This window comes from Prevotella aff. ruminicola Tc2-24 (assembly GCF_900110895.1).
In the GTDB taxonomy this organism is placed as follows: domain Bacteria; phylum Bacteroidota; class Bacteroidia; order Bacteroidales; family Bacteroidaceae; genus Prevotella.
This window is the reverse complement of the sequence record NZ_FOIQ01000005.1, coordinates 173,015-288,357: the sequence shown is the minus strand read 5'-3', so window position 1 is coordinate 288,357 and position 115,343 is coordinate 173,015. Positions and strand designations below refer to the sequence as shown.

General features: G+C 51.3%; 94 protein-coding genes and 2 tRNA genes (2 of these 96 running past the window's edge). 73 read left to right on the top strand and 23 right to left on the bottom strand.

Features of this window, described 5'->3' with window-relative positions; all coding sequences use genetic code 11:
* Window positions 1-765 carry the final stretch of a lipopolysaccharide biosynthesis protein gene (locus BMY63_RS10660; protein WP_091916631.1) on the top strand. 771 nt of this gene lie to the left of the window's left edge, so 765 of the gene's 1,536 nt are visible here — the last part of the coding sequence; the start codon falls outside the window, past its left edge; the stop codon is at window positions 763-765.
* Window positions 766-836: 71 nt separating this feature from the next.
* Here BMY63_RS10660 and BMY63_RS10655 read toward each other — a convergent pair whose 3' ends face one another.
* Both BMY63_RS10655 and nagB read right to left on the bottom strand, forming a co-directional pair.
* Window positions 837-2,798 carry a glycoside hydrolase family 97 protein gene (locus BMY63_RS10655; RefSeq protein WP_091916629.1) on the bottom strand — a complete coding sequence of 654 codons (1,962 nt, stop codon included), beginning with the start codon at window positions 2,796-2,798 and terminating at the stop codon, window positions 837-839.
* A gap of 19 nt (window positions 2,799-2,817) precedes the next feature.
* Complete coding sequence (gene nagB, locus BMY63_RS10650) at window positions 2,818-3,612, bottom strand: glucosamine-6-phosphate deaminase (protein WP_091900692.1); 795 nt, start codon at window positions 3,610-3,612, stop codon at window positions 2,818-2,820.
* 158 nt (window positions 3,613-3,770) lie between these two features.
* On the opposite strand from nagB, the gene hflX reads away from it, so the two are divergent.
* The 5 genes from hflX (at window position 3,771) to BMY63_RS10625 (ending at window position 13,144) form a co-directional block, all read left to right on the top strand.
* Complete coding sequence (gene hflX, locus BMY63_RS10645; protein ID WP_091900690.1) at window positions 3,771-5,108, top strand: GTPase HflX; 1,338 nt, start codon at window positions 3,771-3,773, stop codon at window positions 5,106-5,108.
* A gap of 69 nt (window positions 5,109-5,177) precedes the next feature.
* A complete protein-coding gene (locus BMY63_RS10640) occupies window positions 5,178-7,031 on the top strand; it encodes a DUF4954 family protein (RefSeq protein ID WP_091916627.1) in 1,854 nt (617 codons plus the stop codon).
* 67 nt (window positions 7,032-7,098) lie between these two features.
* Complete coding sequence (locus BMY63_RS10635) at window positions 7,099-10,002, top strand: M16 family metallopeptidase (RefSeq protein ID WP_091916625.1); 2,904 nt, start codon at window positions 7,099-7,101, stop codon at window positions 10,000-10,002.
* 33 nt (window positions 10,003-10,035) lie between these two features.
* On the top strand, window positions 10,036-11,685 hold the full coding sequence (locus tag BMY63_RS10630) for a fumarate hydratase (RefSeq protein ID WP_091916623.1): 1,650 nt from the start codon (window positions 10,036-10,038) through the stop codon (window positions 11,683-11,685).
* A gap of 4 nt (window positions 11,686-11,689) precedes the next feature.
* Window positions 11,690-13,144 (top strand): M6 family metalloprotease domain-containing protein, encoded by a 1,455-nt coding sequence (locus tag BMY63_RS10625; RefSeq protein WP_091916621.1) that lies wholly within the window; start codon window positions 11,690-11,692, stop codon window positions 13,142-13,144.
* Between the two features lie 34 nt (window positions 13,145-13,178).
* Here the strand turns inward: BMY63_RS10625 and clpB are convergent, their stop codons facing one another.
* Window positions 13,179-15,686, bottom strand: coding sequence for an ATP-dependent chaperone ClpB (gene clpB, locus BMY63_RS10620; protein WP_091916619.1), 2,508 nt, complete (start codon window positions 15,684-15,686; stop codon window positions 13,179-13,181).
* Window positions 15,687-16,123: 437 nt separating this feature from the next.
* Here clpB and BMY63_RS10610 point away from each other — a divergent pair, with 437 nt between their 5' ends.
* The 11 genes from BMY63_RS10610 to BMY63_RS10560 all read left to right on the top strand — a co-directional run bounded on the left by BMY63_RS10610 (window position 16,124) and on the right by BMY63_RS10560 (window position 32,066).
* On the top strand, window positions 16,124-16,717 hold the full coding sequence (locus tag BMY63_RS10610; RefSeq protein ID WP_091901119.1) for a TetR/AcrR family transcriptional regulator: 594 nt from the start codon (window positions 16,124-16,126) through the stop codon (window positions 16,715-16,717).
* A 41-nt stretch (window positions 16,718-16,758) separates the two neighbouring features.
* Window positions 16,759-17,736, top strand: a complete 978-nt coding sequence (locus BMY63_RS10605; RefSeq protein ID WP_091916615.1) for an Acg family FMN-binding oxidoreductase — start codon at window positions 16,759-16,761, stop codon at window positions 17,734-17,736.
* A 107-nt stretch (window positions 17,737-17,843) separates the two neighbouring features.
* Window positions 17,844-20,285: a TonB-dependent receptor gene (locus BMY63_RS10600; protein ID WP_256219003.1), complete on the top strand. Its 2,442-nt coding sequence runs from the start codon at window positions 17,844-17,846 to the stop codon at window positions 20,283-20,285.
* 90 nt (window positions 20,286-20,375) lie between these two features.
* Window positions 20,376-21,920, top strand: a complete 1,545-nt coding sequence (locus BMY63_RS10595; RefSeq protein WP_256219002.1) for a carboxylesterase/lipase family protein — start codon at window positions 20,376-20,378, stop codon at window positions 21,918-21,920.
* Between the two features lie 23 nt (window positions 21,921-21,943).
* On the top strand, window positions 21,944-23,497 hold the full coding sequence (locus BMY63_RS10590) for a carboxylesterase/lipase family protein (protein ID WP_256219001.1): 1,554 nt from the start codon (window positions 21,944-21,946) through the stop codon (window positions 23,495-23,497).
* Between the two features lie 228 nt (window positions 23,498-23,725).
* Window positions 23,726-24,307 carry a DUF5041 domain-containing protein gene (locus tag BMY63_RS10585; protein ID WP_091916609.1) on the top strand — a complete coding sequence of 194 codons (582 nt, stop codon included), beginning with the start codon at window positions 23,726-23,728 and terminating at the stop codon, window positions 24,305-24,307.
* 518 nt (window positions 24,308-24,825) lie between these two features.
* Window positions 24,826-26,076, top strand: a complete 1,251-nt coding sequence (locus BMY63_RS10580) for an ATP-binding protein (RefSeq protein ID WP_091916607.1) — start codon at window positions 24,826-24,828, stop codon at window positions 26,074-26,076.
* Window positions 26,055-28,379 (top strand): sensor histidine kinase, encoded by a 2,325-nt coding sequence (locus BMY63_RS10575; RefSeq protein ID WP_143065778.1) that lies wholly within the window; start codon window positions 26,055-26,057, stop codon window positions 28,377-28,379. Before BMY63_RS10580 ends, BMY63_RS10575 begins: the two co-directional genes overlap by 22 nt.
* Window positions 28,376-29,473 (top strand): hypothetical protein, encoded by a 1,098-nt coding sequence (locus BMY63_RS10570; protein WP_091916603.1) that lies wholly within the window; start codon window positions 28,376-28,378, stop codon window positions 29,471-29,473. Before BMY63_RS10575 ends, BMY63_RS10570 begins: the two co-directional genes overlap by 4 nt.
* Before the next feature lie 2 nt (window positions 29,474-29,475).
* On the top strand, window positions 29,476-30,207 hold the full coding sequence (locus BMY63_RS10565) for a hypothetical protein (protein ID WP_091916601.1): 732 nt from the start codon (window positions 29,476-29,478) through the stop codon (window positions 30,205-30,207).
* Complete coding sequence (locus BMY63_RS10560) at window positions 30,186-32,066, top strand: HsdM family class I SAM-dependent methyltransferase (protein ID WP_091916599.1); 1,881 nt, start codon at window positions 30,186-30,188, stop codon at window positions 32,064-32,066. Before BMY63_RS10565 ends, BMY63_RS10560 begins: the two co-directional genes overlap by 22 nt.
* A 1,116-nt stretch (window positions 32,067-33,182) precedes the next feature.
* On the opposite strand, the gene BMY63_RS10555 is transcribed toward BMY63_RS10560, so the two are convergent.
* The 3 genes from BMY63_RS10555 to BMY63_RS10545 all read right to left on the bottom strand — a co-directional run bounded on the left by BMY63_RS10555 (window position 33,183) and on the right by BMY63_RS10545 (window position 39,034).
* Window positions 33,183-35,621: a glycoside hydrolase family 94 protein gene (locus tag BMY63_RS10555; RefSeq protein ID WP_091916597.1), complete on the bottom strand. Its 2,439-nt coding sequence runs from the start codon at window positions 35,619-35,621 to the stop codon at window positions 33,183-33,185.
* 145 nt (window positions 35,622-35,766) lie between these two features.
* Window positions 35,767-36,948 carry a BaiN/RdsA family NAD(P)/FAD-dependent oxidoreductase gene (locus BMY63_RS10550; RefSeq protein ID WP_091916595.1) on the bottom strand — a complete coding sequence of 394 codons (1,182 nt, stop codon included), beginning with the start codon at window positions 36,946-36,948 and terminating at the stop codon, window positions 35,767-35,769.
* 7 nt (window positions 36,949-36,955) lie between these two features.
* The gene (locus BMY63_RS10545; protein WP_091916593.1) at window positions 36,956-39,034 is read right to left on the bottom strand and encodes an acetate--CoA ligase family protein; all 2,079 of its coding nucleotides are present in this window, start codon (window positions 39,032-39,034) and stop codon (window positions 36,956-36,958) included.
* A gap of 99 nt (window positions 39,035-39,133) precedes the next feature.
* Here BMY63_RS10545 and BMY63_RS10540 point away from each other — a divergent pair, with 99 nt between their 5' ends.
* From BMY63_RS10540 to BMY63_RS10470, 14 genes are all read left to right on the top strand, one after another.
* Window positions 39,134-44,848, top strand: coding sequence for an alpha-2-macroglobulin family protein (locus BMY63_RS10540; RefSeq protein ID WP_091916591.1), 5,715 nt, complete (start codon window positions 39,134-39,136; stop codon window positions 44,846-44,848).
* A 31-nt stretch (window positions 44,849-44,879) separates the two neighbouring features.
* Window positions 44,880-45,992: a DUF1573 domain-containing protein gene (locus tag BMY63_RS10535; RefSeq protein WP_091916589.1), complete on the top strand. Its 1,113-nt coding sequence runs from the start codon at window positions 44,880-44,882 to the stop codon at window positions 45,990-45,992.
* Window positions 45,973-47,073, top strand: a complete 1,101-nt coding sequence (gene meaB, locus BMY63_RS10530) for a methylmalonyl Co-A mutase-associated GTPase MeaB (RefSeq protein ID WP_091916587.1) — start codon at window positions 45,973-45,975, stop codon at window positions 47,071-47,073. The genes BMY63_RS10535 and meaB overlap by 20 nt, the downstream gene beginning before the upstream one ends.
* Window positions 47,074-47,104: 31 nt before the next feature.
* A complete protein-coding gene (locus tag BMY63_RS10525) occupies window positions 47,105-47,977 on the top strand; it encodes a 4-hydroxy-3-methylbut-2-enyl diphosphate reductase (protein ID WP_091916585.1) in 873 nt (290 codons plus the stop codon).
* 80 nt (window positions 47,978-48,057) lie between these two features.
* Complete coding sequence (locus BMY63_RS10520; RefSeq protein ID WP_371113584.1) at window positions 48,058-51,357, top strand: SusC/RagA family TonB-linked outer membrane protein; 3,300 nt, start codon at window positions 48,058-48,060, stop codon at window positions 51,355-51,357.
* A 13-nt stretch (window positions 51,358-51,370) separates the two neighbouring features.
* On the top strand, window positions 51,371-53,368 hold the full coding sequence (locus tag BMY63_RS10515; protein WP_091916583.1) for a RagB/SusD family nutrient uptake outer membrane protein: 1,998 nt from the start codon (window positions 51,371-51,373) through the stop codon (window positions 53,366-53,368).
* A 303-nt stretch (window positions 53,369-53,671) separates the two neighbouring features.
* Entirely contained in the window at window positions 53,672-54,433 is a 762-nt protein-coding gene (locus tag BMY63_RS10510) for a hypothetical protein (RefSeq protein ID WP_091916581.1), read from the top strand.
* A gap of 23 nt (window positions 54,434-54,456) precedes the next feature.
* Window positions 54,457-55,683, top strand: coding sequence for a hypothetical protein (locus tag BMY63_RS10505; protein WP_143065777.1), 1,227 nt, complete (start codon window positions 54,457-54,459; stop codon window positions 55,681-55,683).
* A gap of 123 nt (window positions 55,684-55,806) precedes the next feature.
* Window positions 55,807-56,292 (top strand): hypothetical protein, encoded by a 486-nt coding sequence (locus BMY63_RS10500; protein WP_091916577.1) that lies wholly within the window; start codon window positions 55,807-55,809, stop codon window positions 56,290-56,292.
* Between the two features lie 109 nt (window positions 56,293-56,401).
* On the top strand, window positions 56,402-57,283 hold the full coding sequence (locus BMY63_RS10495) for a hypothetical protein (protein ID WP_091916575.1): 882 nt from the start codon (window positions 56,402-56,404) through the stop codon (window positions 57,281-57,283).
* 79 nt (window positions 57,284-57,362) lie between these two features.
* Window positions 57,363-57,902: a hypothetical protein gene (locus BMY63_RS10490; RefSeq protein ID WP_091916573.1), complete on the top strand. Its 540-nt coding sequence runs from the start codon at window positions 57,363-57,365 to the stop codon at window positions 57,900-57,902.
* Between the two features lie 37 nt (window positions 57,903-57,939).
* Window positions 57,940-58,323 (top strand): hypothetical protein, encoded by a 384-nt coding sequence (locus tag BMY63_RS10485; protein WP_091916571.1) that lies wholly within the window; start codon window positions 57,940-57,942, stop codon window positions 58,321-58,323.
* 1,504 nt (window positions 58,324-59,827) lie between these two features.
* The gene (locus BMY63_RS10475; RefSeq protein WP_091916567.1) at window positions 59,828-60,013 is read left to right on the top strand and encodes a hypothetical protein; all 186 of its coding nucleotides are present in this window, start codon (window positions 59,828-59,830) and stop codon (window positions 60,011-60,013) included.
* Between the two features lie 110 nt (window positions 60,014-60,123).
* Window positions 60,124-61,470: a radical SAM/SPASM domain-containing protein gene (locus BMY63_RS10470; RefSeq protein ID WP_177178433.1), complete on the top strand. Its 1,347-nt coding sequence runs from the start codon at window positions 60,124-60,126 to the stop codon at window positions 61,468-61,470.
* 94 nt (window positions 61,471-61,564) lie between these two features.
* Here the strand turns inward: BMY63_RS10470 and BMY63_RS10465 are convergent, their stop codons facing one another.
* The 3 genes from BMY63_RS10465 to porQ form a co-directional block, all read right to left on the bottom strand.
* Window positions 61,565-63,019, bottom strand: a complete 1,455-nt coding sequence (locus BMY63_RS10465; RefSeq protein ID WP_256219000.1) for an OmpP1/FadL family transporter — start codon at window positions 63,017-63,019, stop codon at window positions 61,565-61,567.
* 96 nt (window positions 63,020-63,115) lie between these two features.
* Window positions 63,116-63,805, bottom strand: a complete 690-nt coding sequence (cmk, locus tag BMY63_RS10460; protein WP_091900629.1) for a (d)CMP kinase — start codon at window positions 63,803-63,805, stop codon at window positions 63,116-63,118.
* Between the two features lie 22 nt (window positions 63,806-63,827).
* The gene (gene porQ, locus BMY63_RS10455; RefSeq protein ID WP_091916563.1) at window positions 63,828-64,772 is read right to left on the bottom strand and encodes a type IX secretion system protein PorQ; all 945 of its coding nucleotides are present in this window, start codon (window positions 64,770-64,772) and stop codon (window positions 63,828-63,830) included.
* Between the two features lie 103 nt (window positions 64,773-64,875).
* On the opposite strand from porQ, the gene BMY63_RS10450 reads away from it, so the two are divergent.
* The 11 genes from BMY63_RS10450 to BMY63_RS10405 all read left to right on the top strand — a co-directional run bounded on the left by BMY63_RS10450 (window position 64,876) and on the right by BMY63_RS10405 (window position 71,869).
* Window positions 64,876-65,574, top strand: a complete 699-nt coding sequence (locus tag BMY63_RS10450; RefSeq protein ID WP_091916561.1) for an energy transducer TonB — start codon at window positions 64,876-64,878, stop codon at window positions 65,572-65,574.
* 25 nt (window positions 65,575-65,599) lie between these two features.
* A complete protein-coding gene (locus BMY63_RS10445; protein WP_091916559.1) occupies window positions 65,600-66,574 on the top strand; it encodes a polyprenyl synthetase family protein in 975 nt (324 codons plus the stop codon).
* Window positions 66,575-66,584: 10 nt separating this feature from the next.
* Window positions 66,585-67,397 carry a TatD family hydrolase gene (locus BMY63_RS10440; RefSeq protein ID WP_091916557.1) on the top strand — a complete coding sequence of 271 codons (813 nt, stop codon included), beginning with the start codon at window positions 66,585-66,587 and terminating at the stop codon, window positions 67,395-67,397.
* 50 nt (window positions 67,398-67,447) lie between these two features.
* Window positions 67,448-67,535, top strand: a tRNA-Ser gene (locus tag BMY63_RS10435).
* An 83-nt stretch (window positions 67,536-67,618) separates the two neighbouring features.
* On the top strand, window positions 67,619-68,455 hold the full coding sequence (locus BMY63_RS10430) for a MotA/TolQ/ExbB proton channel family protein (RefSeq protein WP_091916555.1): 837 nt from the start codon (window positions 67,619-67,621) through the stop codon (window positions 68,453-68,455).
* A complete protein-coding gene (locus BMY63_RS12370; RefSeq protein ID WP_176771077.1) occupies window positions 68,452-68,811 on the top strand; it encodes a hypothetical protein in 360 nt (119 codons plus the stop codon). The genes BMY63_RS10430 and BMY63_RS12370 overlap by 4 nt, the downstream gene beginning before the upstream one ends.
* Window positions 68,772-69,314 carry an ExbD/TolR family protein gene (locus BMY63_RS10425; protein WP_177178432.1) on the top strand — a complete coding sequence of 181 codons (543 nt, stop codon included), beginning with the start codon at window positions 68,772-68,774 and terminating at the stop codon, window positions 69,312-69,314. Before BMY63_RS12370 ends, BMY63_RS10425 begins: the two co-directional genes overlap by 40 nt.
* Window positions 69,311-69,778: an ExbD/TolR family protein gene (locus BMY63_RS10420; RefSeq protein ID WP_256218999.1), complete on the top strand. Its 468-nt coding sequence runs from the start codon at window positions 69,311-69,313 to the stop codon at window positions 69,776-69,778. Before BMY63_RS10425 ends, BMY63_RS10420 begins: the two co-directional genes overlap by 4 nt.
* Before the next feature lies 1 nt (window position 69,779).
* Window positions 69,780-70,268 carry an Lrp/AsnC family transcriptional regulator gene (locus BMY63_RS10415; protein ID WP_091900614.1) on the top strand — a complete coding sequence of 163 codons (489 nt, stop codon included), beginning with the start codon at window positions 69,780-69,782 and terminating at the stop codon, window positions 70,266-70,268.
* A gap of 32 nt (window positions 70,269-70,300) precedes the next feature.
* Window positions 70,301-70,879: a hypothetical protein gene (locus tag BMY63_RS10410; protein WP_091900612.1), complete on the top strand. Its 579-nt coding sequence runs from the start codon at window positions 70,301-70,303 to the stop codon at window positions 70,877-70,879.
* A 66-nt stretch (window positions 70,880-70,945) separates the two neighbouring features.
* Window positions 70,946-71,869 (top strand): serine O-acetyltransferase, encoded by a 924-nt coding sequence (locus BMY63_RS10405; RefSeq protein WP_091916550.1) that lies wholly within the window; start codon window positions 70,946-70,948, stop codon window positions 71,867-71,869.
* Window positions 71,870-71,924: 55 nt separating this feature from the next.
* Here BMY63_RS10405 and BMY63_RS10400 read toward each other — a convergent pair whose 3' ends face one another.
* The 5 genes from BMY63_RS10400 to BMY63_RS10380 all read right to left on the bottom strand — a co-directional run bounded on the left by BMY63_RS10400 (window position 71,925) and on the right by BMY63_RS10380 (window position 79,012).
* Window positions 71,925-72,515, bottom strand: a complete 591-nt coding sequence (locus BMY63_RS10400) for a hypothetical protein (protein WP_091916548.1) — start codon at window positions 72,513-72,515, stop codon at window positions 71,925-71,927.
* Window positions 72,516-72,585: 70 nt separating this feature from the next.
* Window positions 72,586-73,890 carry an MFS transporter gene (locus BMY63_RS10395; RefSeq protein WP_091916546.1) on the bottom strand — a complete coding sequence of 435 codons (1,305 nt, stop codon included), beginning with the start codon at window positions 73,888-73,890 and terminating at the stop codon, window positions 72,586-72,588.
* A gap of 28 nt (window positions 73,891-73,918) precedes the next feature.
* On the bottom strand, window positions 73,919-77,611 hold the full coding sequence (locus BMY63_RS10390; protein WP_091916544.1) for a DUF4922 domain-containing protein: 3,693 nt from the start codon (window positions 77,609-77,611) through the stop codon (window positions 73,919-73,921).
* Between the two features lie 110 nt (window positions 77,612-77,721).
* Window positions 77,722-78,669, bottom strand: a complete 948-nt coding sequence (locus BMY63_RS10385) for a PGN_0703 family putative restriction endonuclease (protein WP_091916542.1) — start codon at window positions 78,667-78,669, stop codon at window positions 77,722-77,724.
* 13 nt (window positions 78,670-78,682) lie between these two features.
* Window positions 78,683-79,012, bottom strand: a complete 330-nt coding sequence (locus tag BMY63_RS10380) for a hypothetical protein (protein ID WP_143065776.1) — start codon at window positions 79,010-79,012, stop codon at window positions 78,683-78,685.
* A gap of 125 nt (window positions 79,013-79,137) precedes the next feature.
* Here BMY63_RS10380 and rlmN point away from each other — a divergent pair, with 125 nt between their 5' ends.
* From rlmN to BMY63_RS10340, 8 genes are all read left to right on the top strand, one after another.
* Window positions 79,138-80,208: a dual-specificity RNA methyltransferase RlmN gene (gene rlmN / locus BMY63_RS10375; protein WP_091916538.1), complete on the top strand. Its 1,071-nt coding sequence runs from the start codon at window positions 79,138-79,140 to the stop codon at window positions 80,206-80,208.
* A gap of 15 nt (window positions 80,209-80,223) precedes the next feature.
* Window positions 80,224-81,294 carry a PdxA family dehydrogenase gene (locus BMY63_RS10370; protein WP_091916536.1) on the top strand — a complete coding sequence of 357 codons (1,071 nt, stop codon included), beginning with the start codon at window positions 80,224-80,226 and terminating at the stop codon, window positions 81,292-81,294.
* Window positions 81,291-82,295, top strand: a complete 1,005-nt coding sequence (locus tag BMY63_RS10365; protein WP_091916523.1) for a lysylphosphatidylglycerol synthase transmembrane domain-containing protein — start codon at window positions 81,291-81,293, stop codon at window positions 82,293-82,295. The genes BMY63_RS10370 and BMY63_RS10365 overlap by 4 nt, the downstream gene beginning before the upstream one ends.
* Window positions 82,296-82,360: 65 nt before the next feature.
* A complete protein-coding gene (locus BMY63_RS10360; protein WP_091916521.1) occupies window positions 82,361-83,584 on the top strand; it encodes a sigma-54-dependent transcriptional regulator in 1,224 nt (407 codons plus the stop codon).
* A gap of 58 nt (window positions 83,585-83,642) precedes the next feature.
* The gene (locus BMY63_RS10355) at window positions 83,643-84,113 is read left to right on the top strand and encodes an LptE family protein (RefSeq protein ID WP_256219005.1); all 471 of its coding nucleotides are present in this window, start codon (window positions 83,643-83,645) and stop codon (window positions 84,111-84,113) included.
* A 6-nt stretch (window positions 84,114-84,119) separates the two neighbouring features.
* On the top strand, window positions 84,120-84,872 hold the full coding sequence (locus tag BMY63_RS10350) for a tetratricopeptide repeat protein (protein ID WP_091916517.1): 753 nt from the start codon (window positions 84,120-84,122) through the stop codon (window positions 84,870-84,872).
* Between the two features lie 12 nt (window positions 84,873-84,884).
* The gene (gene secG, locus BMY63_RS10345) at window positions 84,885-85,265 is read left to right on the top strand and encodes a preprotein translocase subunit SecG (protein WP_091900589.1); all 381 of its coding nucleotides are present in this window, start codon (window positions 84,885-84,887) and stop codon (window positions 85,263-85,265) included.
* A gap of 102 nt (window positions 85,266-85,367) precedes the next feature.
* A tRNA-His gene (locus BMY63_RS10340) sits at window positions 85,368-85,441 on the top strand.
* Between the two features lie 61 nt (window positions 85,442-85,502).
* Here BMY63_RS10340 and BMY63_RS10335 read toward each other — a convergent pair.
* The 3 genes from BMY63_RS10335 to BMY63_RS10325 form a co-directional block, all read right to left on the bottom strand.
* Window positions 85,503-86,234: a sulfite exporter TauE/SafE family protein gene (locus BMY63_RS10335; RefSeq protein ID WP_091916515.1), complete on the bottom strand. Its 732-nt coding sequence runs from the start codon at window positions 86,232-86,234 to the stop codon at window positions 85,503-85,505.
* 20 nt (window positions 86,235-86,254) lie between these two features.
* Window positions 86,255-86,983: a peptidylprolyl isomerase gene (locus BMY63_RS10330; RefSeq protein ID WP_091916513.1), complete on the bottom strand. Its 729-nt coding sequence runs from the start codon at window positions 86,981-86,983 to the stop codon at window positions 86,255-86,257.
* Window positions 86,984-87,147: 164 nt separating this feature from the next.
* A complete protein-coding gene (locus BMY63_RS10325; RefSeq protein WP_091916511.1) occupies window positions 87,148-88,053 on the bottom strand; it encodes a helix-turn-helix domain-containing protein in 906 nt (301 codons plus the stop codon).
* Window positions 88,054-88,290: 237 nt separating this feature from the next.
* Between BMY63_RS10325 and BMY63_RS10320 the strand changes: the two genes are divergently transcribed.
* Genes BMY63_RS10320 through BMY63_RS12365 form a run of 6 tightly spaced genes read left to right on the top strand, consistent with a single transcriptional unit; the run spans window position 88,291 to window position 94,187 of the window.
* A complete protein-coding gene (locus BMY63_RS10320; RefSeq protein WP_091916507.1) occupies window positions 88,291-89,565 on the top strand; it encodes a TolC family protein in 1,275 nt (424 codons plus the stop codon).
* A gap of 4 nt (window positions 89,566-89,569) precedes the next feature.
* Entirely contained in the window at window positions 89,570-90,460 is an 891-nt protein-coding gene (locus BMY63_RS10315) for an HlyD family secretion protein (protein WP_091916505.1), read from the top strand.
* Window positions 90,457-91,917, top strand: coding sequence for an ATP-binding cassette domain-containing protein (locus BMY63_RS10310; protein ID WP_091916503.1), 1,461 nt, complete (start codon window positions 90,457-90,459; stop codon window positions 91,915-91,917). Before BMY63_RS10315 ends, BMY63_RS10310 begins: the two co-directional genes overlap by 4 nt.
* Window positions 91,918-91,921: 4 nt before the next feature.
* A complete protein-coding gene (locus tag BMY63_RS10305; protein WP_091916501.1) occupies window positions 91,922-92,965 on the top strand; it encodes an ABC transporter permease in 1,044 nt (347 codons plus the stop codon).
* A gap of 4 nt (window positions 92,966-92,969) precedes the next feature.
* Window positions 92,970-94,010, top strand: a complete 1,041-nt coding sequence (locus BMY63_RS10300; RefSeq protein WP_091916684.1) for an ABC transporter permease — start codon at window positions 92,970-92,972, stop codon at window positions 94,008-94,010.
* Between the two features lie 27 nt (window positions 94,011-94,037).
* Window positions 94,038-94,187, top strand: coding sequence for a hypothetical protein (locus BMY63_RS12365; protein ID WP_176771074.1), 150 nt, complete (start codon window positions 94,038-94,040; stop codon window positions 94,185-94,187).
* Window positions 94,188-94,538: 351 nt separating this feature from the next.
* On the opposite strand, the gene BMY63_RS10295 is transcribed toward BMY63_RS12365, so the two are convergent.
* The 4 genes from BMY63_RS10295 to BMY63_RS10280 all read right to left on the bottom strand — a co-directional run bounded on the left by BMY63_RS10295 (window position 94,539) and on the right by BMY63_RS10280 (window position 98,469).
* The gene (locus BMY63_RS10295) at window positions 94,539-94,745 is read right to left on the bottom strand and encodes a hypothetical protein (protein ID WP_091916499.1); all 207 of its coding nucleotides are present in this window, start codon (window positions 94,743-94,745) and stop codon (window positions 94,539-94,541) included.
* A gap of 235 nt (window positions 94,746-94,980) precedes the next feature.
* A complete protein-coding gene (locus BMY63_RS10290; RefSeq protein WP_091916497.1) occupies window positions 94,981-96,171 on the bottom strand; it encodes a serine hydrolase domain-containing protein in 1,191 nt (396 codons plus the stop codon).
* Window positions 96,172-96,177: 6 nt separating this feature from the next.
* Window positions 96,178-97,239 (bottom strand): alpha/beta hydrolase, encoded by a 1,062-nt coding sequence (locus BMY63_RS10285; protein WP_091916495.1) that lies wholly within the window; start codon window positions 97,237-97,239, stop codon window positions 96,178-96,180.
* Window positions 97,240-97,287: 48 nt separating this feature from the next.
* Window positions 97,288-98,469, bottom strand: a complete 1,182-nt coding sequence (locus BMY63_RS10280) for a hypothetical protein (RefSeq protein ID WP_091916491.1) — start codon at window positions 98,467-98,469, stop codon at window positions 97,288-97,290.
* A 406-nt stretch (window positions 98,470-98,875) separates the two neighbouring features.
* Here BMY63_RS10280 and BMY63_RS10275 point away from each other — a divergent pair, with 406 nt between their 5' ends.
* From BMY63_RS10275 to BMY63_RS10265, 3 genes are all read left to right on the top strand, one after another.
* Window positions 98,876-99,280 (top strand): hypothetical protein, encoded by a 405-nt coding sequence (locus BMY63_RS10275; RefSeq protein WP_143065775.1) that lies wholly within the window; start codon window positions 98,876-98,878, stop codon window positions 99,278-99,280.
* A 156-nt stretch (window positions 99,281-99,436) separates the two neighbouring features.
* A complete protein-coding gene (locus BMY63_RS10270; RefSeq protein WP_091916480.1) occupies window positions 99,437-99,964 on the top strand; it encodes a flavin reductase family protein in 528 nt (175 codons plus the stop codon).
* Between the two features lie 24 nt (window positions 99,965-99,988).
* Window positions 99,989-100,642 carry an HAD family hydrolase gene (locus BMY63_RS10265; protein ID WP_091916478.1) on the top strand — a complete coding sequence of 218 codons (654 nt, stop codon included), beginning with the start codon at window positions 99,989-99,991 and terminating at the stop codon, window positions 100,640-100,642.
* Window positions 100,643-100,671: 29 nt separating this feature from the next.
* Here the strand turns inward: BMY63_RS10265 and BMY63_RS10260 are convergent, their stop codons facing one another.
* Both BMY63_RS10260 and BMY63_RS10255 read right to left on the bottom strand, forming a co-directional pair.
* Complete coding sequence (locus BMY63_RS10260; RefSeq protein ID WP_091900556.1) at window positions 100,672-101,169, bottom strand: nitroreductase family protein; 498 nt, start codon at window positions 101,167-101,169, stop codon at window positions 100,672-100,674.
* An 88-nt stretch (window positions 101,170-101,257) separates the two neighbouring features.
* Window positions 101,258-102,703: a metallophosphoesterase family protein gene (locus BMY63_RS10255; RefSeq protein WP_091916477.1), complete on the bottom strand. Its 1,446-nt coding sequence runs from the start codon at window positions 102,701-102,703 to the stop codon at window positions 101,258-101,260.
* A 299-nt stretch (window positions 102,704-103,002) separates the two neighbouring features.
* Here BMY63_RS10255 and BMY63_RS10245 point away from each other — a divergent pair, with 299 nt between their 5' ends.
* The 14 genes in view from BMY63_RS10245 to wzy are tightly spaced (at most 24 nt apart) and all read left to right on the top strand, a layout consistent with a single transcriptional unit that may run on beyond the window.
* On the top strand, window positions 103,003-103,599 hold the full coding sequence (locus tag BMY63_RS10245; protein WP_091916475.1) for a UpxY family transcription antiterminator: 597 nt from the start codon (window positions 103,003-103,005) through the stop codon (window positions 103,597-103,599).
* A 24-nt stretch (window positions 103,600-103,623) separates the two neighbouring features.
* Window positions 103,624-104,712: a hypothetical protein gene (locus BMY63_RS10240; RefSeq protein WP_091900548.1), complete on the top strand. Its 1,089-nt coding sequence runs from the start codon at window positions 103,624-103,626 to the stop codon at window positions 104,710-104,712.
* 19 nt (window positions 104,713-104,731) lie between these two features.
* Window positions 104,732-105,751, top strand: a complete 1,020-nt coding sequence (gene pseB / locus BMY63_RS10235; protein WP_091916474.1) for a UDP-N-acetylglucosamine 4,6-dehydratase (inverting) — start codon at window positions 104,732-104,734, stop codon at window positions 105,749-105,751.
* Window positions 105,752-105,761: 10 nt separating this feature from the next.
* Window positions 105,762-106,544: an SDR family oxidoreductase gene (locus BMY63_RS10230; RefSeq protein ID WP_091916473.1), complete on the top strand. Its 783-nt coding sequence runs from the start codon at window positions 105,762-105,764 to the stop codon at window positions 106,542-106,544.
* On the top strand, window positions 106,538-107,308 hold the full coding sequence (locus BMY63_RS10225; RefSeq protein WP_177178430.1) for a cytidylyltransferase domain-containing protein: 771 nt from the start codon (window positions 106,538-106,540) through the stop codon (window positions 107,306-107,308). The genes BMY63_RS10230 and BMY63_RS10225 overlap by 7 nt, the downstream gene beginning before the upstream one ends.
* Before the next feature lie 21 nt (window positions 107,309-107,329).
* Window positions 107,330-108,391: an N-acetylneuraminate synthase family protein gene (locus tag BMY63_RS10220; protein WP_091900537.1), complete on the top strand. Its 1,062-nt coding sequence runs from the start codon at window positions 107,330-107,332 to the stop codon at window positions 108,389-108,391.
* Window positions 108,392-108,394: 3 nt separating this feature from the next.
* Complete coding sequence (locus BMY63_RS10215; protein WP_091916467.1) at window positions 108,395-108,994, top strand: YdcF family protein; 600 nt, start codon at window positions 108,395-108,397, stop codon at window positions 108,992-108,994.
* Window positions 108,961-109,611 (top strand): hypothetical protein, encoded by a 651-nt coding sequence (locus BMY63_RS10210; RefSeq protein ID WP_256218998.1) that lies wholly within the window; start codon window positions 108,961-108,963, stop codon window positions 109,609-109,611. Before BMY63_RS10215 ends, BMY63_RS10210 begins: the two co-directional genes overlap by 34 nt.
* A gap of 13 nt (window positions 109,612-109,624) precedes the next feature.
* Window positions 109,625-110,917 carry a DUF4910 domain-containing protein gene (locus tag BMY63_RS10205; protein ID WP_218141893.1) on the top strand — a complete coding sequence of 431 codons (1,293 nt, stop codon included), beginning with the start codon at window positions 109,625-109,627 and terminating at the stop codon, window positions 110,915-110,917.
* A gap of 2 nt (window positions 110,918-110,919) precedes the next feature.
* Window positions 110,920-112,338: a lipopolysaccharide biosynthesis protein gene (locus BMY63_RS10200; protein ID WP_091916454.1), complete on the top strand. Its 1,419-nt coding sequence runs from the start codon at window positions 110,920-110,922 to the stop codon at window positions 112,336-112,338.
* Between the two features lie 8 nt (window positions 112,339-112,346).
* Entirely contained in the window at window positions 112,347-113,342 is a 996-nt protein-coding gene (locus BMY63_RS10195; protein ID WP_091916453.1) for a glycosyltransferase family 2 protein, read from the top strand.
* 4 nt (window positions 113,343-113,346) lie between these two features.
* Window positions 113,347-114,360, top strand: a complete 1,014-nt coding sequence (locus BMY63_RS10190) for a glycosyltransferase family 2 protein (RefSeq protein ID WP_091916452.1) — start codon at window positions 113,347-113,349, stop codon at window positions 114,358-114,360.
* The gene (locus BMY63_RS10185) at window positions 114,348-115,313 is read left to right on the top strand and encodes a glycosyltransferase family 2 protein (RefSeq protein WP_091916451.1); all 966 of its coding nucleotides are present in this window, start codon (window positions 114,348-114,350) and stop codon (window positions 115,311-115,313) included. The genes BMY63_RS10190 and BMY63_RS10185 overlap by 13 nt, the downstream gene beginning before the upstream one ends.
* Window positions 115,314-115,319: 6 nt before the next feature.
* On the top strand, window positions 115,320-115,343 hold the 5' end (the start) of the coding sequence (gene wzy / locus BMY63_RS10180; protein ID WP_143065774.1) for an O-antigen polysaccharide polymerase Wzy. Its footprint extends 1,368 nt past the window's final position; only the first 24 of its 1,392 coding nucleotides appear in the window; it begins with the start codon at window positions 115,320-115,322; its stop codon lies beyond the right edge, outside the window.

Here is a 115,343-nt window from a genome sequence, read left to right as displayed (position 1 = left end):
GGAGGTGTCACCGTGAATGCGGCGCGTACCATCGCCTATCAGATGATGGGTGGTGTCAGCACGCTGGTGACGAACGTGAACACGGCCTACAAGCCTCAAATCAACGCCTCGGCTGCCTATGACGAGAAACGTACCTTCTACAAGCTGTTGGGCTATAATGCGAAGGTGACGTTCATCTTCTACCTGCTGATCGTGGTGCCGCTGCTGATCTTCGCGCGTCCCATCGTCCAGTTCTGGTTGGGACATGTGCCTGAGCACGTCATCCCCTTCCTGCTGGCCATCAGCATCTATCATCTGCTGCGCTCCCTTCATGAGCTGGTGAACCAGTTCTTTATATCTATTGGTGAGATGAAGGAATATCAGATCATCGAGATCTCTGTGATGATCCTGATTCTCCCGTTGGCTTATTTCCTGCTCCAGCAGGGACTGCCGTTCTGGACGGTGTTCATCGGGATGTCTGTGCTGGAGGTGGTGAACCACTCGGCCACGGTGTGGGTGGCAACCAGGAAGTTTAAGTTCCCCTTCATGTATTTCGTCAAGGAGGTGTATACGCCCTTCCTGATGATGACACTGATCTCCGTCCTGATCTTCTGCGGTGCCTATTACCTGAAATGGTCGGAGGTGGACGGTCCGCTGAACGGTCTGCTTCATGTCATGGCCACGGAAGGTCTGCTGCTGCTTGTCACCTCGGCATTCTTCCTGAAGAAAGAGGAACGCAAGGATATGGTTAGGATCATCTTCCCGTGGCGGAGAAAGAAGGATTAAAGAGAAAGAATAAGAAATATAAAGCCCTCATCGATCGATGAGGGCTTTTTCGTTCTGTGACTTTCAGCGGATCAGTAGATCACCATACCGCCGTTAGACTGTAGTGTGATCTTGGCCCGTCCTTTCTTGTCGCGCTTGAGCGTGGTCTGCACAGGCGCTCCTTTCGTGTCGTCTATATAGAGTGTCGCGTCATCGGACAGGAAGGAGAGGTCGAGGGTCAGCGTGATCGGCTCTTTCTTGGCGTTGAGACCAGCCACATACCAGTCGTCTCCATGGCGACGGGCGAGGATGATGTACTTGCCGGGATAGCCGTCGATGAAACAGGTCTCGTCCCATGTTGTAGGAAGCTGGCGCAGGAAGTCCATCTCAAACTGAGGCAGTTCGTCGAGGTTGTTGGGCTGCATGGCCACACACTGGATACTGGTCTGCATGATGATACCTGAAGCCAACTCGAAGATATCGGTCGTCTTACGACGATGACGACTCTTATTGTCCTTCGAGAGATACTTGTTCATGATGATGCCGCCCCAGTCCATGGAGGCTGTTGCATTCCGGCAGAAGGGGTGGAGGGTGAGGTCGAACGGCTGACGGATGGCTGCCCCTTCATTGAAGAACACGTTCTCACTGGCCAGGACGGCCTCGGAGGCCACGTAGTTGGGGTACATGCGCTCCCATCCGCGAGGAACGGTACAGCCATGGAAGATGACCTGCAGACCGTATCGGTTGGCATCGCTGAGGATATCCTCGTAGAGACGCATGGTCTCCTGCTTGTCGCCACCGAAGAAGTCGACCTTGATGCCCTTGATGCCGATGCGCTGCATCCATGCCATCTCCCGTTCACGGGCGATGTTGGTATTCATGCAGTCGCGTGGTCCTTGGGGGGCGTCGTTCCAGAAGCCGTTGGAGTTGTACCACAGCATCAGATGAACCCCTTTCGACTGGGCATACTGGGAGAGTTCGGCGATGCGCTCACGACCGATCTGTGTATCCCACCAGTTGTCGACAAGGCAGTACTCGAAGCCCATGGCCGAAGCCAGGTCGATGAACTTCACCTGGTCGTCGTAATTGATGGAATTGTCTTGCCAGATGAGCCAGCTCCAGGTGTAGCGACCCGACTGGTAGTCGGTGGAGGCTTCGTAGAGAGGACTCACCAGGTCGTAAGAGATGGTGGTCTCGACGATAGGTTTCAGACTGGTGCCTACGGTAATCGTGCGCCATGGGGTCTCACCGGGAAGAGGAATGCCGGCATACTCCGAGCCGAACCCGTTGTTCTCGCCTTTGTCGGGGTAGGCGACGGTATAGCCGGTGCCCGACTGGTAGTCGGAGAGATGACTGCCGCAATAGCCACCAGTCACACCTGTTTCGGAGACTAAGGCCCAGCCCTCCTGTTGACTCTTTCCGCCTTGAACATGAAACAGTGCCGGGAAGATATAGCCATGACCGTATTGGGATCTGACGGCCATGGGGGCGTCGGCAGAGTAGCCCTCCTCATAGCTGGGCTTCGTCTGTTCCCAACCAGTCTCTGGTCCGATCTGAGGAGAGATGAAGGTGGTGGTCCTGTCGGGGAACAGGAAACTGCTTTTCTCTTGATAGACGATCGCGCGTTTGTATTCCTTGTCATCGAACTTCTGACGAGGGATGCTGTAGCGGAAGGCAATATCGTTGTTGCTGACCTGGAAGATGATGCTGAACGTCCGTCCTTCCTGATTCTCGAAGTCGAGTGTCAGTTGGTTGGCATGGTATTCGGACGAAGCGGTCTTGGTGCTGCGCATGGTATAGCAGTCGAACACTTCTTTTTTGTGACAATTTTTCATGGTCAGTCCATGCGTGAAGTCGCCAACACTTGTCTTCAGTCCCAGGGAAGATTTCTCAAGCACTTGTAATCCGCCGAGCGTGGCGGCATAGGTTACGTCCCCATCGTTGGTGCTGATAGTCACCTGCAGATTGCTGTCTGGGGATAAAACCGTAACGTCATCAGCCTGGGTGAAGACTGATGACGTTAGGAAGATAGAAAGGAAGAGGGTCTTTCTCATTCTCTAATCTTCATTTGTGTTAAAGAATATTGTCACTCTCAATGTCCTTGAAGTACTTGTAGGTAGCAACCTTCAGTTCGTCGGCAGCCTCCTCGTCGCACACGATGATACCGTGCTCGTGCATCTGCAGGGCGCTGATGGTCCACATGTGGTTGACGCTACCCTCGATGGCAGCCTGCAGGGCGCGTGCCTTACCGTGACCGTTGGCCAGGATCATGACCTCACGGGCATCCATGACAGTTCCCACACCAACAGTAAGGGCGTGAGCAGGCACATTCTCAGGATTTCCACCAAAGAAGCGAGAGTTGGCGATGCGTGTGTCAGTGGTCAGGGTCTTCATACGTGTTCTGGAACGAAGTGAAGAGCCCGGCTCGTTGAAGGCGATATGTCCGTCGGGACCGATGCCGCCGATGAACAGGTCGATGCCGCCAGCCTCGAGAATCATCTGCTCATAGTGCGCACACTCTGCGTTCAGGTCGGGAGCGTTGCCGTTGAGGATATGAATATTCTCTTTGGGACAATCTATATGATCAAACAGATTACGTGCCATGAAAGCGTGGTAGCTTTCCGGATGTGTCTCGGGCAGGCCAACATACTCGTCCATGTTGAATGTGATGACATTCTTGAAGGAAACTCTGCCTGCGCGGTTTGCTTCTACCAGTGCGTTGTACATGCCTATGGGAGAAGAACCGGTCGGCAGACCCAGCACGAACTTGTGATCGGGTGTCGGGTTGAACTGATTGATACGCTCGACAACATGGTTTGCTGCCCACTGGGACAATTTCTGGTAGTCGTTTTGAATGATTACTCTCATAATAATTATTGTTTTAGATGGTCTGAAATTTTTGCAAAAGTACAAAATTCTAGAAAAACAGACACAGGATTCTTCGTTTTTTTTTATTAATCTGTGTTAATCTGTTTCATCTGTGACAAAAAAGAAGTATCTTTGTAAGCAAATTGAAGAAAGTCTGAATGAAAGAATTTGTAATATCTGAAGCAAAGGCGGAAACGGCCGTCTTGGTTGGCCTGATTACGAGGGAGCAAGACGAAGCGAAAACCAATGAATATCTTGACGAATTGGAGTTCTTAGCCGACACGGCAGGTGCCGTGACGGTGAAGCGGTTTACCCAGAAGGTGGGCGGACCGAGTCAGACGACATATGTAGGCAGCGGAAAGCTGCAGGAGATTAAGGAATATATCAAGCAGTGCCAGGATGCCTATGACGAGGCGATGGATGAGCTGAGCGAGTGGCAGTTGGCTAATGGCGGACAGATGCCCGACGGTGTGGAGATTCCCCAACCTGTGGGTATGGTGATCTTCGACGACGAGCTTTCTGCCAAGCAGATCCGGAATATTGAGAAAGAACTACAGGTGAAGATCCTCGATCGCACCTCACTGATCCTGGATATCTTTGCCATGCGTGCCCAGACGGCTGAGGCCAAGGCGCAAGTGGAACTGGCCCAGCACCGTTATATGCTGCCCCGTCTGCAGCGATTGTGGACACACCTGGAGCGCCAGGGCGGTGGCTCCGGCTCTGGTGGCGGTAAGGGTAGTGTGGGTCTCCGTGGTCCTGGTGAGACCCAGTTGGAGCTCGACCGTCGTATCATCTTACAGCGTATCACCCTGCTGAAGCAGCGCCTGGCTGAGATCGACAAGCAGAAGACCACCCAGCGTAAGAACCGTGGTCGTCTGATCCGTGTGGCTCTTGTGGGATATACAAACGTGGGAAAGTCGACGATGATGAACCTGCTTGCTAAGAGTGAGGTGTTTGCTGAGAACAAACTGTTTGCCACCCTTGACACCACTGTCAGGAAGATGACCATCGACAACCTGCCTTTCCTTCTGGCTGATACCGTGGGATTTATCCGTAAGTTGCCTTCCGACCTCGTGGAGAGCTTTAAGAGTACCCTCGATGAGGTGCGCGAGGCTGATCTGCTGGTACACGTGGTGGATATCTCGCACCCAGACTTCGAGGAGCAGATACGGGTGGTGGAAGAGACGCTGAAAGAGCTCGGCTGTGCTGATAAGCCGGCACTGCTCGTGTTCAATAAGATCGATGCCTATACGTGGGTGGAGAAAGAGGAGGACGACCTGACGCCTCTGACGAAGGAGAACTATACGCTGGAAGACCTGCAGAAGACCTGGATGGCGAAGACGGGTGAGAACCAGCATTATCTGGAGTGTATCTTTATCTCGGCCAAGAACAAACAGAACATCGATGAACTCCGTAATATCATCTACAAGCGAGTACGCGAGTTGCATGTTCAGAAGTATCCGTATAACGACTTCCTCTATACGATAGAGGAGTAGACGAGGGAGATGAGGATGGATGAACGTATCCTAATAAATGAAGTGAAACAAATTCAAAAATAAGTATTTATGAGTGACTACAGACAACTCACGCCATCAGAGATTGAGGTGCTGGAGAATAATGTCTGCTGGGCGGAGGACTGGCAGAAGGTGAAGGTGCATGAGAATTTTAAGCCGTATAATTTCCATCGTGTCGTATTCTATGGCGATATCCGTCTGGGAGAGTTCAACAAACAGGTGGAGGTGAGCAAAGGCTTCTTCAAGCATTCTGGTATTAATGACGCGACCTTGAGAAACGTCACCGTCGGTAATGATTGTCTGATAGAGAAAGTCGGAAATTATATCAACAACTATACGATAGGCAATGACTGCTATCTCTCGAATATCTGTACGCTGGAGACGACAGACGACGCTACCTATGGTGAAGGTAGCATCATCAGTGTGCTGAATGAGATGGGCGACGGAAACGTGACGCTCTTCAGAGAACTGAACAGTCAGATGGCCGCCTTCATGGTGAAATACAACACCGACAAGGAACTGAAGCGTATTCTCGAACAGATGATCGAGGATGAGTTGCGCGTGTCAAGACCTGAGCGCGGATTTATCGGCAATAACGTGAAGATCATCAATGCCAAGGATATCACGAACACCATCATCAAGGGCGACTGTGAGATCAGTGGGGCTGCACGACTGAGTGAGTGTACGGTGATGAGCTCGACGGATGCGCCTGTGTTTATCGGCACGGGTGTGATATGTGAGAACTCGATCATATGCGACGGCTGTTCCATCAATAATTCCGTGAAGATGCAGGATTGCTTCGTGGGAGAAGCCTGTCAGATAACCAACGGGTTCACGGCCGAGGCCAGTCTCTTCTTCGCCAACTCGTTCATGGCCAACGGTGAGGCCTGTGCTGCCTTCTGTGGCCCGTTCTCGGCCTCACATCATAAGAGCTCACTGCTTATTGGCGGCGAGTTCTCTTTCTATAATGCCGGCTCAAACACCAACTTCTCGAACCATGCCTATAAGATGGGACCGATGCACTGGGGAACACTGGAGCGCGGTACGAAGACGGCTTCCGGAGCCTATATCCTGATGCCTGCCACCATCGGCGCTTTCTCCGTCTGCTTCGGCAAGCTGATGCACCATCCCGACACCCGTAACCTGCCGTTCTCTTATCTGATAGCCTATGGCGACCAGATGGTGCTGGTGCCAGGACGTAACATCACAACAGTCGGTCTGTATCGTGATATCAAGAAATGGCCGAAGCGAGATAAGCGCTCGAAGCTGTCGCGTAAGAGTATCATCAACTTCGACTGGCTATCGCCTTTCACTGTGGGAGAGATTATGCAAGGTATCAAGATCCTGGAAGACTTGCGTCACGCCTCGGGTGAGAATGTGTCGAGCTATAACTTCCATGAGTATGTAATCAATGCCTCGTCCCTGCGTAAAGGACTAAAGTACTATGACATCGCATTGCGTATCTATATGGGTGCCGTCCTGAAGCGTGCCCAGAAAGAAGGTTATATAGGGAAGCCCGTTAGTAGTATCGGCAAGGGCAAATGGGTGGATCTGAGCGGTCTGCTGATGCCTGAGAGTGAGGAACAGCGTCTGATCAGTGATATCAAGGGAGGTGTCTTTGACAATATCCAACAGGTGCTCGACCGCTTTGCTGATATCCATAACAGTTACCGCGACTATCGTTGGGCATGGAGCTATCAGATGATTCTTGACTATTACCATCTGGACGAACTCGACGAGGCTGCCTGTGAGCGGATCCGCGAGGATTATGTGAAAGCCCGTCGTACATGGATTGCCGAGATCCGTAAGGATGCGGAGAAGGAATATGCCATGGGTGATGTGGAGCAGGAGGTGTATGAGGATTTCCTCGAGAAACTCGATCATGAGGTGGATTATGAGAATTGAAGAATTGAAGGATTGAAGAATTGAAAGATTGAAGAACTTAATTGAATATACAATTTACAATTACACAATGAGAACTAAATTATTATTGACAGTATGTGGCCTGTTGCTTGGAATGAGTGTTCAGGCCAAAGACTACAAGTACGCCACGGTTGATGGCGACTTGATGAAAACGCGTATCTATACACTTGATAACGGTCTGAAGGTGTATCTCTCCGTCAACAAGGAGAAGCCCCGTATCCAGACCTATATCGCCGTGCGTACAGGTTCGAAGAACGACCCTTCAGAGACAACGGGCTTGGCTCACTATCTGGAGCATCTGATGTTCAAGGGTACTAAGCAGTTCGGTACCAATAACTATGCTGCTGAAGCTCCTCTGCTCGACGAGATCGAACAGCGTTATGAGACTTATCGCAAGCTCACCGATCCCGAGGCCCGTAAGCAGGCCTATCATGAGATCGACTCTATTTCTCAGGTTGCTGCCCAGTATTTCATCCCCAATGAGTATGACAAACTGATGGCGGCCATCGGTGCTGAGGGGTGTAATGCCTATACCTCGGACGATGTCACCTGCTATATGGAGGATATCCCGTCGAACGCGATTGAGAACTGGGCAAAGATTCAGGCCGACCGTTTCCAGAATATGGTAATACGTGGTTTCCATACAGAGCTGGAGGCCGTGTATGAGGAGTTTAATATCAGTCTGACTAACGACTGGCGCAAGCTTCAGGCCGCGATGAACAAGATGCTGGCTCCTACGCACCCCTATGGTCTTCAGACCACTATCGGATCGCAGGAGCACCTGAAGAACCCCTCGATCACGAATATCAAGAACTATTTCAACAAGTGGTATCGTCCCAATAATGTGGCCATCTGTATGGCTGGCGATCTGGATCCCGAGAAGACCATCGCCATCATCGACCAGTACTTCTCAAGTTGGCAACCAGGCGACGATGTGCGCCAGCCTGTGTTCCCCAAACAGCCTGTATTCACCCAACCCAGGGATACAACCGTCGTTGGTCAAGAAGCCGAGCAGATCTGGATGGGCTGGCAGGCCAAGCAGGCCAACTCCTTACAGGCCGACACCCTCGAGCTGATGGAGGATGTACTAAATAATGGTCGTGCGGGACTCTTCGATCTGAACCTGGTACAGAAGATGAAGCTACAGAAAGCCAACGGAACGTGTCAGTTGGACCATGACCTGGGTGAATTTATGGTGATGGGAACACCCAAGGAAGGTCAGAGTCTCGACGAGGTGAAGGCGCTCTTGCTCGCTGAGATCGACAAGCTGAAGAAGGGTGACTTCCCAGACAACCTCCTGCCCAGTATCATCAATAACAAGAAACGTAGATACTACCAGAGTCTGGAGCGCAACGAGGTGAGAGCTGATATGTTTGTGGATGCTTTCATCAATGAGATAGACTGGAAGGATGAGGTCGGCAAACTGGATCGTATCTCCAGAATCACGAAGCAGGAGATCGTTGATTTCGCCAACCAGTTCTTCACAGATGGTTATGCCGTGGTGTACAAGCGTCAGGGCGTCGACTCTCTGCAGAAGAAGATCGATAAGCCTGCCATTACACCTATCCAGGCTAACCGCGACATGAAGAGTGCCTTCGTACAGGCTATCCAGGACTCGGAGGTGGAGCCTATCCACCCCCGCTTCGTGGACTTTGAGAAGGATCTCACTGTCGCTAAGACAAAGAAAGGACTCCCTCTATACTATGTGGCGAACAATACCAACGGTCTGTTCGAACTCTTCTTCCGCTACGATTTCGGAAAGAGCGCAGACAACCGTTATAGCGTTGCCGCAGATTACCTCGACCTCCTGGGTACAGAGAAACTGAGTGCCACTGAGGTGCGCCAGAAGTTCTATGAGCTGGCCTGCGATATGGATGTGAGCGTAGGTGCCGATGCGACGTATGTTTATCTTTATGGTCTGAACGAGAACATGCAGCCAGCCCTTGAGTTGCTCGAGGACCTGATGAGTAACGCCAAGGTCGACAAGGAGGCTTATGAGGCTATGGTGAAGAAGGTGCTGAAGAATCGTGAGGATGCCAAGAAGAACCAAACAGGTTGTTTCAACCATCTTCTGGCCTATGGAATATATGGTGTGCGCAGTTCTCTCAGTGATGTGCTGACCGAGAAGCAGTTGAAAGAGACTGATCCTCAGGTGTTCGTCGATCTGCTGAAGAACCTCAGCAACTATGAGCATACCGCCAACTACTACGGTCCGCTGAGCGTGGATAAGATCTCGGCTCTTGTTGACAAGTACCACAAGACGGCTAAGAAACTCCAGGCTGTGCCTCAGAACAACTACTACGTGAAGCAGGAGGCCAACCAGAACGAGGTTTGGATAGCTCCCTTCGATGCCAAGAATATCTACATGCGTGCATACCATAATGAGAACCGCGACTGGCATGTCGATGAGGCTGCCGTGATGTCGTTGTTCAACGAGTATCTGGGTGGTGGTATGAATGGTCTCGTGTTCCAGGAGATGCGTGAGGCCCGTGGACTGGCCTACAATGCTGGTGCCATATATTACCAACCTAACAGAAAGGGTGAGACGGAGTCGTTCTTTACGCATATCGTCACCCAGAACGATAAGATGATGGACTGCATCAACCACTTCAAGGAGATCTTTGACGAGATGCCGGCCAGCGAGAACGCCTTCAATATTGCGAAGGAGGGTCTCACGAAACAGCTCGCCAGTCTGCGTATCACGAAGGAGAATATCATCTACCATTGGTATGCCATGAAGAACCTGGGATTCGACTTCGATTTCAACAAGAAGATCTATGAGAATCTGCAGAAGGTGACGCTTCAGGATATCGTGGACTATGAGAAGGCTAACGTGGCCAACAAACCGCTCCGTTACCTGATCCTGGGCGATGAGAAGGAGCTTGATATGGAAGCGCTGGAAAAAATCGGTCCTATCCGCCGCCTCACGATAGAAGAGATATTTGGATATTGATATATGAATAAGAGACATTAAACAAATACTAGTATGGCAAAAGCAGTTGAATTTAAGTATGCCCCGATGTTTCAGGTGGGCAAGGACAACACAGAGTACAGGTTGCTCTCCAAGGAAGGTGTGAGCACCGCAGAATTTGAGGGAAAGGAGATCGTGAAGGTCTCTAAGGAAGCCCTGACATTGTTGGCTCAGCAGGCATTCCACGATGTGGAGTTCATGCTGCGTCGCGAGCATAACGAACAGGTGGCCAAGATTCTCACCGATCCCGAGGCCTCGGAGAATGATAAGTATGTAGCCCTGCAGTTCCTTCGTAATGCAGAGGTGGCCTGCAAGGGCATCCTGCCTTTCTGTCAGGACACGGGTACCGCCATCATCCATGGTGAGAAGGGTCAGCAGGTCTGGACTGGTTTTGAGGATGAGGAAGCCCTCTCGCTGGGTGTCTTCAATACCTTCACGCAGGACAATCTGCGCTACTCGCAGAATGCGCCGCTGAACATGTACGACGAGGTGAACACCCGTTGTAACCTCCCTGCCCAGATTGATATCGAGGCTACTGAGGGTGCAGAGTATAAGTTCGTGATGGTGGCCAAGGGTGGTGGATCGGCCAACAAGACCTATTTCTATCCCATGACCAAGGCAACCATCCAGAACGAGGGTACGCTCATCCCCTTCCTCGTGGAGAAGATGAAATCACTGGGAACAGCCGCATGTCCTCCTTATCACATCGCCTTCGTGATTGGTGGAACCTCAGCAGAGAAGAACCTGCTCACAGTGAAGCTCGCCAGCATCAAGTACTACGACGGTCTGCCTACCACAGGCGATGAGACTGGTCGTGCTTTCCGCGATGTCGACCTCGAGCAGAAACTCATCAAGGAGGCTCAGAAGATCGGACTCGGTGCCCAGTTCGGTGGTAAGTATCTCGCTCACGATATCCGTGTGATCCGTCTGCCGCGTCATGGTGCCTCTTGTCCTATCGGCATGGGTGTCAGCTGCTCGGCCGACAGAAACATCAAGGCGAAGATCAATCGCGATGGTATCTGGCTGGAGAAGATGGACGCGAACCCCACGGAACTGATTCCTGAGGAGCTCCGTAAGCCGGGTGAGGGCGGAAAGGGTATCGAGATCGACCTCAACGAGGGTATCGATGCCGTACGTGCAGAGCTGAGCAAGTATCCTGTCTCTACGCGTGTAAACCTGAAGGGTACCATCATCGTGGCCCGTGATATCGCTCATGCCAAGCTGAAGGCTCGTCTGGATGCTGGTGAGGGCATGCCCGATTACTTCAAGAAATATCCTGTGCTCTATGCAGGACCAGCAAAGACACCAGAGGGCTACCCCTGTGGTTCGATGGGTCCCACCACGGCCAACCGTATGGATCCTTATGTGGATGAGTTCCAGGCTAATGGTGCCTCACTCGTGATGATTGCCAAGGGTAACCGTTCCGATGTGGTGACCGAGGCTTGTAAGAAGCATGGTGGTTTCTACCTGGGCACCATCGGTGGTGTGGCTGCCGTTCTCTCTCAGTCGAGCATCAAGAGCATCGAGTGCGTAGAGTATCCCGAGTTGGGTATGGAGGCTGTATGGAAGATTGAGGTTGAGGACTTCCCCGCATTCATCCTTGTCGATGATAAGGGTAACGACTTCTTCAAGACTCTGAAGCCTTGGACACCATGTGCCAAGTAAAGAAATGAAGAGAAGACTTCTGACGATAGGCGCTCTTGTGCTGCTAGTGGCTTTGGCTTCCAGCGCACAAGAGCGCTTGTGCTTCGAGCGTGTTCCTTGTGTCCATGGTGAGGGCATGGCGCAGCGTGCCACCACGCGCGGTCTGCCTCCTTTCTATCAGGACTGGAACCCCTTGCGCGTCTATCGTCAGGCTGTCATCCTCGTGCAGTATGCCGATATGGCATTCAGCATGAGCGATCCCAAGACCTACTACCACGAGTTGCTCAATGTGTCGAGTAGCAACACACGTGGTGGGGTGGGATGTGCCGCCGACTATTTCCGCGACCAGTCCAGAGGACAGTTCAACGCTCAGTTCGATGTCATTGGTCCTGTGAAGGTGAGTCATTCTGCTCAGAATATTCGTTCCTATGCCGAGGATGCCTGTAGGGAGGCCCTGAAGAAGGCCGTCGACTCGCTCCATGTTGACTTCTCGCCATACGACTGGGACGGCGATAACTCGATAGAGCAGATCGCCTTCATCATGTCGGGCTATGGTGCTAATGGTGGAGGTAGTGCCTTCTCCAAATATGTATGGCCTAACACCACCTTGCTTTCTAATGAGAAGGTCACAGAGAAACTGAACGTCAGACAGTTCAGTATCAGTGCCGAGATGTGGTTCAACGGTCATCCCTGTGGCATCGGCACTTTCTGTCACGAGTATTCCCATTGTCTGGGACTGCCGGATATCTATCCTACCAGCGGGGACGATTTCTCGCAGGTCGACGAGTGGGATCTCATGGATGGAGGAAACTACACCGCCTGGGGCTGGTGCCCACCCAACTATTCCGCCCTCGAGCGGAGTCTCCTGGGATGGCTCACATTCGAAGAGATCACAGGACCTATGACGGTCGCCGACCTGAAGCCGGTGGATCGTGGGGGCAAGGCCTATAAGATAGTGAAGCAGGGCGATGAGTTCTATGTGCTTGAGAACCGTCAGCAGAGTGGGTGGGACTCGTACCTCCCAGGCAAGGGCCTTCTCATCGCACACGTGTATTTCGACCAGAATGCGTGGAGGTATAATACCGTGAACGCATATACGCCCAAGCGGTATGATCTCTTACATGCCGATGGGATGGACTATGAGGCATGGGAACTCTATGTGAAGGCCAAAGGACTGACGGCGTATGTCGATACCGAGAAGCGCCTCTGTCGTCGTCATCTCAGTACGTCGCCCTATCCCTTGCTCACAGATACCCTCGAGGTGCACGAGTGTGCCGATCTGCCATTGCCGCTCACCAATATCCAACTGTCTGCTGATGGCAGGATATCCTTCGAGGTCGTCACGACGGGGATGAACCTTGCCCCCGTGCTCTCCCAAGGAGAGGGAGACTGGTACGACCTCCAAGGGCGTCGCCTCCAAGGTCGACCTCAGCGACGAGGCATATACATCCATAAAGGCAAAAAAGAAAGCATCCGCTGATGGCGAATGCTTTTCTTTTTGCTTCTTACCTTTTTCAGTTTCTGAAGACCAGTCCTTCTCCGAACTCATCGATGACGATAGGCTTGGTACGATCCACCTCATCGGCAAGCAACTTCTTCGACAGGTCGTTGAGCACGTACTGCTGGATAGCACGCTTCACAGGACGAGCCCCATAGTCGGGATCGTAACCCTGCTCAGCCAGGTAGTTGATGGCCTGTGGTGTGCACTCGAGGGTAATGCCCTGAGGAGCCAGCATATCCGTCACCTTCTTCATCTGCAGGCGTACCACGTCGGCAATCTGCTCCTTGGTGAGCGGTGTGAAGGTGATGATCTCGTCGATACGGTTCAGGAACTCAGGGCGCATGGTGGCTCTGAGCTGCTCTCGCGTGGCGTTCGACGTCATGATGATGATGGTGTTCTTGAAGTTGGCGGTGCGCCCCTTGTTGTCCGTCAGTCGTCCGTCGTCGAGCACCTGCAGCAGGATGTTGAACACATCCGGATGAGCCTTCTCGATCTCGTCGAACAGCACCACGGAGTAAGGCTTACGGCGCACGGCCTCTGTCAGCTGACCGCCCTCATCGTAGCCTACGTATCCCGGAGGTGCGCCAATCAGTCGGCTCACGCTGTACTTCTCCTGATACTCGCTCATGTCGATACGGGTCATCATCGTCTCGTCATTGAACAGATAGTCGGCCAGTGTCTTGGCGAGTTCTGTCTTACCCACACCAGTGGTGCCGAGGAAGATAAAGCTGGCGATAGGACGCTTGGGATCCTGCAATCCCGCACGACTACGGCGCACGGCATCCGAGACAGCCGTGATCGCCTCCTCCTGACCAATCACACGCTTATGGAGCTCCTCTTCGAGATGGAGCAGTTTCTCGCGCTCACTCTGCATCATACGCGTCACGGGGATACCTGTCCAACGGCTCACAACCTCGGCGATATCGTCGGCCGTCACCTCCTCACGCACCAGTGAGTCACCGTTCTGTGCTGAGGCCAGCTGTGTCTGGATGGCCTTGATATCGTCTTCGAGGCCCTTGAGCTTCGAGTAGCGGATCTCTGCCACCTTACCATAGTCGCCCTCGCGCTCGGCACGCTCGGCCTCCAGCTTCAGGTTCTCCATCTCCTGTTTATCCTGTTGAATCTTGTTGATGAGCTGTCGCTCACCCTCCCACTTGGCACGGAACTGTGTCTCCTGTTCGCGCAGTTCGGCAATATCCTTATCCAGTTGGGCAATCTTAGGCTCGTCACCCTCGCGCTTGATGGCCTCACGCTCAATCTCGAGCTGAGCCAGGCGACGGGTGATCTCGTCGAGCTCCTCAGGCACGCTGTCGCGCTCCATGCGCAGTTTGGCGGCAGCCTCGTCCATCAGGTCGATGGCCTTGTCGGGCAGGAATCGCTCACTGATATAACGCTCAGAGAGTTGTACGGCCGCGATACAGGCATCATCCTGTATACGTACCTTGTGATGGTTCTCATAGCGCTCCTTCAGACCACGCAGGATAGAGATGGCCGAGAGCTCATCAGGCTCATCCACCATCACCGTCTGGAATCGGCGCTCAAGTGCCTTGTCCTTCTCGAAGTACTTCTGATATTCGTTCAGGGTGGTGGCACCGATGGCACGCAGTTCGCCACGGGCCAGGGCAGGCTTCAGGATGTTGGCGGCATCCATCGCACCCTCACCACCGCCGGCACCTACCAGCGTGTGGATCTCATCAATAAACAAGATGATGCGCCCTTCGGCCTTGGTTACCTCGTTGATTACGCTCTTCAGACGTTCCTCAAACTCACCCTTGTACTTCGCGCCAGCCACCAGCGCACCCATGTCGAGCGAGTAGAGCTGCTTGTCCTTCAGGTTCTCTGGCACGTCGCCACGCACGATACGGCCAGCCAGTCCTTCCACGATGGCCGTTTTACCTGTACCAGGCTCACCGATCAGAATCGGGTTGTTCTTCGTACGTCTTGACAGGATCTGCAGCACACGACGGATCTCGTCGTCTCGTCCGATGACGGGGTCCAGCTTACCCTGACGGGCCAGGTCCACCAGGTTCTTGGCGTACTTCTCCAGACTCTGGTAGTTATCATCCGCCGATTGCGACTGCACCTTCTGACCTTGGCGCAGTTCCTGGATGGCTTTCGTCATCTCCTTCTCCGTGCACCCAGCATCCTTCATGATGCGTGCGGCTGTGGAGCTCACACTCAGCAGTGCCAACAGGATCGGTTCTACGCTCACGAACTCGTCACCGCCTTTCTGGGCCGTCTCCTGTGCGCGCACGAGTACCTTATTACTATCATTAGAGAGATACGGTTGTCCGCCCTGCACCTTCGGCAGGTGTTTGATCTCCTGCTCTGTGAGCATCTCGATCTGTTGGGCGTTCACACCGAGTTTCTGGAAGATGAAGTTCGTCACGTCCTTCGCCTTCTCCAATATACCCTTGAGGATATGTACAGGTTCGATGACCTGCTGACCGTTCATCTGGGCAGTGTTTACTGCCTGCTGAACAGCCTCTTGTGCTTTGATTGTAAATTTGTCGAGTGTCATATTTACCTCCTTTTTATTGTTTTATCTTATATTGTTTGTCATTACGTTATGGGCCCTTCGATAGGCTTTGTCCCTTCGACAGGCTCAGGGACCGCCCTGGGGGTAGGGGACGCGGTTCTCCCTTCGACAGGCTCAGGGACCGCGATGGGGGGGACAGGCTCAGGGACCGCCTGGGGGACCGCTTGTCGATAGATAACCTTCAAGACTTGTGCCGAGAAACAATTGCCGACAAATTGTCGCAATCTTCTGCCGAATTGTCGGCTGTACCTCCTTGCCACTCAGCTTCCCAGACCCCATGTTCCCGATAGCGCCCTTTCGGTATCAAAACCGTTAACGAACAGTAAATAATTGCCGTTTTCTTGCCGTTTTCTTGCGTGTTACCAAGAAGTAACATACCTTTGCAGTTACCAAGTGGTAACATATAACTATTTTGCATGATGAAAGACAGAGAAATAACAGAACAGAAGATCCTTGATGCCGTAGGCAGCATGATCATGGCAGACGGTTTCGAGTCGTTGGGCATCAATGCCGTGGCGCAGAAGGCAGGCGTGTCGAAGATGCTGATATACCGCTATTTCGGTGGTATGGACCAGTTGATCGCCAAGTATATCCTGCAGCACGACTATTGGGTGAACACCGAACTGCCCCTTCACGACATCTCAGGGGTGGGGGCGTGCCTGAAGCAGATGTTCCATGAGCAGATAGCGACGCTGCGCAGCGATATGGTACTGAAACGACTGCACCGCTGGGAGCTGACGGCCGACAACGAGGTGGTGAACCTGCTTAGGGACCGTAGGGAGACCAACGGCTGCGAACTGGTTCGTGTGGTCAGCCGCCTCACCAAGTCGCCTGTTGCCGAGGTGGCGGCCATGGCCACCCTGCTCTCAGCGGCCATCAGCTACCTGACGCTGATCGAGGAGCAGAACAAAGTGTACAACGGCATCGACCTCTGCAGCGACGACGGCTGGCAACAGTTGTCGGCAGGTATTGATCAGATTATAGATTTATGGGTAAACAATAAACAACAATGAAAAAACAATTATTATTTTTAGCAGTCATGATGACAAGTGTAATGAATCCAGCGAAAGCGCAGAACGAAGACTATCTCTTTATGATAGAACACGCCATTAAGGCCCCCTCAGGGCATAACACCCAACCGTGGAAGTTCAAGATCAACGATCATAGTATCGACATCTATCCCGACTATGGTAAGGCACTGCCAGTGGTCGACCCCGACAACCGTGAGCTCTTCGTCAGTCTGGGCTGTGCCACGGAGAACCTCTGCGTCGCCGCCAGTGTCAAGGGCTATCGCTCAGAGGTGAGTGTCGCCGACGACGGCGTGATTCATATCAACCTGCAGCGTGATACCACCATCACGCCATCACCGTTGTTCCCGCAGATCGTGCTGCGACAGACGAACAGGACGGTGTATGATGGCACCATCATCCCTTCCGACAGCGTCAGTACCTTGCAGACACTCAAGAAAGAGCCCTCTGTGGATGTTCGTTTCTTCAGGAACGGTAGTCATGAGTTCAACATGATAGCCGACCTGATTTTCGCCGGCAACAGTCGGCAGATGGACGACAAGCAGTTCCTGACTGAGCTGAAATACTGGATGCGCTACAACAAGAGACACTCCGACGACACGCAAGACGGACTGAGCTATGCGGTGTTCGGTGCTCCCAACCTGCCCCGTTTCATCTCGCAACCCGTCATGGGTATGTTCCTCAATGCCAAACAGCAGAACAAGGGCGACAGGAAGAAGGTGGCCTCCGCGTCGCATCTGGTCCTGTTTACGACGGCCGACAACACCATCCCCCAGTGGGTGGCCTTGGGCCGGACGCTCGAGCGCTATCTGCTCAGGATGACAGCCATGAACATCGCCATCGGCTACATGAACCAGCCCAACGAGGTGAAGGACCTGGCTCTCACCATGACCACCGCCCTCGGCCTCGGCTCTCAGTATCCCACGGTACTCATCCGTGTGGGTTATGGCAAGCGGACACCCTACTCGCAGCGTCGCCCTGTCGAGAGCGTGCTTCTGCCGTAAATCCCGGCATCATCATGAAATCCATATAAATGAGGATTGGATAATCCGCCGAATTATAGTACTTTTGCAACGCGTTAGAAAAAACACAACCAATGATTAGTAGTAATATGATGAATAGAAAACTATTTCTCTGTGGTCTTCTCACTGTGACGGTCCTGAGTGCTCAGGCCGAGGTCGTCGAAGAACTCACAGACTCTTCTCGTGTGGTCGACCTCGACGAGGTCGTCATTGTATCCCAACCCAAGGAACAGGTGCGCCTGCGCCTGCAGCCCCTCAGTTCAAACGTGTTTGGTGCCGAACAGCTCCAGCAGCTCCACGTCAACGATCTGTCACAACTCTCACAGTATGTGCCATCGTTCGTGATGCCGGCGTATGGCTCGCGCCTCACCTCGTCGATGTATATCCGTGGTATCGGCTCGCGTATCAACAACCCTGCCGTGGGCGTGTATTACGACAACATCCCCCTCATGTCGAAGGCCGCGTTCAACAACCACTTCTATATGCTCGACCGTGTGGATATCCTGCGTGGTCCTCAGGGCTCGCTCTATGGACAGAACACCGAGGGCGGTCTGGTGCGTATCTACTCCAAGAACCCCATGAGTTATCAGGGTACGGATATCAGACTCGGCCTCGGCACGGGCCTGTATGGCAATGTCGAGGTGGCTCATTACCACCGTCCCAGCGACAAGCTCGCCTTCTCCGTGGCAGGCTTCTACAGTGGTCTGAAGGGCTTTGTCAACAACCAGAACTTCGACCAGAAGAACGACCTCACCGACGAGGCTGGTGGCAAGCTTCGTCTGATCTTCGCTCCCAACCAGAGAACAAAGATCGACTGGACGGCCGATTACCAGTACGTCAACCAGAACGGCTTCGGCTATGGTGAGCTCAACCTCGTCGACAACAAGGTGGCAGACCCAGCCACCACCATCATGAACGGCTACAAGCGTAATATGCTGACCACGGGCATGAGCTTCAGTCGCGATATGGGCGACCTGCTCTTCACCTCGACCTCCAGCTACCAGTTCCTGCAGGATCTCATGCTGATGGACCAGGACTATATGACGCCCGACTTCCTGCGCCTTGAGCAGCGTCAGAGGATGAACGCCCTCACACAAGAGTACGTCATCCGCTCACACAATCGCAGTCGTTGGCAGCACACCACAGGTCTCTTCGTATCCCATCAGTGTCTCAAAACCAACGCCCCCGTCTATTTCGGCGATGCCATCACGCAGCCTATCAGCAATGCCATCACCAACGCCATGCGTGGTGCCATGCAGGGCTCTATGTACCCCCGTATGTATCAGCAGATGCTCGAGCAGATGATGGCACAGGGCATGCCCGAGGCCGTGGCTGTCCAGCGAGCCGAGGCGGCAGCCCAGGCTGCTGTCCAGAAGGCTATCGAGGGTGTCTCGATGAGTGCCGAGATGGCCGTCCCCGAGACGTTCAAGACTTCCTCCAGGAACTTTGCCGCCTTCCACGAGTCGAATCTCCTCCTGGGCGACCGCCTCAAGCTCACCCTTGGTCTCCGTTTCAATGTCGACAAGGTGAAGATCGAGTACGATGCCCTTGCCTATATGAACATGACAGGCGGCACCGCCGAGCGTCAGGCCACCTATCACCTCACCTCACACGTGGTGGACAGTCGTCGGAAGACCTACACCCAGCTGCTGCCTAAGTTCGCCCTCACCTATAGTCTCGACGACCATATCGGCAATATCTATGCCCTAGTGTCGAAAGGCTATCGCGCTGGCGGCTACAATATCCAGATGTTCAGCGATGTGCTCCAGACCGAGCTCAATGCCCATCAGCAGGATGCCATGCGTGGCGACTACGATGTGGCACATACGGCAGCCGACTATGACGCCATCGAGAATACCATCTCTTACAAGCCCGAGACGTCGTGGAACTACGAGATCGGTACCCACCTGAACCTCTTTGGTGGCAGCACCCATTTCGATCTCGCCCTGTATTACATGCAGATCTGCAACCAGCAGTTGTCCGTCATGGTGCCAGGCTCAAACTACGGTCGTGTCATGGTCAACGCGGGTAAGAGCCACTCCTGCGGCATCGAGGCCACCCTGCGTGGACGTGCCTTCGCCAATACCCTCGACTGGGGCCTTACCTATGCCTTCACCAACGCCAAGTTCGATGAATATATCGACGACATGACGCCTAAAGGCATTCATACGATGGATCGATCATATATTTATGATTACTCTGACAACTACGTGCCCTTCGTACCCCAGCACACCGCCAGTGCCATGCTCGACTGGCATATCGGACCACTCACCCTTGGTGCCAACATGAACGGTCAGGGTAAGATCTGGTGGGACGAGGCCAACACCTATAGTCAGAAGTTCTATGCCCTCATGGGCGCCCATGCCGACTACGACTTCGGTCCTGTGGTCGTCAGCCTCTGGGGTCGTAACATCACAAACACACATTATAATACATTTGCTATCTCTTCGAGCGCAGCTGGCGGTCTTCACCACTTCGCTCAAAAGGCTAACCCCATCCAGGTCGGCATCGACATCAACATCCATCTGTGAAATAATCTTAAAAATCACCACTTCGGGGTTAGTTTACATGAGTCTCGTCTGTCTAATAGATAAACGAGACTTTTTTTATTGTTTATAGATATGAAGATAAAGCTATTCATTGCAGTATGCGGACTGTTGGGCGCGATGACCCTGCAAGCCCAGCCGCTACTGAAGACCCATGTTGAGACAGGCGATCTAGAGGGCGTGCTCGAAGGCGACCTCGCAGTTTACAAAGCCATTCCCTTTGCGGCACCTCCCGTAGGCGAGCTGCGCTGGAAGGCTCCACAACCCGCCAAGCCCTGGCAGGGCGTGCTGAAGGCCGAGGCTGTGGCCAAGTGGCCCCCGCAGCCCGAGCGAGGCGATGTGAACTACGACATGATGAGCGAGGACTGCCTCTACCTCAGTGTCGTCACCCCCGCCAAGACAGTCGATGAGGCCCTGCCCGTGATGGTCTTTATCCATGGTGGCGGTTTTCAGACCGAGCACTATGGTGCAGAACTCTGGCAGAGTCTGGCCCGTCGTGGTGTTGTCACCGTAGCCATCGAGTTTCGATCCGGCGCCCTCGGCTTCCTGGCTCATCCCGAGCTCTCGAAGGAGTCGCCCAATGGTCTTTCTGGCAACTACGGCATTCTCGACCAGATCTTTGCCCTGCAGTGGATCCAGCGTAACATCAAGAACTTCGGCGGCGACCCCTCGAAGGTCACCATCTTCGGTGAGTCGGCAGGTGGCATGTGCTGTAACATCCTCTGTGCCTCACCCCTTGCCAAGGGCCTTTTCCGTGCCTGTATCGCCCAGAGCGGTACCTTCTTCTCACCCACAGGGGCTGTTCCCCGTCAGCAGGCCGAGATGATGGGTGCGATGTTCCAGAATCAGTTGGGCAAGAAATCGATCGCCGAGATGCGAGAGATGGACACCAAGTCGCTCACAGGCACGGGCGTCAACTTCCAGGCCTGTACACCTATCTTCGACGGTTATGTGCTCACAGCCGAGCTCTACGATCTCTACCAGCGTGGCGAGTATGCCGATGTGCCCGTGATCGTCATGTACAACAGCGACGAGGGTGCCGTTGCCACCGATAGCATCACCGTCGATGAGTATAAGGCGCAGCTTACCGGTGTTCCCGAGCAGTATGTGGACAGCATTTTCTCCATCTACTATCCTGCCGAGAACAATGAGCAGGCGCTCTTCGCCTTCCGCGACCTGATACGTGACCTTAATTTCGGTGCTCCCACGGATCTGTGGGCTAAGCTGCAGACAGAGACAGGAAAGAGTCCCGTCTATTACGCCTACCTTGCCCAGAAGTCCGACCGTACCGTCTATGCCAAGGGCAACCGCCGTGGTGCCGCCCATGCCGATGATTTCCTCTACCTGAGAGGTGCTTTCGACAAGGAAGCAGAGAAGTACCCCGCCGAGAAGAAAGTGTCCGACATCATGCAGCAGTACTGGGTGAACTTCGCCACCAACCTCAACCCCAACGGTGACGGTCTGCCCCAGTGGCCAGCCTTCACGCTCGACCCCACAGCGAAGAGCGTCATGCAGTTCAATAATGGTGCCACCCTCGTCCCCGTTCCCAACCAGGAGAATATCGCTTTCTTTGAGCGTTTCTTCGATTGGATACGCAGTCAGCGAACCATCAAACCGTAATCCGAGCGTTGGCCATTAGAATCATGAAGATAAAACTATTCATTGCAGTATGCGGACTGTTGGGCGTGATGACCCTGCAAGCCCAGCCGCTACTGAAGACCCATGTTGAGACAGGCGATCTGGAGGGTGTGCTCGAAGGCAACCTCGCAGTTTACAAGGCGATCCCCTTTGCGGCACCCCCAGTGGGCGATCTGCGCTGGAAGGCCCCACAGCCCGCCAAGCCCTGGCAGGGCGTGCTGAAGGCCGAGGAGGTGGCCAAGTGGCCCCCGCAGCCCGAGCGTGGCGATGTGAGCTACGACATGATGAGCGAGGACTGCCTCTACCTCAGTGTCGTCACCCCCGCCAAGACAGTCGATGAGGCCCTGCCCGTGATGGTCTATATCCATGGTGGCGGTTTCCGCACCGAACACTATGGAGCCGATCTGTGGCAGAGCCTGGCCCGTCGTGGCGTCGTCGCCGTGTCCATCGAGTATCGTGCCGGCGCCCTCGGCTTCCTGGCCCATCCCGAGCTCTCCAAGGAATCGCCCGACGGCCGTTCCGGCAACTATGGCATCCTCGACCAGATCTTTGCCCTGCAGTGGATCCAGCGAAACATCAAGAACTTCGGTGGCGATCCCTCGAAGGTCACCATCTTCGGTGAGTCGGCAGGCAGTGCGAGCTGTCATGTCCTCTGTTCCTCACCCCTCGCCAAGGGCCTCTTCCGCGCCTGTATCGCTCAGAGCGGAGCCTACTTCATGACCATGGGAAGTATGACGCAGCAACAAGCCGAGCAGATGGGTACGATGTTCCAGAACCAGTTGGGCAAGAAGTCCATCGCCGAGATGCGCCAGATGGATACCCAGTCGCTCACAGGCACAGGCGTCGATTTCCAGGGCTGTGCCCCCATCCTCGACGACTATGTGCTCACCACCGAGCCCTACGGTCTCTACCAGCGTGGCGAGTATGCCGACGTGCCCGTCATCGTCATGTACAACAGCGACGAAGGTGCCGCTTTCGTAGAGAAAACCACGGTCGAAGAATATATGAAAGAGCTCAGTATCGTGCCTCCGCAGTATCTCGATAGCGTGCTGGCCTATTGTCCCGCCGAGAACGACGAGCAGGCCCTCTTCAGCTTGCGCGACCTGATGCGTGATTTCAGCTTCGGGGCGCCCACGGATCTGTGGGCAAGGCTGCAGACCAAGACAGGCCATAGTCCCGTCTTCTATGCCTACCTCACCCAGCAGTCAGACCGCACCCTCATCGGAAGAGGCAAGTTGCGTGGTCCCGCCCATGCCGACGATATCCTCTACCTGGGCGGCGCCTTCGACAACGAGGCCGAGAGCCATCCGCAAGAGAAGAAAGTTTCCGACCTCATGCAGCAGTACTGGGTGAACTTCGCCACTAACCTCAACCCCAACGGCGACGGACTGCCCCAGTGGCCCGCCTTCACGCCCGATCCCAGTGCGAAGAGTGTCATGCAGTTCGGCAACGGCGAGGCCACCCTCATACCCGTTCCCAACCAGAAGATCATCAGTCTCATCGAGCAGTTCTTCGACTGGATGTATTCCCAGAAGACGATGAAAACAGAAACACCATAATAAATCTTTTCAGCGACTCGCAATGTCGTTATTCTTTACTAAGTCCAGGGGCGCCAGCGAGCGCCCCATTTTTTTTACGCCCCCAATAACGTTAATAAACAAAAACATTTATAAGCAATCCAACAAAATATCCCTAACTCTTCGTATATTTGCAGTACCTCACCGCGCGTGATACACATTAACACGATCATTAAAAAGCAACAAAAGGTATTGACAATAGAAACAACTATGAACAAGAAAACCATCATCACCTTCCTTCTCACCCTCGTAGCTGTGATGGGACAGGCACAGGAGATCAAGAAGATCGAGACCACCTTCAACGACTACATCCCGATGCTTAATGCCAAAGGCTATCAGGCATACAGCTTTGATGTCAGTGCGTTAAAAGGCAAGAATGTGTCAGTTAACGTTAGAGAGTTTGTCGACGGGAAAGAAGTCGAGGGTTCCCATCGACGCCTATTCCCTTATTCTTTTGAGACAAGAGGTGATAAGCTGGTTATGGGTTTTCTCCCTTCAGAAACAGACTCTTTAGCCCTGACCTTCTTCAGTTGGGAGAATACGATTCAAGCCACCTGGAGTCTAAAGCTAAGGCAACTCTATTGGGAGAGCGAAAACAAATACATCTACTCATATCGGTCGGATCCCTCCGAACCCACAACGCCCTTAGAGAAAGAAACCTTCATACCACTTGTATATTATTCCTCGTTCTGGTATGATGCGGAGTACAAGGTAACCCGCTGTTGTGGTACGATCTCCGACATCTCCCCCAAGAGTCCACATTACTACATCCTCGGAATCATGTACTATTAGGTTTGCCCTGATATACGTTGAATAAAAAGTTTTTGTCCAATTGTCCAATCAATTCAACATTTGGGCGAGTTTCTTGAAACATCCCTGCTCCTTGTCGTCTTTTACATACTTGTCAGTCTTCAACCAGAGAACGTTTTAAACATTGATAATCAATGACTTACGTCTTAAACGGTAGAAAAGTGATTTGGAGTATCTAAAGACATGGTCTTGGAGAGTAAGATTTAACGGATTTAACATTCGTAAACGGGAATAAAGCATGTTGAATATTATCTATTATGAAAAATGATCGTTTTACAAAGTAACATTAGATTCTAAAATTATGTGAGAATGATACGGCTATTTTTGGACAAGAATAATTCTGAGAGGTTTCACTTTGAAGGTAAAAATCCATGATATGTGATAAAAAGTGTGAAAACATTGCAAAAACTCGGAGTTTATCAATCTTGTTTTATAGAAAATACCTATATTTGCAAACCAAACTTAATAAAATTGCATGATTCTTATAAAATATAATTTATATGAGTATCAGTATAGATGTCATCAAACAATGCCTGATTAGTAAGCAACGCGAGGTAGATGAGGCGGTGATTGTGAACCGTCCCGTAGACTTTGAAGAGAATGGAAACTATGTGATAGTTGGCGTGAGACATGCGGGTAAGTCGTACCTGCTGTATCAGCGCGTGCGTCAGCTACAGGCAGCAGGAAAGGGATGGGACGAGATACTGTTTGTGGACTTTGAGGATGAGCGTCTGGCGGAATTCCAGACGGAAGACTTCAACAGTCTGCTGGAGGCTCATCTGGAACTTTATGGTAAGAAGCCGGTGGTGTTTTTGGATGAGGTGCAGAACATTCCGCATTGGGATAAGTTTGTGCGGAGGTTGACTGATGCGAAATACAGAGTCTATGTAACTGGCAGCAATGCGAAAATGCTGAGCAAGGAGGTGGCAACTACGCTTGGCGGTCGGTTCTTTATTCTCGATGCGTACCCATATTCGTTCAAAGAGTATCTGGCAGCTCAGCAGGTGGAGTTGAAGGAACATTGGGAGTATGACACTTTCCAAAGGAGTGAGGTGAAGCGGCATCTGAATGAGTACTTCTATTACGGCGGTCTGCCAGAGATATTGTCGTTTAAGAATAAGCGGGCCATGCTGTCGAGCCTGTATCAGAAGATATATTTGGGTGACATCTGTGCCCGAAACAACATCAAGAACGACAGGGTGCTGAACATCCTGATCAAGAAGATGGGGGAAAGCGTAAAGCAGCCACTGTCGTATAACAGGCTGAGGAACGTGATAGTGGCAACGGGGTCGCCCATCAGTGTGCCTACTACGATAGACTATGCGGATTATGCTGCTGACAGCTGGCTGATACTGCCCATGGAGAACGAAGTGGGCAAGCTGACTGAGAAGGAGACACAGAAGAAATACTACTTCGTTGACAACGGACTTCTGAACCTGTTCTTGATGAACTCTGAGACGTCGCTACTGGAGAACATGGTGGCGGTGGAGCTGTGCAGGCGATTTGGCAAGAAGAATGTGTATTTCCTGAACGCGGAGAAGGAGATAGACTTCATCGTGCCTGACGAGAAACTGGCCATACAGGTATCCTACAGCATCAAGGATGAGACCACTTACAACAGGGAGGTGCCACCACTGGTGAAGTATGCCAAGGCTCACGACGACTGGAAGTGCCTGCTGATTACGTATGATGAGGAGGGTACGGAAGAGGGAATACCTGTGGTGCCGGTGTGGAAGTGGCTGATGAATTAAAAACAGATATTAAAAAACCAACCGATAGATCAATTATTCTTATGTATACGGAGCAAGAAATAAAAGAAAGAATACAAGTGTTGCTTTCGCAGACACCTGTAGATTACGGTAAGGTAATAGAGTTATCAAATGAACTTGCAAAGTTTGATAGCGAAAAAGTGCGCTTTACTGTTGATGCAGGCATTATTAGCAGGCTAGGCGAAGAACTTGTTGGAAAACGCGAAACTGCGGTTGCTGAGCTTATTAAGAATGCATATGATGCAGATGCTACTACAGTAAATGTTGTATTTAAAAATGCCTGGTCTATCGGGGGGACACTGTTGGTTGACGATAACGGTTTGGGTATGACCAAGGAGCAGTTGATAGATGGTTTTATGAGATTATCTTCTGCGGACAAGATTCATAACCCAATATCGCCAGTTTACAAACGTACTAGAGCAGGGCGTAAAGGAATAGGACGTTTTGCGACTCAACGTCTGGGCAAAAGATTGACGATTATTACTCAGACGAAGGAATCAGAAACAGCTTTAAAAGTAACAATACATTGGAAGGACTTTGAATCTGATAAGTATTTGAACACAATCGATAATAGAATTGAAATAGTTGAAAAAACAAAAGAGCAAGGGACTCTGCTTCAAATTGATGAATTGAGGGATAGCTGGTCAGATTCCTACGTGAAAAAGATTTACCGTAGCGTGTCAACATTGCTTCAGCCATTCCCTTTATCACAGACCATTAGTAATGATGAGGATCCTGGTTTTAAAACCTACTTCTATCGTGATGAAGTGGCAGAAGATTACAAAATAGTTGATGAAGTCTCAGAAATAACCCAGTTCGCGCTGGCTGTCATGGATACGTATATAGACAAGGATGGGCAAGCGCACTGGAAAATGAGATGTGAAAAATTTGATTATTATCAAGAATCGTTACTAGGCAAAGTTCCCGAGGAGGAGAATACGAAAATGGAGTTCATACGTGGTGTCAGTGCACGTGTGTATTACTTTATTTATGAGAATTCCCTTTTGTCTGGGCAAAAGAGAAGTGAAATCAGAGCTATTGCAGAAGAACAAGGAGGTGTTAGATTATATCGTAAAGGATTCCGCGTCCTTCCATATGGAGAGAAAGGAGATGATTGGATTGGGCTTGACGAATCTGCAAGAAAACAAACGATTATTGCACCTCATCAAAACATAAGTTTCTTTGGTCTGGCAGAGATAGATAATGAAGGGGCTGAGATTTTGAAAGAAACATCTAGCCGTGAAGGACTTATTCAAAACCAAGCCTATGATGAGTTGGTTGATTATCTATATAGAGCAATAACAAAGATGGTCTTGAAGGTGGCTGATCTTCGCGGAAGGAAAGGAACTGCAAACCAAAAAGACTGGAAGAAAAGAAACTCTACTATTAGAGTGGATGCTGCTATTGATGAGTTGAAGCACATTGTTGAGAACGCTCCAAAAGAAGGCGACTCAGAAGTAAGAGGAGAAGATAATAATAGTTTTTACTCGCAGGCAAAAGAACTCATCGAAACTATTGTTGTAGGTCGCCGAGAAGAAAAAGAGGATCAACAAAAGTTGATTGATGAAAATAATATGCTACGTGTCTTGGCTGGGACAGGTTTGGTAATTGGTGAGTTTATTCATGAGATAAACCGTTTTGAACCTGCGTTCTCCGCAGATATAGAAGTACTAAAACACAGAATTAATCAAGATGATAGCTTGCAAACGACTATCAATGAGATGAAGGAGAGATTAAAATCATTTAAAGCTTATACTTCATATTTTGATAGGACGATATCACGAAATGTAATAAGGGAGTTAATACCGATTAATGTTAAAGAGCAGGTTAATGCTTTCTATTTAAGTATACAAAATGACCTAGGAAGAGCTGATATTTCGTTGCCAGAACCAGAATATTTGGGATTTGGCCTGAAAACAGTTCCGATGCATCCTTCAGAATGGATGTCTATTCTTTTCAATCTTTATACCAATGCAAAGAAAGCGTTAAAAGATACAGAAGACAAGAAAATGTATATAAAGAGCTGGAAAGATGCGGAAAAAGTGTATTTAGAATTCTCCGATAATGGAAAAGGAATCCCAGAAGAAGATCGAGAGAATGTATTCAACGCATTCTTTACAACATCTGAACCCGTTGGTAGAGGAGATGATTCATATACTGGTACAGGTTTAGGCCTAACAATAATTAGGGATATTCTCAATAGCTATAACGGCACAATTGAGGTCGTTGACCCCGTAGAAGGATATAAAACAACATTCAAAATTTCTATACCAGCAAACAAATGAAAAAGTATTATTATATTGATGACGAGGATGAAAAGACTATACAGGCTGTAGCTGATGGTATTAATGTCTCAAAAAAGGTAGAAGTAGAAGCCCTGAAGTTGAAAGGATTTCGGGTATTTGATGTCCTAACAGAAAAGTTGAAGGCAGACTGGGATAAAATTGATGGGTATCTGTTAGATTTGAAACTGAATGGTACAGGCCCAAATAGCACTAAGTTTTCAGCAACGAGCCTTGCCCAGTGGCTCCGCTCTTACGCTGTTGAGGAAGAGAAACCCCATAAGCCTATAGTACTGTTATCCAATGACCTTCAATGCGCTCATTATGCTGCTGACATTACCAGCCATGATTTGTTTGACATGGTTTTGGAAAGAAATGGCGAGATTCCATGGGAATCATTTGCTGAGCAACTTGAAATTTTGGCGGAAGAGTATGCAAGACTAACTGAGGATAAAGATAAAAACCTTCAAAATATATTGCAGAATGAAAGAATAGATGGGAATACCAGTTTCCTGGCTCCCTTTGTAAAACCAGAATCATTTAATGTTAGTAGGTTTGCTGCCTTAGTGTTGCATGACTTGTTTGAACATCCAGGTCAACTCATTGACGAACCCATGCTTGCAGCGCGAATGGGTGTGGACATAGTAAAATCTGGAAAAGAATGGGAAACCTTTATAAATGCTCGTTTTGAAAAGGCGCAATACAAAGGAGTATTTGCTGGCTTGAAAAAGCTTTATTGGAGTAGGGAAGTGATTAATATATTCAAAGAATTAACAAAAGGTAAGAGTCCGATGTCAATGACAGCCATGCAGCGTGTTGCTACATTGCAAGAAAACGATGAGGCTGCAAGAGGTCTGGTTGCTTATCATCCACAAGGGCATTGTAAAAGCACTTATTTCTGGACGATAGATGCAGTAACCAAAAAGCCACTCGATGCCAATGAAGGATATGTCCTACAAGAAGAAGCTGGAATAAAGGCTTGGCAGGAGCAGCGCTACGTGTCTTTTGACACCATAGATAATGGACTCCCCGAAGGCTTTGAATTGATGCCGTCGGAGAGTGAACGATATGAGGCAGATTTAGAAGCGATAGATTAATAATGGCGAAGAACTATAAACACATAATCCAAGGACAAGCGTCAAGACTTGACAAGGCTGTCAACTATTTACGCAATGCTTTAGGGGATGCTCCTTGGATCCGTTTCTTGTCGGATGCTGCCGATGACATCAGAACAAGGAGTAACGGAGTCGAATGGACAGTGGAGGTGACTGACATGGATTTGCCAATTACCGGAGTTCCAATGCATCTAAAGCCACGATCGCTTGCGAATAAGTTAAAAATGTTTGTCTCTGTTAAGATGACTTGTAATGCGCAGCTATGGGATAAGAATGAGGATTGTATAACGGATCTATGCTTTAAAGTGTCTATTCAAGAAAACGACAATCAAGACCCTGATAATGTTTATCAAACAGGATTTCACATAGACAAAACTACAGAAAACGAATTGTTAAAGCATGATGAGATGCATCCCTTATACCATTTGCATTTCCTGAACGAAAGCATAATCGGAGGAAAAGAAACTCTAAGCATGGACATTCCTCGGTTGGCGCATCATCCTGTTGATCTGTTTTTAGGTCTGATGGTTGTGTTTGCAAATTATGATAAGAATACTTTCGATACACTTAAAGATGATCCTAATTTTGCGGGGCTGTGTAAAGAGTCTGCTGACCATTTTATAGAACCTTATATACGTTCACTATGCAAGTTACCTTGGGGTGACAGTGCTAAAACCAAATACGACAAGGATTTATGCCCGTATCTCGTACTGTAAATCAGGAAATACTCTCATTCTTCAGAAAAATAGAGGATAAGAGTACATTCTATATTAATAGTCTGATAGTCAGCGGATTTGCCGTGTCTCACGGCCTGGCTGTAGGAAAAGACAATTTGTTAACTAAGTATTTATTACCCGCAGAAGAGAATAATCTGATCAAGTTTGTAAGACTAATCAAAAGCTCCCCCTGTTTTAATACAGAGTCATTGGTTGAGTTATTCGAGTATGTGATTTCACCAGCAGATAAAGAGGTTAATGGGGCCGTTTACACTCCAGCATTTATCCGCATTTTTATTGTCAAGAGTATTCTTGCGAGATATGATATGTCACAATGGACGAGTATGCTTTATGCAGACTTATCTTGCGGCTGTGGTGGTTTTTTCTATACTCTGATAGAGCAGATTAAGGATAATAATCCAAAACTGTTGATAGGAGCTTTTATCCGTGATAACATCCTTGGTGTAGATATAAAAGAATTTAGCATTGAAAGGACTAAGTTGCTGCTTGCATTATATGCCTTACAAAATGGCGAAGACCTTGTGGAAAACGATTTTAATTTATATTGCCAGAATTCTCTCAGCAATGAGTTTACGGAAGTTCCCGTAGTAAAACATCATGGAGGAATAGATGTAGTAATGAGCAATCCGCCCTATGTTGCTTCTTCAAAACTTTCTGAAGAGAATAGGATTTATTCCCAAACTTGGGAAGTGTCCCAAACAGGTAAAGCTGATTTATATTTACCTTTCTTTCAGTTGGGGATTGATTGCCTGACACATGGCGGAATATTGGGATATATAACTGTAAATACCTTTTATAGAAGTTTAAACGGGAGCGCATTTAGGTTCTATCTCTCAAGAAATGGATATGATATAACTATCGTTGATTTTGGTAGTGAACAGTTGTTTAGAGGATGCTCAACATATACGTGTGTCTGCCTGATAGAAAAACGTAATACAGGGCTCATACATTATGTTGAAACAAGTAGTAAAAGACTAAACAATATTAATAATGAGGTTTTTGAGGCCATTGAATATAAAGAACTAAACGATAAGAAGGGCTGGATACTTAAAGATAAAAATACGTCTGATAGAATTAGGGCCATTGAAAAAGTTGGTAAACCATTAGGAGAGGTTGTAAGTATAAAAAATGGGTTTGCGACTTTAAGGAATGATATTTACGTAATTAAGCCAAACCGACAAGATTTTCGATATTTTTATTTTGAAAAGGAAGGACAAGAGTTTAAGGTGGAAAAATCAATATGTAGGAAAGCAGTTAAAGCTAACCTCTTAAGACTAGAAGAAGATCTTGATTTACTCGTTGAATACATAATATTTCCTTATTATTTAAACAATGGTAAGGTTTGCATAATGGAGGATGAAAACTTTCAAAAGAATTATCCATGCGCATATTCTTATTTAAAAGGGAAACAAAGTGCACTAGCAAAACGAGATAAAGGTCATAAGAAATATCCAAAATGGTATGCCTTTGGAAGATCTCAGGCCTTAAATATTAACGGCGAGAGATTATTGTTCCCACATATTTGCGATAGTGCTTGCTTTGTATACTGCGAAGATGATTCGTTATTGTATTATGACGGATATGCCATATTTGCAAAAGATCACAGGCAGTTGGTCATAATCCAAAAGATATTGAAGTCAGATATTTTTTGGTACTATATTACAAAGACCAGTAAACCATATAGTGGAGGGTATTTCTCTTTGGAAAAAAGATATATTATGCATTTCGGGATTCCAGAACTAACTCAAATTCAGGAAGAAGAGTTGTTGGCACTGGAACATCAAGCGCAAGTTAATGAATGGTTGAAGCCATTCTATCATAATATGCTGTCTATATAAAACTTTGTCTTAGTATGAGAGGGCTTGAGAGAATCATATAGAATTGGTGGCGGCATACACAGAAACAATACAATAATGGGACGATGAAAGAGGAAAAAAGCAGATTACAAGCTACTATTTGGAGCAGAACAATTTAGATGTATGTACAAGTGGAAACTGGCCCTACGGAAAACGTAGTTCTCACGGTGGCTAAGTGCGCGATGGAATCGTGACATAAGAGATGAGACAAACAAGGAATTCATGTAACAGTGATTCGGGAAATAATGTAGGAAAAAAATGGGCAATGGAGTAACGATAATAGTAAGTGCATGTGCCGTTCTAGACCTTGACCATAAGGGCATATGTCTTGCCCTGAAAACGTTGAAAAATATTTTGTCCAATTGTCCAATTAAGTCATCATCTGGGAGAGTTTTTGGGGGGCATCCATGTAGGTGACGATGACTTGTAATTTTTTTGAAAAAGCATGTTTCGAAGAGTGAGATCATTGGCGTGGCGTTTGGATACTTGGCGCGGTGATTGGACAATTGGACAATTGGACAAAACTTAAATTCGATTGGAATCGACGGTACTAATGGCAATAATTTAATTATATTATATATTATAATATATAATATAATTAATATAATATATATATTAATATTTCTTTCTTTGTCTTGACTTCGACAAAGAAAAAACTTTTTGTCCAATTGTCCAATTGTCCAATTTTTGATTCAACGTTTTTCAGGGGCAAGACTGCTTCAACAAAGCGATTATTGACAGAATAATTTTACAAAATCGGCACTTCCGAAGGCAAGGCTACGGAAGGCTCCCTGCAACGGCACGTTTTGCTCGGAGCAAAACGGGAGTTTCGTCGGAGGAGAATCCGACTTTCCCTGGAGGAAACTCCGAGGGCGCTGAAACGCCCTGAAAGCGGGGCGTTCAGGGTCGGCCGAGCACCTGATAAATTTTGTTTACTTCCGTAGGAAGGAACGTCCTGCGGCGGAGGGTGGCGAGGTGACTTAACGATGGCACTCGGCACGACAAGTTGCGTGAGGGGGATGTAAGTGTAAGAACGGATTTAGGGGCAGCTAAAAACTGCCCCTAAACTATTGTGCTCCTAATAAAGTTCCTAATAAACTACATCGTGACCTCTACGACGTGGTGGCCCTTGGAGTAGGGGATGACGGTGCCGTCGATGGCCTGACCGTCGAGCACGATCTGCTTCACACCCTTCTGTGAACCGTTGGGGTGGATGGTGATCTCGTAGTCGGCCTCACGGAACTTACGGCTGACGGTGTAGTCGCTGGCGGTCTCTGGCAGACAGGGGTCGATACGGATGCCGTCGTAGTCGGGCTTGATGCCGAGGATGAACTCGGAGACGGTGTACCACATCCAGGCGGCTGTTCCCGTGAGCCATGAGTTCTTACCCTCGCCAGGACGGAAGGCGTCCTTGCCGGCAACCATCTGGCAGTTGACATAGGGCTCTACCTTATGCAGGGTCTGGTATTTCTCCTCGACATACGAGGGGAGGATCTTGGCATAGTGGCTCCAGGCGTCGTTGCCTCGGCCTGCGATACACTCGCCGATGATGACCCAGGGATTGTTGTGGCAGAAGATACCTGCGTTCTCCTTGTAGCCCTCGGGGTATGAGCTGATCTCTCCGTATTCGTAGATATACTTGGTGAAGGCGGGGTTGTTGAGCACCATGCCGTGCTCGCACTCGAGGTACTTCTTACAGGAGTCGAGCGACTTGGCGACCATCCCGTCGTCGGCGCCGATCTCGGCCATCGTGCACCAGCCCTGCGACTCGATGAAGATCTTACCTTCCTCGCACTCGTTGGAGCCGATTTTACGGCCGTAGAAGTCGTAGGCACGGAGGTACCACTCGCCGTCCCAGCCGTGTTTCTTCACGGCCTCGATCATGGCGTCGACGGCCTGCTGCATGCGCTCTGCCTCGGCGGTCTTGCCAAGCTTCTGACAGAGGGCCACGTAGTCCTTGCCTGTGACGACGAAGAGGCCGGCGATCATCAGCGACTCGGCCTTGGTGCCTTCGGAGACATTCTCCGTGGTCTGGAACGACTCGTTGGGATCCCATGAGAAGCAGTTCAGGTTGAGGCAGTCGTTCCAGTCGGCACGACCAATCAACGGCAGCATGTGGGGACCGAGGTTCTTGATGACGTGGTCCATGGATATCTTGAGGTGCTCGAAGAGGGTGACCTCTGAGCCTGGCTGGTTGTCGAAAGGTACCATCTCGTCGAGGATGGAGAAGTCGCCCGACTCCTTGATATAGGCGATGGTGCCGAAGATGAGCCAGCAGGGGTCGTCGTTGAAGCCGCCGCCGATATCGTTGTTACCACGCTTGGTGAGGGGCTGGTACTGGTGGTAGCAGCCGCCATCGGGGAACTGGGTCGAGGCGATGTCGATGATGCGCTGACGGGCGCGTGAGGGGATCTGGTGGACAAAGCCCACGAGGTCCTGGTTGGAGTCGCGGAAGCCCATGCCACGGCCGATGCCGCTCTCGAAGAACGAGGCCGAGCGGGAGAAGTTGAAGGTGACCATGCACTGGTACTGGTTCCAGATGTTCACCATGCGGTCGAGCTTGTCGTTGGCTGTCTTCACCTGATAGATGTTAAGCAGCTTGTCCCAGTAGTCGCAGAGTTCGGCAAAGGCCTTGTCGACCTTCTCGGTGGTGTCGAGCTCAGCGATGAGGGCGTGGGCCTTCTCCTTGTTGATCACCTGTGGGGCAGCGAATTTCTGGTCCTGCTCGTTCTCGACATAGCCGAGGAGGAACACGAGGTCTTTCGTCTCGCCTGGCTTGAGGGTGATCTCGATATAGTGTGAGGCGATGGGGCTCCAGCCGTGGGCATGCGAGTTACGGGGCTTACCCTCCGTCACCACCTGCGGGTCGGCAAACTCGTTGTAGAGGCCGATGAAGGTCTCACGGTCGGTATCGAAACCCTGGATGGGACTGTTGACATGATAGAACGCATAGTGGTTGCGGCGCTCTCTGTATTCGGTCTTGTGGTAGATGGTGCTACCCTCGATCTCCACCTCGCCAGTGGAGAAGTTGCGCTGGAAGTTCTCCATGTCGGTAGCGGCGTTCCACAGGCACCACTCCTCGAACGAGAAGAGCTTCAGCTGCTTCACCTCGTCGCTCTGGTTGGTGAGCGTGAGCTTCTGTACCTCGGCCCATTTCTTCAGGGGCACGAAGAAGAGCACGCTGGCCTCGACACCGTTCTTACGACCAGTGATGCGGGTGTAGCTCATGCCGTGACGGCACTCGTAGAAGTCGAGCGGGGTCTTGCAGGGTTTCCAGCCGGGGTTCCACACGGTGTCGCCGTCCTTGATATAAAAATAACGGCCGCCATTATCCATGGGGACATTGTTGTAACGATAGCGCGTGATACGGCGGAACTTAGCGTCTTTATAGAAGCTGTAACCACCTGCGGTGTTGGATATCAGCGAGAAGAAATCCTCATTGCCCAGGTAGTTGATCCAGGGCCAGGGTGTCTGTGGGTCTGTGATGACATACTCACGGTGCTGGTCATCGAAATGACCGTATCTTTTCTGTTCCATGTCGATAAATTAAAAAGTTAGCATGTAAAATTTGTGGTGCAAAAATACAAAAAAGAATTGGTACTTATTGTTTTTTCTGAAATTATTTTCCGCAGGGTCGGCACGGATGTCAATAAAAGCAAAGTTTTTGCAATGAGATGCATACTCATTCCGACTCACTGATGGCCTTGGCCACGGTGTAGGCGGTGGTCCATGCGGCCTGGAAGTTGAAGCCGCCAGTGATGCCGTCGATGTCGAGCACCTCGCCAGCGAAATAGAGGTGCGGACGGTCCTTGCTCTCCAGGGTGTGAGGGGTGACGGCTGAGAGCGACACACCGCCACAGGTGACGAACTCGTCTTTGAAGGCGGCGCGACCAGCAATCTGATAGCCGTCGTTGCAGAGACAGTTCACCAGACGGTTCAGTTCTTTCTTGTTCAGGTTTTGCCAACGGTTCTGTGCCCGTTCGCCGAGGGTCTTCTCCAACAGGTAGGTCCACAGACGGGTGGGCAGGTCGAAGGGACGGATGGTGGTGAGCTGCTTCTGGGGGTGCCTGATGATGATCTGCTGCAGCTCGCTCTGCACCTCGGCCTCGTTCCGACTGAGCCAGTTGACGGCCAGCGGCATCTGGTACTGATGGTCGTGGAGGTTGCGCGCGGCATAGCTCGACAGCTTGAGGATGGCGGGGCCACTCATGCCCCAGTGGGTGATGAGCAGAGGACCAGTGGCACGGAAGGTCGTACCAGGGATGAAGGCCGTAGCCCCCTCGACCACGGTGCCCATGAGGGCCTTGAGGGCCTCGTCGGCGATGCTGAAGGTGAAGAGGGAGGGTACGGGAGGCGTCACGGCGATGCCTTTCTGCGTGAGCCATTGCAGACCTTCCTCGCGTGGCGACCCACCAGTGGTGACGACCACATGGTCGTAGTCGGAGAGCTCGTCGAGCGAGTCGATCTTCCGTCCTGTCTGTATCGTGATACCATGGCGGCGCGCCTCTGCTAAAAACAGGTTGATGATGGTGTGCGAGTCCTGCGAGGCAGGGAACACGCACTGGTCGTCTTGGGTGACGAGGCGCACCCCGTGGCGCTCGAACCACGCGTAGGCGTCGCGGTAGTCGAACTGCTTGAAGAGGCGTTTCATGAGCCGATGGCCTCGCGGGTACACCTGTGAGAGGTCGCGCACCGCCGCGAAGGAGTTGGTGCAGTTGCAGCGCCCTCCTCCGGACACCTCGACCTTGGCGAGCACCTTCTTCGACTTCTCGAAGATGGTCACCTCGCACGAGGGGGTCATCTCTTTCAGGTTGATGGCCAGGAAAAATCCGGCGGCACCGCCACCTATAATCGCTGTTTTCATTCTATTACTACCTCTCTATACGTATTCTGGCGTCGACAGCCACGACACCATGCTCGTCGGCCAAGAGCGGGTTGATGTCCATCTCCTTGATCTCCGTGGCGAAACGGAGTAGGGTGGAGAGCCGCACGATGATCTCCGCATATCTCTGTTCGTTGATACCCTTCTGACCGCGCGTGCCCTTGATGATCTTATAACCCTTCAGCGAGTGGATCATCGAATAGGCCTCGGCATAGCTCAGGGGAGCCAGACCGCTCGACACGTCCTTCAGTACCTCGACGAAGATACCACCCAGACCGCAGAGGACGACATGACCGAAGCGCTCCTCGTACTTCGCGCCGATAAACAGCTCCGTGCCCTTCAGCATTTTCTGTACCATCACCCCTGTGGCATCGGGGATGCGCATCATACGATCGAACTCCAGTGACAGGTGCTCGGCCGTACGGATGTTCAGGGTCACACCACCCACATCGCTCTTATGGACGGGACCTACCACCTTCGCCACAACGGGGTAGCCCACCTGCTCGGCAAAGGCCGTCAGCTCGTCCTTGGAGGTGCTCACCATCTCGGGAACGAGGGGGATGCCTGCACAGGAGAGCAGCTGGCGCACGATCTCAGGACTGACATAGTCGCCGTTTGTCCCAGAGACGGAGGGCGGCAGACTGGTGATGATATCACGGATCTTGGGTACGTCGACCCCATAGAGCTCGAGCTCGGATGGTGCTGGCTGAGGGGTCTGCATGATCTGTGAGAGGGCCGTGGCCAGTGTCACCTCGTCGCTGAAGTTCACATGGCCGCGCTTCAGGAACGCCTCGACCTCGGGACCAGCGGTGTGCAGACTGGGCAGGATGGGGAAGATAGGTTTCTTGCAGGTCTGTATCTTCTTGTCGAGCACGTCGTATGCCTCGTAAAGCTGGTTCAGGCCAGGGGTGCCGTAGATCACGGCGATGGCATCGACCTCGTGGAATCTCTGCTCGCAGTAGTCGATGATGAGACCCAGCTGCTGGGCCGTTCCCGTGGCCAGAAAGTCGATGGGGTTGGCCACAGACGAGCCAGGGAACAACTGCGCCTTCAGTTCCTCGGCTATCGGACCCTCCAGTCTCGGCACGTTCAGTCCGCCCTTGGCCAGGGCATCCGTCAGCATCACCCCAGGACCGCCTGCATGGGTGACGATGGCGAAGTTCCTGCCCTTCAACTCGGGTAGGGTGAAGATACAGCCCACCGTCGTGAGCTCCTCACGGGAGAAGCAGCGCACGATGCCGGCCTTACGGAACAGGGCCTCGACGGCCGCGTCGCTCGAGGCGATGGCACCCGTGTGCGAGGAGGCCGCCCTGCTGCCGCTCTCTGACGAGCCGGCCTTGATGGCGGCGATGCGGCAACCCTTCCGGATCAGACTGCTCGCATGGAACAGCAGTTTGTCGGGGTTGGCGATATTCTCGATATAAAGCAGCTTGACCTTCGAGTCGGTATCGGGATTGAAATGCTCGTCCATATACTGCAGCACATCCTCGATGCCGATCTGCTTGCCATTGCCGATGCTCCAGACGGAGTTGAACTGCAACCCCTTGATGACGGCACTCTCGAGGATGAACACGGCCGTGGCACCAGAGCCGCTGATGAAGTCGACACCCTGCGGGTTCAGGTCGGGGATGGGAAGGGTGAAGACACTGTGGTGATGACGGTTCAGCAGTCCGATACAGTTAGGACCTATCAGGGCGGCCCCATATCGCTCACAGGTGTCGAGGATGCGCTGTTCGAGCGCCGCTCCTGCCTTCGTCTCCTCGCCGAAGCCGGCAGAGATGATCACGAAGGCGCGAACACCCTTCTCGGCACAGAGATAGTCCACGTAGTCGGGACAGAAACGGGCGGCTACCACGAGGATGGCCAGCTCGGTCTGCGGAATATCCTTCACGTCGTGGAACACCTTAAGGCCCTGCACCTCGTCTTCCTTGGGATTCACCACATGGAGGTCGCCACGGAACCCGCCGCTGATGATATTCCTCACAATGGCGCCACCTGGTTTGTGCACATTGTTCGAGCCGCCGATGATGACGATGCTCTGAGGGTTGAGTAGTTGTTCGTTTATCATAGGTGCAAAAGTAATATAATATTTCATAAATTCCAAATGAATTTCAAAAAAAACCTTTACCTTTGCATAAATGTATTAAAGGAATAATTCAGTAACACCATGATGAGGAAAAGTGTCTTTGCTTTGATCATTGTGCTGACAACAATGCCGATGGGATTACTTGGTCAGACATACAAGGAACTCTGGAAGAAAGCGACGACGGCGGAGAACAAGAACCTGCCGCGGACGGAGTATGCTGTTCTGCAGCAGATTATGTCGAAGGCCGAGAAGGAGAAAGCCTACGGTCAGCTGATGAAGGCTGAGCTGTTGGGAGCCCAGGTGATGGCAGAGATCGCCCCCGACTCGCTGAAGCCTGCCGTGGAGCGGATGCAGCAGCGCTGTGAGACTGCGAAGGACGAGGTGCTCAAGACGGTGTGGCAGACGGTACTCTATCGTCTCGCCGATTCGAACCCGAGTCTGGAGATGACGGTCGAGAAGCCGGTGCTCACGGACGAGCTCTGCCAGAAGCTGAGCCGGGTGAAGGATGATACTTATACGCCGTTCGTGAGCGTCGGCTTCGACTCCAGGATCTTCCTGCACGATATGCTCAGTGTGGTGGGCTATGAGCTCGGAGAGTATCAGATACTACACGATTTCTATACGAAGGCAGGTAACCGTCGTGCGGCATGTGTCACGGCAGCCGAGGCATACAGAGAGGCACCGCTGGAGCAGATCGACTCCCTCATCGAGCGCTATGGCGATCTGCAGGAGGCTGGTGAACTGGCCATCGTTAAGTATAACCATCTGTCGAAGACCTTGGGCGACTCTGATGCAGATGTCGCAGCAAAGGCCGACTATCTCCAGAAGGCACTGAGCCGTTGGGGTGATTGGAAGCGGATGAACATCCTGCGGAACGCGATGGTGCGACTGACACGTCCCAGCTATTATGTCGATATCGACCATGAGGTGTGGCTGCCACAGCGCGCCCAGAAGGTCTCGTTGAAGAATATACGTAATATCTCGTCGCTCACGATGACGGTGTACCGTACGAAGGCTGATGGCGATCTTGATAAAGACCCCCGTTATGAAGAGGACTATCAGGAGATCGTGCCTCTGTTGTCGGGTGTCGCCTGTAAACAGACACGTGAGTATACGGGGAAACAGCCCTATCAGCTCTTTGAGGACTCCCTGACGCTCGAAGGACTGCCTGCGGGGGTATATATGGTGGAGTTCAAGACGAAGCCTGCCACACAACCCATCCGCCGGCTGTATCATGTGACGGATGTCTATACGATGGTTGAGGCCCTGCCGGAGGGTGAGGGCGCACGCTATGTGGTCGTCAATGCCACGACGGGTCAGCCCTTGAAGGATGCCAATCTGCGTTTCAAGGAAAGCGCAGGTTCTACCGAAGAGGAGGCCTTCGATGCGGAGACAGATGTCAACGGTGAGTATATCCTCAAGAGCAAGAAGTCGTGTCGCTATCGTGATGTGTTTGCCTATACTGATACGGACAGAGCCTGTCCAGAGTTCTCAAGATACGATTGTTATAATTTCTATGACCGTGCGTCGGAGGTCGACCAGATCTCTATCTTCACGGATCGGGCCATCTATCGTCCTGGTCAGACGGTCCATGTGTCCGCCTTGGTCTATCGCACGAGCAAGGACTGCAACCAGGGTGTCTGTTCGGGAAAGGCGCTGACGGTCATCTTGCGCGATGCCAATGATCGGGAACTGGAGAAGAAAGAGGTGGTGACAGACGACTATGGTAAGGTGGCTGTCGACTTCTTCCTGCCGTCGTCGGCGCTGACGGGTCGTTTCCACATACAGGTGGGAAACAATCGTCAGATGATCCGAGTGGAGGAATACAAGCGGCCTACCTTCCATGTCGACTTCGACGACTATCAGGAAGCCTATCGGGCTGGTGACACCATCACCGTGAAGGCCACGGCCCTGAGTTATGCCGGTGTGCCAGTACAGGGCGCTAAGGTGGCGTATCGTGTCATGCGGCGCACGGCCTTCTGGTGGATGTCGTTCTGTCGTTATTACGAAACCGCGACATTGGGTTATAGTCGTGGCGACGAGCAGATCGCCTCTGGTGAGACGGAGGCCGAGAGCGATGGTACCTTCGAGGTGAAGGTTCCTCTGGAGGTTCCTGAGACCTCCTATCCGATGTTCTATAACTTCGTGGTGGTGGCCGATGTGACGGATCAGGGCGGTGAGACCCATTATGGTGAGTTGTTGCTGCCTTTAGGTAACCGTGAGAAGTCGCTGACCGTCGATCTGCCTGAGAAGATCCTGAATGAGGAGATGCCTGCCGTCACCTTCCATCTGTTGAATGCCGCAGGCAAGGATATCGATGCCGAGGTGCGGTATCGGATGGATGACGGTGCTTGGCAGACCGTGAAGACCAATTCGCTCCTTTCCCTCACGACGCTTGACAGGCGCTCAGGTAAGCATACGCTCGACGCCGTCTGTGAGGGCGACACCATCCATCGTGAGTTCGTGGTGTTCTCTGTCGACGACGAGGTGCCAGCCGTTGAGACAGACGACTGGTTCTGGCAGTCGGCCACCCAGTTCCCCAACGACGGCTCGCCCGTCACCATCCAGGTGGGTTCTTCTGCCCAGGATGTGCATATCGTATATAGTGTCTTTGCTGGAGAAAAGATCATCGAGCAGGGCTTCGTCGATAAGAGTAACCAGTTGCTGAATATCAAGGCCACCTATCAGGAGGCATATGGCGACGGTCTGTTGTACACCTTCGCTTGGGTGAAGGAGGGGCATTGCTATACCCATCGGGCAGAGATCAGACGACCCTTGCCCGAGAAGAAGCTCCAGTTGCAGTGGACCACCTTCCGCGATCGTCTCACCCCTGGTCAGCAGGAGGAGTGGACGCTCACCGTGAAGGATCCTGAGGGGCGCCCTGTCGATGCGCAGCTGATGGCTACGCTCTATGACCAAAGCCTGGATCAGTTGACAAAGCTTTCGTGGCATTTCGATCCCACCCCTTGGCTCTCCCTGCCAAGTACCTACTGGGGGTTTGATCGCCGTTCGTCGATAGAGGATCACAGTTCTCAGAAAGTTGACAACTATCACTGGAGTGCCCTGTCACTGAGTCGGTTTATCAATCGGCTCCATCTTAGCAGTGATTATACGTATGGATATCGTGGCATCAGATTCAAGACAAGAGCGACCAACTATATGGAAGAGTATGATATGGCCATGGATTTGTTCGATGAGGACATGCCTGTTCTCAACGAGGTGGCCGTCGTAGGCTATGGGGTCGCACGCGGTAACAGGACGGACGGTGCCATATACAAGTCAAAGGAGTCGTTCGCGGTTGCTGGAAATGATGAGGGAGATAATGAGGTCTTGGCTGCTGAAGCCGCAGACGGTGATGAGATGCCCGAGACCGTTCAGATACGTGAGAACCTCAACGAGACGGCTTTCTTCTATCCGCAGCTTGTGACGGATAAGGAGGGGCGTATAGCCCTGAAGTTCACCCTGCCCGAGAGTCTGACCACCTGGCACTTCCTCGGACTGGCCCACACCCGTGATCTGCGCTACGGCCGTATCGAGGCATCGACTGTCGCGAAGAAGGATGTGATGATACAGCCGAACGTGCCACGCTTTGTCCGTGAGGGCGACGAGGTCACCATCACAGCACGTGTGATCAACACGAGCGAGAAGAGGCTGAAGGGAGTGGCTCGTCTCCGTCTCCGTCATCCTGAGACAGAGGCCGTGATCATCGGACTGGCACAGGAGGTGGATGTTGAGGCTGGTGCCACAGTGCCCGTCACCTTCAAGGTCCAGTCTTCCATGCTCCAGTCTCAAAGCTCAAAGCTCAAAGCTCAGAGTTCAAAGTTCAATGTTTCTCTCCTGATCTGTGAGACCACCGTGAGTGGAGAGGACTTCAGCGATGGCGAGCAGCACTACCTGCCCATACTGCCTGCTACAGAGCGCGTCACGGTGACGATGCCTGTCACCCAGCATCAGACGGGTACGAAGACCATTGATATCGCCGCCCTGATGCCGGCTGATGCTGCGCAGGGTAAGGTGACCTTCGAATATACCAATAATCCGACATGGCTGATGATCCAGGCTCTGCCTGTGCTCGGCAAGCCTGTCGAGGAGAATGCGATCTCTCAGGCTGCTTCCTACTATGCCAACAGTCTGGGACAATATATCCTTGCACAGAATCCGCAGGCCAAGACGGCCTTCGACCTCTGGCGCCAGGAACTCACAGCGCCTGCGTCTGTCGATAGGGCACAGGACTTCGATAAGCTCAGTCAACGTGGCTCGCTCGTGTCTCAGCTCGAGAAGAACCAGGAGCTGAAGACCATCGTGCTCAACGAAACCCCTTGGGTGATGGATGCCGATCGTGAGACGGAACAGAAGCAACGTCTGGTCGATTTCTTCGATGAGAACGTGATGCAGAACCGTCTGGATAAGGCCCTCAACAAGATGAGACAGTTACAGCGCTCGGATGGCAGTTGGTCGTGGTGGCCAGACATGCCGGGCTCGTTCTATATGACCGTCTCTGTCAGTGAAATGCTGGTACGTCTGAATGCCATGACGGGCACACAGACGGAGACAAAGGAGATGCTGAACACCGCTTTCGTGTTCATGGGGCGTGAGATTGTCAAGGAGGTGGCAGAGCTCAAGAAGTGGGAAAAGAAAGGCAACGAGGTGTCCTTCCCCAGTCTCAAGGCCCTCCAGTGGCTCTACCTCTGTACGCTCGACGGGCGCCAGTTGCCTGCCGATGTGCAGAGTGCCAACAGTTATCTGCTGAAGCTCCTGAAGAAAGATATCACAAGTCAGCCGATCTACGAGAAGGCGATGACGGCCGTGATCCTGTCGAAGAGCGATCCTCGTCGTGCGACAGAATATGCGCAGTCGTTGAAGGAATATACTGTCTATCGTGAGGAGATGGGTCGATACTACGACACACCACGGGCCGGCTATTCATGGTTCGACTATCGCATTCCTACTCAGACGATGGCCATCGAGGCCCTGCAGCGGCTCACGCCCGATGATCGTCAGACCATCGAGGAGATGCAGCGCTGGCTGCTCCAGTCGAAGCGCACCCAGGCATGGGACACCCCTCTCAACAGTGTGGATGCTGTCTATGCTTTCCTGGGAGAACAGGGACAGGATTCCAAACCCCTGAGGCTCGATGCCGAGAAAGCCACCGTCAAGGTGGATGGGAAGGTGCTGGAGCTGCCCAAGGCTACGGCCGCCATCGGCTATGTGAAGACCAGCGTGCCTGAGAAGAGTAAGCAGCTCTCGATCAGCAAGACCTCAGAGGGAACGTCGTGGGGGGCTGTCTATGTGCAGTTCACTCAGGCAACGAAGAATATCGTCGACGCTGCCAGCGGTCTCACCATCAAACGTGAGATCCTCCCAGTATCACGGTCCCTGAGCCTGTCGAAGGGCCTGTCGAACGCTGATACGGTCCCTGAGCCTGTCGAAGGGCCAATAACCCTGGGCGACGACAAACCCAATAGCCCTGTGTTTGCTGTGGGCGATCGTGTGAAGATACGCCTCACCATCACGGCCGACCGTGACTACGACTTCGTACAGGTGATCGACAAACGGGCGGCTTGTCTGGAGCCCGTCCATCAGTTGAGTGGCTACCATAATGGTGGCTATGTGACGCCGCGCGACAATACCACCAACTATTATTATGACCTGCTGTCGAAGGGCACGCACGTCATCGAGACGGAGTATTATGTTGATCGTGCAGGAACCTACGAGACGGGCACTTGTGTCGTCGAGTGCGCCTATGCCCCAGAGTTCCGTGGCATCACGTCGTCGGCAACGATCAAAGTAGAATAGTAAAAAAGAGAATAAGGATATTATATATTATATGAGAAATGTATTTTGCAAGGTGAAGGTAAAGACTAAATGGGGAATCGTATTACCCTTATACCTTTTTGCCTGTACCCCTTTATATGCCCAACGACTGGTAGTGAACAATACGACGGTGGAGTGTGGACGAACAGGTTACGAACAGCCTGTCACCGCCACCTTCGAACTGCGGAATAAGGGATTGCGCAAGCTCGTGATCGAGAGTGTGAAGGCCGACTGTGGTTGTACCCGTGTGGAGTATCCCAAGGAAGTGGGGGCTGGTGATAAGTTTGAGATCAAGATGACCTATGATGCTCGTCAGTTGGGTCATTTCCATAAGATGGCAGCCGTGAAGAGCAATGCCACCAAGAAGCCTGTGTACCTGACGATGAAGGGTGTGGTGCTCACAGAGGTGCAGGACTATGCCGGCAACTATCCCCTGTCGATGGGGGAGCTGTTGCTCGACAAAAACGAGCTGGAGTACGACGACGTGAACAAGGGCGACTCGCCCATGCAGGAGATTCATGTCTTTAATAACGGTACGAAGCCGATGACGCCTAACATCATGCATCTGCCCCCGTATCTCTCGGCCATCGCCACACCAGAGACGCTGTTGCCTGGACGAGGCGGTACTATCGCCGTGACCCTGCATTCCGACAAGCTGCGCGACTTCGGATTGACTCAGACCACGGTCTATCTGGCTAAGCGTCTCGGTGAGAAGGTGGGCAGCGACAAGGAGATTCCTGTGTCGGCCATTCTGTTGCCAGACCTGAAGAGCTACGATGCCACCAGTAAGGCTCTGGCTCCTCAGTTGCAGATATCGACCACCGATATCGACTTCACCTCTTTCGAGGGAAAGGCGCGTAAGACGGCTGATGTGGTGCTCCTGAATACAGGACAGTCGACTCTCACCATCTCCTCGTTGCAAATGTTCACTGGTGGACTGAAGGTGACACTGGGCAAGCGGGAGTTGGCGCCAGGACAGTCTACCACCTTGAAGATCACGGGCTATGCCGATGAGCTCAGTAAGGTGCGTACCCGTCCCCGTATCCTGATGATTACCAACGATCCCGACCACTCGAAGGTCGTCGTGAATATTCATATTCATAAAGATGGAACATCCAGAGAATAGCTCAGAATATGCAGGACTGCAGGTGAACAGTGGCGTCAGTCAGCAGCCTGTCATCAACCCCTACCTGAAGCGCAACCGCTTCCGTCGTCGGGAGCTCTCGGCGGCCGAGATGGTAGAGGGCATCCTGAAGGGCGATGTCACGATCCTCTCACAGGCGGTGACCCTCATCGAGAGCGTGAACCCCGACCATCAGTCACGGGCTCAGGAGGTCATCAACAAGTGTCTGCCCTATAGCGGCAACAGCATACGGGTGGGCATCAGTGGTGTGCCAGGTGCAGGAAAGTCAACCTCGATCGATGAGTTTGGCATCCATGTGCTGAAGGAGAAGGGCGGCAAGCTGGCCGTCCTGGCCATCGACCCCTCCAGTGAGCGTACCAAGGGTTCTATCCTTGGCGATAAGACCCGCATGGAGAAACTGGCCCAGCACCCCTCATCGTTCATCCGTCCTAGTCCGTCGGCTGGTTCGTTGGGTGGTGTGGCCCGTAAGACCCGCGAGACCATTATCCTCTGTGAGGCTGCGGGCTTCGATAAGATTTTCGTCGAGACCGTGGGTGTGGGACAGAGCGAGACGGCCTGTCACTCGATGGTCGACTTCTTCCTGCTCATCCAGGTGGCAGGGACAGGCGACGAGCTGCAAGGCATCAAGCGTGGTATCATGGAGATCAGCGACGGCATTGTCATCAACAAGTGCGACGGCGATAATGTGGATCGTTGTCAGATGGCTGCCACGAACTTCCGTAATGCCCTTCATTTCTTCCCTATGCCCGAGAGCGGGTGGACACCCAGGGTGCTCTGCTACAGTGGTTTCTATGGTACGGGGGTGAAGGAGATATGGGACATGATCTATGAGTATGTGGACTTTGTGAAGGCTAATGGCTACTTCGATCATCGTCGTAACGAACAGTCGAAATACTGGATGTACGAGAGCATCAACGAGCATCTGCGCCTGAACTTCTACAACAACCCTGCCATCAAAGCCCGACTGGCTCTTGCCGAGCAGAGTGTCCTCGCAGGACAGAAGACCTCTTTCGTGGCCGCGCAGGACTTGCTGGATCAGTATTTCAACGGACTAAAGGAATGAGTAGCGCCTCTGTGTTTAAATGATAAGTAGTATGATTCAGATAGAAATAGATGAAGGCAGTGGTTTCTGCTTCGGAGTGACCACCGCCATCAAGAAAGCCGAGGAAGAACTGGCACAGGGAAAGACCCTCTACTGTCTTGGCGATATCGTTCACAACGGCATGGAGTGTGAGCGCCTTCGGCAGATGGGTCTGATCACCATCAACCACGACGACCTGCGCCAGCTCCACGACGTGAAGGTGCTGCTGCGGGCCCATGGTGAGCCCCCAGAGACCTATGAGCTGGCCCGCAAGAACAACATCGAGATTATCGATGCCACCTGTCCTGTGGTGCTCCAGCTCCAGAAACGGATTAAGACGCAGTATAACACCCTTCGCGACCTCCCAAGAGGGGAAGGCTCTATCGTCATCTTCGGCAAGAAAGGTCATGCCGAGGTGCTCGGTCTCGTAGGTCAGACGCAGTCGACGGCCATCGTCATCGAGAACTTCGACGAGGTGAAGAAGCTCGACTTCAGTCATGATATCTTCCTCTACTCGCAGACCACGAAGTCGCTCGACGAGTTCCATCGCATCATCGACTATATCCAGTCGCATATCGCCCCTGGAGCCGTCTTCAAGAGCTTCGACACCATCTGCCGTAACGTGGCCAACCGTATGCCGAACATCTCGCAGTTTGCCACCAAGCACGATCTCATCCTCTTCGTCTGCGGGCGCAAGAGCTCTAACGGTAAGGTGCTCTTCAACGAGTGCCTGCGCGTAAACCCCAACACTCGTCTGATCGAGAATCCTAACGAGATCCAGAAAGAGTGGCTCGACGGTATCCAGACCGTCGGAATATGTGGTGCGACCTCCACGCCTCGGTGGCTGATGGAGCAGTGCCGCGACGCCATCATGGCGATGCAATAATAACTACTTTGCAGATAAAACAAATCAAAAAAGATAGATTACTATCTTTACTAATTAATTAACAAAAAACAACAAAACTTATGATGAAAGACGTTTGTGAAATGTCGGCAAAGCGTGTGTGCCTAACATCCGCTTTGGCAACGTTGCTGCTCGTCGGCATGCCTACCCAGAGTGCCTTGGCACGGGGTGGCGTTCAGGCCGTTCAGCAGACAGCGCAGGTGAACGGTATCGTGGTGGATCCCTCTGGAGAGCCCATCATTGGTGCTACGATTAAAGTAAAGGGCCAGTCGGTAGGTGCCATCAGCGACATTGATGGTGGCTTCACCATCAACGCCCAGCGTGGCGATGAGCTCGAAGTGAGCTACATCGGCTACAAGACCCAGGCCGTGAAGGTGTCAGGATCGAACGTGAAGGTGGTCCTGCTCGAAGATTCCAAGGCCCTGGACGAAGTCGTGGTTGTAGGCTTCGGAACACAGAAGAAGGTGAACCTGACAGGTGCTGTTGCCGTTATCGACGGTGATGAGCTGGCGCAGCGCCCAGTGGCGACTGCCGCCCAGGCTCTGCAGGGTCTTGTTCCTGGTCTGCAGATCTCTGCAACCAGTGGTACCCTCGATGCCAATCCCGACATCAATGTGCGTGGTACTGCCACCATCGGTGAGGGCTCCAGTGGTTCGCCGCTGATCCTGATCGACGGTATGGAGGGCGACCTGAATACTATCAACCCTCAGGACATCGAGAATATCTCCGTGCTGAAGGATGCAGCCTCATCGAGCATCTATGGTAGCCGTGCCCCGTTCGGTGTGATCCTCATCACCACCAAGAACGGCGCCAAGGCAGGCAAGATCAAGGTGAACTACAACAACAGTTTCCGTTTCAGCGATCTGATTCGTGGTAAGCACATGATGAACTCCGTCGATTATGCCTCTTGGCTGAATGATGCCAAGACCAACCAAGGTCAGTCGGTGTTCTTCGATGCTGAGCGTATGGCGGCCATCCAGGCTTATCACAACGCCACACCTGTCGGTCCTGGTGTCCGCAGGGGTGCCGACGGTCAGCTGCTCTATGCCATCGGCTCACAGAACGGTGTGACATGGGACGACGGCTATGGCTATGGTATCGACGATGTCGATTGGTACGATGTGGTCTACAAGGGCACAGCCTTCTCGCAGGAGCATAATGCCAGTGTGACTGGCGGTAGCGAGAAGCTTACCTACTATGCGTCTGTAGGCTATCTCGACCAGGGTGGTTTCATGAACATGGGCAGCGATGGTCTCAAGCGTTACAACGGTACGGCCAAGATGAATATCGAACTGGCCAAGTGGATCCGTATGAACTACGCGATGCGTTTCACGCGCACCAACTACCATCGTCCTGCGGCTCTGACGCGTAACCTCTACAACGACATGGCTCGTCAGGGATGGCCTATCCTGCCGCTCTACGATCGTAACGGCTATCTCTACTCGTCGCCTTCTCCTGCACTGGGACTGGCCACGGGCGGCACTGATACGAACGAGCGCGACATCATCAACCATCAGCTCGGGTTCGTGCTCGAGCCTATCAAGAACTGGATCACGCATATCGACTTCAACTATAAGATCAATAGTGCCGTGCGCCACTGGGACAGTCAGCGCACCTACAACCACAATGTGGCAGGTGAGGCCATCATCTACAACCAGGGGTCGAACGTACATGAGGATTTGCGTAAGGATAACTACCTCAACTTCCAGGCCTATACCGACTATAGCTGGACCATGGCCGAGAAGCACAACTTCCATGTGATGGGTGGTTTCCAGACTGAGCAGTTGAAGCGTCTGGACTTCGGTCTGCAGCGCGATGGTATCCTCGATCCCTCGAAGCCTGAGGTTGACCTGACCAATGGTCTGAGCTACTCTGGTGAGAATATTGTTCCAAGTGTGAACGGTGGTCGTAACCAGTGGCAGACTGCTGGCTTCTTCGGACGTGTGAACTACAACTACGACGAGAAGTACCTCTTTGAGGCTAACCTCCGTTACGACGGAACCTCACGTTTCCGTACGGATAAGATGTGGAAACTGTTCCCGTCAGTGTCGTTGGGCTGGAACATTGCCCGCGAGAAGTTCTGGGAGAGCCTCGCTCCCACGGTGAACACCTTGAAGCTTCGTGCCTCTTATGGTTCGCTTGGTAACCAGAACATCAACAACTGGTATCAGACCTATCAGACCATCGCCTATAACTCTGTGGCTGGTTCTTGGCTGCAGAACGGTGCTAAGCCCAATATCACCAGTGCTCCTGGACTCGTGTCGGCCCTGCTCACCTGGGAGAAGGTGGAGAGCTATAACCTCGGTCTCGACTTCGGTGCCTTCAACAACCGTCTGACAGGTACCTTCGATGTCTATGTACGTAACACCCTCGACATGGTGGGAAAAGCTCCTGAGCTGCCAGCCATCCTCGGTACTGGTGTGCCTGTGACGAACAATACCGACCTCCGTACAACGGGTTGGGAGTTGCAGATCTCATGGCGCGACGTGCTGAAGAACGGTCTCTCCTATGGTGCTACCTTCAACATCTCGGATGCCCGTACGAAGATCACCCGTTATCCCAACAACCCCACGAAAGCTCTTAACAGCTATATCGAGGGCCGTTATATGGGTGAGATCTGGGGCTTCGAGACGATAGGCATCGCCAAGAGCGATGAGGAGATGGAGAACCATCTGGCCACGACGAAACAGAACTCTCTGGGTAGCAACTGGGCGGCTGGTGATATCATGTACCGCGACCTGAACAATGACCATGAGATCACTCGTGGTGCAGAGACGCTTGACGATCACGGCGACCTAAAGGTCATCGGTAACTCAACCCCGCGCTATCTCGTAGGTCTGAACCTCAACGCGGCTTGGAAGGGCTTCGATATCAGTGCCTTCTTCCAGGGCGTACTGAAGCGCGACTGGTGGATCGGCGGCTCATGGGGCGGCGGTCTGGAGTATCTCTTCGGAACCACCAACTCTTGGGAGTGGTGGAGCGTTGGTATCACCGATGTGCACGACTACTACCGCGATGCCAACACCTGGTCTGTACAGAACGGTTATCAGAAGGAGAACAAGGATGCCTGGCTGCCTCGTGTGCAGTTCAGCGACAAGAACGAGCAGGCTCAGACCCGTTACCTGATGGATGGTTCGTATATCCGTATGAAGAACCTGCAGATTGGTTATACCATTCCTACGCACCTCACCCAGCAGTGGGGTATCAGCATTCTGCGTGTCTACGCATCGGCTGAGAACCTCTTCACCTGCACCAAGATGCCTCACCAGTTCGATCCTGAGCTGATGTCAAACGACGTGACTCAGAACAACGGCTATCCCCTCCAGAGAACATTCGCATTCGGTCTTAACGTTACATTCTAAATCAATCGCAATTATGAAACTATATAAGATATCATTCATAGCGCTGGCTCTTACCACAGGCGTAACTTCATGTAACGACTATCTGGAGCAGGAGCCGCCTTCATCGCTGACACCAGAGAACTTCTACACCAGCGAGGATCAGGTACAGGCCGTAGCCAACCGTTTCTATCAGGACATCCTGCCTGGTCATGGCGGATGGGACTATGGTACCTACACCACCGACAACAATACTGACGTGCAGGCAGCACGTACGCCGAGCGCCAAATTCTCCAAGGACCTCTGGCGTACCAGTCAGTCTGGGGGCTGGTCTTGGGATAACATCCGCAACATCAACTTCCAGTTGGGTCAGTTGAAGACCAAGATGGCCGAAGGTGCCATCAGCGGCAACGAGACCAACATCCGTCAGTATATCGGTGAGATCTATTTCTTCCGTGCATACGCTTATTTCGACCTGCTGAAGACATATGGCGACCTGCCCATCCTCACAGAGGCTCTGCCCGACGATGAGGCCGTGCTCGTGGCCGCCTGTCATCGTGAGCCCTGTAACGAGGTGGCTCGTTTCATCGTCAACAACCTCGACACGGCTATCACCTATATGAAGGAAGACTTTGAGGGCCGCCATACGCGTATCTCTGTCGATGCCGCCCGCCTGTTCAAGTCGCGTGTGGCGCTCTATATGGGCTCATGGCTCACCAACTTCGCTGGTACACCGTTCGTGCCCAATGGCACAGGTTGGCCGGGAGCAGCCAAGAACCCTGGCTATAGCTTCCCTGCTGGTTCACTGGAGAGCGAGGCCCAGTATTTCTTCAAGACAGCTGCCGACGCTGCCGAGCAGGTGGCCGACAAGTACAAGGACAAGCTGACGAAGAACAATGGTGTCGTGCCACAGGCTGAGGGTCAGAGCAATCCTTATCTGGAGCTCTGGGGTACCACAAGCTGCGCTGGCAAGAGCGAGATCCTGTTGTGGCGTGAGTACAGTAAGTCGCTTGGTCTGAACAACGATATCGAGGTAGCTGTAGAGAAAGGAAATATCGGCACAGGCGTTACCCGTTCGCTCGTGGAGCGCTACCTGATGGCCGATGGTAAGCCCATCTACAACTCCAGCTTCACCTACGACGACTCAGAGATTGCCAAGGTGGTGGAGAACCGTGATCCTCGTCTCGCTGTCATGTTGAAAGTGCCTGGACAGGTGAACTGCTTCAAGAACGTGAGCGATGACGCTGGTACCCACTGGACAGAGACTGAGCCCACACCGCGCATCACCAATGCCAATGCCGAAGACGGCTATATCACGGGCTATGCCATCCGTAAGGGTATGACCCACGACCGTTCGCTGACAGCCAATGGTGGTAGTTATAACGTTTGTGTCGTCTTCCGTGCCACCGAGGCCCTGCTCAACTATATCGAGGCAGAGTATATGCTGACGGGCAATATCAACTCGGGTAAGATCCTAGAGTACTGGAAGAAGGTGCGCGAGACAGCAGGCTTCACTGGCGCTGCCGTCGATCCGCAGGTCACCATTGCCGCTACCGACATGTCGAAGGAGACCCTCGACTGGGCAGCCTTCACTGCTGGAAAGGTGCTGACAGACGCCACACTCTATAACATCCGTCGTGAGCGCAGTTGTGAGTTCCTCGCTGAGGGCCTCCGTGATATGGACCTGAAGCGCTGGCGTTCTTATGAGCAGCTCATCACGAAGCCTGTCTATGCAGAGGGTATCCACCTCTGGGGAACACCGATGGAGCAGTGGTACACTGATCTCGTGGCTGATGGCTCTAGCAGCTCTAACGTGTCACAGAAGTCAATCAGTGAGTATCACTGTCCTCATATCGTGAATATGACGAACAACAGTTATGCCGATGGTCTCACCTGGCGTATGGCCTACTATCTGGATCCACTGCCCCTGCGACAGTTCCTGTTGACGGCCTCCGACCACAAGACCATGTCGGAGAGTCCGCTCTACCAGAATCCTTACTGGCCGATGGAAACAGACAAACCCGCAGAACAGTAATAATCATCAGAGACCCGAGGTTCAACACCCCGGGCCTCATTTTTTTATGCCCATCTAACAAATCCCGCCCCCTCCGCGGTCCCTGAGCCCCCTCCCACGCGGTCCCTGAGCCTGTCGAAGGGAGAATCGCTCGCTTGGCTTGTCCAAGAAGGAAGAACCGCGCTCCCTTGCGATTGCTGAGCCTGTCGAAGCATCGAAGGGACATCCCACAAAATACCTCATACATTTGGCAGTCTCAAACAAATTGCCTATATTTGCCGTTGGTAATATTTGAATAACAGGAAGATAAAAGTACGAGATTATATGAAGAAGTTAAAAATAATAATGCTATTCTGTTTGCTATTTACTGAGTGCCCAGCAAAACAGGAAGTAGACTCTTTGTACATTCGTTACTTTTCATGGGAAGATTATAAGCAACCACATATCATAACCTGCAACAACTTTGAAGACGAAATGCCCTATACAGAATACTGTGTTTCTGACAGATCTGAGATTGACAGATTATTAGGGAGCATGAGAGAATTGCCAAAGACCTCTGATACGGTTTTTTGTGTTGGATGCAAATTGCTATTCCTTCATAAAGGGATGATTGTGAAGAAAGCCTGTCTGAATTCCGAATATGTTATGACCGGAGGACAATCCTATCTATGTACGCAAGAATTCATGAATACGATTAATGACATCATGCATAATGGTGTTATCGTGAATCGTCAAGACAGATATCTGCCCAACAAATATGGGGATGAATACATTCATGGAAGAGAGGCTTTGTTTTCAGAACTTGAAGCATATTATGCGAAGCATGTTCCGGAATCTATCAGAAAGAATGGTGATACTCGCATTGTCGTATATTGTAAATCAAACAAAAAAGGAAAGACGACAAAGATCGAAAGAGTCCGTATATACAATACGAATCTATCAGATAGTCAAACAAAAGACATAGAGCAATTGATCTATAGATTCTTTATGAAGAAGGTAAGGTGGAAACCAGACGAAACAAGGATGGAGTCTGATTGGATTACAATATATTACAAGATAGAAGGAGATCAGGGAATAATTCCATGATTTTTCTTGAGAGAAATGTAGCTATGAGAGTCTTGATTATTTATCTAATGTTATTATCTTCTTTATCTGTTTTCTCCGTGAAGCCTCAACAGATAATAGATAGTATGGTTATTAAGGTTGCGCCATGGGATGCTGTTACGGATATCGGGATAGAATGCTCTAATTTTGAGACAAGTATAGACTATCAGGTATGTGATGAACAGAATTCTTGCGCAATATCAAAAATAGTTAGTGAACTGAACCGTCTTGATAAATCCCTGAAAGGCGGTGAGGACATGAGATGCAAAATTATATTCTATCATTCGGGTGAGGCCTTGTGGTCATGCTGTATAGGTAAGATAACAACAAAAATCGAATCCGAATATTATTATACTTCGCCCTCATTAATTGCTGTCATAGATAGTATAGTTAATAGTCATCAAACGCAGTTAAGAAAAGAAGTAATAGAAAAGTGGGACTATACTCCAAGTCTTAATAAGGTCTACCAGTATTTGACGAGTCAATCTGGTCGATTATACGATGGTATTGAGATCAAAGAAGACTTGGAATTTACTGTTTTTTGCAATGTAGGAGAAGACGGTAGAACGACAAACGTACAATTTACAAAAAACAGAAATGGGAAGGATAAGGTTATCCCTGTTCAGATCACATCGGTATTAGAAGAGATTCTTTATCATGAAATAAGATGGGCCGTCCCCCCCAAGCATTATGCAGACTGGGTGCCTATCAAGATTTCAATTAAATCGAATGTCTCAAAGAACAAGACGGGTGCTAAAGCCAATGATTCCATTCTTGTAGACAAAGAAAGGACTGAAAGGCGAACCATATTTTACAATGAGGAGGAAATGAATTCCATAGGGGAAGGATCCATAATAGAGGACGGTGGTATTATTGCCAAATATCTATCTGATAGCTTGGTAGTATATGTTAATAAAGCAGGCGAAGAGATTCGTATCGTACCGAATATGGTATGTTTTGATAAAGGAAGAGAAGGACTCATAAAAGAACTCTTTTCGTCTTTGGATATTTCTAATGAAGATTATGGTGGAAGAGTTATTTTCTTTATTTTATTCAATAACATGTTGCAGGTGCAAGAGATAAGAGTTTTCGAGCCATTACGTCCATCTTACAAAGCTAACGATTTAGTCATCGATAAGTATGTAAAATACTTAGAACAGACAGAGGGCCGGTGGATAAGAAAAGAAAACAAACAAGAATGGAATTTGTATATTTTCTCGACTGTGATATAACTTTTATTCTTTAATCTCATGTTTTTGTGCTATATTTGCCCTCGATAATCAACCATATAGTTTGAAAGATGATTAGCGATACATGTTCTATCAACAATGATATTAGTCAATAAATGCTGAGATATGGAAATAACGATTCAAGATGATGTCTTTTTGAAAAAGGTCTTCAAAAGAAAATGGAGACGGGGTATAGCATATCACGGCTGCATCATGGATTATCTGTCAAGACCACAAAAAGTCGCTTTTACGATGAAGCGATTAATGGACGTCCCGTTTTCCAAAGGTCGTATGATTATCCAATATTGGGAAGACGAGAAGATAATGACACGGATGTTGAAGCGTCATGGCGTCAAAGACTATGAGATAGTTCGGGCATATAAGCAGGGAGCGACTCCTGGATATCTTAATATCAATATCTCCGGTGATACTTTGGACGCGAAGTTCTTGAAAGAGTTGCTTACCCGTCATTATGGAAATGACTTTTCTGCGGATAATGCTATTGATATAGTCCCCTTTGTGGTGATAGACACGGGAGGGGATGAAATCATAGCATTCCATTTGTATGATGACAGAGGATTCTATGAATACTTTATCCGGAAAAATATCTGAGTGTAGAGCGCATGCTGAAGACGATTAATACTCCTGAAAGCGAGATAGATAATTATTTGGGTTTACAAAACAATGATGTATCGTATTCGAATGTAATAGAAGTTGAGGTATGGGGAAAAAGCCATCAAAAAAAATAATCGTGCTTGCAGCAGTGGTTATGCTGTTGGTATCTTGTAGGCAATCGTGTTTTGACGTTCTTACTCATAATGATGTCGGATATTGGTCGTTTAATTGGACGCATAAAAATCTTTTTGGTAGTATTATCGAGTTCTCAAAGAAGGATTCAACAATGAAATACATTGATGATAATTGGGCATATGAAGATTGGCCCCCTGCATTATGGGGGCTTAAATTTAGAATTAATAATGATACGTTATTTACTTATGTAAACAGAAGGGGGTATGTGAAGACGTATGATACTCTTTCTATTGTATCTTATTCAAAGAATACATTCATTTCCAATGACCGCGAGGCTGAGAATGTCAAATGGCATCGGATATCGACGAAGTATGCAAGAAAAATGCTTAATGCTCCTGATCAGGTGAAGTTGTCATCTTTATTGAAAAGACGCGACCATGATAAGAAGATAACAAATATTACTGGCATCGTGTGGAAACTATATGGTTATGGCGATGTTTCTACAGGAATAGTTAAAAAATCGGAATATCTAAAGAAGGATTGGAAGTGCGTTATAAAGTTATGGGAGAGCGGAACCGTATCAGGTAATTCATGCTACGATGATTTAAGAGGGGAATATGCCCTCTCTGGATCAAATATAGAATTCTTAAGCATCGAAAAAAGAGTCGGTGGGCGTGATGATGACAATGGCAAAGATTTCTGTGATGCCCTACTGCAATGCAAGAGGTTTAAGTTAACGAACAATTGGTTACAGTTGTTCTATAATGATGGGAAAAATTATCTTTTATTCATGGTGGCGAAGAACTTCAAAGAGAACGAGGATCTAAATAGAAAACGGAAATCATTGATATAATTATAAATTATTCGGTTTTTCATAATAAAACAGATAACCCTAATGTTGAATTTAAGTTTAAGATGGAAGATAAAACGAAATGAAGACTCTTATTACAATATTAATGACAATCTGTGCTATTAATTGTATGGGGCAGGATAATCAAGGGGCGATGTTTTTCAATGCCGACGGTTCGCAGAATGCTTACTTCATTGATACATTGCATATAGATAGCCTCGTTATAGTTAGATCCAAGAAAAATGGACATTTCTTTGCAACAAGAAACTCCTCAAGAATAAGTTTAAAAGGTAACATCTGGAATTTACCAGAGACATACCTGTATGATGATGTAGGTCATTTTGCTGGTTGGTGGTTTAAGAACATGCCAGACAGTGTACTTCCTGATGATATATATGAAAGCAAGATAAATAATGTTGTAATAGAATACAGCCCGTCATCAGATTTCAAGTCATACCAAATAGTGCGTAATAGTGGTACTCCCAAATACTATTGGCTTGTTATGATTAGGGGCGACGCATACAATTACCTCACGGTACGCAGTATTCTTGACGGAGGTCGTAAATTCGTAAAATTCAAAGATGATAAGGGTTATTACAAATTGTTAGTTCCGATATGGTGAACATAGCCCCAACATATGACGAAATAAAAATATAGAAATGGATAAGCTAAGAAGGTTCAATAACGAAGAAACAGATAAGGTTAACATTTATGAGAGTACTATCATTCGTATGTCGAATGATTCTGATCATAATATTGTGTTTGTTGTAGACTGGCTGGAAGGTGATAATATTAAAATTGTATTTAAAGACGTCTCAGACGTTATATATGATTTAAAGCGTAATTCTGCTTATGAAAAGGAACAGATAGGCAAGTTAGAAATTAGAGGTTTTTCGTATGAACGTAAGGATGGTTTATATATAGTGCAATTTAATTTTGACACAGAGTTATTTGGAGTAATACGCATCACATGCAAATCTTTCGCTTTCTTTGTACCATCAGAACCCATAACAATTGGAGGTAACGACAAAATGATATTATAGGAGCTATGAAGGATTACGATATTAAATGGAGCGAGTGCTATCTCTGCTCAATACAATTTTCAGAGGATTATTGGCATCTGAAAGTTATCTTATATTGTCCTCATGAGAAGGACGACTCTTTTGTGTATGAGGTTGAATTTAGGGATTGCAATATAGAGCAAATGAAAATAAGTGGAAATTCGATCATGTTTCCGATAAAGGATCTTGTCCATCGGAAACTCCCCAATGGAGGCTATGATATACTTATATCATTCTCTTCCAAATATGGAGAGGTCATTAATCTTTCATGCTCTGATTTTTATGTTCGCAATCATGGGGCCGGCTATATTGGTCTTGTAGATTCTTTACCCGTGGGCAAACAGGCATTAAATTGAAAGGTGAAGGAACGACCAATCGGGAAGTAATTGTCATAAAAAAGTGCTTAAAAAAGTGTTCGTCTGAAGTTGTGAACTGGAAAAACTAAGGGGGACTTTTATGCCTTTCTGGGGGCTGTTATGGTGTGCTTTTGGCCTGTTCGGAGTGGGGAAGGGGGCTACTCTGGGTAGGGGTGGCTTCTAACGGTCAAAGAGATTATCTCCATGACTGTAAGGAATGGCACTTACGAGAGAAGGAGATAATCTCTTATAGGGTATAGGGATTATCTCTTTCGCTTGTAAACCCTATCTCCATGGCTCTTGGAGATTATCTCTTTGAGGGAAAGATCCTGCCTCTTTTTTATGTTGCTTTAACTCGCATGTTATCAGGTAAATACGATATTCGCTCAAAACTTGCGTGTATGGGACTCATTTTGATGTTTATGATCTACATGCGAGTTATGAGGGGGCTGTTGTAAAAATATATCGCAAGGCGGCGATCTCGCTTTTTACCTGCGAGACGCAAGAAAGGCCGTCTATGATGCAGGGTTGTACCCTGCTGGGATGTTCTTTTTCTCTGGCGCAGAGAAAAGAACCAAAAGAGACATCCACCCTAACCAAACTTGACCTTCGGTCGACTTCTGTCACGACTCGGGAGAGTTCAAGTAGAACTTGCCTCTCCTCTCGCTGTTCCATCAGTTCCCCTATATGGGAAGGCTTAACCGCTCCTCCTGTCGCTCTTACATTAAGGTACGCTCAGACCATCAAAGGTCTGGCGTGATTTTTTATCGGCTGCGCGCAACTTCTTCGGTGACATTCCGCGGTTTACCCTTCGACAGGCACAGGGACCGCGGGGAGAGTGGTTCAGGACCGCTTGGGGGCTCTGGGGATGTGTTGGGGGCGACTGACAGGAGAAGCTTGAGGTGTCCCCCTCTATACTGGCCCCCCATAAGGGGGGCTAAAGTATAAGAGGGGGCCTCGCGCACCTGTCAGTCGGGAGACGAAAAAAATAGCACTTTGATGAAAAAAAACTCTCAAAGGATGATGTTTTCTCGATTATTATCTGTACTTTTGTAGAGTCAAATATCTAACCTACGAGCGCTAACGGTCTTGCGCATGAAAGAGACCTAAAACATAATAAAACTAACAACATGAAAAAGATTAGAAAAGAGGATTTCGCAATCCTGAATGAGAGTGAGATGAACGAGACAAAAGGTGGAATCCGTGTTGAGAAGCCCATCGGTTTCTGCGGTCACATGGAGTTTGCTTGCTGCGTCTACAACTACAAGGTAGATCTTCCTACTCTTCCTATTGACAAAGAAGTGCTCCTGCCTTAGTAGTTAGGCTCTCGCACAGTGAAGCTACATTTCACTGGAATTAGAAATCTTATGATCATGGGATTCGCCATTCCTGTAAAGAATGGCGAATCTCTTAAATGCTTACGATGATGTTGAAGGTGTTATCTAAATGTGATTTTTATTATCTGAAGAGAGATCACCAATGCTACCTCCTGCATATTCCCACCATGACGGTGGTGAACCTGAAGGAGGATACGGTTGTCGATCAGTTCTTTGTCCAACTGACAGGACAAGGCCGTTTCTTCGACGATGAGGAGTTCCAGAGTCTTGAAGAGGAGGTGCTGGAGGTATTCCCCGTTTTCAGTCAGAGCTTTGAATCGAAAGGCGATGATGATTCTTATTCGATGCAGGATGTGATCTTACCGATCTCGGGCAAGTGTAACCTGAGGTGTACCTATTGCTTCGCCCAGAACAAAGGCGACTTCGGGTTCGGTGACATCACACCGGAGAACTGCCATGAGATCATTGATTATATCATGGCGCATGCGGATAAGGACATGCAGTGCCGACTCAATTTCTTCGGCGGTGAGCCCATGCTCCGGATGGATACCATAGACGCCGTGCTTAACTATATATCCGAGAAATACGCTGACAGGAACGTGGGGTATGGTATCACAACCAACGGCACGCTGTTCACCGATGAGAATATCGAGTACTTCAAGAACCACCATATCGATATCCTCTACAGCTATGACGGTCCTGAGGAGTTTACGACCCATCGGGTATTCCCGAATGGGAAGCGTAGCAACGACCTTGTGTTGAAGAATATCCTGAAGGTGAAGGCGGCCGGTGTGAAGTTCCAGATGAGGGCGACCATCCCAAGCGACTGCGAGTGCATGTGGAAAGTCTACGACTACTTCGAGAACCTGGGCATGCCTTTCTCTGCCGTACCTGCCTATAAGTCGAGGAACGTGAACAGGGCGTGCGTTTACGACGAGCGTCTGGAATCGTTCAAGAAACAGTATGAGGAGCTGATCGAATACTATATCCGTCGCATAGACAACGGACTGCCCGTTCACTGTATGTCGATCAGGGAACAGATAGACACGCTCGATAACCACAGGACACACCTGAGAGCCTGCTCTTCGGGAAAGTACATGTTCTCGATCGTTGATTCTGGCGAGATCTTCAGTTGCGAGCATCTGGCTTACGACAAGAAGTATGCCATCGGTGATATCCGTAACGGCATCGACGTGGAGAAGATGAAGGAATACCGTCCTGACTCGGTCCATAAGATCGAGAGCTGTCGCGACTGCTGGGCCAAGTATCTGTGTTCTGGAGGATGCTATTCCGAGAAGCTGCTGGTCGGACGGCAGCACGAGGCGCTCCCGCCCGATGAGTGTGAGATGCAGAAGATGCGGTGGAACTTCCTGTTGTCTGTATATGTCTATCTGAAGACGAGACAGAGAGAGAAGAAGATGAAGAGTCAAAGCTAAGGACTCGGAAAAGAAATCATAACCAAACAGACCGCCCTCCGAAGGTATTCTACAGTCTTTCGGAGGGCGGTTCGTGATGTGTCAGGGAATGGGCTTAGAACCTGTAGTCGAGGCCCACGCCGACGACATGGTTCGTGCGGCTGTAGACATCCTTGCCTGCATAAGGCGTGCCGAGGTAGTTCTGCTGCTCATGTGTGTAATCACTGTAGAGTGTGCAGAAGTAGCTGACGTTCAGGCGAAGCTTGTCGGAGATGTTCCAGGCACCTCCGCAGCCAACGCTATAGCTGTCGCAGGCGAAGGAGGTGTTCTGCTGGTAGCCGTCAGAGAGACCATAGTCGGTACGCTGACCGCCACAGCTGACGGTGAACTTCTGGTTGATGTCGTACTCCACACCAGCGAGCACCTCGTGTGTGCCGTGCTTGAGCTCCTTCTGACGGTTGTCGGTCATCTGGGCGTGCTTGTCGTCGAAGAAATGGTATTCCAGCGCAGCACGCAGCTGTGGGGTGAACTCATAACCGACAGCAGTCACGAAGAGTGAAGGCATGTCGTAGCGTACATGCTCGTCGGGCATGTAGTTCTTGATCTTGTCAGCCATCTGGTCGCCCATGGCTGAGGCCAGAGCACTCAGCGTGGCTGCGTTGCCCATCTGCTCGGAGAGTGCCTTGATATCGGTCTTCTGTCCCAGCATGGTGACGCTCAGTGCCTTCGTGTCGTTCTTGGTGTTGATCTTCGAACGGAACTCATAGCGGGCTGCGATGGTGAGCGGGCCCTGGTGGTAGTCGAAGCTGACGATGGGAGAGAAGCCCCAGGCACGCTGGGTGACGTCGAGCTGCAGATCCATGAGCTGCTGACCACCTAACTGCTGATGGGTCGTGGCTGTGACGTAGCCTTTGTTGTAGCCGTCGTAGTAGTTGGCGCGCAGACCGATGGAGGCGGCGAAACGGTCGTTGATCTTACGGGTGATATTGATCTGTCCGCCATAGATATACTGCTTGCCTTTCACCTCAGAGTCGATGTCGTACATCTCGGGTGTGATGATGGGACTCTGGGGGTTGGCCATGAAGGTTGCGACCGACTTCTCAAAGATCTTTCCCATCGTCATGGCATTGAACATGGGAATGCCTTCTTCGTATTTCACGAAGCCGCCACTACCCACGATACCGATCATGGATGAGAACACCCACTTGTCTTTCTTGTACGAGGCGAAGAGGGCGGGCACGATAGGAGCAGAAGCCTTACCGTTGAACTTCTGGTGGATGTCGTAGCCCTGGTAGCCCAGTTGCGGATTAGCCAGGAAGTGGGGAAGGGTGGTCTCGATGTCGCGGTTCTGCCAGGGCTTCTGGAAGTTGAGCGAGAGCTGGAGACCTTCGTGCCCCCAGGCGAGGCCTGCAGGGTTACTGTATGCCGCATCGATCTCCGTAGAGGCACCGCGAGCGAACATACGGTCGAATGCTATGTGATAGTTGGTGTTGGTCATCAGACCACCTGCCTTGACGGCAGAGGTGATAGCCATCGTGAAGATGGTAATAATAAGAACTTTTTTCGTCATTTTTTCGGGTTTGTGATAAAATTGGCGGCAAAGGTAGCAATAAATCAGGAGAAAACCGAAAAAATGACGAAAAAAAACGCATAAACGGACAGTTCCTTAAGCTGTCCGTTCCTTAAAGCGGTCGAGCAGCCACTGTTTCTGCTCGGCGATGGTCATGTGACTGTTATCGAGCTCGATAGCGTCGTCAGCCTTACGCAGCGGACTCACCTCGCGGTGTGAGTCGATATAGTCGCGCTCCTGGACATTCTTCAGGATATCGTCGAAGTCGGCAGGCATGCCCTTGGCCTTCAGCTCGTCGAAACGACGCTGGGCGCGCACCTCGGCAGAGGCGGTGACGAAGATCTTCAGCTCGGCATCGGGGAACACGGTGGTGCCGATGTCACGGCCGTCCATGACCACTCCCTTGTCCTTGCCCATCTGCTGCTGCTGGGCGACCATGGCGGCGCGCACGAAGCCGACGGCGGCGATGGGACTCACATGACTGCTCACCTCGAGGGAGCGGATCTCCTGTTCCACGTATTCGTCGTTCAGGTAGGTGTCGGGGCGTCCGGTCTCCGGGTTGAACTTGAAGCTGATATGGATATGGGGCATCTCGGCCTCCAGCTCGTCGGTCTTGACGCTGCCATCCTCGTTGAACAGTCCCTTTCGGAGGGCATAGAGGGTGACGCTGCGGTACATGGCGCCAGTGTCGACATAGACATAGCCCACCTCACGGGCAAGATCCTTGGCCATGGTGCTCTTTCCGCACGAGGAATGGCCGTCGATGGCAATAGTGATTTTCTTCATATGGTTGTTCTTTTGTTAATGATTACAGTGTGTAGGCCACATTGATGAGCAGACTTCCGGCCGAGACATGATACTTGCCATAGCCGATATTCAGCTTGAAGCGCTCCAGTTGCAGACCTGCGCCGAGTGAGAGACCCGCACCGTGGGCACTGTCGCCCTCGGCGTCGCTGATGGTCATCTGGTGGGCACGACGGAAGTTATAGCCGGCGGCGATGTAGATGGTCTCACTGAGCAGAATATCGACACCCATGGCGAGGTGACGACCAAAACTCTCTTCCCAGTCGGTCAGTCGACTGAGCGTGGCGGAGAAGCGGAGCGGGGCGTTCGCAAGTCGTTTGCTGACACCCACCTGCAGATCGAAGGGGATACGCTCGAACGCATCGTCGTAGGCTTTCACCTGTCCGCCGAGGTTACGGGCTACAGCCGAGATGCTCAGGTCATGCGCCTCGTCGTAGTAGTTGGCACCGATATCGACGCCTACAGCCAGCGAACTGTAGCCGGCGATCTTCGACGAGATGACCTTGGCCGTGACGGCTCCGGAGAGTGTGTTGGTGAGGGCATAGGCGAAGGTTCCGCCGATGGCGATATCGCGGGCGGAGAACGTGCCGAGCTCCAGGTTGTCGCTCGTGGTCTCCTTCATCGACCCGTAGTCCATGTATTGTCCTGTCACGCCCCACGTCCCTCTGTCGCCGGCAGCCCTGATGAAGGCGGCACTGGCCGTCTTCGTTCCCTCCATGTAGGTCATGTAGTTGAGGTTGATGGTGCGGTCGCTCACACCGTTGATCAGTGCCGGGTTGTGGAAGATGAGCGTGGCATCGTTGTCTGTGATGGAGATGTTCTCGCCACCGAGGGCCGCCACATGTGCGCTGACGGGCAGTCGCAGGAAGTTGTAGGCTGTCCGGCTCTCCTGTGCTCGGGTCAGTAGCGCAAGAGACAGAAAAACGACGGCGGAAACAGTTCTTCTCATCTAATTTTTGATAAAATCGCTGCAAAGTTACGCATAAATTACAATTTCTTTGTATCTTTGCATGCACTTTTTAGTAAAATAACGGAAGATTCTCGTTTTTATTATGGAAGTTAAGAAAAGTCGCGAAGCGGATCTGGAAGGGCGTCGCGTGCAGGGATTCCTGTTAGGACTGATCGTGGTGCTCGCCCTGCTGTTCGTCGCTCTCGAATGGAATAGCGGCGGCAGTGGGTGGAACTTCTTCGCCGATGACGAGGAACTGGAGGCGGAGATGGAACTCTCGCCGCTGAAGCGCGACAAGGACGAGGTGCCGATGATGCTCCCGCAGCAGCAGAAACATGAAGAACAGCAGACGGAACAGCTCCGACTGGTGGACGATGACACAGAGCTGCCGGTAGAGCCGCCAGTGCCTGAGGAACAGGATCTCCAGGAGAAGCAGGAGGCTCAGAAGACGGAGGAGAAGCCCGAGGTGGTGGATATGTACAATGAGCCGGTGGACTTCCGCGTGGTTGAGGATCTGCCGCAGTTTCCCGGTGGGGCCGCTGAGTTCATGAAGTGGCTGACGAAAAACCTACGCTACCCTGCTACCGCGCAGCAGCGGAAGGTGAAGGGAAAGGTGGTGGCACAGTTTATCGTGAATACCGACGGTAGCGTGTCAGACCTGGAGGTGGTAGAGCATCTGGATGCGGCGTGCGACAAGGAGGTGCTGCGTGTGCTACAGATGATGCCGAAGTGGCAGGCGGGCGTGATGAACGCCAAGCCCTGTAGGACGAAGGTCCGCATACCGGTGGTGTTCAATTTCTAGTAAGGATTTAGTAAAGATTTGAGATATGTATACATCTGACGAACTATTGAAAAAGGTGAATGAAGCGCTGGAGGCGCTGACCTACGACCGGCAGCCGATGTCGTTGTACGAGCCTATCAGGTATGTGCTCTCGTTGGGAGGCAAACGTGTACGCCCAGTGCTGATGATGCTGGCCTACAACCTGTTCCGCGAGGATCCGGAGCGCATCATGACCCAGGCCATCGGTCTGGAGACCTATCACAACTTCACCCTGTTGCACGACGATCTGATGGATCATGCCGACATGCGTCGTGGCCATGAGACGGTGCATAAGAAATGGAACCCGAACCAGGCCATCCTCTCGGGTGATACCATGCTCCTGCAGGCTTTCGAACGCATCGAGGCTTGTGAGGTGGATAAGGTGAAGGATGTGTTCGCCACCTTCCTCCAGACAACCTATGAGATCGGTGAGGGACAGCAGCTTGACGTGGAGTTCGAGACGCGTAATGATGTGACCGAGGACGAGTATATCGAGATGATCCGTCTGAAGACGAGCGTGCTTCTGGCCTGTGCCGTGAAGATCGGTGCGATCCTCGCCGGTGCCTCTGTGGAGGATCAGAACAACCTGTATAAGTTCGGTGAACAGATTGGTCTGGCCTTCCAGCTGCAGGACGATCTGCTCGACGTGTATGGCGACCCGAAGGTCTTTGGTAAGAACATCGGTGGCGATATCACGTCGAACAAGAAGACCTATATGCTCATCAATGCCGTTAACCGTGCCGATGAGGCGCAGCGTAAGGAACTGATGGGATGGATCAATGCCGAGACGTTCGATCGCGACGAGAAGGTGAAGGCAGTGACGGCTCTCTACGACCAGATCGGTATCCGTCAGCTCTGTGAGCAGAAGATGGAGGCTTGCTATGCCGAGGCACAGCGCTATCTGGCTCAGGTGTCTGTTGCCGAGGATCGTAAGGCGGAGCTGAAGGCGTATGCCGCAGCGATGATGAAGCGTCAGAGTTAGGATTCTAAGCATGATTGATACACACTGCCACTTGGATGGCGAGGAGTTCGCTGCCGACCTCGACCTCGTTATAGCCCGTGCCCGGGAGGCTGGGGTGGAGGCCGTCGGTGTGCCAGGCATCGATGTGAAGTCGTGTGAGACCGTCCTCGAGGTGTGTCGTCGTTATCCGGGTTACTGTTATCCGATGCTGGGACTGCATCCTGAGGAGGTGAAGGCCGACTGGCGCGAGGTGCTGGCTCAGATTAAACCCTTCCTAACGTCTCTTCTCGACGCTGGGGGATCCTCGTCACCTTCGGGGAAGACGGGAGGGATGCCCATCGGTGAGGTGGGACTCGACTTCTATTGGAGTCGTGAGTTCGAACAGGAGCAGTTGGACGCCTTCGAGGAACAGGTGCGCTGGTCGGTAGAGATGGGACTCCCTTTGATGATCCACTGTCGGAAGGCGCAGAACGAGCTGGTGGCCATCCTGAAGAAATACAAGGACCATCTCCCAGGTGGCGTGTTCCACTGTTTTACGGGTAATGCCCTGGAGGCGCGCGAACTGTTGCAGTTCGACCGTTTTGTGCTGGGTATCGGTGGGGTGCTGACGTTCAAGAAATCACACCTGCCTGAGGTGCTTCCTGAAGTGGTACCTCTTGACCGGATCGTGTTGGAGACCGATGCCCCTTATATGGCTCCCGTTCCGATGCGAGGACAGCGTAACGAGCCTGCTTTCGTAGCCTATGTCATGCAGCGTCTGGCCGAGGCCTACGGAGTTACAGCAGAGGAGGTGGAGCGGCAGACTAATGCAAACTGCGAAAAAATATTAAATATATCCGCCTAATCTGCGGATTCTGCGGTAAAAATACTACCTTTGCATCCGCTAAATACTAAGGAGAGGTGCTCGAGTGGTTGAAGAGGCACGCCTGGAAAGCGTGTAGCCGTCAAAAGCGGCTCGCAGGTTCGAATCCTGTTCTCTCCGCAGGATCAAGAACAGGTTCAAAGCGCCATAAGGCCATCCTGTTCTCTCCGCTTTTAGCCGCATAACTACAAACTGACAGGATTATGAAAAGAGTGATTATTCTGTTCTCCCTCATAGGTTTGCTCTTCTTTACGCAAACTGCCGTTGCTCAAGATAAAACTTCTCAAGACACGATGCTCGTGGCGAATGCTGTCGCAACAGTCGATTCAGTGGCTGTGGCCGACTCGGCACTGGCGGAGAATCTCGTGCTCGAAGACCCTGAGGGCGATGTCGAGAATGGGGGCTTCCATAAACAGCTCAAGACCAAGTTTATTGATGGAAATGTGGGGTTCATGTCGCTGGTGGCTCTGGCCCTGGTGCTGGGTCTTGCTTTCTGTATCGAGCGTATCATCTATCTGACGCTCTCGGAGATCAAGGCCAGAAAGCTGATGGAGGATATTGAGCAACACCTGAAGAACGACGATGTGGAGGGGGCTAAGACACTCTGTCGGAACACCCGTGGACCTGTGGCCAGTGTGTGTTATCAGGGACTGCTGCATATCGATCAGCCGATAGAGGCTATTGAGCGCAGCATCACGAACTACGGCGGTCTGCAGGCCACGAACCTGGAGAAAGGTTGTTCGTGGATCAAGCTCTTCATCGCCATGGCGCCCTCGCTGGGATTCCTCGGAACGGTGATTGGTATGGTGATGGCCTTCGACCAGATCCAGCAGGCCGGCGATATCGGACCAACCATCGTGGCAGAGGGCATGAAGGTGGCACTGATCACCACGATCTTCGGTATCGTGGTAGCCTTGATCCTGCAGCTCTTCTATAGTTATATCCTTTCGAAGATTGAGCGTCTGACGGCCCAGATGGAAGAGTCGGCCATCACGCTTCTCGATATCATCTCTGTCTATCAAACGAAACGATCGTTATGAATAGTCTGGTCTCGCCCTTCCTTGCCGACCTGATGCTGGGTCTGATGTACCTGATGGTGGCTGTCGCACTCGGTGTGACGGCATATTCTGTCTGGCACACGCTCCGCACCCGACAGCAGGGCGACGACATCGTCAACGGTGTGCCGGCAGGCAGGATCGGGTGGTGCGTGGCCATCGCCCTCGTCGTATGCCTGGTCATCACCTTCCTCTTAGGCTCCTCGTCGCCGGTCATTACCAACGGTGTCCGTTTCACGGATACGTTCTGGCTGAAGACGACAGATATGTTTATCTATACCTCAATCCTACTGATCATCGGATGTTTCGTAAGCGCTATCGTCAGCAGATTCCGGAGCTGAACACCACCTCAACGGCAGACATCTCGTTCATGCTGTTGATCTTCTTCCTTGTGACATCTTCGATGGATACGGACAAGGGACTGCTGCGACAGATGCCGCCGCCTCCGCTTGATCATGAGCAGCCTGTCGACATCAACAAGGATCTTGTGATGCGTGTGGCACTGGATGCCAATGGTCAGCTGACATGTGACGGGAAGACGGTCTCTGTCCGACAACTGACGGATGAGGTGCGTACGCTGGCGCAGGTGAACCGTACAGGGCATGTCGTGTCGCTGCAGGTTGACCGCCAGGCCACCTATGAGGCCTATTTCGAGATGCAGAACGCCATCGTCGGTGCTTACCGTGCCCTGCGTGAGCAGTATGCCCGTGAACGGTATGGGCGTAGCTATGGTCTCTGTACGTCTGACGAGAAAGCGGCGGTCAATGCCTACTATCCCCAGCGTATCAGTGAGGCGCCTACGACGGAAGCGTCGTCTGATGGACAGAAAGGAGGTCGCGTATGAGACCCATGCAGAGCATGTTCCGTACGAAGCATCACCATGTTCCATCGTTGAATGTGGCGTCGATGCCCGACCTGATTTTCACCGTGCTGTTCTTCTTCATGATCGTCACTCATATGCGCAGCGATGAGGTGAAGGTGAAGGTGGAGGTGCCGCAGGGCAAGGAGATGCAGAAGCTGGCTCATAAGGCGTCGGTGGTCAACGTCTATATAGGGCACCTTATCCAGGGGACTGATGGTGAGTACCGTATACAACTCAATGGCGATATCGTGACGACCGAGGAGATTCCGGCCCGTATCGAGGCCATCCGTGCTTCCATGTCGCCAGAGAATGCCGACAAGCTGACCGTCAGTCTGCGTGCCGACCGTCATACACCGATGGGACTGATACAAGACGTGAAACAAGCCCTGCAACAGTCGTATGCTTTGAAGATTCATTATAGTGCAACCGATAAAACCAATAATTGATATGAGTAAGATTGATAAACTTGACAGGCAGATCCTCCGACTGATAGCCGAGGATGCCCGTATTCCGTTCCTGGAAGTAGCTCGTACCTGTAATGTGAGTGGTGCAGCCATTCATCAGCGTATCCAGAAGCTGTCGGCGATGGGTGTGCTGAAAGGCTCGCAGTTCGTCATCGACCCTGAGAAGATCGGTTATGAGACATGTGCTTATATCGGCTTGAACCTCAAGGATCCCGGCACCTTCGACGAGGTGGTGGAGAAACTCAAGGAGATTCCTGAAGTGGTGGAGTGTCATTATACCACAGGAAACTTTGATATGTTTATCAAACTGTATGCAGTGAATAATCACCACTTGCTGACCATCATCCATGACAAACTGCAGCCACTGGGACTGGCCAGCAGTCAGACCCTGATCTCTTTCCATTCGGCTATTAACCGTCAGCTGCCTATCGTCGACATGCTCTCCGGAAAGGAGGACGACGAGATCATCTGATGTGAGGGGGACAACAAGCAGAGGGGCGTAAGATGAAGAAGCTTTTATTCGTCGCAGTTCTGGTATTGGCAGCCTGCGGCAATAAGACGGGTAGGACCGTCAATGATGCGGATTCTCTCAGGACTGATACACTGACCGATGCGATCTCCGAAAAGCATACGGCAGCGTATATCAGTCAGCGTGTCGATTCGATGTATAGCCGTTATAAGAATGCGACGCGTAATCAATTCGGATTGGTGATCGATCATACGGTCAACTACGACAGCATGTTCTGTTCCACACGCTATCAGAACCTGAAATCGCAGGCCTTGGCTCTGGCAGAGGACGATCTTCTGTTGGACTACGACCACTGGACGAACTCACAGGATGATGGCGATTTCTCTTATCAGATTGAGAAGATTGAGAATATCACGGATTCCACTGCGGTGGCCTATCTCAATGCCGAGAACTTCGGTAATGACTATGAAATCGTTCTCAGTCTGTTCTTCGAGCGGGGTGACTGGTATGTCGATGATTTCCTGTCGCCTGTTGACGGGAAAGGAGAGAAAGCATACTTCCAGACCTATATCCATGAGCGGTCTGGGGCTTTTGGAGACGAAGAAAAAAACTAAAAGATTTTTTGGTTTTTTACTGACTTAGTCGTACCTTTGTCCCTGAAACGTACAAGAACTAAGGAAATGATAGACAAGAAGACCGTGAATGGGGTGTTGCAGAAGAATGTAGCACTGATGTCGAAGCATACGGAAAAGGAGGTGGGCATGATGCCTGCCACCGAGGCTCCGTTGCCTTCTGTAGAGCAGGTGAAGCAGATCGTCACACTGGTGAAGAGCATTATCTTCCCGGATTATTTTAACAGACGTCAGCCCGATGAGACACAGCGCTCGTATTACATCGGTGTCCACATGGAGGAGTTGCTGACACTGCTGACGAAGCAGATCGCTCATGGCTTGCAGTTCTGTGAGGACTGTGAGGCTATTCGGACAAAGGAACAGGTCTATACTGAGGCAGAGCGATTGGCGTTGACCTTCATCGATACGTTGCCGGAGATCAAACGGCAGTTATATACCGACGTGGAGGCGATGTTCGATAATGACCCCGCGGCACCGAACTATGGTGAGGTGATCTTCTGCTATCCGGTGGTGAACACGATGACCCATTACCGTATTGCCCATAAGCTGCATGAGCTGAAGGTGCCGGTGATTCCACGTATCATCACGGAACAGGCGCATTCGAAGACGGGTATAGACATCCATCCGGGTGCACAGATCGGTGATTATTTCTCGATAGACCACGGTACGGGTGTCGTCATCGGTGAGACGGCCATCATCGGCAACCATGTGACCCTGTATCAGGGTGTGACACTGGGTGCTAAGAGCTTTAAGTACGACGAGCAGGGCAACATGCTGAATGTGCCGCGCCACCCGATCATCGAGGATCATGTGACCATCTATTCCAATGCTTCTATCCTCGGACGTATCACCATCGGGCATGACTCCATCATCGGTGGTAACATCTGGCTGACGCATAGTGTACCGCCTTATTCAAGAATCCTTCAGAGCAAGGCCGTGGATGCCGGTTTCCAGGATGGAGCGGGCATCTGACAAGAAATGATACCAAGAAAAAAGGCTTCCTTAGCGGGAAGCCTTTTTTCTTATATTAGTTGGATGCTTTCTTCTTCAGGAGTGCCTTGGCGAACTTACCAGAGGCGTAGCTGCGACCATCGTCACTGATATAGACGGGGATAGAGTCAGACTCTGCTCCGCGGGTGCGGAAGCTGAAATGGATGTCGAAATCATCCCAGTTCCATCCGGTGTTGTTCCTCAGGTCGAAGCGATAGACACGGTCTTCCCAGTCGTACATCACACCACGGAAGTGATTGTGGCTGATATCGTAGTCTTCCCAGTCGATGCGTACGTTGTTCCAGTCGCGATTCCTGTAATCGATATAGATATTTCCGTTGCGCACCTCCCAGTTGAAAGCACTGTAGGCATAGTCGTGGCGATCGGTGAGGGAATAGTCGACCTCATAGCCTGTGCCGTAGGTGGCATCATAATAAGCTGCGTCGAAGCGCCATACGGTATGGAACTTACCATCTTGGAACTCATCGCCCCAGATATTCTGGTAGTATGTGCCAAGCCAACCTTCCCAGTTTGCACCAGTCAGTCTGTCGGCCACCATCTCATCGGTATCGCAGCTGGTCAGTACGAATGCCGGAATCATCATCAGTAGGTAAAATATCTTCTTCATAATAGTCATGTTTTAAATGTTTGACAGTGCAAAGATAGGTAGATATTCCGATGCTGTCAAGAGATTTTTCCTATTCGTCGGTAGGGTTTTCCCTAATCTCTTTCTTTTTACCGAATTCCGGATCGATTTCCAGAAAGGATGATGCAATATAGGTTAGGGAGCAAGAGGCGATGACGATGAGGAAGAATGTCTGATAACCGACGCTCTCTTGCAGGGCGCCTGCAAAGAATCCTGGAATCATCATCGACAGGGCCATGCAGGCCGTACAGAGTGCATAGTGGGCGGTCTTGTGCTCTCCTTGACTATAATAAATAAGGTACAGCATATAGGCCGAGAAACCGAAGCCGTAGCCGAACTGCTCGATAAACACGCAGATATTGATGATCAGGAGACTGTTGGGTAAGGCATAAGCCAGATAGACATATACCAGGTCGGGGAGGGTGATGGCCATCACCATGGGCCAGAGCCAGCGCTTCAGTCCGTCGCGGCTGGCAACAATACCACCGAGGATACCGCCCAGGGTCAGTCCGATAACGCCGACCGTCCCTTGCACTAAGCCGTATTCAGCTGGAGAGAGTCCCAGACCGCCCTGTGCTTGTGTGTCGATGAGGAAGAGGGCACTGACCTTTGCCAACAGTCCTTCAGGCATGCGATAGAAGAGCATGAAAAAGAGTCCTGCCAATACTTGGGGCTTCTTGAAAAAGGTCTTTACCGTGCGCCAGAACTCCAGTAGGATGTAAGTAGAGGGAGAGAGCGACGGGTCTTGGATATATCGCTGAGAGTCCTCAGAGGGGTGTGGCAGGATATAGTGATGCCACATCCAGAAGGCGATGAAGAGACCAGCCATACCGTAGAACATCAGACTCCAGGAATATCTCACGTTTCGTGTGATGACCTCAAGGTTGCCTGCCAGCATTACCAGCAGTCCTTGTCCGAAGATGGTCGCTATGCGGAAGAATGTGTTGCGGATGCCCACAAAGTAGGCCTGCCTGTGCTGGTTAAGACCGAGCATATAGAACCCGTCGGCCGCAATATCATGGGTGGCACTGGAAAAGGCCATCAGCCAGAAGAAGGCCAGTGACCCCTGCAGCCAGTAAGGGCCTGGGATCGTAAAGGCCACACCGCCAAGGGCCGCACCGACGAGCAGTTGCATGCTGATGATCCACCACCGTTTGGTCTTGATGATGTCGATGAAAGGGCTCCACAGCGGTTTGATGACCCATGGCAGGCTGAGCCACGAGGTGTAGAGCGTGATGTCGGCATTCGACAAACCCAGACGTTTGTACATGATGAGTGAGATCGTCATCACGGCCACGTTAGGCAGTCCTTCCGCGAAGTAAAGTGTGGGCACCCATGCCCAAGGGTTTCTTCTCATATATATAAATGGTCGTTGATACTAATGATTACTCGTAGATCTTCTGTATCTGGGCACCACGGTAGTAGAAGAGCAGGATCTCATCGTAGGTCTTACCCTGCTCACCCATGACGGCAGCACCGATCTGACAGAGTCCGACACCATGTCCCCATCCCTTGCCATGGAGAATGAACTTGTTGCCCTCAGAGGTGGCGATCTTCTCCACCTCAAAGGCAGAACTGAGCAGATGAGTGTCGCTGAGAGTCCTGCGGATCTCCAGTTCCTTTCCGATGGTAAAGGTCTTCTTGGTGCCGACGATCTTGAGCTTCCAGATACGTCCGCTCTTGCCTCGTTCCAGAGGAATCAGATCCGTGATGGTGCCGAAGTCTTCTTTCAGTTTCCTGCATACAAGCTCAGAGAGCTGCTCTTCCGTATACTCCACCGTCCAGCGGTAGAAGTGTGGGGTCTCCTGGTCGAAGTCGTTGAGCACCTGTGAGAGGATCTTCTTGTCGTTGGTATTACAGTAGGGATCCTGGAAAGAGACAAGATAGGGCTTGGGTGTATCCTCCCAGCAATACTGGAACTCTTCCGTCTGTCCGCCACAGCATTTTGAGAAGCGCGCGTCACAGATATCTTCACCATAGGTCAGGATCTGTCCACGTGTCTCCTGAATGGCTTGTCCCACATGCTCATTGCAGGCCTTGGTGATACCTTGGTAGCGCTGACAGTGGTCATCGGCACAGACATCGAAGATGGTGTGGTCCTCGCGGTCGTACCATCTGATCAGTTCGTCGTCTTTCTTGGTAAACGAGAAGAAGCTGTCGTTACCGTTCTCATGTTGACGACGCTTCTCCATCTGGGCCAACAGCCATGAACGGGAGATGACGGCATGGGCCTTGAGGAACTCCGGGGATGCGGTGGCCGACATCTCACTGGAGATGACACTGGTGAGGTACTTCTCAACAGGCAGTTCGTTGATGGCAACGATCTTGTCGGCCTCGACCACGATGCGGAGCGTCCCCTCGAACACCTGTGTCTCTTTCCGTTCCCAATGGAAGTTGACGCCAATGGTCACATCGTTGAGCGAGAAAGAGGCATTCTCCGACTGCGGCGTGAACGTGAGCTCGCGATACTGGGTGCCTCGCCAGAGGATACCACCCTCCAGGAACTCCACCGTCTGACTGCCTGTGATGACCTCGCCCTTGGCAATGAAGGGGTCGTTCAGTACAAAAGAGATCTTCTCGCCACTGACGATGCCGACGGTGACGTTAGGCTCTTTGGAGTTGATGGACTGGAAGTGAGGATTGAGCTTGATGGTGCCCGACTTCAGACGACTGATAACATCCTGCAGCTCTTCCTGAGAGAGCGATACCTCATGGAGAATGGCGATGGCCTTCTCTGGCGTCAGTCGTTCAAAGTCCTCCTGTCTGGGTGTGATGATCATGCCTGCCATGTCAAGGGCTCCCGGACTGATGACCAACTGGTTGGCCCCCTCCTCATAATAGCAGTCAGGACGGTGCTTGCGACGCGGAAAGACCACAGAGAGATACTCGTCGTCGTGCCGCCAGCTGACGATATTCATCATCGGTTCTGTCTCGTCCTCACGTTGTGGCAGTGCCTCGTAAAGACGGCGGAAGAGCTGCTCGTCACCATAGAGCGAATGACTCCTGATGAGCAAAGCCGGACAAGGATATTCCTCGATGAGGGAGATGTCTTCATTCTCGTTGAGACTGATGATGGTGGTCAGGTTCCTGCCAAGTCGTCGCCAAGCCGTCTGCAGCGGCAGGAGACCACTGGAGCCAGCCTGGAAGTGGGCATGGTCGGGAGCTGAGGCTCCGCACTTGGGACCGTTGTAGAAGACCATCAGCTCAGGATACTCGTCGAGCAGCTTGTGTATCTCGCCATACCTCTCCCGGATCAGTTGCGGCTCATGCTTCACAGAGGGAATCGTGAAGTGAACTGGTAGGATGGGGAAGGGGTTGACGAGCAGGTCGTATTGTGCGTTCACGGATTTCTTCACCTGCTCTTTCGGACGGTTCTGCTCACAGAGGAAACAGGGCCGCTCGGCAAGGGTCTGTTTGTCAATCTTGGCTCCTGTGGAGACCATACGGGCAGGATTCCATTGCACCTGGATGGAAGAGGCGCCCACCGCCAACTCACGCGTCCTGACGTTACGCAGGTCGAGGTAGCGGTTACGGGCATCGGCCCATTTCTCCAACTGCCGACTGAAGAACCGTTGCAGTGGAGAGTCGTCCATCAGTTCCTGTTTGCCCTGTAGCATCTGCTGACGGGCCATGATCTCTAACGTACGTAGCCGATCTTTGTATAGGTTGTTCGCGTTGATCCGTTCGATAGAGAGCGCAGCGTCGCTGTTACCTCCCCAGCGCCGACAGAGGTACAGTTCCGAGAAGATTCGTCCGATACGGTAATGACGGGAGAAAATAAGTCCCAGCGCATAGTCCTCACCGTACGACGTGTTAGGGAATCCGATTTGTCGCAACAGTGGTGTGAAGAAGGCTCTGGGGGCACCCAGTCCGTTGATGCGCAGCGCATTGTTCGGTCCGTTCTCGTCAGTCCATTCCTGATGGTCGATGAGACCTGGGGGTAAGGTGTTCAACTCAAAGTCGCACATACGGTATGAGCCGATGACCATCGCCGCATGTTGGCGGTGGAAGGTGTCCACCACTTGCTGGAGCGTCTTAGGTGACGAGTAGAGATCATCAGAGTCGAGCTGTATGGCAAACCGTCCGCAGCGGTCATCGTTGATGGCAGTATTCCAGCAACCTCCGATGCCGAGGTCAGTGCGCTTGGGTATGATATGGATCAGTCGTTCGTCGTGGAAGCCTCGTAGCAGTTCCGTGGTACGGTCCGTGGAATGGTTATCGACGACGATGACATTGAACTTGAAGTTCGCTTTCTGACTGAGGGCACTCGTCACGGCGTCGCAGATGGTCTTCTCCCTGTTGTATACGGGGATGATGACGGATGCCTCTACGTCGAATTCCTGTTCGTTGAAGTCTGGACGACGGTAGAACGACGGGTCGATCTTTGCGCCTATCTCTGCCAGATGGGCTGTGGCGGCATGCTCCATCTCTATCTGCACCTCACGGTTGCGTGGGTTCACATAATCAAACTGTTTCACGCCCGAGGCTCTCGTGTCTGTCTCCTCCTCGGTATAGAGTTTCTCGTTGATGTGGAAGATCGTTCCGCTGCGACTGAGGAAGAGTCGCAGGGCATAGAGCCCCGCATGTCGATAGTCGTGCTCTCCTGCCTGCATGGCGAAGGTGTGAAGCAGCGATGTCTTGACAAGTCGGATGGCACCGAAATCAAAATCATCGCGGATACTACCTAGTTGGTAGTCGATGACGGGGTGGTCCTTCCGTTCCCCGCCGATGCTGTCGTAATGGTCGGCATAGACCATCGCGGCATCAGCGTCGGAAGCCACACGAAGCATACGCTCCATGGCTCTGTCGCCGATGGTCAGTCGGGTTGATTTCGTCTGAAGCAGGGCATAGTCTGCCTTCGCATTCTCTGCGATGCTCATCAGCGTGTTGCTGCTGGTGAGATTGTCTACCGTAATCTGCTGACAGCCCGGGAAGGATGCCATCACCTCCGTGTCAAGGGCCTGTGTTACAAGTAGGAATATATGTTGTACTGTCTTACTTCCTCTTAGCTGCGCCGTAATCTCGGCAGTCGACTGAAGGTCTTCGTAAGGCAGGAAACAATCGATTTTCTCTCTCATGGTTATCTTGGATCATTTGTAATACAGCGCAAATTTCGTAATATTTCCCGAGAAAACCAAAAAAATTTGAGACTTTTCGAGCGTGAATAACTTTGAAGTGATTGTTGTACTTAAAAAGGGTAACGAGTTTGAAGATACTCAATCCAGTTCTGAAATTGTGATTCTTTTGGGTAATGAACCTTCAATAAATCAAACAACGACTCGAAAGTGATAAACTTAAATGTTGAGAGTCCATAATCAGTTAAGAATTCCCTGTACTTTGGTAAGACCTTAGTAAAGTGCGGGTTTCCGCAAGGATAGAGTGTAACGCTGTAAAATCTTTCCACCATCTTGTTCATAACCATTGATTCGCCTAAGATGTGATTTCTCCATATCTGCCTGAATTTATTTAAGCAAAGGCTTGTCTCACGAATAGGTTTGCTGGCAATTTCTTCTTTGTATAGACCACAACTGCGTGTAATTATTGCGTATTGGGATTTTTCGTCCATAACCTCGCGCTTTTCTTTCCCGCCAAAATGGTAGCCCTCTTCTGTATATTTTACTTCTATACCTAAGCCTCCAAGTTGCCCGTCGTGCAGAAACTCTATATATGCGTCAAACGAAGTGTTGTCATTAAGACATTTTGTTTTCTCGGGAGCCCATTCTATACGGATGTCTGTAATGACGTCAATAAGAGGTTCTCCTATGATGTCGTTGAAAACCTTAGCCGCGGCTTGAAGATCTGCTTTCATGGGAACAAAGACATTCCAAGGAATATGTTCACTCCTGAGCATATTTGCATAAAGACCCGCATGTTGTGCTGTTGTAAGTTTGGGATATCGTTTCCTTATCAGATGCAAAATGTCAGATCTGAATCCTTCATAGAAGTTCAGACCCGCATCAGCATCTTCAGGCAAAAGGAATGCTCCGTACTTGCCAAAACGATTAGACGGATCAAAGCCAACTTTCAAATATTCTTCTCTGAACAGCGATTGTTTTGAACGAGCTGCTTTTTTGAAAGGCTTGTCACTTTTACAGGTTTCTTCACAATGATAGTTGTTCGTTGGTAGATGTCTCATAGATTATGCGAAATTACAGATTAATATATTTCACAGGGTTGGCGCTTCTGCCGTAATAGTTCTTTACGCTTTTACCCAGATATTCTGAATTCTTATCTTCTATTCCAGTAAACTCACACCGGTCCTCATAGCCAGATTGCTTAGAATGTTTCCATTCCTGAGGAATATAGACAGCCTCAACTATACCATTAATGATGGCAAGTACATGCGTAGTTTTAGAGGCTTTTTCGAGTTTCACTTTCCAATATTTACGAGCCATCTCATATAGATTCTCGCGCTTTATCTTACCTATTTTGACACATAGGATTCTGTCTAAAGCATTAGGCTGCAGTTCTTGTTCCATATTCATTTTCTGTATAGACATCTAGTTTCTCTTCGCCCAATATGAGGCGTTTCGTCTGCAAATATATAAAAAATAAGTGAACTTATTTTGTTCTGCGCTCGTTTTTTCGTAACTTTGTCCGCAAAATGGAGAATAACGGGAAAAAGAAGGTACTGCTCGGGATGACATCCGACGAGCTGAAGACGGCTGTGAAGGCGTTGGGCATGCCCCAGTTCACAGCGGGTCAGATTGTCAAATGGCTCTATCAGCAGCATGTGCGGAGCATCGATGAGATGACGAATATCTCAAAGGTGAACCGTGAACGGCTGAAAGAGCAGTTTGTCGTTGGAGCGATGTCGCCAATCGACAGTCAGCGTTCTGTCGACGGTACCGTGAAGTATCTTTTTCCTGTGAGATGCTCAGAACAGGGGGATGATGCGGAAGTGCCGACCCTGTACGTCGAGTCGGTATATATCCCCGATGGCGATCGTGCCACCCTCTGCGTGAGCTGTCAGGTGGGCTGTAAGATGAACTGCTTGTTCTGTCAGACAGGAAAGCAGGGCTTCGAGGGCAGTCTGTCGACTGGTGATATCCTGAACCAGATCTATGCCCTTCCTGAGCGTGAGACACTGACGAACGTCGTGTTCATGGGACAGGGCGAACCGATGGATAACCTCGACGCTGTGCTGAAGGCCACTCAGATCCTGACCTCGGCCGACGGTTATGCGTGGAGTCCGAAGCGCATCACCGTGAGCAGTGTGGGCGTGAAGGGCAAACTGAAACGCTTTCTTGACGAGAGCGACTGTCACGTGGCCATCTCGATGCACTCTCCGTTGGTAGAGCAGCGCCGTCAGCTGATGCCTGCCGAGCGTCAGATGTCTATCACCGAGGTCGTGGCATTGCTGAAGCAGTACGACTTCACCCACCAGCGCCGTTGCTCGTTTGAGTATATCTGCTTTGGTGGACTGAACGATACGACGATGCATGCACGGGAGATTGTGAAGCTCCTGGAGGGACTGGAGTGCCGTGTCAACCTCATCCGCTTCCATGAGATTCCGGGTGTCGACTTACCTGGTGCTGATGAGAAACGTATGGAGGCCCTGCGCGACTACCTGACCAAGCACGGGGTGTTCACAACCATCCGCGCGAGTAGGGGACAGGATATCTTCGCGGCCTGTGGTCTGCTCTCTACGGCGAAGAAAAATCACGAAATATAAAAACATACAAGATAAATGGAAGATAGAAAGATTCGCGTGGCAATCACGCATGGAGATACAAACGGTATTGGCTATGAGGTGATTCTCAAGGCCTTTGAGGACCCCGCGATGCTGGAGTTGTGCACCCCGATTATCTATGGCTCACCCAAGGTGGCAGCCTACCATCGTAAGGCTCTTGATCTGGAGGTGCCGTTCTCAATCATCAATAGTGCCGATGAGGCTCATGAGAATAAACTGAACATGCTGGCCACCTTCGACGAGGAGGTGAAGGTCGATCTGGGACAGTCTACGGAAGAGTCGGCCGATGCCGCCCGTAAGGCGATGGCCCGCGCCAAGGAAGACCTGCAGAAAGGGCTCTACGACGTGCTTGTGCTGGGTCCCGTCAAGTCGGCCGCTTCGCCCCAGAAGGAAGACAAGCCGCTGACGATGATGGTGGGCGATGCTGTACGTATCGGTCTTGTCACCAGTCGTCTGCCCATCAAGGAGGTTGCCCAGGCCATTACCACAGAGAAGATCATGGACAAGGGCCGTATCTTCCATACGAGTCTGAAGCGCGACTTCCGCATCTCTAATCCCCGTATCGCCGTACTGGCCCTGAATCCACAGCCCGGCAACGAGGAGCAGACCGTTATCGCTCCCGCCGTCGAGGGTATGGAGAATGAAGGTATCCAGGCCTTCGGACCCTTCCTGGCCGATGAGTTCTTCGGCGAAGGACTGTATCATAGCTTCGACGGTGTGCTGGCCATGTATGACGATCAGGGCATCGTTCCGTTCAAGACACTGGCCCACGAGTATGGCGTGAAGCTCAAGGCTGGCATCACCGCCATCTGTACCACACCCGATCACGGTCCCGCTTTCGATATCGCTGGTAAGGGTGTCGCCGATGCCAGTTCCATGCGTCATGCTATCTATATGGCCGTCGACATGTTCCGTCATAGAGTCGACTACGATGAGCCCCTTGCCAATCCGCTGCCGAAGCTCTATCACGAGAAGCGCGAGGATGGCGACAAGGCCCGTTTCGCCGTGAAGAGCAAGGAACTGCCCAAGAAAGCGCCGGCATCTGCCGACGACGCTCCTAAGGAATGAAAAAGAGATATCAGAATGCTTTCTTCGCCTTTGGTCTGGTCGTGCTGATCGTCATGGTGACGCAGCTCGACTTCCGTCAGGTGTGGGAAGGGGTGAATCATGCAGGCTACTGGTTCCTGGCTGTCATCCTCCTCTGGGGTATTCTCTATATCGCCAATACCTATTCCTGGTATCTCATCATCGACAGTATAGGCAACGAGCAGCACGTGTGCCGAAGGCATCATATAGGCTTCTGGTGGCTATACAAGATCACGGTCTCTGGCTTTGCACTCAACTACGCCACGCCAGGCGGACTGATGGGTGGTGAGCCTTATCGTATCATGTCGCTTTCGCCGAAGATAGGTACACAGCGCGCCTCCTCGTCAGTCATCCTCTACGTGATGACTCATATCTACAGTCATTTCTGGCTGTGGCTACTGGCCTCGCTGCTTTATGTGACCACCCAGCCGATGACTCCGTTTATGGCCGTCGTCCTGACGCTGGTTGTGGGATTCTGCATCCTTGCTGTCTGGTTTTTTACCAGAGGATATAAGAAAGGTATTGCCATGACGGGTATGAATATCCTGCGCCATTTCCCGATGATACGACGCTGGGCGCAGCCCTTCTTCGAGCGTAACCAGGAGAAACTGGCCACGGTGGATGGGCAGATAGCCGCCCTGCACAACCAGAATCCGCGTACGTTCGTTGCTGCGGTCTTGCTCGAGTTGTCCGTGCGCATCGCTTCGGCCTTGGAGATTTTCTTTATTTTGCTGGTCATCCTGCCATATGTCAACTTTATTGACTGTATCCTAGTCTATGCCTTTACCACCTTGTTTGCCAATATCTTCTTTTTCATGCCCCTGCAACTGGGTGGACGTGAGGGCGGTTTCCTGATGTCGACCGGTGGCCTGGGTATGACCGCCCGTTCGGGTATATTCGTGGCACTCATCGTACGTGTGAGAGAACTGATATGGACGGCCATCGGATTGCTGCTTATCAAGTTTGATAAGAAAGAAAAGTGATTTTGCGTTAAAAATCTGCCATTATTGCAGTAGTCTCGGAAAAAATATGTAATTTTGTCAGCTAGATGAAGACTTCAGAATTACAAGGAATCAAACAGCGGTACAATATCGTGGGCAACTGCGAGGCCTTGAATCATGTGCTGGATGTCGCCTTACAGGTGGCACCGACCGATCTCAGCGTGCTCATAGCCGGAGAGAGTGGTGTGGGTAAGGAGATCGTTCCGCGAGTGATCCATGACAACTCTCCGCGTCGGCGCGAGAAGTATTTCGCCATCAACTGTGGCTCCATCCCCGAAGGCACGATTGATTCCGAGTTGTTCGGCCATGTGAAGGGCTCGTTCACAGGTGCCATCAACGACTCCCCAGGCTATTTCGGCGTAGCCAATAAGGGCACACTCTTCCTCGACGAGGTGGGTGAGCTGCCTTTGGCCACACAGGCCCGTCTGCTCCGTGTGCTGGAGACAGGCGAGTATATCCCCGTGGGAGCCACCGAGGTGCGCAAGACCGATGTCCGCATCGTGGCCGCCACCAATGTGAACATCCGTCAGGCTATCAGCGAAGGCCGTTTCCGCGAGGATCTCTACTATCGTCTTAACTCCATCCCCATCCAGATGCCGCCCCTCCGTGAGCGTGGCGAGGATATCATCCTGCTCTTCCGCCTGTTTGCCATGCAGATGGCCGAGAAGTACAAGATGGAACGTGTGGTGCTCGACGATGAGGCGAAGCAGATCCTGCTGCGATACAAATGGCCGGGCAACGTGCGCCAGTTGAAGAATATCACCGAGCAGATATCCATCCTCTCGCCAGAGCGTACCATCACGGCCGCCATCCTCAGGCGCTTTATCCCGCAGGATCAGGAGACCACACAGTTGGCCACCATCCACCGTGAGGGCGACCATAGCTTCGAGAACGAACGTGAGATCCTCTATAAGATCCTGTTCGAGTTGCGTGGTAACGTCAACGAGATGCGTCATGAGATGGGACAGTTGAAGAAACGTCTCGACGAGGCGCAGAGTGGGGCAGCTATCACTACGGCCTCAGGCTCCACCCAACTGGCACCCCTCCAGCCCCTCCAACCTATGGCCACGCCGATGGAAGATGCCTTTGCCGAGGAATATGTCGAGCCCGAGAAAGAGCTTGAGAGCCTGAACCTGAACGATCTGGGCAAGCAGATGCTTGAGAAAGCCCTGGAGCGTAACCACGGCAACCGCAAGCGCGCCGCCCAGGAGCTGGGCATCAGCGACCGTACCCTTTATCGCAGACTGAAACAATATGATCTGGACAAATAAGATATCCCATACAAGCATCGTCAGCCGTTGGGCGAAGGTAGGTGTCGTATGCCTGGCCATGCTCCTTACGGCCTGCTCCGTCAGCTATAAGTTCAATGGCGCCAGCATCGACTACTCGAAGACCAAGACGATACAGATAGCCGACTTCCCGATTCGCTCCAGCTACGTGTGGGGACCGATGGGTCCCATCTTCAACAACGAACTGAAGGACCTCTTTGGCAAGCGTACCCGTCTGCAGCAGGTGAAGCGTAATGGCGACCTGAAGATCGAGGGCGAGATCACCCGCTATGAGCAACCCAACAAGGCGGTATCCAGTGACGGCTACTCGGCCATGACGGAGCTCTCGATGACCGTCAATGTCAGGTTCACTAACAATACGAACCACAATGAAGACTTCGAACAGCAGTTCACCGCCCGCGCCAGTTTCCCGTCTACGCAGTCGCTGAACTCCGTGCAGGAGGAACTCGTCACGCAGATGGTCAAGGATATCTGCGGTCAAATATTCAATGCAACAGTAGCCAACTGGTAAGGAGAGATGGAAAGAATCGTAGAGTTGATACAACATCCCGAGCGTCTGGACCGCGACACTTTGTACGAGTTGCGCTCTCTGTTGGCCCTCTATCCCTGTTGGCAGACCGCCCGTCTGCTCATGCTCCAGAACCTGTATCTGCTCCACGATCCGTCGTTCGACGAGGAGTTACGGCGCGCCGCCGTCTATATCACCGACCGTCGGGTGCTCTTCGATATGATCGAGGCCGCCCACTACCGTCTGCGCCCTGCTGCTCATAAACCTGCCGACACGAGCCATCGTCCGTCGGCTGCCCAACCTGAGAGCCGCACCCTCTCGCTCATTGACAACTTCCTCGACTCTATTCCGCAGGAAGAGAACAAAGAGAAGAAACGCAAGCCGACGCCCGCCGATGCGGCTGTCGACTATGTGGCTTATCTCCTCGAGACCGAGGATGACGACAAGCCCGAAGAGGTGCCCCAGATGCGAGGTCAGAACCTTATCGATACATTCATAAAAAGTGACAAAGGTCGCTTCGTGCTCAGCGATGAGCCCACATCGTCGCCACGCCCCTCAGTAGAAGAGGAAAACACGTCCGATGGTGTTGAAGAAGAGTATTTTACCGAGACATTGGCCCGAATTTACATCAAACAAGGCAGATATTCGAGGGCTTTAGAAATTATTCAGCGATTAAGTTTGCAATTTCCGAAAAAAAATGCTTACTTTGCAGACCAAATTCGTTTCCTAGAGAAATTGATTATAAATAATAATAATAAATAAAGAGTAAAAAAGATGTACACATTACTAGTAATTCTTATCGTGATCGCAGCCCTGCTGATGGTTGGCATTGTGCTCATTCAGGAGTCAAAGGGAGGCGGTCTGGCTTCTCAGTTCTCTGGCTACAACCAGATTGGTGGTGTTCGCAAGACCACCGACTTCATTGAGAAGACCACATGGGGCCTCGCAGCTGCCATGGTGGTACTCAGCGTCTTCTGTGCCTATGTGGCACCCCAGGCCTCCAACGAGTCGTCGGTGATGGAGAACTATGAGGTTCCTGCCACCAACCCAAACAATCTGCCGGGCTTCGGTGCTAGTCAGCAGAAGAGCGCTACAACTCCAGCAGAAGCTCCTGCCGCAGAGGCACCTGCAGCTCCTGCTCAGCCTGCAAAATAAAGAAAAAGTGAAAAAAGTACGGGAATTGTTTGGTTATCTCGAATAATTCCCGTACCTTTGCACTCGCTTTTGAAAAGGAGCATCTCTGAAATAGAGAAGATGGTGCCCGTAGTTCAGTTGGTTAGAGCGTCAGATTGTGGTTCTGAATGTCGTGGGTTCGAGTCCCACCGGGCACCCAACAAAAAGGCTTGTAACACTCAGTTGCAAGCCTTTTTTATTTGGAGATCATCAGTTGTGTCATGACGATAGCAGTATGATCACGCCGCTTATAGCGATATAGGCATAGACGATGTAGCGGAAGGTACGGTTGGGGATGTGCTTGAACACAAAGGCACCCAAACAGGTGCCAATGATGACGCCACCAAGGCCGAATAGATAATCCGTCAGAACTGTCGTAGTTAGGAAACCGTTGTAGGCTCGGACGAAGGTCATCATCACATTTCCTATGAGGAAATAGGTTTGTGCCATCGCCATATAGTGCTCCTTTGTCGGCTCCGACTGGATGAAATACAGTACGGCGGGAGGACCTTGCATCCCGAAGAAGCCACCCATCAGTCCACTCAGCGTTCCTGCTCCGACTTGTACATGCTTAGTTGTCGGTAGTTTGATTTGTTGGCTGAATACAGCGAAATAGATGCTGATGATAATGAGCGCCATGCCGAGGATTAGTCTCAGGATGTGGTCATCGATGCGCGTCAAGGCAAAGATAGCTATCGTCGAGACAATCATAAAAGTCAGCAGTATCGGCCAGAGCCGCAGCCAGGTGACATACTCACGCAACCGCCAGACGATGACTGCCGATGTTGTGATGGCAAGAAGTCCTGAGAGTGTTGTGGCCTCGCCGTATGTTGGCAGGAAGAACGGCAGCATCGTCATGATGAAGATACCGAAGCCGAAACCAGTTGTGCGCTGCACGAAACTGGCTCCGATACTCAGTAGGAATATGGCAATGACGATGCTACTCATCATCAATAAGTACCCAAGATGATTCAATCAATGATCGACATCTTCATCTCAATGTCATCAATGGGTCTGTCACCACGTCCGGTAGCAGAACCCTGGATCATTTCCACGACATGAAGACCTTCCTCCACTTCTCCGAACACGGTGTATTGGCCATCGAGATGTGGGGTTCCCCCAATGGTCGAATAAATCGTGCGCTGCTCCTCTGTCAGGCCCTCACCAGTGACCTGCGCTTCCGCTTCGGCTGCGAGTTTATCCTGCAACTCCTGAAGACCGGCACGGTTTCGTTCGCGGCGCATCTGCATGATTTCGTCGCGATGTTGAGCGGCCAGTTGATTGAAGGCCGACTGGATCTTCTGCATCTTCAGCTGCTTGGAGAACTGACGGAGCTGACCTTCGTTGTACACCTGTCCCCAGACGATATAGAACTGTGAGCCGCTGCTACGACGCTCGGGATTCACCTCGTCGCCCTGACGAGCGGCTGCCAAGGCACCTCGTTTATGGAAAAGACCGTCCTTGATTTCGGCTTCCAGCGTATAGCTTGGACCGCCGACACCCAGCGTCTTGCCGGCAGGCGCGCCTTTGGAATCAGGATCACCCCCCTGGATCATGAAATCCTTAATCACGCGGTGGAACAGCGTACCATCATAGTAGCCATCTCTCACCAGTTTCACGAAGTTGTCACGGTGGATGGGAGTCTCGTCATACAGGCGAACCACGATATCGCCCAGCATTGTCTGTATCTTTACTTTCATATCGTTTTGATTTTTGAGTGCAAAGGTACTGAATAATCCTCGGAATCTGTACGATATGGCTGTATTTCCAACAATCTTTTACTCTCTGTGCGATAAACAGCACTCATGCGAGCAGCTTTTTTATAACGTAGAGCCCACAGAAGTCACACTTTCTAAACTCAATTTCAACTGATAGACTTATACTCGCCGGGGGTCATGCCGGTGAGGCGACGGAAGTATTTGGAGAAGAACGAGGGATTGGCAAAGTGCATCTCCTCGGCTATCTGCGCCGCCGACTTGTCAGTGTGGCGCAGTTCTATTTTGATGCGGGTGATGAGAGCACGGTCTATCCAGTCTTTGGCGGTAGTGCCGCTGGTTTTGCGGATGACGGTGCTCAGGTAGCGCTCGGTGAGGCACATACGCTCGGCATAGTAGCCAATCTGGTGATGCTCGGCACAGTGCTGGGTAACCAGTTGGAGGAAACGGTCGAAGATGGTCTGCTCGCGCGAACGACTGCTGGCCAGTTGGTCGGCTTGCTGATGGAACAGGTGGTTGTAGTGGTGCATCTGAGCTGCCACAAGTGCTGTGACGGTAGGACGGTGATAGTCGTTGGAGGCATGAACCATTTGCCAGATGGTGTCCAGAATATGTTGGGCAGTAGCGATATCCTCTTCGCTGGCAGGCAACAGGAAGTTGTGCACCTGACCGTTGAAGGCTGACGGCATCTGTCCCTCCGCAAAGGGCATGGGGAAATTAGAAAAGAGACCTATTCCGAAGACGCGGAGGTCTGACGAAAGATGTTTGGGGTGGATGATGGTGCCCGGACCGATATAGACGAGGGTGCCGCTCGTGAGGTGGCGGTCTTGCAGGTTGAAGTTGATCTCGGCCTCGCCGCTCATGATGATGCCTAAGCGGTGATCATTGATCGTGAAAGGTGGCTTTTGGCGCATCAGCAGACTGAACACCGTGTGGTCGCCGCGAACCATTCCCAGTTCGCTATTCATGAATACATGCTCGCAAATTTGCGAGAGGTGTGGTGTGAGGATGTCGCGCATCCGTGTGATGTCCATCAGTTGCGGTTGTCTGTTCATAATCTGTCCTTTTTTGTTGGCAAAGATACGAATAAGCGAGCGAAAAATCAAATTTTATTTAAGTTTTTCCGAGCGTGAGTATCTTCGAACGTAGTTTTCAAAGATAATCATTTCCTGCGAAAAAGTGCTCTGTTTTAGCGTAAATCGAACAAAAAGAACATCTTTCCATTCCTACGGATAACGCCACGATGAAAAAAATATCGTACTTTTGCTCCCAGAATTCAACGACAAAAAGATATGAAGAAATTGGTTTTAGGTTTGACGATGCTGCCAATGCTGGTACTGGGCCAGACGTTGGAAGAGTGTCAGCAGGCAGCTGAAAAGAATTATCCGCTGATTCGTCAGTATGGACTTATCGAGAAGACCACACAGTTGACGGTGGCCAATATCCAGAAGGGATGGCTACCGCAAGTGTCAGCATCAGCACAAGCCACGTATCAGAGTGATGTGACGGCGTGGCCCGATGAGATGAAGACGATGATGAGTGGTATGGGCATCGATATGAAGGGTCTGACGAAGGATCAGTACCGAGTGGGCATCGATGTGCAGCAGACCATCTATGACGGTGGCGTCATAGGCAGTCAGCAGCGTATCGCCCGCGAGCAGGGCAAGGTGGAGGCAGCGCAGAACGAAGTCAATATCTATAATGTCCGCAGGCGTGTGAACGAGATGTATTTTGGTCTGTTGCTGATTGACGAGCAGATCAAGCTGAACAACGACCTGCAGACCTTGCTGGCAGGCAACGAGCGTAAGCTGGAATCGATGACCAAACGAGGGACGGCTGCCGAGAGCGACCTGCAGAATGTGAAGGCAGAGCGACTCAACGCAGTGCAGAAGGCCACCGAACTGGCGTCGCAGAAGCAGATGCTACAGCGCATGCTGAGCACCTTTTGCGGTATCGAGATCAACAGCATACAGAAACCACAAGTGAAGGCTGATGACAAAAGGCTGACAACAGAAAACCGCAGACCAGAACTGAAGGCGCTGGATGCACGGATCGGTGTGCTAAATGCTCAGGAGAAGGCACTCGACGCCGCGCTGATGCCGAAGATAGGTGTGTTTGCACAGGGCTTCTATGGTTATCCGGGCTTGAATATGTTTGAGGACATGATGCGCCACAGATGGAGCCTGAACGGCATCATCGGCGCACGGGTCACGTGGAATATCGGTGCCCTCTATACCCGCAAGAACGACAAAGCGAAACTGCTGTTGCAGCGCGATATGACGGAGAACAGCCGTGAGGTGTTCCTTTTCAATAACCATCTGGAGCAGATTCAGCAGCACGAGAACATAGAGCGCTACCAGACACTGATGGCTCACGACGGAGAGATTATCTCGCTGCGACAGGCTGTGAGAAAAGCGGCAGAATCGAAACTGGCGCACGGCATCATCGACGTGAACGACCTGGTACGCGAGATCAATCAGGAGCATGCAGCCTGTGTCAGGCAGTCGGTACACGAGATTGAGATGCTGAAAGAGATATACGACAACAAATACACGACAAATCATTAAACATATGAAAAAGATATATGTATTGGCAGGTGTGGCGCTGATGATGGCAGCCTGCAGAGGACATGAGAAGGACTACGATGCAACGGGTACGTTCGAGGCTACCGAGACAACCGTGTTTGCCGAACAGAGCGGGGCATTGCTGTCGTTCGATGTGAACGAGGGCGACCTGATTGAGGCAGCTCGCCAAGTGGGACTTATTGACACCATGCAGACCTGGCTGAAGATTCAGCAGATGGATGCTACGAAGGCCGTGTATCAGAGTCAGAAACCTGATATGGAACGGCAGATAGCGGCCACACGCCAGCAGTTGACTAAGGCTCAGCAAGACAAGCAGCGCTACCGCGAACTGGTAGCCGACGGGGCGGCCCCCTCGAAGATGCTCGACGATGCCACGAGTCAGGTGAAGGTACTGCAGAAGCAGTTGGCTGCGCAGATATCATCGCTGAGCACCAGCACACAGACCCTCGACAAGCAGACGGCTGCTGCCGAGGTTCAGAAAGCACAGTTGCAGGATATGCTGCGCAAGTGCCACATCATGACACCAGCCAAGGGAACCGTACTCGAGAAATATGTGGAGCGAGGGGAGTTCGTGAGTGTGGGTAAACCGCTGTTTAAGATGGCCGATACCGAGTCGATGTACCTACGTGCCTACGTTACTTCCGTCCAGTTGCAGCACATGAAGACAGGACAGCAGGTAAAGGTCTTTGCCGACTACGGCGATGGACAGCGTAAGGAGTATGCTGGCACTATCAGCTGGATATCTTCTCGCTCTGAGTTTACACCCAAGACCATCCTCACCGATGATGAGCGTGCCGACCTGGTGTATGCCATCAAGGTGGCTATCAAAAATGATGGATTCGTGAAGATTGGCATGTACGGCGGACTGAAGCTATGAACGCAATAGAGGTAAAGAATATCAGTAAATCGTACGGCCAGGTGCAGGCACTCAGCGATGTGTCGTTCTCTGTCGGCAAGGGCGAGGTCTTCGGACTGATTGGTCCCGATGGTGCCGGTAAGACATCGATGTTCCGCATCCTCTGTTCGCTGTTGCTGCCTGATGCAGGCACGGCAGCGGTTGATGGCTACGATGTGGTCAAGCAGATGTATGAGGTGCGTAGTAGGGTGGGTTATATGCCCGGTAAGTTCTCGCTCTATCAGGATCTCACCATCGAGGAGAACCTGAACTTCTTTGCCACCCTTTTCGGCACCACCGTTGATGAGGGTTACGACTCCATCAAGGCTATCTACTCGCAGATAGAGCGCTTCAAAGACCGTAAGGCAGGTGCCCTCTCGGGGGGCATGAAGCAGAAACTGGCGCTCTCGTGTGCGTTGGTACACCAGCCCAGTGTCCTCTTCCTCGACGAACCCACCACGGGTGTTGATCCCGTGAGCCGCAAAGAGTTGTGGGAGATGCTGCTGATGTTGAAGGAACGCGGCATCACCATTGTGGCTTCAACCCCATATCTCGATGAGGTGCGCTGTTGCGAGCGCGTCGCTTTTCTGGATCAGGGGAAGGTGCGCGGCATTGGCACTCCCGATGCGATCCTCACCCGGTTTGCCGGTATCTTCAACCCGCCAGGCATTGAGCACGAGAATGGCACGGAAGTAAAAGACGATAACATCATCGAAGTAGAGCATCTGGTCAAAGCCTTTGGCTCGTTCCATGCCGTCGACGACATCTCGTTCAGCGTTAAGAAGGGCGAGATATTCGGATTCCTAGGTGCCAACGGTGCTGGCAAGACGACGGCCATGCACATGCTGACAGGCCTGAGTCAGCCTACCAGTGGAACGGGTAAGGTCGTTGGCTTCGACATCCGCACGGAATATGAACAAATCAAGAAGCACATAGGTTATATGTCGCAGCGGTTCTCGCTCTACGAAGACCTCACCGTGGCTGAGAATATCCGTCTCTTTGCTGGCATCTACGGCATGAAGTCCGACGAGGTGAAGCGCAAGATGGACGAGCTACTGCGCCAGTTGAAGTTTGAGGACCATCGCGACGACTTAGTGGGCTCGTTGCCCCTGGGTTGGAAGCAGAAGCTGGCCTTCTCCGTCTCGATATTCCACAACCCAGGTGTGGTGTTCCTCGATGAACCCACGGGCGGTGTCGATCCCGCCACCCGTCGCCAGTTCTGGCAGCTCATCTACGACGCGGCCCGTCGCGGCATCACCGTTTTTGTAACCACACACTATATGGACGAGGCTGAGTATTGCGACCGTATCTCCATCATGGTGGACGGCAAGATCAGTGCCCTCGGTACACCCGATGAACTGAAACAGCGTTTCCACCAGCCCGATATGGATCATGTGTTTACCTATCTGGCCCGCCAGGCCACCCGTTCAAGCGATTAAGGGTATGAGACAGTTTATAGCATTTGTAATCAAGGAAACCAAGCATATTCTGCGCGATAAGCGTACGATGCTGATACTCTTCGGCATGCCTGTGGTGATGATGCTGCTCTTCGGCTTTGCCATCACCACCGATGTGAAGAATGTGCGCACGGTGGTGGTCACCTCTGAGCTGTCGCCCCGTACGCAGCAGACCGTAGAACGACTGGCGCAATCGGAATACTTCATGATCACACAGACGGTGAACACCCCACAGGAGGCCGAACAGCTCATCCGCAGTCAGAAGGCCGATATGGCCCTGGTGTTTGCGCCGGGGCGTGGCATACAGATGATGGTTGATGGCAGCGACCCCAATATGGCGCAGCAATGGACCACCTATGCCCAACAGACAATCGCCAACGCTTCACGATCCACGATCCACTCTCAACTGTTATACAATCCCCAGATGCGTTCCGCCTATAACTTCGTGCCTGCCATTATGGGTATGCTGCTGATGCTCATCTGTGCCATGATGACCTCGATATCCATCGTTCGCGAGAAAGAGAAAGGTACGATGGAGGTGTTGCTGGTGTCACCCGTCAAGCCTCTGATGGTGATCATCGCTAAGGCGGTGCCCTATCTGATGTTAGCCTTCGGCATCCTTATCACCATCCTCTTGATGGCCCGTTTCGTGCTGGGAGTGCCCTTGGCCGGTTCGCTATTCTGGATTCTGGCCGTGAGCACCTTATATATCCTGCTGGCGCTCTCGCTGGGACTGCTCATCTCCAGCGTGGCACAGACACAGCTCGTGGCCCTGCTGCTCTCGGCCATGGTACTGCTCATGCCAGTGGTGATGCTGTCGGGCATGCTCTTTCCTGTAGAGTCGATGCCGCAAGTGCTGCAGTGGCTGGCTGCGGTGGTTCCACCACGCTACTATATCGCGGCTATGCGTAAGCTGATGATTATGGGCGTGGGCATCGGCGAAGTAACTCGTGAGGTGGCTGTGCTGGCAGCTATGACGGTGGTGCTGCTGGCTGTCGCACTGAAGAAGTTTAACGTACGATTAGAGTAGAATGATGACACTGAAATATCTCATACAGAAAGAGTTCCTGCAGATACGCCGCCATGCGTTTCTTCCCAAACTCATCATCATGTTCCCCATCGTCATCATGTGCGTCATGCCGTGGGTGATGCAGATGGAAGTGAAGAATATCGTGGTGGATGTGGTTGACATAGACCACACGGTAGAGTCGCAGCGGTTGGTACAGCAGATCGCTGCCTCCAACTACTTTATGTTTGGTGGACAGAAGGCTACGTATGCCGAAGCGATGAAGGACGTAGAGAAGGGAAGGGCTGATGTCATTCTGGAGATTCGTGATGGCAAGTATCTTATCGCAGCCAATGCCGTCAACGGCACCAAAGGAGCCATAGGTTCAGCTTATCTGAGTCAGATCGTCACCTCGCATCAGCAGATGCCCCATTCCCTGTTCTCTGTTCTCAATCTGTACAACAAAGGTCAGAACTACAAGCTCTTCATGATTCCCGCGCTTTTCGCCATTGTGATGATGCTGATGACGGGCTTTCTGCCCACACTTAACATCGTGGGCGAGAAGGAGGCAGGCACCATCGAACAGATGAACGTCACACCCGTCTCCAAGTGGTCGTTCATCCTCGCCAAACTCATTCCTTACTGGCTCATCGCCCTGTTCGTCATCACCGTGTGCTTGCTGTTGGCGTGGCTCGTCTATGGCATCACGCCAGTCGGTCCTCTGTGGCTCATCTACGTGCTAGCCCTGCTGCTGGCGCTGTTCTTCTCGTCGTTCGGACTCATCGTGTCCAACTACTCCGACACCATGCAGCAAGCCATGTTCGTCATGTGGTTCTTCGTGGTAAACATCATGCTGCTCTCGGGACTTTTCACCCCCACGCGCTCTATGCCCCAGTGGGCCTATCTTACCACCTATATCAACCCCATGCACTACTTCATCGATGCCATCCGCACCGTCTTCATTCGTGGTGGCGGCCTGCCCGAAACGGCCCACCAGGTCTTCGCCCTTGCGGTCATCGGTACGCTCATGGGCTGTTGGGCTGTGCAGAGCTATAAAAAGAATAGTTAACGGCGTGGTCATATTTAAGGAAAGAACATGAGATGTCGAGCAGAGCCTGATCCTGCCCGACGGCGTGAAGCAGGAGGATATCTCTGCCAAGCTCGGCGGAAAGGATATTGTTCCGCCGAGCTTCTGAAGGTTGTTGAAGAGAAAGTCAAGGTCTCCAGACAGGTTGACATCGTATGAATGAAAGTTTTTTAGTTCTTGTTTGATAAGAAGAGAGGGGAACTCCTCTCTTCTTTCTTCCCCTCCCCACGGTCCCAGAGCGGTCCCAGAGCGGTCCCTGAGCGGCCCCTGAGCTTGTCGAAGGGCTTGTCGAAGGGACGGGGCTTTTGTGCTTCGACAGGCTCAGCACCCGCAACGCTTTTTTGTGCCCATTGGTAGTTTTTTTACTGCTTTATGACAGATATGACGGATATGACAGATGTTTTTAGAGTTTTCTCGCGTGTACGCAGGAACTTTTGCGGCGCTGAGAGTTCCTGCGTACACGCGTGAGGGTTTTGCAGAAACCATCTGTCATCCGTCATCCGTCACACTTCAGAAGGGGTCGGGTTCATCGTCGGTGGTATTTTCGTTAGCTAACATACGCAGACGAGCCTTGATCTCGTCGGCCTGGCGCTGGACAACGAGATAACCACGGGAATGAAATCGCCAGTGGTCGTCCCTGATCATCCGTACCACCGCCTCCATGTCTGTCATGGAGGGGTTCGTGTCCCGGAAATGCTTGAAGTATGATAGTTTCATTGGCTATCAGTATTAGTCCGGGGCAAAGGTACAAAAAAAAGGTGGACGTTGGGGTGCCCCTAGGCACTACGCGTAGTGCCTAGGGGCACCCCTCTATACGTCAATTGATCAGCTTCGAGAGTATCGACACCCCTTTGCTATCCGGTTGCAAAGGTACAAAGAATCAGACAAACCACAAAAACCCATCCCATCAAAGCTGATGGGATGGGTCTTCTTTTTGATGATTATCTACCTCCTAGAATCGGCCGCAGTTGCTCAGCTGTTCGAACAGCTCGGGCACGAACAGGGGGCCGTTATTAGTCGTGCCTATTCGTACCATGATCAGATTCTTGTAGGGGTTGACATAGAGCACCTGTGCGCCTATGCCCAGAGCGTAATAGCCGGGATAGGGGGCCTTGGCAGAACCAACGCTGCTGAGGTTATACCAGTTGAAATGATAGCCGTCGTTAGCGGTGTTATAGTCTGCCGTCTGGCGTATCCATTCCTCGCTGACGATGCGCTTGCCGTTCCACTGTCCGTGATGCAGATAGAGGCGCCCGATCTTGGCAAGATCCTTCATGGTCGTCGTGATACCCCCGAAAGAATGGGGCACATCGTGTTGACGGCTGTCGATGTTAATCAATGCCGGCGACTCCATCTGCAGGGGCTTCCATACCTTCTCACTGAGATAGTCGGCGAAGCGTTGGCCCGAGGCACGCTCGATGACCACGCCTAGGATCTGCGACGTCATACTCTCGTAGCGATACTCTGTGCCGGGCTTGCAGCGGAACCGGAGGCCCCGGATCTGTCTCATGGTGTGATGTCCGTAATTCAACTTCGCCATGGCGTGAAGTCGTTTCAGGTCTTTCAGGGTCAGCGAATAGGTGTCGTCGAAATCCAGTCCGCTCTGCATGTCCAGCAGATGGCGGATCGTGAGTTGCTGCCACATCGGGTCTTTCTTCTTCAGCTCGGGCAGATATCGGGTAACGGCATCGTCGATGCTGTGGATATAGCCATCGTCGACAGCGATGCCGCACAACAGCGATGTGATCGATTTGGATACAGAGAAGACGGTTGCCAGGCGGTCGGGGGAGAAATTTCCCCAGTATTTCTCGTAAATGATACTATCGTTCTGGATGATTATGACACCCTGTGTCTTGCTTTTGGTGTTCAGCGCCTCAGGAAGTGTGATGTTCTTGTAATGCGGCTGTTGTGTATAGAAATGCAAGGTGTCTATCCACCCGGCCTTATCGTTGGCAATGGGGAACAGGAATGCCTGTCCCCTATTGTCAATCGTGTCATGGGCATGGTGCTCGAAACTGAAAATAGTCGGTCCTCCCTTGCCGTCGGTCCTATAACCTCGTATCACCGAGCATGAAGTCATAGCGAGGCAGAGGAGTCCACCCAGGATCTTGTATCCTCGTCTCATCCAGCTATCCATGATCATATCATCTTAGAAGTTCTTGCGGACACCCTGCCACTCGGGGAATCTCAGCTTCAGGTATTCGTCGTCGAGGAAGAGGGCCGATTGTCCCACCTGACTCTTCAGCTGCCAGTCGAGCCATTTCACGACGGCCTTGGCGTAGTTGCCGCCGTATTTCTCGTAATAGGTGCCGCTGTGGCCGTCTTTCGAGTTCAGCATCACCACGGGGATGTTGTCGGCTATCCGCTCGTAGTCCTTCTGGGCATTGGCATAGGCGATGTCGCCAGGACCGCCAATCATATAGAACATCGGCTGGTGAAGGTTGTTGAGCATCTCCTTCGTCGAGCCCATCATCTCCATGTCGCCGATGCCTGAGTTGAGCATCACGCAGGTCTTGATACGGGGATCGTAGGCCACGCCCAGCACCTGGGCACCACCGCACGACTGACCCATGGCTGCCACGTGTTGCAGGTCGAGGCAGTGGTAGTACTCGGAGCCCTTGGCGGCGTTCTGCGCTGACAGCCAGTCGAGCACCTCGAGCAGCATCTTCGGGTAGGTGCTGAAGACGGGGACGGTGGGCTGCTGCTTGCCTTTCTTGCCTTTCTTCATGGCCTTCAGGGCTTGCTCGCGCTGCTTAGCCTGCTGCTCCTGACGGGCCTTGATCTCCTCGGGGGTGAGGGGCAGAATCTTCTCGCCGTTGGCCATGATCACCTCGCCCTTGGTCTCGGGGTAGGCTGACTTCAGTACGCCGCGCCATTGTGCCATCACGTCCTCTTCGTCGTAGGGGCCGATAGCGGCTGCTACATAGCCGTAGGAGGCGACCTCGCTCAGCAGCAGGCGCATCTCGACATTGTTGTTGAAGCAGGCACCGTTGGCATAGACGATCACCGGCAGGGCACCGTTCTGGGCCACCACCTCTTTCAGGTTCTGCGGACGATACACCGTGAAACCGGGACAGGAGGCATCGCCCACCACTTCGGACTTGAACGGACCTGTTCCGCCTTCTTCTACCACTTGTCTCTGGGTGGTCTGGGCATTCGTCAGACTCACACTCGCTGCGACCATCATCGCTGTCATGAATAGTTTTCTCATCTTTTCTTTTCTGTTTAAGGGTTATCGTTAAAAAACATGTGTTATCTTTTACTGTTTCAGTGGCTTCAAGGGCTCCAGATGGCTCAGTGGTGCACGCATGATGTTCCAAGAGAGGACGGCACCGTCGAACTGGTGGCTCAGAACGGCCTCCAGTGACTCTGAGACATACTCGGGTGAGGTGGGGGCAACCACTTCCTTGTAGTTGATCTCTATGCCCGGGTATTTGCCGCAGGCGTAAGGCTCCATGGCGTCCAACTGCGAGTGCAGGAAGTTCACGTCCATCTGGATGGCGGGATAGCCCGTGGCACCAGGAACGCTCTTACGGAGCAGGTCGTACTCGAAGCCCATCCCGGCGGGGGCAAAGGTCTGGCGGTACAGCATGGGCTTGATGAAGTCGGCATGCTGGGTCAGGATTGTATAGTCTTGCCCAACGAAGGGCGCCATGAAGGGTGCATAGAGGTCCATGCCCACCTCCAGACCGCGACTGCGGAGACTGTCGGCGACGGCTGCCACGGAGGTGCTGACGATGTGTCCCTTGGCCTTGAAGAAGGCTGCGGCGACAGGGTTCTCGAAGTGGAGAGGCTGTGACGGGGAGTACTCACTGACGGAGAAGAAGGCATCGCCTTTGGCCTGGTATTCCGCCTTCACGGCCTCGATGTCGACACCTTCGGCGGCGAAGTGCTCCACGCAGAGCGGACAACCGCAGCCGAGCACACCGTTGACACCACTCACGAACGACTGGGTGCGGATGCGGTCGAGGAACACGCCGTCGAAGCCGCAGTCGCTGAACAGACTGTCGTAGAGGTGCACGATATTGACTATGTTCTTGGGGTCTGTCGGACAGTTGAAGCGGAAGTCCTCGCCTGCCGCCAGGTCGTAGTTAGAGGGCACCTGTCCCCACAGGTCGACCGCTGGGGTGTTGTCGCACACCTCCTCGGTCTCGGCGAACACAGGTAGCCACAGGAGCATGCGGATGTTCTTGCTATGCAGGTACTCAGCTACCTGACGGTAGATGTCTTTGTCTTGGCTCCAGCCGATGATGACCTTCTGCACGGGGATCAGCTGGCTCACGGTGTCGATGCGGCCGATAATCTGTTCTGCCGTATAGTCGGGGCGGTGCCATCCGCCCAGCGATACCTGCACGATAAAGCCGGCCTTCTTCTGTTCCTGTTTCTGCTGACAAGCCATCAGGGTCATAAGGCCGATGATGAATAAAACAATCTTTTTCATTCTTGTTGGTTTTTAGTTATTTAGTCTTTTATCTGAATTGCGGGTACAAAGGTAAGAAAAAAAACAAAAAAACGGATACATTGCCCGACAAATGTTCTTTTATTCGTAAAAAGTGGATGAGATATGACGTATAAACTTTTTAAGAGGTGTGCCGACTTTTGGTACACCCATCTCTTATCTTTGCAGCGTAAAACAAGCTAAAAGAAGGGAGTTTGGTATGATAGATATCTTAATTGTACTCTTTTGTGGTACTCGTATAGGCAGGGTTATACTTGGATTGCTTATTGTCTATTTCTTTGTGGCGTTAATGGGATGGGCGATCGTACCATTCTTGGCGATCATCATTGGTGGTTTATGTATTCATGCATCCATCTCAGGAATAGAATATTGTGAGAAGGGGGTCAAGATGAGAAAGACACCTTTGATAGTGGGGAGCTTTTTCCTGGTCTTCGCTTTGCTATTCATCATAGGCTCGAGATACTATAATGAAAAGGAGCGATTGGCGCGGAAAACGTATCATTATTATGTATCATCGAAGACGGAAGAGACGATCGATGACGATACGTATGTGCCCGATAGCGTGATAACCACGAAGATGGAAAAGCCGAAGTCTGTCCGGGCAAGTCATCCATCAACGTCATCAAGTCAGACGGTATCATCTTATTATTTTTCGTCATCGTATTTGGATGATGATGAAGAAGAAGACGATGACGACAACATGCGCGGCTTTGACCCTGTATCAGAGGATGACATGGAGGATAACGGCATGAGCCGCTATATGGAGAATACAGATGACGAGGGGTGGGACTGATATACCACGGCCAATGCCAGGGAGCACGACCGTCTGACCTTCTGGTTTTGTGAAATAAACATAAAAAACGGTTCTTTCTCGGTATGGACCTGGGGTTTGGCCTTATCTTTGCAGAAGGAAATGGCATGAGGAATCAACATCATAAACCATATTATCATGAAAGAAATCAACTACAAAGACATGGCGTTTAACCCGTTCAACCTGATTGGCGGGGAGTGGATGCTGGTGACGGCCGGCAATGAGCAGACGGGGTGTAACACGATGACGGCCTCGTGGGGCCATCTGGGATGCCTGTGGGGAAGCAACGACCCTACGGCGATCATTTTCCTGCGTCCGTCGCGATATACGAAGACGTTTGTCGACCGTGAAGGTTACTTCACGCTCTGTGTGATGGACAAGTCGTTCAAGAAGCAGATGGCCTATCTCGGCAGTGTGTCGGGCCGCGATGAGGATAAGATCGAGAAGGCTGGACTGACTCCTGTGTATGCAGACCACTCGGTGTATTTCGAACAGGCCAAGCTGGTGCTGATATGCAAGAAGCTCTACCAGTCGGAACTGCAGGAGAGTGGATTCCTCTATCAGGAGACCATCGATAAGAACTATGCCCAGCGCGACTACCACACGATGTATGTGGGTAAGATCGAGAAGGTGCTGGTCAGGGATGATGAGTATCTGAAGGTGTAACGAATGGCTGTGTACGAATAGGTGATGGCCATCAGACTGATTATCTTCGACTTTGACGGGACGCTGGGGAATACCAGGCGTCATATCGTGACGACCATGCGGGCTACCATTCAGGAACTGGGACTGCCAGAACGTACCGAGGAGGCCTATGTCGCCACGATAGGTCTGCCCCTGGCAGGCTGCTTCGAGGCACTCTATCCTGATGAGCGCCAAGAGATGCGCGACCGGTATGTCGAGACCTATCGACGGATCTTTGCCGAGAACCTGAAGAGATTTAAGCCGGAGGCCTTCCCGCAGGTCAGGGAAACGATGACGGCTCTGCGGAAGAAAGGATTTACGCTGACCATCGCATCCTCGCGCTCGTATGCCTCGTTGGTGGAGCTGACAAAAGAGATGCAGATCGCAGCGTGTGTGTCGTATCTGATCGGTGCCGACGATGTGAAGAATGCCAAGCCTCACCCCGAGCCTGTGCTGAACACGCTGGCGGCTACGCATTTCGGGGCCGACGAGACACTGGTGGTGGGCGACATGCCTGTGGATATCATGATGGGTGCCCATGCGGGTGCTAGGACCTGTGGCGTGACATGGGGCAATGGTTCGCGACAGGAACTGGAGGCGGCAGGGGCCGACTACGTCATTGACAGGATGGAGGACGTGTGGGAGGCCGTCTCCGCATAGGATTGCGTGGAGAAGGCTCCGCACAGGTCTTAGCGCAGGATGTCTTTGAGATCCTTGCGCTTTTTCTCTTTCGCCTCGTCGGCGGCATAGCCGATAGGAATGAGCACGGCCACCTCTTCGTTGGAAGGGATATTGAACAGTTGTGTGCATCTCTCCACATCGAAGTTGCACACCCAACAGGTGCCTAATCCCTGCTCGGCTGCCGCCAGACACAGGTGCTCAACGGCAATGGCGATGTCGATGTTGCCATGATGCTTGCCGTCGGCTCTTACCCATTCCTCATCGTGCAGGATCGAGGCCATGATATAGGTGGGGGCGGTGGCAAACCACTCACGGTCGTAGCACTGGCGGAGCTTTTCCTTCTCCTCCTTGTTGCTGATGATGCGAAATGCCCACGGCTGCTTGTTCACTGCCGACGGGGCGAAACGGACACATGCGATGATGTAGTCGAGTTTCTCTTTTTCAATACTTGTAGGCTGATAGTTCCTACAGCTGTACCTTTTCTTGACAAGTTCCAGAAAGTCCATAGAATCGTTATTGTTTAATTTGAACTGTGAGAGTCGATGTCATATAAGTCTCTGCCATACTGGTATCGTGCGTGAAAATCCTTCTTAATTATAGGATGACGAATCTGCCTTGGTGGATGTATGTCCCCGGACGAGTGGGACGGTGGGGCAGACGGAGGCCCTGAAGGGTGTACCACGCTTCGTCGGACGGCCCTGGCTGTCTCTGGATACTGCTGATGGCAGTAGGGACAGGGGGGAGCGTGATGGTGAGTTCGCGGTCGTCGACCACATTGGTGATGTCGGCAGGATCCTGATAGTCGCCAAGTATGCTTTTCATCGAGAGACTGACCTCTTTCATGATGTCGGTGACGCTTAGACTGAAGAGCGGCGCTAAGTACTCGATATCGTCGTAGATTCTGACTGCTTCCGAGGAGGCAGGGTTGGCGGGTTCGTTACCATTGGCATGGATGACAAAGACATTGGTGACGGCCTGTGACATGAGTTCGACCAGCAACTTGTTTTCTGACCGTTGACTGAGCCAGTTGACGGCCCATTTCTGGATGGCCTTCCTCAGTCGCTGTTCCGAGTAGACGGCAAAGTCGTCGTAGCCGTCGAGTGACGATATGGTGTTTGTCAGGATATTTAGCTTCGTGAAAGTGTCGTCGAAGACCAGTGCCCTGTAGTCGCATGGATGGGAGATGGGCGACCCTGTCGAGATGTCATAGATCGTCTGTCCGTCGGCATTCGTATATCTGGCGATGTCGGACACGTGATAGTGGCCTGTGAGCACGACCTTGACACCGGCGCCCATCAGACGGTCGCGGATGTCGTCGCAGTCGTCGACCACCGACTGCTCGTGGAAGGTCTCTTGTCCGTAGAAATGGGGGATCAGAGAGTGGTGCATCATGACGACAACCTGATCGCCTCTGTCGCGTGCCTCCTGAGCTTTCCGACAGCTCCATTCGATGGCGTCCTGTTCGATACGTGCATCCTGTTCGCTGTCGATACCGATGAGCGTGAGACCGTCGAAGAGGCGCGTGGCATAGGTGAGGGTAGAAGCATGACATTCGGACGTGTCGCCGTAGCCGAAGTCCTGATAGTAGGTTCTGAATTTTGTCTCCGACAGGTATTTCGTGTCCGTATAGGTGTTGTTGGCGTATTTACGGGCACCACCCGTCCAGCCTCTGTCATGGTTGCCTGGAATGACGTAGACGGGGATGCCGGCAGTCTCTATCTCTGTCAGCTTTTTTACCACATAATCATGACTCTCTACCTCGCCGTCTTTCGTGAGGTCGCCGACGATGAGCAGCGCGTCTGGTTTGTCACTCTTGATTCGCTCGACCAGAACGTCAAAAATGGGGACACTGAGCTCTTGCATTTTCTTGTTCCCGGCCAAATCGGCTTGCCATGCCTGGTTGTCGCTTCTGTCGACCAGCGATGGGGCCATGACGTGGGTGTCGGCGAGAACGCAGATTCGTTTGGCAGCGTGAGCCGGCAGGCAGAGCACACAGAGTAACAGGAACGTGCCCAAGCGTGTATGTGGATGGCGGGTCATATATGGGGTCGAATTGCTTGCGACGGCAAAATTACCCTTTTTTTTTGAATCCGATATGATAAGGGAATTTTTTTTTGTTTTTTATGAAGTTTTTTCTGTATATTGTCGAGATTTCTTCGTACCTTTGCGCCTTGAGAAATGTCTCCTCATCCTAAAAGGATGGCTCGTGAGGGTTGTGGGATGTGTGTATCGGTTCTGTGATGTCGCTGAATGTCAGTGCAATATGGATACTGAGAAAGATGAAACGATAAAAGACTTTGTCACTGCTATAAGGATGGCGGTGACCCCCTATATTATCTGTGGCTGAAGTAACGAAAGAACTGGGAAGAGACGAGATGCATTGGTTTCCGATGCGTGTCACGTATTCGCGGGAAGTGCTGGTGAAAGAGGCGCTGGATGCATTGGGCATCGAGAGCTTCATTCCCATGCACTATGAGCACATCGAAGGGAAGCATCCGCGTCATCGTGTGCTGAAACCGGCCATCCGTAACCTGGTCTTCGTGCACTCCACCAACAGGATGATCACAGAACTGAAGATGACGAAGCGCGAGCTGACGCCCCTTCGGTATATGATGCACCCTGTGCTCGACGATCGGAACAACGTGTTGCGCCATGATATTCTGACGGTGCCGGACCGGCAGATGGAGAACTTCATGCGGGTGGCCTCGGTGACAGACGATAGGGTGTTCTATATGGAGAATCTTGACTTCGCAGGCAAACCGGGACAGCGGGTAAAAGTGGTCGAGGGCGATTTCGCGGGCGTGGAAGGTACCATCAAACGTGTGAAGAAAAACAAGTGCGTGGTGGTGCAGATCGAACATATCGCTGCCGTGGCCATCGCTTTCCTCCCTTCTGCTTTCCTGCTGCTGCTCGATGAGGCGGAGGATCAATCCTGAAACAAAAAAAGCAATCATAGATTTATGGAAGAACAATTGAAAAAGAATGGCTCCTCGACCGGACCAGCGGTCAATTTCCGCGGAATCTGGCGGGCCATCAAGAAACATCGCACGTTGTACTACAAGGTGCTGCCCACAACGCTTGTTGTGGTGTATCTCATCATGATGGGTTATCCCGAGTACTACAAGTGTAGGGTGAAACTGGCTCCTGAGTCTGCCAGCTCAAACAATTCCGGATCACTGGCATCGTTGGCCAGTTCTTTCGGTCTTAGTATCGGCAATGGTGTCAGTGCCGGATCGGATGCGATCACACCGCTTCTCTATCCGGACCTCATGAAGTCGACGGACTTTACGACCTCACTCTTCGACATCAAGGTGCAGCGCGACAGTGATAAGCAGGCGATGACATACTATGAGTATCTGCGTGACTACCAGAAGTCGGCATGGTGGACAGGTGCCAAGAAGGCTTTCTTCGGACTCATCTTCGGATCGGGTAAGGGAAAGTCGGGCAAGCAGGATGTGTCGCCGTTCCGCCTGACACCAGAGCAGGACGGCATTAACAGTGCCATCAGACGGAACATCTATTGTAACGTCGATAAGAAATCGCTGGTGATCACCATTGAGGTGACCGACCAGGATCCGGTGGTCTGTGCGACGGTAGCCGACTCCGTGCGCAAACGTCTGCAGGTTGCCATGACGGACTATCGTACGACGAAGGCACGTCATGACCTGGAGTATATCAAGCACCTTCATCAGGAGTCGAAGAAGAACTATGACAGGGCTTGCAGTCTCTATGCGGAGTTTATGGACTCCAACCAGGAGGTGGTGCTGGAGAGCGTACGTCAGAAGCAGACGAGATTGGAAAACGAGATGCAGTTGCGCTATAACAACTACAATGCGCTGAGTGCTCAGTTGCTCTCGGCCATGGCAAGGGTACAGCAGGACACCCCGGCCTTCGCTACGCTGGAGTGTGCTACAGTGCCGTTGGGTAAGGAAGGTCCTCATAGAGGTCGTACGGCCATCGCCTTCGTCTTCATTGCCTTTATGGCCATCACGCTTTGGGTGATGTATAAGGAGGGTGAGATGAAATCGTTGTTCAAAGGTTTGAATTAAAAAAGACAAGATTAGGTATATGCTAAATGGGAAAACAGTATTGATTACTGGTGGAACAGGTTCCTTCGGTAATAAGTTCGTGGAGACGATCCTCCGCGATTACCCGAATGTGAAGAAAATAGTCATCTATTCGCGTGGAGAACTGAAACAGTATAATATGAGGCAGAAGTATCCTCCCAAGGATTACCCGATGCTTCGCTTCTTGATTGGTGATGTCCGTGACGGAGAGCGCCTGAAGATGGCTTGTGATGGCGTGGATGTGATTATTCATGCCGCCGCCATCAAACAGGTGGATACTGCGGAGTATAATCCTCGTGAGTGTATCAAGACCAATGTCAATGGTGCGGTGAACGTGATCAACGCTGCTATTGAGTGTGGTGTGAAGGACATCGTGGCACTTTCTACGGATAAGGCCTGTGCACCTTGTAATCTCTATGGTGCGACGAAACTGACATCGGATAAGTTGTTCATCGCAGCCAACAACATAAAAGGTTCACGCGACATCCGTTTCTCCGTCGTGCGTTACGGAAATGTGATGGGCAGTCGCGGTTCGGTGATTCCTTTCTTCATCAAACTGCGTGATGAGGGTGCTCAGGAACTGCCGATCACAGATATGAGAATGACGCGTTTTAACATCTCCCTTCAGGAGGGTGTCGATCTCGTGATGTGGGCTCTCAAGAACCATGTCGGTGGTGAGTTGTTTATTCCGAAGATCCCTTCATACCGTATCACGGATGTGGCTACAGCCATCGCTCCTAATCTGAAGCAGGTAGAGGTAGGTATCCGTCCGGGAGAGAAACTGCATGAGGAGATGATTACCAAGACCGATGCGCTGAATACCATCGATATCGGCAAGTATTATGCGATTCTCCCCTCTGTGGCATATAACCACACGACGGAGGAGTATCTGGAGCGTCACGGTGGTAAGTTCGTGCCGCAGGACTTCTATTATGCTTCGGACAACAACGAGTCGTGGGAGACCGTTGAGAGTCTGCGTGAGAAATTCAAGAAGATCATCCCAGGCTTTGAGGTTAAATAATCTGTAGCGCATGAATACGCTTGATCTTTTCTCGCTGAAAGGCAAGACTGCCGTCGTGACAGGCGGTTGTGGACATCTGGGCAGAGCCATGGTGGCTTCGTTGACCGATGCTGGTGCAACAGTCTATGTGGCTGGTACCAGTCATGAGAAGTTCGTTTCCGTCTTCGGCCAGGATAGCTCACTGCGCTTTGTCAAGATCAATATTATGGACTCGGCGAGCATCCGGGAGGCTTTTTCCCAGGTGGCCGAGGAGGCGGGTGGCATTGATGTACTGATCAACAATGCCGCACAGTATGCCGGTATCGGGAAGAAGTCGGAGGATCTCTCCGATGAGGACTGGGTGCAGTGTATCGAGGGTATCGCCGGTAGTACCTATAAGTGCATCCGGGAAGTGCTCCCGTTTATGCATGAGGGCGGCTCCATTGTGAATATCGCATCTATGTATGGTATCGTGTCACCTTACCTCGCTGTCTACGAGCCTCCCTGTGAAGCCTCACTGATCCCGGTGAACTACAGTGCGGGTAAGGCCGCCGTGATACAGATGACCCGTTATTTCGGAACCTATCTGATCGATCGGAAGATTCGTGTGAACAGTATTTCACCAGGTCCGTTCCCATCGCCGAAGGTACAGGAGAACAAAGTGTTTGCCGACAGACTACGTGAGAAGAACCCGTCTCATCGTCTGGGTGATCCAGAGGATCTGAAGGGAGCCGTTCTTTTCTTGGCTTCGGATGCCTCACGGTATGTGGTGGGACAGAATATACAGGTTGACGGAGGATGGACCATATGGTAAAGGTGTTGTGTATCGTACAGGCGCGTCTGACGTCGTCGCGTCTGCCTGACAAGGTGGTGATGCCGTTGGGGAAGGATGTGACTACCGGGACCGTGTCGGATGATCATGCCGGAAAGACGATCGCGGAGCATGTGTATGCCCGTCTGAGTCTGAGCAGGCATATCGACAAAGTGGTCTTTGCCATTCCTGTCGGGGCGTGTAATGATGCCCTTGAGCGATTCCTGAATGAGAAGGGAATCCCTTGTTTCCGAGGTAGTGAGGACAACGTGCTGGAGCGATTCCATGACTGTATCAAGGTCTATCAGCCGGAGATTGTGGTGCGGGCCACCAGCGATAATCCCTTTGTGGACTGGCAGCAGGCCGACCGTCAGATAGAGGCTTTGCCGGGCTATGATTATGTGTCGACGACAGGTTGCCCGTTGGGTACAGGTGTCGAGGTGTTCTATGCCAAGGGTCTGGAGGAAGCCTATCAGCAGGCTTCGTCCGATCGTGAGCGCGAGCATGTCACACCCTATCTGTATCTCCACCCTGAGCTGTTCAAGGTGCGTAGGATTCCCTATCATCTGACTCTGCATGGTGACTACCGACTGACGGTTGATACCGATCGCGACTATGAGGTGGCAGGACGTATCTATGAAGCCCTCTACGACGGGCATCCCATTCCTAACGAACGGATCTATCAGTATTTGGATGCTCATCCCGAGGTGAGTCGTCTGAATGCGGATGTTGAACAGAAAGAGAAAGATCTGATCAGCAAAAGATAAACAAACTAAAAACTCAATAATATGCTGAACTTTAACAAGAATATCAAGATAGGCGACCGGATGATAGGTCCGGACTATCCAACCTATTTCATCGCAGAGATTGGTGGTAACTTCGATGGTAGCATGGACAAGGCGAAACGTCTGATCGATGCGGCCAAGGAAGCTGGTGCCGACTGTGCGAAGTTCCAGACCTTTAAGGCAGAGAGCATTGTCTCAGAGGGTGGTTTCTCCAAGATGACACTTCATGGCGTGCATGGCTCATGGGGCCGTACGGTGAGTGAGGTGTTCAAGGATGTGGAGTTCCCGATGGAATGGCATCAGGAGATTGCGGACTACTGTAAGCAGGTGGGTATCGACTTCTCTACGTCTCCGTATTTCAAGGAGGCTGTAGACCTTTGTGCCGACATGAAGCTGCCGTTCATTAAAATCGGCTCTGGTGAGATCACTTGGTTGGAGATGCTCGAGTATACTGCCAAGAAAGGTATTCCTGTGATGCTTGCTACCGGTGATGCGACGATGTCGGAGATCGACGAGGCCGTACGTACCATAGAGAAGACGGGTAACAAGGACCTCGTGCTGATGCAGTGCATCACGAACTATCCCTCGAAGATCGACAGTGCCAACGTGAACGTGCTGAAGACATATCAGTCGGCTTTCGACTGTCTGACAGGTTACTCCGACCATTCGCCTGGTCATGTGGTGGCACTGGCGTCTGTCGTCTTAGGTGGTCGTGTCATTGAGAAGCACTTTACACTCAACAAGAATGATAAGGGTCCTGATCATCCTCACTCGATGGAGCCTCAGGAGTTCAAGTTCATGGTTGACTCCATCCGTGAGGTGGAACGTGCGATGGGTAGCACCCGTAAGGAAGTGGTCGCAGAGGAAGGTGAGACGGTGTTCGTGCAGCGTCGTTGCCTCTATGCGAAAAACGCACTCAAGAAGGGTCAGGTGATTACTGAGGCTGACATTGATGTGCTGCGTCCTGCTTTGGGCATTCCGCCGAAGTTCAAGAGCACGATCATCGGCAAGACCGTCAACAAGGATATCCCTGCTAATGATCCGATATTCTGGGAGGATCTGTAAGCGATGATCACCGACAGAGAAAAGATACTGGCCATTGTCGACAATGACTGTCTGACTCCCTCCGATGCGATCATCCTGTTGGAGGGCGACGGCTTCTTCCGTTATCAGGAAGCGGTGTCGCTATATAAGAAAGGTGTAGCACCGAAGATCGTGTTCAGTGGTAATATCGTTGATCGCGCCTATGGCAGTTATCCGTTTTCGGAGGTGCTTCCACTGCTGCAGAAGGAGGGCGTTCCTGCCTGTGACATCATCCATGAGGATCGGTCGTTGAACACGCGGGAACAGGCTGTAGAGGTGGTGCGTATGGCTATGGAGAAGGGTTGGAAACGACTGGTTCTCGTGGCCTCGCCTGAGCACCAGTATCGGGCTTATCTGACTTTCCTTCGTGAGGTGCTTGATACAAAGAGCGGGCTTATACTCTATAATGCACCCGTACGTCACCTGGACTGGTTCGTTGATGCCGGCTGGGGTACTCGTCTGGATCGTCTTGAAGCAGAGATCCTGCGTATAGAGAAATATACTGCCATGGGGCATCTCGCTCATGCACAGGAAGTGATTGACTATCAGAGATGGAAAGAACAACAACTGACAGAAAAGGCATGAATATGATATCGCAACTGAAACACCTTTTTGGTGATTCTTTCATCGGTCCTGATGAGTTACGGCCTTTCGTTGAGCGGTTAGGATGGGAGGGAGAGATTCCTGTACCCGAGATGAATTATCCGCTGACGGAGTTGGAGAAGTACGCCAATGATTATATTCTTGTGATGGGACTTCCCCGTATTGGGAACAAGGAGATCACCATCCGTAGCCTCCGTGAGGTGTTCGGTGTTGATCCCGACGTGAGTGAACCCTGTTTCTATAATCAGGACTGGTATATGAACGAGGCGTTTATCGATCAGACATTGGAGTCGCGTTGGTACTTGGTACGGAAACGTGTCGTGGAAGCTTCAAGGGCCGTGATGCCTGAGGAGTTGATGACACAGCACTATGTGTTCCCGACAGCGATCCTCTGTGCCTTTACGTTCTTTGCCTATTATTTCCGTTATGGCGAGCATCTGTGGTATCATGATTTCGTGTGGTGCAGTGATGTCGATCATAATGGCGACCGTATCTATGTAGGTAAATACCATGATGTGGACGGGGTCAACAAGAATGGGTTCAGTGTTCACCGTCATCTGGCGCTACGTGCCTGCTATGCGGCAGTGACCATGATTTGATAAAGAATGAAGGATGGAGAATAAAGTGATGAATGTCGGACAGAGGATGTATGACATGGCTGTGCGCCTGTTTCCCATCTGCCGTAGTATCACAGGCGACGGTTTCCGGCGGTCGCTGGAGATCATCCGTGAGACGGTACCCGGGATCTCTGTCTCGGAGGTACCATCGGGCACGCAGGTCTTCGACTGGACTGTGCCTCGTGAATGGAATATCCGTGGTGGCTGGATCCGGAATATGAAGGGGGATACCATCATTGATTTTAAGGATTGTAACCTTCATGTCCTGGGCTATTCTGTGCCCGTCCACAAGACGGTGAGTCGGGAGGAGCTGCTGGTGCATGTCTATACCCAGCCTGAGCAGCCAGACTGGATTCCTTACGTTACCTCCTATTATAAAGAGCGTTGGGGCTTCTGTATGTCTGAGAATCAGAAGCGGATGCTGACCGATGAGAAATACGAGGTATGCATAGACAGTACGCTTGAGGACGGAAGTCTCACCTATGGTGAACTGATCCTGCCTGGAGAGACTGACGATGAGATATTCTTCTCTACCTATCTCTGTCACCCTTCGATGGCCAATAACGAGTTGTCCGGACCTTGTGTGCAGACAGAGTTGATACGTTATGTGGAGAGTCTGCCACGTCGTAAGTATACCTATCGTTTTGTCTTCATCCCAGAGACCATCGGTTCTATCACTTACCTGAGTCGTAACTTGTCTGTTATGCAACAGCATGTGAAAGCAGGATTCGTACTGAGTTGTGTGGGAGACGACCGTACCTATTCGATGGTATCGACAAAATATGAAGATACGCTGGCTGACAGGGTTCTGCGGAATGTCCTGCAGTTCCACGCGCCGGCCTATCAGCGTTATTCGTTCATCCAGCGTGGTTCCGACGAACGGCAATACGGCTCGGCAGGTGTTGACCTGCCCGTGTGTGCGTTCTGTCGTAGTAAGTATTCGGAATACCCAGAGTACCACACCTCTGCCGACGACCTATCGCTCATTAGTCCGAAAGGACTGCAGGGTGCCTATGAGGTGATGGTCAAAGTCATCAATGCCTTAGAGCATAACGCTTATTATCGGATGACTTGTCCATGTGAGCCGCAACTGGGGAAACGAGGCCTTTATCCGACCATCAGTCAGAAAGGGTCGTATGATGCGGTCCGTTCCATGCAGCATTTTATCGCCTATGCTGATGGACGGAATGATCTGATAGGGATGAGTGATATACTCCAGATCCCTGTCGACCACCTGATCCCCATCAAGGAGGAACTGCTTAAGCACCAGTTGTTAACAGATAAGTAGGAATGTCGACAAGGAAGATAGTCACTAACACGATCTATTATGGGGTTGTGCCCAAGCTGACAATGCTGTTGAGTATTGTCATGCTGCCGTTGACAACACCATTTCTGACAACCTACGACTATGGTATCTATGGCGTACTCACATCCTATACCAGTCTGTTTGTGTCGATAGCACCCCTGGGACTGAACGTACATCTGACTAACAGCTTCTTTGAGAATCCCCGTCATTATCATCTGGTATGGGGAAGAGTGCTGACGCTGGTGCTCATGTCATCGTTCCTCTTCGGGTTGCTGAACATGATCATCCTGATGCTCACCCTCCCGGTGGGAGCGCCGTTGGAAGAGCTGGGACTCTGTGTGGCAGGATCGATACCGATATTCCTCTTGGCGAATAGTCTGTTAGCGCAGCATATCTTCCCGTTGGTGGAACGTCCGAAACCATTGGTGTTCACCAATCTGATGGGATCGGTGTTGGGCATGCTGGTATCCTTCGTGCTCATATACTTTTTCCGGCTAGGCTATTGGGGACTGGTTTCCTCGGGTGCCGTTTCAGGCATATTCGTCTTTGCGGTATTTGTGAAGTATGTATGGATCGACTTCAATATCAAACCGATATGGGATCGGCATTGGAGACGTATCTGTGGCATGCTGAAAATTGCCTTGCCGCTGGTGCCACATACTCTGGGATTCGTTCTACTGACGAGTTCTGCAAGGATTGTGATGAGTCAGTGTGGCGTTTCTTACGACGAGATCGGTCTGTTCAGTCATGGTAGTGCGATGGGAGACTATGCTGTGGTGGCCACTACTGCGCTGGTGACGGCTCTGATGCCTCAGATCCAGAGAGCCTTCAGAAGCGGTGACTTCCCCGCGTATAGAAAGCTATATTTCCTCTGTCAGGCCGTAGCACTGACGGCTTCGTTCGTTATCTGTATCTGGATGCCGGAGATCTACTCCCTGCTGATCAGAAATGCTCGTCTGGCTCAATCGTGTGACATCGCCTGTCTCCTGTGTTTTGCCAATGTCGTGTTCTCGTTCTATACCTTTATGAGCACTCCGGCATTTATTGAGAAGAATACGATGCAGTTGTTATGGTTGGTGTTCGTACCTGGTGTCCTGAACTTCTTGTTATGCTACCTGCTTATTCCTGTCTTTGGCTTCCGTGCAGCCATCTACTCTACGATTATCTCATATTGGAGTCAGTTGATGATACCGTTCTTAGTGGGATATTACAGGCGTAGTGTTCATCAATGGTTGGGGAACCGCTGGCGTATCATTCCAATCTTGTTGGTCATTCTGTTTGACTTGCTGGTGGCCAACGAGGTGATGCATATGGGAATATGGGTAAAGGTTATCCTGACAGTTCTGGTCACCGTCATACTGTTCTCATTCTATCGCCGTGAACGACTGTGCGATCTGATGTAATATCTGAAATGAAAGTAACGATTATTATCCCCATATACAATGTTGCGCCGTTTGTCGCAGACTGTATCCACAGTGTCATGGGTCAGACATGGCGAGAGCCGTTGGAGTGTATCTTGGTCGATGACTGTGGTACCGACGACAGTATGACTGTCGTAGAACGTACGCTTCAGGACTACCAAGGGCCGGTTGACTTCAGGATTGTCCGTCATGAGCATAATCGCGGTTTGTCTGCTGCCCGAAATACGGGGCTTGACAACGCTACTGGCGATTATGTTTATTTTCTCGACAGTGATGACGAGATTACACCAGACTGCATAGAGGCTTTGGCTGCTCCCATAGCGACGGTAAGCTACGACCTGACGGTGGGCGATTATCGTCTGGAGGGCAGTGGTATGCAGAAGATTCCATTGCGTTTGTCGGACGGTACGGTTCTCCAAGGACAAGAGGTGTTAAAGGCGTATCGCCAGCAGGACTGGTACGTGATGTCTGTTAACAAGCTCTACAGGCGCTCTTTCCTTAACGACTGCCGTCTGCGCTTCCGTGAGGGAATCCTTCATGAGGATGAGTTATGGAGTTTTGAGATTGCCTGTATGGCGCAGTCGTTGGCTGCTGTCGGGGCAGAAACCTATATCTATAAACTCCGTGAGGGTAGTATCACAGTCAGAGCGTTCTCTCCTCGTCGGGCAGAATCTCTGAATATCATATTGAAAGAGATGTACGATTTCGCTGTCAGTCATAGACTGCGGGGGAATGCCGATGTACACCATATTATCCAAAACTTCCGTATCAGTTGTCTAAACCGGGTGGCCCGAGAGGCGCCGTCCCTTTTCCGGGATTATTACCGAGAGCAGCGTAAGATGATGGGTTCGTCATGGTCAGAGAGTTGTCGTATTGACGGTTGTGACCTGAAGAAACAGGTGCGTGATCTCCATGCCCTGTTGCCACAGTCGCTTGCGGTACCTTATCTCCATCTGATGCTGAAGTATTATAATAGCAAGTTATAAAACCATGAAGATCAGTATTATTGTACCCGTATATAATACGGAGAAATACCTGAAAAGATGTATAGACAGCATTCTTAGTCAGAACTATGCCGATTTTGAACTGCTGTTAGTTGATGACGGCAGTACTGACGGCAGTGGTGCACTGTGTGATTCCTATCAGCAGAAAGATTCTCGGGTCCGTGTGTTTCATCAAAAGAACGCAGGGGTTAGTGCTGCCCGTAACTATGGCGTTGATCAGGCACAAGGTGAATGGGTTTGTTTCGTGGATAGCGATGACGAAGTGCTTCCCGATTACCTGTCGGATATGATTAAGGCTGCGGATACGGAAGAGTGTCTCGTGATAGGTAACATCTGTAAATCCCGTCTTACTGGTCTTCTGATGGAAGATGTCTATCTGGATGGCAAGGAGATGGTGAGATATCTGTTGGATCATTCTGTTCTTCAGCTCTCAGGACCTGTCGCAAAATTATTCAATCGGACAGTCTTGATGAAGAATGATATCCGTTTTCCGGTAGGTGTTCACTATGGGGAGGATATGATTCACTTCTTCCGCTACCTGAATAAGATCCATCGCGTGGTGCTTCTCAAGTCGGAGAACTATCTGGTGAATATGCGTGACGGTTCTCTTAGTACCAGTTACTATTCCTTTGAGTCGGAATATGAGTGTTTCCAGAATTGTCTCTCTGAGATGACTGCCTTTGTGGGGCGTCTAGATGTGTCGCCCGAGGAACAGACGGAACTGGTGTGGCGTAATAGAACCTCTGATACATTCCTTCGTTGTGTCAAGTGCCTGTATGCCGGAACATCCTCATACAACTACCAGGAGAGACTACATTTGTTGCGTGGAATTCCTAAGGCGTATTTCCTGAATTTCGGGCGCTATTTCCGTCCGCAAGGATTCTCGTCAAAACTGATAACCTTCTTGGTAAGGCACAGACTGTTCACCTTGCTCTTGTTGACGGGATCGGTTTATGAGCAGCATGGAACGCTAAAGAAATTGATAGGATGGCGGCGATAAAAGTGACGGTCTGTGTCCCCGTCTATGGGGTGGAGAAATATATCGGGAAGTGTGTCCGCTCTCTGATGGAGCAGACCTATCCGGAGATAGAATATCTCTTTGTTGATGATTGCACAAAGGATCGTAGTATGGAGGTGCTGGAACAGACCCTTCAAGACTATCCCGATCGTCGTTCTGCTGTCCGGACGGTGCGTCATGACCATAACCGTGGTTTGGCGGCTGCCAGAAAGACGGCGGTAGAACAAGCCACAGGAGAATACGTCATCCATGTTGATAGCGACGATTATCTCTCTGCAGATGCTGTGAGCCAGTTAGTACAGAAGGCAGAGGACACAGGAGCGGATATTGTGGTTGGTGATCTCAACTTCGTCAGTGCCGACCACACTTATTGTCATCACGACAGAGTACCGTCTGACAAGGATGAATATGCCCGTTCACTGCTGATAAGAAAGAGCTTTCAGGGTATTGCGGGAAAACTGATTCGTCGTTCTTTGGTGATAGACCATCAATTGTTCACTCCGGAGGGGTTGAATATGGCTGAGGATTATGCCGTATTACCGCGGATTGCTTATTATGCCAATCGTGTGGCGAAGGTCGATGTTCCTATCTATCATTATGTGAAATATAATCAAGATTCATATACGGCAGTTATCAATCGTCATGGTATTGATTGTACAGTTGAGGCACTCTCTATTCTTGAGACTTTCTTCCGAAAGGTGGATAATGCCGACTTCTATGCCGATGCCATCAAGTTGGCGAAGTTGTATAACAAAGTGACATTGCTCGCTTTGGCCGATCAGTCTGATTATAAGTATATCCGTTCTCTCTATCCAGAGGTGAGCATCTGGCGCTCAGGCATAGAACTGAAGCATAAACTATTGTTGACGGCTGTGGCATGTCATGCAGATAGGCTTGCTTCGAGTGCTATCAGAAGGGCACGGAAGAATATGTGATCAATCATGCAGTTAGTAGCCTTAATATTT

Coding starts and splice junctions, on each gene's coding strand:
- BMY63_RS10595 (WP_256219002.1), top strand. CDS start 20,376: ATGAAGATAAAGCTATTCATTGCAGTATGCGGACTGTTGGGCGCGATG.
- BMY63_RS10405 (WP_091916550.1), top strand. CDS start 70,946: ATGATAGACAAGAAGACCGTGAATGGGGTGTTGCAGAAGAATGTAGCA.
- BMY63_RS10380 (WP_143065776.1), bottom strand. CDS start 79,012: ATGGAACAAGAACTGCAGCCTAATGCTTTAGACAGAATCCTATGTGTC.
- BMY63_RS10525 (WP_091916585.1), top strand. CDS start 47,105: ATGATTCAGATAGAAATAGATGAAGGCAGTGGTTTCTGCTTCGGAGTG.
- BMY63_RS10390 (WP_091916544.1), bottom strand. CDS start 77,611: ATGAGAGAGAAAATCGATTGTTTCCTGCCTTACGAAGACCTTCAGTCG.
- BMY63_RS10270 (WP_091916480.1), top strand. CDS start 99,437: ATGAAAGAAATCAACTACAAAGACATGGCGTTTAACCCGTTCAACCTG.
- BMY63_RS10630 (WP_091916623.1), top strand. CDS start 10,036: ATGGCAAAAGCAGTTGAATTTAAGTATGCCCCGATGTTTCAGGTGGGC.
- BMY63_RS10230 (WP_091916473.1), top strand. CDS start 105,762: ATGAATACGCTTGATCTTTTCTCGCTGAAAGGCAAGACTGCCGTCGTG.
- BMY63_RS10365 (WP_091916523.1), top strand. CDS start 81,291: ATGAAAAAGAGATATCAGAATGCTTTCTTCGCCTTTGGTCTGGTCGTG.
- BMY63_RS10585 (WP_091916609.1), top strand. CDS start 23,726: ATGAACAAGAAAACCATCATCACCTTCCTTCTCACCCTCGTAGCTGTG.
- BMY63_RS10570 (WP_091916603.1), top strand. CDS start 28,376: ATGAAAAAGTATTATTATATTGATGACGAGGATGAAAAGACTATACAG.
- BMY63_RS10190 (WP_091916452.1), top strand. CDS start 113,347: ATGAAGATCAGTATTATTGTACCCGTATATAATACGGAGAAATACCTG.
- BMY63_RS10475 (WP_091916567.1), top strand. CDS start 59,828: ATGAAAAAGATTAGAAAAGAGGATTTCGCAATCCTGAATGAGAGTGAG.
- BMY63_RS10220 (WP_091900537.1), top strand. CDS start 107,330: ATGCTGAACTTTAACAAGAATATCAAGATAGGCGACCGGATGATAGGT.
- BMY63_RS10265 (WP_091916478.1), top strand. CDS start 99,989: ATGGCCATCAGACTGATTATCTTCGACTTTGACGGGACGCTGGGGAAT.
- BMY63_RS10600 (WP_256219003.1), top strand. CDS start 17,844: ATGATGAATAGAAAACTATTTCTCTGTGGTCTTCTCACTGTGACGGTC.
- BMY63_RS10440 (WP_091916557.1), top strand. CDS start 66,585: ATGATTGATACACACTGCCACTTGGATGGCGAGGAGTTCGCTGCCGAC.
- BMY63_RS10415 (WP_091900614.1), top strand. CDS start 69,780: ATGAGTAAGATTGATAAACTTGACAGGCAGATCCTCCGACTGATAGCC.
- BMY63_RS10430 (WP_091916555.1), top strand. CDS start 67,619: ATGAAAAGAGTGATTATTCTGTTCTCCCTCATAGGTTTGCTCTTCTTT.
- porQ (WP_091916563.1), bottom strand. CDS start 64,772: ATGAGAAGAACTGTTTCCGCCGTCGTTTTTCTGTCTCTTGCGCTACTG.
- BMY63_RS10625 (WP_091916621.1), top strand. CDS start 11,690: ATGAAGAGAAGACTTCTGACGATAGGCGCTCTTGTGCTGCTAGTGGCT.
- BMY63_RS10200 (WP_091916454.1), top strand. CDS start 110,920: ATGTCGACAAGGAAGATAGTCACTAACACGATCTATTATGGGGTTGTG.
- BMY63_RS10610 (WP_091901119.1), top strand. CDS start 16,124: ATGAAAGACAGAGAAATAACAGAACAGAAGATCCTTGATGCCGTAGGC.
- BMY63_RS10260 (WP_091900556.1), bottom strand. CDS start 101,169: ATGGACTTTCTGGAACTTGTCAAGAAAAGGTACAGCTGTAGGAACTAT.
- BMY63_RS10540 (WP_091916591.1), top strand. CDS start 39,134: ATGATGAGGAAAAGTGTCTTTGCTTTGATCATTGTGCTGACAACAATG.
- BMY63_RS10195 (WP_091916453.1), top strand. CDS start 112,347: ATGAAAGTAACGATTATTATCCCCATATACAATGTTGCGCCGTTTGTC.
- BMY63_RS10450 (WP_091916561.1), top strand. CDS start 64,876: ATGGAAGTTAAGAAAAGTCGCGAAGCGGATCTGGAAGGGCGTCGCGTG.
- BMY63_RS10320 (WP_091916507.1), top strand. CDS start 88,291: ATGAAGAAATTGGTTTTAGGTTTGACGATGCTGCCAATGCTGGTACTG.
- BMY63_RS10335 (WP_091916515.1), bottom strand. CDS start 86,234: ATGATGAGTAGCATCGTCATTGCCATATTCCTACTGAGTATCGGAGCC.
- BMY63_RS10410 (WP_091900612.1), top strand. CDS start 70,301: ATGAAGAAGCTTTTATTCGTCGCAGTTCTGGTATTGGCAGCCTGCGGC.
- BMY63_RS10275 (WP_143065775.1), top strand. CDS start 98,876: ATGAGAAAGACACCTTTGATAGTGGGGAGCTTTTTCCTGGTCTTCGCT.
- BMY63_RS10635 (WP_091916625.1), top strand. CDS start 7,099: ATGAGAACTAAATTATTATTGACAGTATGTGGCCTGTTGCTTGGAATG.
- BMY63_RS10505 (WP_143065777.1), top strand. CDS start 54,457: ATGAGAGTCTTGATTATTTATCTAATGTTATTATCTTCTTTATCTGTT.
- secG (WP_091900589.1), top strand. CDS start 84,885: ATGTACACATTACTAGTAATTCTTATCGTGATCGCAGCCCTGCTGATG.
- BMY63_RS10370 (WP_091916536.1), top strand. CDS start 80,224: ATGGAAGATAGAAAGATTCGCGTGGCAATCACGCATGGAGATACAAAC.
- cmk (WP_091900629.1), bottom strand. CDS start 63,805: ATGAAGAAAATCACTATTGCCATCGACGGCCATTCCTCGTGCGGAAAG.
- BMY63_RS10500 (WP_091916577.1), top strand. CDS start 55,807: ATGGAAATAACGATTCAAGATGATGTCTTTTTGAAAAAGGTCTTCAAA.
- BMY63_RS10355 (WP_256219005.1), top strand. CDS start 83,643: ATGCTCCTTACGGCCTGCTCCGTCAGCTATAAGTTCAATGGCGCCAGC.
- BMY63_RS10295 (WP_091916499.1), bottom strand. CDS start 94,745: ATGAAACTATCATACTTCAAGCATTTCCGGGACACGAACCCCTCCATG.
- BMY63_RS10285 (WP_091916495.1), bottom strand. CDS start 97,239: ATGAGAAAACTATTCATGACAGCGATGATGGTCGCAGCGAGTGTGAGT.
- BMY63_RS10470 (WP_177178433.1), top strand. CDS start 60,124: ATGTTGAAGGTGTTATCTAAATGTGATTTTTATTATCTGAAGAGAGAT.
- BMY63_RS10605 (WP_091916615.1), top strand. CDS start 16,759: ATGAATCCAGCGAAAGCGCAGAACGAAGACTATCTCTTTATGATAGAA.
- BMY63_RS10385 (WP_091916542.1), bottom strand. CDS start 78,669: ATGAGACATCTACCAACGAACAACTATCATTGTGAAGAAACCTGTAAA.
- BMY63_RS10225 (WP_177178430.1), top strand. CDS start 106,538: ATGGTAAAGGTGTTGTGTATCGTACAGGCGCGTCTGACGTCGTCGCGT.
- BMY63_RS10185 (WP_091916451.1), top strand. CDS start 114,348: ATGGCGGCGATAAAAGTGACGGTCTGTGTCCCCGTCTATGGGGTGGAG.
- BMY63_RS10360 (WP_091916521.1), top strand. CDS start 82,361: ATGAAGACTTCAGAATTACAAGGAATCAAACAGCGGTACAATATCGTG.
- BMY63_RS10425 (WP_177178432.1), top strand. CDS start 68,772: ATGTTTCGTAAGCGCTATCGTCAGCAGATTCCGGAGCTGAACACCACC.
- BMY63_RS10520 (WP_371113584.1), top strand. CDS start 48,058: ATGATGAAAGACGTTTGTGAAATGTCGGCAAAGCGTGTGTGCCTAACA.
- BMY63_RS10330 (WP_091916513.1), bottom strand. CDS start 86,983: ATGAAAGTAAAGATACAGACAATGCTGGGCGATATCGTGGTTCGCCTG.
- BMY63_RS10280 (WP_091916491.1), bottom strand. CDS start 98,469: ATGAAAAAGATTGTTTTATTCATCATCGGCCTTATGACCCTGATGGCT.
- BMY63_RS10215 (WP_091916467.1), top strand. CDS start 108,395: ATGATCACCGACAGAGAAAAGATACTGGCCATTGTCGACAATGACTGT.
- BMY63_RS10420 (WP_256218999.1), top strand. CDS start 69,311: ATGAGACCCATGCAGAGCATGTTCCGTACGAAGCATCACCATGTTCCA.
- BMY63_RS10545 (WP_091916593.1), bottom strand. CDS start 39,034: ATGATAAACGAACAACTACTCAACCCTCAGAGCATCGTCATCATCGGC.
- BMY63_RS10580 (WP_091916607.1), top strand. CDS start 24,826: ATGAGTATCAGTATAGATGTCATCAAACAATGCCTGATTAGTAAGCAA.
- BMY63_RS12370 (WP_176771077.1), top strand. CDS start 68,452: ATGAATAGTCTGGTCTCGCCCTTCCTTGCCGACCTGATGCTGGGTCTG.
- BMY63_RS10465 (WP_256219000.1), bottom strand. CDS start 63,019: ATGACGAAAAAAGTTCTTATTATTACCATCTTCACGATGGCTATCACC.
- clpB (WP_091916619.1), bottom strand. CDS start 15,686: ATGACACTCGACAAATTTACAATCAAAGCACAAGAGGCTGTTCAGCAG.
- BMY63_RS12365 (WP_176771074.1), top strand. CDS start 94,038: ATGAGATGTCGAGCAGAGCCTGATCCTGCCCGACGGCGTGAAGCAGGA.
- BMY63_RS10560 (WP_091916599.1), top strand. CDS start 30,186: ATGCCCGTATCTCGTACTGTAAATCAGGAAATACTCTCATTCTTCAGA.
- BMY63_RS10310 (WP_091916503.1), top strand. CDS start 90,457: ATGAACGCAATAGAGGTAAAGAATATCAGTAAATCGTACGGCCAGGTG.
- meaB (WP_091916587.1), top strand. CDS start 45,973: ATGGAACATCCAGAGAATAGCTCAGAATATGCAGGACTGCAGGTGAAC.
- BMY63_RS10255 (WP_091916477.1), bottom strand. CDS start 102,703: ATGACCCGCCATCCACATACACGCTTGGGCACGTTCCTGTTACTCTGT.
- BMY63_RS10350 (WP_091916517.1), top strand. CDS start 84,120: ATGGAAAGAATCGTAGAGTTGATACAACATCCCGAGCGTCTGGACCGC.
- BMY63_RS10400 (WP_091916548.1), bottom strand. CDS start 72,515: ATGAAGAAGATATTTTACCTACTGATGATGATTCCGGCATTCGTACTG.
- BMY63_RS10305 (WP_091916501.1), top strand. CDS start 91,922: ATGAGACAGTTTATAGCATTTGTAATCAAGGAAACCAAGCATATTCTG.
- BMY63_RS10445 (WP_091916559.1), top strand. CDS start 65,600: ATGTATACATCTGACGAACTATTGAAAAAGGTGAATGAAGCGCTGGAG.
- BMY63_RS10535 (WP_091916589.1), top strand. CDS start 44,880: ATGAGAAATGTATTTTGCAAGGTGAAGGTAAAGACTAAATGGGGAATC.
- BMY63_RS10640 (WP_091916627.1), top strand. CDS start 5,178: ATGAGTGACTACAGACAACTCACGCCATCAGAGATTGAGGTGCTGGAG.
- BMY63_RS10515 (WP_091916583.1), top strand. CDS start 51,371: ATGAAACTATATAAGATATCATTCATAGCGCTGGCTCTTACCACAGGC.
- BMY63_RS10550 (WP_091916595.1), bottom strand. CDS start 36,948: ATGAAAACAGCGATTATAGGTGGCGGTGCCGCCGGATTTTTCCTGGCC.
- BMY63_RS10290 (WP_091916497.1), bottom strand. CDS start 96,171: ATGATCATGGATAGCTGGATGAGACGAGGATACAAGATCCTGGGTGGA.
- BMY63_RS10655 (WP_091916629.1), bottom strand. CDS start 2,798: ATGAGAAAGACCCTCTTCCTTTCTATCTTCCTAACGTCATCAGTCTTC.
- BMY63_RS10300 (WP_091916684.1), top strand. CDS start 92,970: ATGACACTGAAATATCTCATACAGAAAGAGTTCCTGCAGATACGCCGC.
- BMY63_RS10490 (WP_091916573.1), top strand. CDS start 57,363: ATGAAGACTCTTATTACAATATTAATGACAATCTGTGCTATTAATTGT.
- BMY63_RS10210 (WP_256218998.1), top strand. CDS start 108,961: ATGGAAAGAACAACAACTGACAGAAAAGGCATGAATATGATATCGCAA.
- hflX (WP_091900690.1), top strand. CDS start 3,771: ATGAAAGAATTTGTAATATCTGAAGCAAAGGCGGAAACGGCCGTCTTG.
- BMY63_RS10495 (WP_091916575.1), top strand. CDS start 56,402: ATGGGGAAAAAGCCATCAAAAAAAATAATCGTGCTTGCAGCAGTGGTT.
- BMY63_RS10590 (WP_256219001.1), top strand. CDS start 21,944: ATGAAGATAAAACTATTCATTGCAGTATGCGGACTGTTGGGCGTGATG.
- BMY63_RS10555 (WP_091916597.1), bottom strand. CDS start 35,621: ATGGAACAGAAAAGATACGGTCATTTCGATGACCAGCACCGTGAGTAT.
- BMY63_RS10205 (WP_218141893.1), top strand. CDS start 109,625: ATGGAGAATAAAGTGATGAATGTCGGACAGAGGATGTATGACATGGCT.
- rlmN (WP_091916538.1), top strand. CDS start 79,138: ATGGAGAATAACGGGAAAAAGAAGGTACTGCTCGGGATGACATCCGAC.
- BMY63_RS10485 (WP_091916571.1), top strand. CDS start 57,940: ATGGATAAGCTAAGAAGGTTCAATAACGAAGAAACAGATAAGGTTAAC.
- BMY63_RS10565 (WP_091916601.1), top strand. CDS start 29,476: ATGGCGAAGAACTATAAACACATAATCCAAGGACAAGCGTCAAGACTT.
- BMY63_RS10325 (WP_091916511.1), bottom strand. CDS start 88,053: ATGAACAGACAACCGCAACTGATGGACATCACACGGATGCGCGACATC.
- BMY63_RS10315 (WP_091916505.1), top strand. CDS start 89,570: ATGAAAAAGATATATGTATTGGCAGGTGTGGCGCTGATGATGGCAGCC.
- nagB (WP_091900692.1), bottom strand. CDS start 3,612: ATGAGAGTAATCATTCAAAACGACTACCAGAAATTGTCCCAGTGGGCA.
- pseB (WP_091916474.1), top strand. CDS start 104,732: ATGCTAAATGGGAAAACAGTATTGATTACTGGTGGAACAGGTTCCTTC.
- BMY63_RS10240 (WP_091900548.1), top strand. CDS start 103,624: ATGGAAGAACAATTGAAAAAGAATGGCTCCTCGACCGGACCAGCGGTC.
- BMY63_RS10510 (WP_091916581.1), top strand. CDS start 53,672: ATGAAGAAGTTAAAAATAATAATGCTATTCTGTTTGCTATTTACTGAG.
- BMY63_RS10395 (WP_091916546.1), bottom strand. CDS start 73,890: ATGAGAAGAAACCCTTGGGCATGGGTGCCCACACTTTACTTCGCGGAA.